The sequence below is a fragment of the Streptomyces sp. NPDC048248 genome, assembly GCF_043201875.1.
In the GTDB taxonomy this organism is placed as follows: Bacteria; Actinomycetota; Actinomycetes; order Streptomycetales; family Streptomycetaceae; genus Streptomyces.
This window is the reverse complement of record NZ_JBICZL010000005.1, coordinates 115,344-228,447: the sequence shown is the minus strand read 5'-3', so window position 1 is coordinate 228,447 and position 113,104 is coordinate 115,344. Positions and strand designations below refer to the sequence as shown.

Here is a 113,104-nt window from a genome sequence, read left to right as displayed (position 1 = left end):
AGCCGTTTTCGCAGCTCGTAACCGTGCATCGGCGACTCGCGGAGAAGGCCGAGGACGGCGAACTCGAGGATGCCGGAACGCCTGCTCATCCTCCGCCTCCTTGGCCTGGTGCGCTCTTTATGTCGTCCTGATGTATCGACTCGATACATCCAGACGATAGAACGCTCACCCGGTCGGAACAAGTGGGGGGTCGGTGAACGGCGTCACATCACCAATTTGCTCCGCCCGTCCTGACTGATTTGGAGTGAATTTCAACGCTGGGCAGGTTTTGGCCGTGCGTAGTCTGTGCGGCATGCAGACTGCCGGGAACCGTGGACCTAGTTGTGGCGTCCCTGTCCTCGGTGTAGTGCGGCTCGCGCGTCAGGAGCGGGTCGTGCATCGGGGGGACCTGAAGACAACTGCCGCCTTCAGGCGACGAGATAGCGCGCCTGCCCGAGGAGTATTCGTTCCATGAGCGAGCACCGTCGCAAACCGCCACAGCCGCAGGGTGGCGGTCGTGCCGCGGCCCGACGCGCCGCGCAGCAGCCAACAGGGCGCCGCGCGGCGCCCTCACGTGGCTCCGCCGCCGGTTCTGTGCCCAATTCCGATCCCTACGGCCAAGAGCGTCCGTCAGGCGGCCGGGCCGAGGCTCGCAGGGCCGCACAGCGCGGCGGTCGCCGGCGAGCGTCCGACAGAGAGGCCATGGCCTCCGGCGGAGGTGGCGCCGGCCGTGGAGGTGGCGGCCGACGCCGCACCGGTGGCGGCGGAAACGGCCCTGAGGGTGGTCGTGGAGGAGGGGAGCCTTCCAGGAAGCGCTTCATCGACTACCCGCGCGCCAACCGCTTCGGCTGGCGCCGCTTCGTCCCGTCCTGGAAGCAGGTGTCGGGCCTGCTGGTGACCTTCCTCGGCCTGATCGTCGGAGCAGCCGGCGTCGCGTTGGCAGTGGTGGACGTTCCCAAGGAGAGTGACGCCGCCAAGCTGCAGAACAACGTCTACCTGTGGTCCAACGGTAAGGTCATGGCCCGGGACGGCGAGGCGAACCGGCAGAACGTCAATATCGGCGAGATCCCGGTCCACATGCAGAACGCGGCGATCGCGGCGGAGAACGCCTCGTTCTGGTCGGACTCGGGCGTCGACCCCATGGGTATCGCACGCGCCCTGTTCAACATGGCCAAGGGCGGCGAAACCCAGGGTGGCTCCACCATCACCCAGCAGTACGTGAAGAACGCGATCCTGACCCAGGAGCAGACGCTTGAACGAAAGTTCAAGGAGCTGTTCATCTCGATAAAGGTCGGCGCGAAGGTCGACAAGCGCAAGATCCTTCAGGGCTATCTGAACACCAGCTACTACGGTCGCGGTGCCTACGGGATCCAGGCTGCGGCCCAGGCGTACTACGGCAAGGACGCCGCGGACCTCAAGCCCGATGAGAGTGCCTTGCTGGCGACCGTGCTCAAGGGCGCTGACCTCTACGACCCGGCCGGTGGCACCGGTCCGCACTCCGACCGGGCCGCGAACACCAAGCGTGCGCAGGCTCGGTGGTCCTGGATCCTCGACCGTGAGGTCGAGAACAAGCTCATGTCGAAGAGCGAGCGCGCCAAGTACACGGTGAAGAACTTCCCGATGCCCCGTGACCAAGAGCCCGTGGCCAGCAAGAAGGGCCAGATCGGGTACTTGATGGACACCGCGAAGAAGTACGTGCTGAAGCACGCGCCGGACATCAGTGAGCGGCAGTTCGACAGAGGCGGCTACACGATCCGGACGACCTTCGACAAGCGCAGGACCGAGAAGCTGGAGGCCTCGGTGAAGAAGGTCGACAAGCGGTATATCGACCCGAAGGAGCGCCTCAAGGACAAATACGTCCAGTTCGGTGCGGCTTCTGTGGTGCCGGGTGACGGCAAGATCGTTGCCCTGTACGGCGGTGAGGGCTACGACAAGGGTCACTTCAGCAACAACGCCGACACCTTCGGCGTGCCGGTCGGCTCCACCTGGAAGCCGTTCGTGCTGGCTGCGGCGATGCAGGACGGGACGGCCCGGAGCAACCATCAGCCGATCTCCCCGGAGAGCCGGTACAACGGCAATGACCACCTCAAGGTGAAGGACGCGGAAGGCAATTACGTCCTGAAGCGGGACAACTCGCCCTTCTATCAGGAAAACGAGAGCAACCATCGCTGGGGATACATTCCCCTGACCAAGGCGATGGAGCAGTCGGTGAACACCCCGTTCGTACAGCTCGGCATGGATGTCGGGATGGACAAGGTGCGGGACATGGCGCAGGCCACCGGCATCTCCGAGGGCAGTTTCGACAGGAACCTGAACCCGTCCTTCGCGCTGGGCACCTCGACTCCGAGTGCCATCCGCATGGCCGACGCCTACGCCACCTTCGCCAATTCGGGAACGAAGGTTGAGCCGTACTCGGTGACAAAGCTGACGTCCGAGGGCGTGGATGTGCCGGGCTTCGACAAGCCCGAGCAGGAGACGGCGATGGATTCCAACATCGCCAACAACGTGACCGAGGTGCTGGAGAACGTCATCCAGAACGGTACGGCGAAGGACGCGAAGCGTCTGGGCAGGCCGGCCGCAGGCAAGACCGGCACCACCGACCAGAACAAGTCGGCCTGGTTCGTGGGGTACACCCCGCAGCTTTCGACGGCCGTCACGATGTTCCGTGAGGACCCGAAGAACCCTCGTCAGCTGTCGATGAACGGTGTCGGTGGGTTCGACTCGATCCACGGTGGTGCGCTTCCCACCGAAGTGTGGACCGAGTACATGCTGCAGGCGATGCAGGGAGTTACGGCGAAGCCCTTCCCGCTCGCCGAGCCCATCGGGCAGCGTGTGGACCAGGAAGGGATGCCGAGCCCGACTCCGTCCCCGACGCCGTCGGAGGAGCCGTCCGAGACGCCTTCCGGGACGCCCAGCGGTTCTGCTTCCCCGAGTGACTCTCCGAGCCCCACTCCGACGGAGACCTGCTCCGACTGGGACGTCAGGTGCAAGGAGAACGGCGGCGCCACTGGTGGGGATACCGGTGATCCAGGCGGTGGCACCGGTGGCGAGACGAGTCCCACGCCCGATCCGGGCAATGGAAACGGCGGTGGGCTGTTCGGCGGGCCCAACGGCACCGAACCCTGATGATCGACCCCGGTTTCACGTGAAACGGTGACCGTTTCACGTGAAACCGGGCCAACGAAGCCCTCGACCCGGCTGGACCGGGCGGGGGCTTCGTCGCGTTCGCGTGAGGGCTTTGCGGCAGGATGGGGCCATGACGAGCGTGCGACAGGACGAGCCCGTACGGCCGACGAGGCGGGATGAGGTGGCGGCGGCCGGCAGCGAGCTGATCGGCGGCCCGGCCGGCCGGCATGCGCTGCTCGGAACGAACTGGCTGACTCCGGTCCGGGTCATCGCGCTCGTCGCCATCGGAATGTTCGCGCTCGGCATGGTGCAAAAGCTTCCCTGCTACAACGGTGGATGGTTCTTCGGTGCCACGAGCCAGTACATCCACGCCTGTTACTCCGACATTCCTCATCTCTACGCCGGTCGAGGCTTCGCGGACGGGTTGATCCCGTACTTCGACCGACTGCCCGGTGACATGGAATACCTCGAGTACCCCGTACTGACCGGCGTCTTCATGGAGGTCGCCTCGTGGATGACTCCTGGCGGCGGCACGATCCAGCACCGTGAACAGATCTACTGGCTGGTCAATGCCGGCATGCTGATGGCGTGTGCGGCGGTCATCGCGGTGTGTGTGGCCCGTACGCATCGGCGGCGCCCCTGGGACGGTCTCCTGGGCGCCCTGGCGCCCGCCTTCGCCCTCACTGCCACCATCAACTGGGACCTGCTGGCTATCGCGCTGACCGCGGCGGGAATGCTGATGTGGTCGCGCAGCCGCCCGCTGGCTGCCGGTGTCCTGATCGGACTGGCGACCGCGGCGAAGCTGTACCCGGTCCTGCTCCTGGGGCCGCTGCTGGCCCTCTGCTGGCGCGCTGGGGCCTGGCGCGCGTACGGGAAGGCGGTGGCGGGTGCTGTAGTGGCGTGGCTCGTGGTGAACCTGCCGGTGATGGTCATGCATGACGCCACCGGATGGCACATCCGGGAGGGCTGGGCGAAGTTCTACACCTTCAGCCAGGAACGGCCGATCGACTTCGGCTCGATCTGGTTGCTGATCTCCCAGCGGACCGGAAACCCGCTGGAGGACGCCAACACCTACGCCACGCTGCTGATGCTCCTGGGCTGCGGAGGCATCGCTCTCCTGACGCTGTACGCACCGCGACGGCCACGGTTCGCCCAGCTCGCGTTCCTCGTCGTGGCGCTCTTCATTCTCACCAACAAGGTCTACTCACCGCAGTACGTACTTTGGCTGATCCCGCTCGCCGCGCTGGCCAGGCCCCGCTGGCGGGACTTCTTGATCTGGCAGGCCTGTGAGGTCATGTACTTCCTTGGGATCTGGATGTACCTCGCCTATACGGGCAACGGTGACAAGCACCAGGGACTGCCGCTGGACGGCTACCAACTTGCCATCGTGCTGCACCTGTTGGGGACGCTCTACCTGTGCGCCGTGATCGTACGGGACATCCTGCTTCCGGAACGCGATGTGGTCCGCCAGGACGGGGACGACGACCCCTCGGGCGGTGTGCTGGACCGTAGGCCCGATGTGTTCGTGCTCGGGCGTGGCCACCACGCACCCCGCCACGCGATGCACTTCGAGGGCCCTCCGCGGGTGCGCTGGGGCGCTGTGCGGGACTGACCACACAGCTTGGTCAACGCCGAGGGCCCGATGCTGCAGACATTGCCTGCGGCACCGGGCCCTCAGTGGTTCCCGGAGTGGGGTGTGGCTGTGTCAGCGCTCCACGAGGCGGTCGAACTGGGTGGTGGTGTGGCGCAGGTGAGCCACCAGTTCGTCGCCGACCTGCGGCTCGGGCGCGTCACTGGGAACGAACAGGATCGACACCTGCATGTGCGGGGGTTCCGCGAACCAGCGCTGCTTCCCGCTCCATACGTAGGGCGCGAGATTGCGGTTGACCGTCGCCAGGCCGGCCCGCGCCACACCCTTCGCACGTGGCATCACACCGTGCAGGGCCTTGGGTGACTCCAAGCCCACGCCGTGCGAGGTACCACCGGCCACCACGACCAAGTAGCCGTCGGATGCGGCCTTTTGCTGCCGGTAGCCGAAGCGGTCCCCCTTCGCCACGCGCGTGACGTCGAGAACCGAGCCGCGGTACTCCGTGGCCTCGTGGTCGCCGAGCCACAGCCGCGTTCCGATCCTGGCGCGGAAGCGCGTCTGGGGGAACTGCTGCTGGAGCCGGGCGAGTTCGTTGGCCTTGAGGTGGCTGACGAACATGGTGTGCAGGGGGAGCCGGGCGGCACGCAGCCGGTCCATCCAGCCGATGACCTCATCGACCGCGTCGCTCCCGTCGGTGCGGTCGAGCGGCAGGTGGATCGCGAAGCCTTCGAGCCGGACGTCTTCGATGGCAGCGGCCAGCTTCGGCAGGTCCTCCGGCGTGACGCCGTGCCGCTTCATGCTGCTCATGACCTCGATGACGACCCGGGCACCGACCAGGCCGCCCACACCTTCGACCGAGGAGACCGAGCGGATGGCCCGGTCGGGCAGCGGCACCGGCTCCTCGCCGTGACGGAAGGGAGTCAGTACGAGCAGGTCACCGCTGAAGAAATCCTTGATGCGGGCTGCTTCGTAGGTCGTACCGACCGCCAGGATGTCGGCACCGAGGCGGGTCGCCTCATCGGCGAGGCGCTCATGGCCGAAGCCGTAACCGTTGCCCTTGCAGACCGGGACCAGCCCGGGGAACTGCTGGAGAACGCTCTGCTGATGCGCCCGCCAGCGCGCGGTGTCGACGTAGAGGGTGAGCGCCATGGCCGGGCCCGGAACCTTTCTCGTGGCTGGGGTGTGTCAGAGGTGCGATCGATGCGGTGGAGCGGTCAGCGCCGCGACATGTAGATGTCGAGAGCCTTGTGCAGAAGCTTGTTGAGCGGGAAGTCCCACTCACCCAGGTACTCCGCTGCCTGCCCACCCGTGCCGACCTTGAACTGGATCAGGCCGAAGAGATGGTCGTTCTCGTCCAGGGAGTCGCTGATGCCGCGAAGGTCGTAGACCGTGGCGCCGAGTGCGTAGGCGTCGCGCAGCATCCGCCACTGCATCGCGTTGGACGGGCGGACCTCACGCTTGTGGTTGGCGGACGCGCCGTAGGAGTACCAGACGTGCCCCCCGACGATCAGCATCGTGGCGGCCGCGACGTTCTCGCCCTCGTGGCGGGCGAAGTAGAGGCGCATGCGGTTGGGGTCCTCGGAGTTGAGGGCCGTCCACATCCGCTGGAAGTAGCTCAGCGGCCGCGGCCGGAAGTGGTCGCGCTCCGCGGTGATCTCATACAGCCGCTGCCACTCGGCAAGCTCTTCGTAGCTGCCCTGGACGACCTCGACGCCGGCCTTCTCGGCCTTCTTGATGTTCCGGCGCCACAGCTGGTTGAAGCCCTTGTGGACATCCTCCAGGGAGCGCTCGGCCAGCGGCACCTGGAAGACGTAGCGGGGCTGCACGTCGCCGAAGCCTGCGCCGCCGTCCTCGCCCTGCTGCCAGCCCATGCGGCGCAGCTTGTCGGCGACCTCGAAGGCCCGCGGCTCGATGTGGGTGGCCTCGACGTCGCGCAGGCGCTTGACGTCCGGGCTCTGGATGCCGGACTTGATCGCCGCGGCGTCCCAGCGGCGGATGACGACCGGCGGGCCCATCTTCACGGAGAAGGCACCCTGCTGCTTGAGGTGGCGCAGCATCGGCTGGAGCCAGTCGTCCAGGTTCGGTGCGTACCAGTTGATGACCGGGCCCTCGGGCAGGTACGCCAGGTAGCGCTTGATCTTGGGCAACTGGCGGTAGAGGACCAGTCCGGCGCCGACCAGCTCGCCGTTGGCGTCGAACCAGCCCAGGCTTTCGGACCGCCATTCGGCCTTGACGTCTGCCCAGGCCGGGACCTGCATGTGGCTGGCCGCGGGCAGGCTCTGGATGTATGCCAGATGCTGCTCTCGGCTGATGGTCCTCAGGGTCAGGCTCATGCGGGGCGCTCCTCGGCAGGTGTGTCCCCATGGTCGGGGCTCCGGCTCTCGCGCCGAAGCCTACTGTGACCGGGGAGCGCCCCGTCTGGGCCGTACGGGGCTTGCTCCGTACGGCCCTCGGATGCAGGGCTAACCGAGTACGCCGCCGAAGAGGCCGCCATGGGCCATACCGAGGAAGAACCCCACGGCCGACGCCCCTAGACCGATGATCAACAGGAAGCGTTCGCCTGTCGTCGAGGAGATGAACTGGCCCCAGGCCCCGGTGCCGATTCCGACGAGGCCGGCCCAGGAGCTGACCAGGTGCAGGCTGTTCGAGAACGTGGTGAAGATGGCGACCGCTCCGAGCACCAGCGTCACGGCGATCATGGTGTTTTCGACGGGATGGGCCTTGCCGTCGCTGTTGAGCAGCGAGAGCAGGTTGCGCTGGGTCCTTACTGCCTGTGCCATGCGGCACCTCCGACTGACAGGGCGGCGCACTGTAACGCCGCTCACACCCGTTGGGTTCCAGACTGGGGGTGCGGTGGTCGGATTTCAACCAGAAGGCTTGAGGCAGGTACTCTGTACGGTCTGCGCCCATGTCTGTCCGGATGATCTGGCCGGGCTCGGCGCGGAACGCATCAAGACCCTCCTGCCACGGAACGACCGTGGCCGCTGAGTCCAAAGGAGGTGGGTTCTACATGCGTCACTACGAGGTGATGGTCATCCTCGACCCCGATCTCGAGGAGCGCGCTGTCTCCCCGCTGATCGAGAACTTCCTCTCCGTCGTCCGTGAGGGCAACGGAAAGGTCGAGAAGGTCGACACCTGGGGCCGTCGTCGTCTCTCTTACGAGATCAACAAGAAGCCCGAGGGCATCTACTCGGTCATCGACCTGCAGGCCGAGCCTGCGGTCGTCAAGGAGCTCGACCGTCAGATGAACCTGAATGAGTCGGTCCTCCGGACCAAGGTCCTCCGTCCCGAGACCCACTGACCGCGTAAGCGTTCAGCGGTAACCGGGTCCGAGTAGCAGCAACACCAGCAGCCAGCAGCACACCCGCCGAGAGGTTCCCCTAATGGCAGGCGAGACCGTCATCACGGTCGTCGGCAATCTTGTCGACGACCCCGAGCTGCGCTTCACCCCGTCCGGTGCGGCGGTCGCGAAGTTCCGCGTCGCGTCCACCCCCCGCACCTTCGACCGTCAGACCAATGAGTGGAAGGACGGCGAGAGCCTGTTCCTGACCTGCTCGGTGTGGCGTCAGGCGGCGGAGAACGTCGCCGAGTCCCTCACGCGGGGTACCCGTGTGGTCGTGCAGGGCCGCCTCAAGCAGCGGTCGTACGAGGACCGCGAGGGCGTGAAGCGCACGGTCTACGAGCTCGACGTCGACGAAGTGGGCGCGAGCCTCAAGAACGCCACGGCCAAGATCACCAAGACCAGCGGTCGTGGTGGCCAGGGTGGCGGCGGCTTCGGCGGCGGTCAGCAGGGCGGTGGCGGCCAGGGTGGCGGCGGCTGGGGCGGCGGCCCCGGTGGCGGCCAGCAGGGCGGCGGCGGGGCTCCCGCCGACGACCCGTGGGCGACCAACGCGCCTGCCGGCGGTGGCCAGCAGGGTGGCGGCGGCGGTGGCTGGGGCGGTGGCTCCGGCGGCGGTTACTCGGACGAGCCGCCCTTCTAGGTCCGTACAGCTGGTTCGTCCCGGCGTCGTTTCACGTGAAACAGCGCCGCGAAACGGCCAGGGCCTCGAGGGCGTCAGCACAAACTTCTTGAACTCACTGGAGAGAGAAAATGGCGAAGCCGCCTGCTCGCAAGCCTAAGAAGAAGGTTTGCGTGTTCTGCAAGGAGAAGATCTCCTACGTTGACTACAAGGACACGAACCTGCTGCGGAAGTTCATTTCCGACCGCGGCAAGATCCGTGCCCGCCGAGTCACCGGCAACTGCACTCAGCACCAGCGTGACGTCGCCACGGCCGTGAAGAACAGCCGTGAGATGGCGCTGCTGCCCTACACGTCCACCGCGCGATAAGGGAAGGGTGACCGACAAATGAAGATCATCCTCACCCACGAGGTCTCCGGCCTCGGCACCGCTGGCGACGTCGTTGACGTCAAGGACGGTTACGCTCGCAACTACCTGGTCCCGCGTGGTTTCGCGATCCGCTGGACCAAGGGTGGCGAGAAGGATGTCGAGCAGATCCGTCGCGGTCGCAAGATCCGCGAGATCGCCACGATCGAGCAGGCCAACGAGGTCAAGGGCCGTCTCGAGGGCGTCAACGTGAAGCTGGCCGTTCGCGCCGGCGACGCGGGCCGCCTGTTCGGCTCCGTCACCCCGGCCGACGTCGCTTCGGCGATCAAGGCTGCCGGTGGTCCGGACGTCGACAAGCGTCGTGTCGAGCTCGGCTCGCCGATCAAGACCCTGGGCGCGCACCAGGTCTCCGTGCGTCTGCACGCCGAGGTCGTTGCGAAGCTCGGCGTCGAGGTCGTCGCCGCGTAATTGCAGCACCCCAGCACAACGCTGAAGGGCCGTACCCCACGTCGGGGTACGGCCCTTCGCCGTGCGCGGCTCACCGCCCGCCGGTGTCAGTCCTCTTCCTGGGCCTGGCGGTAGAGCTTGGCGATGTCGTCGTCGAAGTACGCCGCGTAGGAGACGTCATCCTCGCTGCCTCCGCCTTCGTGACCCCCCAGGACGCCGATGACCGTGCCGGTGTGGCTCTTGGGGTCGTAGTCGGCCAGCCAGGGGCTGCCGCTCGTGCCGCCCTCGAAGTCCTTGCATCGGATGCGCAGCTGGGTCGAGCTGTGTTTCGTGGTGCGGTTCTGGCAGGAGATCGGCGTATCGCTGCTGGTGGGGTAACCGGTGATCTTGACTTCGTTGGTGAAGCCCCGGTCTATGCCGAGGGTGTTGCCGCCGAGGACGTCCTGGATCTGTTCGCCGTCCTTCTTGGCGAGCACGAGGAATGCGACGTCGAGATCCTCGTCGTTCGACTTGGCCCAGCGGTCGTCCACCACGACCTTCTTCACCTTCCACAGGCCCGCGGGCTCGTCGCCGTCGCGGTAGTCGGGGGCGAAGACGAGATCGTCCACGGGCGCCCCGGCGTCACTGTCGAAGGCGCAGTGCGCTGCCGTGATGAGCATGTTCCGGCCCGGGCTCTGCACCACGCTCGCGGTGCAGAAGTGCTCGCCGGAGTCGTCCTTCTCGAAGATCGCGCCGACCCTGGCGTTCTGTTCGTTGCGACGGGGGGTGTACGCGTCGCCGACGCCGGCCGGGGCCGTGGCGGCGGGATCCTGGTCCCCGGGGTCGTGCCCGGCCTCGCCGGACTTGCCGAAACTGCTGCGGTCACCGCCGCCGCTGTGCGTTTCCGCCTCCTCCGTGGCGTACCCCACCATGGCTGCAGCCCCGAGGACGACGAGCGTCAAGGGCAGGATGGATTTCCTGGCAAGCGGGCGCACAGGCTCATTATCGGTACGGGCTGCGGATTACGGGCCGGTTCAGCGGGAGGCCCCGGTCACAATCCACCGTCCCGAGCGGGTGCGCAGCCAGAGGGTCAGCATGCGCACGGTCATCATCAGGGCCATGGCCCACCACAGTGCGACCAGGCCGCCGCCGAGGGCGGGGACCGCCAGTGCGACGGGGGCGAACAGGGCCAGTGTCACGACCATCGCCCCGGCTAGGTAGGGACCGTCGCCTGCGCCCATCAGCACGCCGTCCAGTATGAAGACGATGCCGGAGATCGGCTGTGTGACGGCCACGACGAGAAGCGTCGTCATCAGAGGGCCCTTGACCGCGGGGTCGGAGGTGAACAGCGGGATGAACACCGGGCGGGCGAGGGCGACCAGGACACCGAGGACGAGACCTGAGGCGATACCCCACTGGATCATGCGGCGGCAGGCGGCCGTGGCGCCGTCCCGGTCCCCCGCGCCCAGGTAGCGCCCGATGATGGCCTGGCCGGCTATGGCTATGGCGTCCAGCGCGAAGGCCAGCAGGGACCAGAGCGTCAGCACGATCTGGTGGGCGGCTATCTCGGCGTCCCCGAGCCGGGCGGCGACCGCGGTGGCGATCATCAGCACCGCGCGCAGCGAGAGGGTGCGGACCAGGAGTGGGACACCGGCCTGGGCGGAGGCGCGTATGCCGGCCGCATCGGGGCGCAGGGAGGCGCCGTGCCGCCGGGCGCCGCGGACCACCACGACGAGGTAGACAGCCGCCATGCCGCACTGGGCGATGACCGTGCCCCAGGCGGAGCCCGCTATCCCGAGGCCGGCGCCGTAGACCAGTGCGGCGTTCAGTGCGGCGTTGGCGGAGAATCCTCCGACGGCGACGTACAGCGGGGTTTTGGTGTCCTGAAGGCCGCGCAGCACGCCTGTGGCGGCCAGCACGACGAGCATGGCCGGTATACCGAGCGCGCTGATGCGAAGGTAGGTCGTGGCATACGGGGCGGCGGTGCCGGAGGCTCCGAAGAGTTCGACCAGCCACGGCGCCGTGGGCAGCACGGCGGCGATGACGGCGGCGCCGAGGAGGAGGGCGAGCCAGATACCGTCCATGCCCTGGCGGATGGCGGCGGCGAGGTCGCCGGCGCCGACCCGGCGGGCGACTGCCGCGGTGGTGGCGTAGGCAAGGAAGACGAAGACGGATACTGCGGTGGTCAGCAGTGCGGCGGCGACGCCGAGGCCGGCGAGCTGGGGGGTGCCCAGGTGGCCGATGAAGGCGCTGTCGACCATGACGAACAGGGGCTCTGCGACCAGGGAGCCGAAGGCGGGCACGGCAAGTGCGATGATCTCGCGGTCGTGGCGGCGGTCGGTGCGCCGGGGCGTCGCGGGAGCCTGTGTCATGCACTCAATCTAATCTTCCACAGGTAATAGATGCAACTAGCTTGCAGTCCTTACTTTCCGCTCTGTGGAGTTACCTCATCCGCGTCGTTTGCCGCGATCTTGAACAGGTTGGGGAAGTTTTTCTCCCCCACAGCCTATGGATGAGAAAAGTGCAGGTCAGAAGGGTGGGGACGGAGTGATTGTGTGCTTGTCCACAGCGGTTTCCCCCGGCCCGTGCACAGGATCCGGTGAGTTCTCCACAGCTATGGGCCCGTCATCCACACAGCCTGTGGATAACCAGATTGGCGGACGGTGCCCGCGGGCCTACCGTGGTCCGGCACCCGCAGCCTGTTCCGCCGTGAGAATACGTCCGAACTCGACGCGCCGTAGCCGGAGTCGGGCGGCTCGATTGTCAGAGCTGTGCCGTAAGAAAGAGGAGCACAGCAAGGTCCGCGTCGCGGACGGGAGGAGGTGCCGGGGTGAGCATTCCCGATTCCATGGAAGACCCCTGGGCGGACTCCGGTCCGAGCGACCGGCTTCCGGCCGCCCGCTCCCGCCGTAACGACGGAAAGAACCGCGGCCGTGACCGTCAGGACCGCGGTGACGAAGACGGCGGATCGTGGGCCGGCAGCTTCGAGCGAGTGCCCCCGCAGGACCTCGACGCCGAGCAGTCCGTGCTCGGCGGCATGCTGCTGTCCAAGGACGCCATCGCCGATGTCGTCGAGGTGCTCAAGGGCGAGGACTTCTACCGCCCCGCCCATGAGCTGGTCTACCAGGCCATCCTCGACCTGTACGCCAAGGGCGAGCCGGCCGACCCGATCACCATCGCCGCGGAGCTGACCAAGCGCGGGGAGATCGCGCGGGTCGGCGGAGCGTCGTATCTGCACACCCTCGTCCAGTCCGTCCCGACGGCAGCGAACGCCGAGTACTACGCCGAGATCGTCCACGAGCGGGCGGTGCTGCGCCGGTTGGTCGAGGCGGGCACCCGCATCACGCAGATGGGATACGCGGCGGACGGCGATGTCGACGAGATCGTCAACAGTGCCCAGGCGGAGATCTACGCGGTCACCGAGCAGCGGACCAGCGAGGACTACCTGCCGCTCGGCGACATCATGGAAGGTGCCCTCGACGAGATCGAGGCGATCGGTTCGCGTCAGGGCCAGATGACGGGTGTGCCCACGGGCTTCACGGACCTGGACTCGCTGACCAACGGTCTGCACCCGGGCCAGATGATCGTCATCGCGGCCCGTCCCGCCATGGGTAAGTCGACTCTCGCGCTGGACTTCGCGCGGGCCTGTTCGATCAAGAGCAACCTGCCCAGCGTGATCTTCTCGCTCGAAATGGGGCGCAACGAGATCGCCATGCGTCTGCTGTCCGCCGAGGCGCGGGTGGCGCTGCACCACATGCGCTCGGGCAGCATGACGGACGAGGACTGGACGCGGCTGGCACGCCGGATGCCCGACGTCTCGGCCGCCCCGCTGTACATCGACGACTCGCCGAACCTGTCGATGATGGAGATCCGCGCGAAGTGCCGTCGGCTCAAGCAGCGCAATGAGCTGAAGCTGGTGGTCATCGACTATCTGCAGCTGATGCAGTCCGGCGGCTCGAAGCGCGCCGAGAGCCGCCAGCAAGAGGTCTCCGACATGTCCCGAAACCTCAAGCTGCTGGCGAAGGAGCTCGAACTCCCCGTCATCGCGCTCTCCCAGCTGAACCGAGGTCCGGAGCAGCGCACGGACAAGAAGCCGATGGTCTCCGACCTCCGTGAGTCCGGCTCCATCGAGCAGGATGCCGACATGGTGATCCTGCTGCACCGTGAGGACGCCTACGAGAAGGAGTCCCCGCGCGCCGGTGAGGCCGACCTGATCGTGGCCAAGCACCGTAACGGCCCGACGGCGACAATCACTGTGGCGTTCCAGGGCCACTACTCCCGCTTTGTGGACATGGCGCAGACCTGATCCCCAGCGACCGCGGGTCCTCGCCTCGCGTGTTCCGATGTTCGGCTCCGATGGCCAAATGACGGCCGATGGGACCGGTTCGGAGACTGGGCCGGTCGTCCGCAGCGCTTGCCGGACGCCCGCGCCATCATGAGCTGGTGACCACATGGATGCGCTGCTACTGGGACGAGGAAGACGTCTGGTTCTACTTCGAGGTCGACGCGGAAGGCTGGGTGACCCGGCAGATCGAGCTGGAGGGGCCTGGGCTGACCCCGATCGCGGCTGCTTCCCTCGCGGAATGGCAGCGGGCCTACGACACAGGCGGCCCCGGCGAGTACGACGCAAGGTTCGGGATGACGGCAGAACTACCCGTCTCCGAGTGGGAAGGCCATGATCCGGAGCAGCTGACCTTCGAGGAGTTCGAGAAGGTCTGGGACACCGCCCGTGGGCAGATCGCAGCCCGGCCGACGTGACGGCTGAAGCGGGCGGGAGGTAATCCGCCTCTCCTGGGACAGGAACGCACGGTCAACGCGCGAGTCGGCCCGGGAACCAGCGCCTGGCTCAGCCCCAGAAGATGATGGTCAGCGCACTGCCCTGGCACGATCCGCGGATCCTTCCACGGATCGACGTCGTGGGCCGCCGCCCCGTGTTCCGCTATCGGCGGTGGTGACGGTGAGTCGCCAAGACGTGGCGTCCACGGCCGTGATCGGGAGATGGTGTGATCCCTGGTGGGCAGTCGTTTGCCTGTTCACGCGCCGGATCGACCGTTGAGGAGCGTCATGACCACCGCACCGTCCACGGAACCCCATGGGCCCGAGCCGCACGTGAGTGACCCGCTGAACCAGCCGATCGCCGAGCGGAAGCCGGTTGCCGGGAGCAGGACGACCGCGGAGGAGGCCGACGCCTTTGCCGAGCTGATGCCCGAGACGCGTCGGGCCTTGCTGCGCAGGCTCGCGATCGGTCAGGCCGAGGGACGAGCGCCGTCGATGATGGGGGCGGTCGTCCGTGGCGGACAAACGGTGTGGACCGGCGCGCGGACCTCGGTGGAGGGCGAAGTGCCCCACGGCGATGTGCAGTACCGGATCGGCTCGATCACCAAGACCTTCGTGGCGGTCATGGTGCTGAGGCTGAGGGATGAGGGGATGCTCCGGCTGGAGGATCCGATCGGCACGTACCTGGAGGACGCGCCGCTGCCGACCGCGACCGTTGCCCAATTGCTGGCTCACAGCTCCGGATTGGCGGCGGAGCCACAAGGGCCGTGGTGGGAGCGGACCGAGGGCGGGCTGCGGCCCGAGCCGACCGATCTGTTCGGCGAGCGGCCGCAGCGGCTTCCGGCCGGGCGTCGGCACCACTACTCCAACCCGGGCTACGCGCTGTTGGGTGCGCTCGTCGAGCGGCTGCGTGGAGGGGAGCCCTGGGGCGAGGTGCTGCGGCGGGAGGTGTGCGAACCCTTGGGCATGCGGCGTACGACGCTGCAGCCGGCGATGCCGCATGCCGGTGGCTGGGCGGTCCACCCATGGGCCGATGCCCTGCTTCCCGAACCGGCACACGACACCGGGCTGATGGGTCCCGCCGGGCAGTTGTGGTCCACATTGGAGGACCTGTGTCGTTGGGCGCTCTTCCTGCTGCGGGGGGATGAACGGGTCCTGAGCGAGTCGAGCCTCGCCGAGATGCGTGCCCCGGCGGTGCCGCCGGAGGGCGGGAGCTGGGAGGCGGGCTACGGCCTGGGGCTGCAGCTCGTACGCACCGGCGGCCGGGGGGAGGGCGCCGACGGTGCGGCGCGCGGTGGGCGCCGGCTGGCGGGCCACACCGGATCGATGCCGGGTTTCCTGGCGTCGCTGTGGGTCGATGTGGACGAGGACCTCGCCGGCATCGCCCTGGCCAACTGCACGTCAGGACCGGCGATCAGCGCGGTGGCCACCGACCTCCTGGAGATCGTGGCCGACCGCGAGCCGAGGATCCCCGAGCCGTGGCGCCCCTCGGCCGGGCCGCTCGACCAGGACCTGCTGGCCTTGACCGGGCCCTGGTACTGGGGCGCGAACCCGTTCGCCCTGCGGTTGACCGCTGAACGCGGGCTGAAGCTGTCGCCGTTGTCCGGCACGGGGCGCAGCTCACGGTTCCGGGCGGCGGCGGACGGCACCTGGGTCGGGCTCGACGGCTACTACGCGGGGGAGACGCTGAGGGTGGTCCGGACCGAGGACGGTGCGGTCAGCCATCTGGATCTGGGCACCTTCGTCTTCACCCGTGGCCCGTACGCGCCGGCAGGACCTGTGCCGGGAGGCGTGGACGCGGCGGGATGGCGACTCTGAGCTGCGGCTGACGGCCGCCAGGGTCCCAGGGCCGCACGGCGAGGGTGGTGTTCACGGACGTACAGTCGATCCAGATGTCAGGAGCCGCCGAGCCGCGGCTCGCCACCGCTGGAAGGCCACTGTGACTGCCGTGACTGCGAACCCCGACGCCCCGGTTCTGCTCGACCTGCCGCCGCTCGACGCAGCCCACTTCGCGCGTATCGAGGACAAGGTCGCGGCGTTGATGCGCACCCGCTGCGATGTCGTGACGATGCAGGGCGAGGCGCTGCTGCCTCTTGAGGCGTGCATCCGCTCCGCGGTGCGGCCCGGCAGCACCGCGCTCAACATCATCACCGGCCCCTACGGTGAGACGTTCGGTGGCTGGCTGCGGTCCTGCGGCGCCGAGGTGATCACTGTCAGCGCACCCTTCACCGGCGCTGTCGACGCCCAGCAGGTGGCTGACGCCCTGCGGGAACATCCGGAGATCGACTTCGTCAGCCTGGTCCATGCCGAGGCGGCAACCGGCAACACCAATCACGTCGCCGAGATCGGGGCCCTGGTGCGCGAGCACGGGGCACTGCTGATGCTCGACGCGGTGGCGTCCGTGGGTGCTGAGCCGCTCCTCACCGACGAGTGGGGCGTGGACCTGTGCGTCATCGGTGGGCAGAAGGCGGTGGCCGGGCCGGCCGGTGTCTCCACGGTGTCGGTGAGCGCTCGCGCCTGGGAGCGCATCGCGGCCAATGAGCAGGCGCCCCGGCGGTCGTACCTGTCCTTGCTGGACTGGAAGGAGCGCTGGATCGACGGCGGTCGTACCGCCCTGCCGCATGCTCCTGCGCAGTTGGAGATGCTCGCCCTGGAGCAGGCAGTGGATCGCCTTGAGGCGGAGGGGTTGGAGGCGGTCATGACCCGCCATCGTGCTGCCTCCGCCGCGGTACGTGCGGGCGTGCGTGTGCTCGGTGGCCCGGTCCCGTACGTGATCCGCGACGAGGACGCGGCACCGGCCGCGACAACCTTGCGGGCGCCCGCCAGCCTCGATGCCCGTGAGGTGGTCTCCGCCGCGCTCGCCGCCAACAGCTCGGTGCCGCTGCAGGCGGCGGCCGGCGCACTGGCCAAGGAGATGATCCGGGTGAATCACTACGGTCGTGCGGCGGACCGCGACGTGGTGCTGGCGTCGATGGCGGCGTTGGCAGCCGGTCTGCGGGCGCTGGGCGCCACCATCGACGAGGAGGCGGCGGCCGGAGCGGCCGGAGCCGCGTGGGATGAGGTTGTCGCCGCCGGCTGAGGCGGTGGGAGGCAGGCGGTAGGAGGCGCGCTGCCGGCGGCCGCTGCTGCCGCTCACGCTCGCTGCCTGCCGGTCACCGGTTGCCGGGTCGGCGTCGGCACGCCGATGCCGGATGGTTTTGGTGATGGTGTTTGAGGTTGAGCAGCTCGCGTCGAGCAGCTCACGCTGAATGGGGCGCTGCGTTTCACGTGAAACGCAGCGCCCCACAGTCTTGGCGGGATCTGGAGGGCTCCCTGGGGTGGGGAGAGGGCGGCTGTGGCGGGGCCGTCCAGTGGCAACGATCGGCAGTCGCGGCCGCGTCGGCCAGCCTTCTTGCGTGCTTGGGCGCGCGTACTTCGAGCCCTCGTCTTCTTGCTCTTGGATTCACCCAAATGGCTCTCAAGTTCCCTACTCTGTAAGGGAGTTGGCAAAACCTCGCCGCGGCGATGTCGACTCCTTTCGGTGCCGCTCGGTGCCGCTCGGTGCCGCTCGGTGCCGCTCGGTGCGCTCGGTGCGCTCGTGCGCTGGTGCGGCCGTGCGGCGGTGGGGAGGTTGGCCGGGGTGTTGTGCGGAGGGGCGTCGGCTCTGTGCCGTGGTGTGGCTCGCCCGTCTCGGCACGCGCGCCCTGCCGGGGGTCGCAGTGCGGGGTGTCGCGCGGGTTGTCAGGCACGGGTGCTCGGCAGCGACGCTCCCATTTCCCGTTTCTCCGCTGTGCCTCTGTGGCCTTCCTTGTGGCCGTCCCTTGGCTCGCGTTCCTGCGTCGCTGCCGGCCGTGACGGTGTTCGTTCGTAGCCATCGACTCTCGCGGCCATCAGCAGCTGCGCGTGGCCCTCACGGCTCATGTTTTGGTCTGCTCGTAGAATCGGAATGACCAGCCCGTTTAAAATCGGCCTGTTTTTGATGGGCCGGGCGGCGATCTCGGGAGGCTCGCAGGTGCGGAATGTCGGCTCGGGCTGCTCGCGTGCTGACGCGCGGCGCAATCGCGCCCTGGTGCTTCAGGCGGCTCGATCGGCCTTCGAGGAACGGGGTTTGGGGGCGCCGCTGTGGGAGATCGCGCGCCGTGCCGGGGTGGGCGCGGGGACCGTTTATCGCCACTTCCCCTCGAAGGAAGCTCTGTTCAAGGCATCGATCGAGGACCGACTTCGGCTCTTCACCGACACGGCAAGGGACTTGGCCGACGCCGAGGATCCGGGCGGGGTGTTCTATCGCTTCCTGGCGGCGGTGGTTCGGCTGGCCGCGCGGAACAAGGCCCTGTGTGACGCCCTGGAGGTGGCGAACGCTGCCGCCGGGGCCGGCCGTGGGAGCGGGGACGGCGAGGCGGCGCCCGGGATCGTTCGGGAGTTCGAGGAGGCGTGGGGTGTCCTGCTTGTTCGGGCGCAAGAGGCCGGAGCGGTAAGGGAGGACGTCGGGGTGGAGGATGTCCGTGCGCTGTTGATCGGCTGTCTGGCGATGGAGCGTCAGCGGTCCGGGGCAGGAGCGGAGGGGGTGGCTCCGGGGCGGATGACCGCCCTCATGTGTGATGGGCTGCGGCCGAGCCACGCCGTAACGAAACTGCCGGATTCGGGCGAAGGGCGTAACGAAACCCGAAGCGCCGGGGCCGGAGGCGACGACGTCGGCAGCGACGGGACCCAAGGCGACGAGGTCCGACGCGACGAAATCCGGTGCGAGGTGTGCGGCAGGCCTGTGGAGGCAGCGCGTACCGGTCGGCCCGCGCGCTACTGCGGTGGTGCGTGCCGACAGAAGGCGCATCGGGAGCGGGCCCGGGCGCTACGGCCGTAGCCGAGCCCGGCTGGGTGAGGGCTGTGAGCCGCGCAGGGCTGTGAGGGGGAGCGAAGGGCGGCGGCCTGGGCCCGAGCGTGGCCCGCGCGGGGCCGACCGCCGTGGGATGGCTCCCGGCCGTACGCGCCCGAGCCGGGCCCGACCGCCTGGGACGGCCCCCAGCCCTACGCGCCGGCTCCACCCACGCGGGTCAGCCCGGCCGTAGGCGTCAGTCCGCCGTACATGTCAACCGCGGCCGTGGCGTCGCTCCCGCCCGTCCACGTGAGCCCTCGGCCGTAGGTGTCGGCATGGCTGACGGTGTGGGGTGGGCGTGTGGCGGGATCGCCTGCCGAGGACGTGTCAAGGGGCCAGGGGCGGGCGCCGACGATTGCCTGACACGGCCGGTGCGGCATCGCTCGGGCGACCCGCCGTGCTCGTCAGAGCTGGAGCTTGAAGCCCAGGTGGGATGCCTCGAACCCGAGGCGCTCGTAGAAGCGGTGGGCGTCGATGCGGGTCGCGTCGGTGGTGAGCTGCACCAACTGGCAGCCGAGGGTGCGGGATTCCGCGACCGCCCACTCGATGAGCTGCGTGCCCAGGCCGCTGCCGCGCGCCTCGGCGTGGATGCGTACGCCCTCGATGATCGAGCGGGTGGAGCCGCGACGGGAGAGGCCCGGGATGACCGTGAGCTGGAGGGTACCGACCGTACGTCCTTCCCGGACGGCGACGACCAGGTGCTGCTGCGGGTCGGCGGCCAGTGCCTCGAAGGCGGCGCGGTAGGGCGTCAGGTCGTCCGGGGATTCGCGGGTCGCGCCCAGCGCGTCGTCGGCCAGCATCGCGACGATGGCCGGCAGGTCGGCCTCGGTGGCGCGCCGTATCTCGAAATCGCTCATGGGCGCGACCCTATGCGGTGACCAGCGCGTTGCTGATGCAGCCCCAGCAGCCCCAGCAGCCCCAGCAGCCCCAGCCGGGCACCGGAGCCCTAGCCGGGCGCCGAAGCCGAAGCCGGGCACCGAAGCCCGACCACACAGGACAGATACCCCACGCGCACCGGCCCCGAGACCGTCCTCGGGCGGCACCGCTACGCCCGTCCCGGGCAGTCACCGGGAGCGGCGACCTGGGATCGGGTCCGGCCCCGCCCCTAGATGGACGGTGCCAACGTCTCCACCGCGGTGACCAGTGGTGCCAACTCCGGGCGCCTTGCGGCCTCCTGCAGGGCCTCGCGGAGGGCGTTGTCGTGAGCGGGCCGGGCCTTTTCGAGGAGGGCGAGGCCGTCCGCGGTGACGTTGGTGTAGATGCCGCGCCGGTCGTCGGGGCACAGGTAGCGGGACAGCAGGCCGCGCTCTTCGAGCCGCGTCACCAGGCGGGTGGTGGCGCTCTGGCTGAGGACGACGGAGTCGGCGACCTGGTTCATGCGCAGGTGGCCGCCCGGGCCGTCGTGCTGCTCGCTGAGCACATTGAGGACGGAGAACTCCCGGACGCTGAGGTCGTGCCCGGCCTGGAGCGCACGCTCGATGTGTGACTCGATCCGGCCGTGCAGCGCGGACAGCGCGCACCAGCCCTGGGCGAGCCCGCGAGCCGGCCCGGACTGCGAGGGCGGGCAGCCGGGGGAGGCGCCCTCGGCCGCGGCACCAGCCGGCACAGCCGCAGCCGAAGCAGCCCCGGCCGCCGCAGCCGGGGCCGAAGGAGCCGGAGCCGAAGCGGTAGCCCGGGTCGAGGTCGCAGTCGCACCCGCAGTCGCACCCGAAGCAGCGGCCGGAGCTCCGGCGTGCTCCTGAGCTGCTCGGCGGGGCGCCGTCTCCTCGTCGATGGCCGTGCCCGTCTCCAGGCCGTCCGCCACCGGGGGCCCCGCGGCGGACCGGAGGTCCGGAACGGCTGTCACCTGCGGCGTCTCGTGCGTCTGCGGCGTCATCGAAGACCTCCTCATAGGTCGTACGCACCAGGATAGGGCACTTTCGAAATAGCCCGCGTTTGCAAGTAACTGCGTCTGCAATTATTGTCGACGCCTGTAAGCGACGGACGCAATCGTTTGAAGGGATCCGTCATGCCACTCGCACTCCTGGCGCTCGCCATCGGCGCCTTCGGGATCGGAACGACCGAGTTCGCGGTCATGGGGCTGCTGCCCGACATGGCCGCCGGTTTCGGTGTCTCCATCCCGCTCGCCGGTTACGCGACCACCGTCTACGCCCTGGGCGTGGTCGTCGGAGCGCCCCTCATGACGGCGCTCGGCACGCGGTTCACCCGCAAGCAGATGCTGGTGCTGCTGATGGGCCTGTTCATCGTGGGCAACCTGCTCACGGCGCTGGCGCCCAACTTCGGGATCATGTTGGCCGGACGGATCGTCTCCGCCTTCACGCACGGTGCGTTCTTCGGAATCGGCGCCCTCGTGGCCGCCGACCTGGTGGCGCCGCAGAAGCGGGCCACCGCCATCTCGCTGATGTTCAGCGGCCTGACCGTCGCGAACGTCGTCGGTGTCCCGGCCGGCACCATGCTCAGCCAGCAGTTCGACTGGCGCACCACGTTTTTCGCCATCACCGCGCTCGGCGTGATCGGTCTGGCGGGCATTCTCAAGCTCATCCCGGCGAACCGGGCCAAGGCCGCTTCCCGTATCGGCAGTGAGCTCGCGGTCTTCCGCAATCCGCAGGTCGGGCTTGCGATGCTCATGACGGTTCTCGGCTTCGGCGGAGTCTTCGCGGCCGTCACCTACCTCGCGTCGATGATGACCGAGGTCACGGGCTTCGCACCGTCCTCCGTCATCTGGCTGACGGCAGTCTTCGGCATCGGAATGGTCGGGGGGAACCTGGTCTCCGGCCGCTTCACCGACCGCGCCATGATGCCGATGCTGTACGTGTCACTGACGGGGCTGGCGCTGGCCTTGGCGGCGTTCAACTTCACCGCGCACAACAAGGTGGCCGCGACCATCACCATCGTCCTCATCGGCGTCTTCGGGTTCGCGACCGTGCCGCCGCTGCAGAAGCGGGTGATGGACCAGGCCGCTTCCGCTCCCACGCTCGCCTCGGCGGGCAACATCGCGGCCTTCAACTTCGGCAATGCGCTGGCGGCCTGGCTCGGCGGGATCGTGATCTCGGCCGGTCTCGGCTTCACCGCGCCCAACTGGGTCGGTGCGCTGATGGCCGCCGCGGCACTCGGTGTGGCGATCTTCGCGTCCGCCCTGGAACGCCGAACGGCCGGCCGCAACCAGGTGGTCGCATCCGGCGGCCCAGCCGTGGTCACCGAGGAGCCGGTCCGGGCGGCGCAGAGCTGACCATGTCGGCTGTGGGCGAGCGGGCTTGAGCCTCGTGGACACTCCGACGGACTTCCCGGCAGCAGCCGTCCCGGACCCGCGCACTGCCCACGCGCACTGCCCATCCGAAGCGAATCACTCGGCACCCCAGGGCCTCTCGCCCCTGCATCGCACCCGCTACATCCCTCTCCCCCCTCTCAACTCCCCCAGGAGCCCAACCATGAGCACCACCACTACTGGCACCACCTCCGACGCCGCCGTCGCCACCCCCGAACTCCCCACCGTCCGCCCGCTCACCACCCGTGACGCCGACGCGCTCATCGAGGCCGCCCGCCGGGCAGCCGAGGGGCTCGGGGTCCGCGGCACCGTGACCGTTCTGGATGCGGGTGGCCATCTGCTCGGCTTCCGCCGGGACGACGACGCCGTGCTGATCTCCGGCGAGACCAGCAACCGCAAGGCGTACACCGCCCTCCAGTTGGACGCACCGACCGCCGACCTCGTCGACCTCGTCCGTCCCGACGGGCTCTTCCACACGCTGCCCACGGCGCTGGACCGCCCCCTGCTCTTCATCGCGGGCGGGCTGCCCCTGCACCGGGACGGCCGCCTGGTCGGAGCGGTCGGCTTCGGTGGCGGCGCCCCGGAGCAGGACCACCGCATCGCCACGACTGCGGCATCGGACGCCGAACTCGGCTGACGCCGCCCCTCCCGAAAACCCCCACGACCGGGCCCCCACGACTTCTCTCCCCAACCGCCCCAACCCGAAGCCGCTCCCCCTCAACTGCTGCGTACAGCCCGGACATCGCGGGCCCCGGCCGGCTGCGAATCCCGCAGTCGGCTGCCGCGTTCGGTCAGGCCCCACGGCTTGAGGACGGAGATCGCGGTGATGAAGAGGTAGGTCGCGGTGGCGACCGAGGGGGCGACGACGAGATTGATGTCGGGGACCGGGGTACCGGCGGCTGCCTCGGCCGCGAGACGGTTGATCCCGGGGCGGAGCGAGAAGACCGACAGCAGCACGGTGACGACGGTCAGCCAGAACTTGGTGTGGACCCAGCGGTGCCTGGCCAGCCCCCATCGCGTGCCGAGGGACAGCACCAGCCCGCTGAGCAGCGAGGCCAGGGCGATGGGAATGACCAGCCAATCGCCGAAGATCTTCATCGCGCGGTAGGCGATCTCCGCCATCTCGGGGGAGCGGGTGGTGTATCCGGTGATGCTCAGCGTGAGCAGGCCGAGGGTGAGCCCGAACCAGCCGACGGATACGGCGACATGGACAACGAGGAAGGCCCGGCGTGCGGGGCGGCTGAGCTGCTGCATGCGTCCCACGATGGCGCGCGGGGCGGAGCGGGACATCTGGCGGCGGGAGTATCCGCGTGTACGCGCGGTTGAGTACGTCGCGCGACCACCGCCCTCCCCGACATCCCACACCGCCCACCCGTGTCCCTGTCCCATCCCCCTGTCCCATCCCCCTGTCTCCCGCACTCCCTCCCCCCGGCCTACGCTCCCCCCATGGGGAAGCTGCATCTGTTCGACATGGACGGGACCCTGCTCCACGGGTCCGCGGCCGCCATCGAGATCTCCCGGCAGCTCGGCCGTGACCGGGAGATCGCCGAACTGGAGCGTGGGTTCGCCGCGGGCGAGCTGACGCCGCCGCAATTCGCGCAGCTCGCGTGCGATCTGTGGGCGGCGGAGCTCACCGAACGGCAAGTGGCGGCGGCCTTTGAAAACGCTCCGTGGCTGCTCGGTATCCGGGAGGTCTGGGCGGATATCCGTGCACGTGGTGAACGGTGCGCGGTGATCTCGCTGTCGCCGGGTTTCTTTGTGGAACGCCTCTTGGCGTGGGGTGCGGATACCGCCCACGGATCGCGCTGGCCGGCCGTGCCGATCATGGAAAGAGTGGAGCCGACCGGCATCCTTTCCTCGGCCGCGAAGGTCAGGATCGCCGATGAACTCTGCGCGCAGTACGGGTTGACCCGGGCTGACTGCGTGGCGTACGGCGACTCCATGTCGGACGTCGATCTCTTCGCCGCGGTTCCGGCATCCGTGGCCGTGAATGCGGATCACCACGTCAGCGAGGTGGCCTCATTCGCGTACGCGGGCCGCGATCTGCGCGACGCATACGCGCTCGTTCGTACTGGCCGGTAATAAAAAGCATTCGGCGGCGGATTCGTCCGCTGTGTGTACGGAAAAGCCGCTCTGTGGGGAGGATCACTGTTATCGCGGGGCCCGTGTGGAGTGTTCGCAGATCAGGGCTTGTGGTTTCAACTACTGCCGGTATGGTCGAGTCCGGTTCAGCGGGGTGAGGGCTCCGTGGGTGCGCGCGCAGCCAGGCAAAAACCCGTCAGCCTAGCGGCGAGTGGGCCCCCGCATCAGGACTTCTGACTAATTTGTCCGATGCGATGAACCGGGGTGGCATGCTGCGCAGGCGGCATCTGCGCCGATTGTTGCAGGGACGTGAGATGTGTCCGCTTTGGAGGATGTTGCCGGAATAGTGTGAGCCGATGAAGTATTCCGGGGGCAGGCGGGGGAATTCCGGGCACTTCCGATCCACGGAAGTGCGAAGACAACCGAAAGACGTTCGAGGCGAGGCAGACCATGGACGCTCCGACCACCACGTCGGCCGATGGCGGCTCTTCTGGCGGCAGCAGTGGCGATTGGGGTTGGTTCACTCCTCCGTCGAAGAAGTCCTCCGAGGACCCCTCGGAGCTGCAGAACGGCCAGGACGGCCGGCAGGACCAGGACGACCGGAGTGAACGGAACGACCCGAGCGACCCGCAGGGTCAGGGGGGCCGTGACGATCGGGAACGGATACCCAGCCGGCCGGTCAATCCGATACGGCCGGTAGGTACCGCCGCCGAGCGCGAGCGCGAGCCGGAACCCCTCCCGGACACGCGACAGACGCCGCACTCCCAGCAGGCCCAGCTCCAGCAGGCTCCGTTCCAACCCCCCTTCCAGCAGGCGCCGCCCCCGCAGTCGCACGCCCCGTCGCACCAGGGTTCCTCGCCCGCAGGTGACGCGTCCGCCGGACAGTCCCGTGCCGCCCTGTACACCGAGCAGCCCCACCCCGGGTACGACGCGTCCCGCGGCGAGTCCCCGGCCGCCTGGGACGGTGAGTCGGGTCGTGGTCCCGGCCGTGAGCCCGAGCCGGTGCACGAGCCGGCACGGGGTCCAGGCGCCGCAGGCGGCTTCGAGCCCGACGCCGGACCGCCCGCCGCATTCGCCGCCTCGGCAGCGTCCGCGCCCCCGGCCTTCACCCCCGCGCAGCGACCGGACCGCGCACAGCGACCGGCCGCCGCGTCCGCGCCGCCGGCAGCCTCCGCGCCCCCGGCTTTCACCCCCGTACAGCGACCGGACCGCACACAAGCACCGGCCGCCTCGGAGGCCCCTTCCCCCGGCCGCGCCGCGGCCCCGGAGCGCCCCTCAGCCCGGCAACGCACCTCGGTCCCGGAGCGCCCGGGCAGCGCGGAGCCCACGCTGAACTCCCTCACCGCATCGGTCTCCGCCTCGTCTCCCGCCTCCCCCGACACGATTCTCATCCGCCGCACCATGGACGAGATCGAGCCCATCGCCGACAAGGTGACCTCGTACTTCTACGCGCTGCTGTTCGTCCAGCACCCCGATCTGCGCGCGCTGTTCCCCGCCTCGATGGACACTCAGCGCGACCGGCTCTTCAAGGCGCTGCTCACCGCCGCCAAACACGCCGACGATGCGGACAGGCTCACCGAGTACCTCTCGCACCTCGGGCGCGGTCACCGGAAGTACGGCACGATGCCGGACCACTACCCCGCGGTCGGCGAGTGCCTGCTGGGCGCGCTCTCGCGCTATGCGACGTCGAGCTGGGACGCGGAGACGGAGGCCGCCTGGGTGCGTGCGTACACCGCGATCTCCCAGATCATGATCGACGCGGCCGCCGAGAACGAGGCCGTCGCCCCCGCGTGGTGGCAGGCCGAGGTCGTCTCCCACGAGCTGCGCACGCCTGAGATCGCGGTGGTGACGGTCCGCCCCGACCAGCCGTACCCCTTCCGCGCCGGGCAGTACACCAGCGTCGAGACCCCGTGGTGGCCGCGCATCTGGCGGCACTACTCGTTCGCCTCTGCGCCCCGCTCCGACGGGCTGCTCTCGTTCCACGTCAAGGCCGTCCCCGCGGGCTGGGTGTCCAACGCCATGGTCCACCGCGCGCGCCCCGGTGACGTCATCCGCCTCGGCGCACCGGGCGGCTCGATGACCGTCGATCACTCCACCAGGAACGGGCTGCTGTGCGTCGGTGGCGGCACCGGCATCGCACCCATCAAGGCTCTGATCGAGGACGTCGCCGAGCACGGCACCCGCCGCCCGGTCGAGGTCTTCTACGGCGCCCGCAGCGACCACGACCTGTACGACATCGACACGATGATGCGCCTGGAGCAGACGCATCCCTGGCTCTCGGTCCGCCCGGTCGTGGCCTCCGGCCCGGCCCCCAGCGGAACGAACAGCGTCAGTGGCCAACTCCCGGACGCGGTACGCCAATACGGGCCGTGGCGGGAGTACGACGCCTACCTCTCCGGGCCACCCGGGCTGATCCGCAGCGGCGTGGACGCGTTGGTGGGGGTCGGCATCCCGACCGCTCGCATACGGCATGACTCCATCGAAGAGCTGGTCTCGGCAGGGGATTGAGGTCTTGGCAGCACAGGGCGACTACGGTCGGACAGGGGACGGGCGGGGCATGCGGCAGGGAGAGCGGCCCGGGAGCGACGGTGAGCACTTGGTGCAGCAGAGGCTCGGTACGACCGAGCGCGCCAACCGTTTCTACGGTGACCAGGTGCTGGATCATCTCAACGACCGGATGCGGGAGTTCGTGGCCCGTCAGGAGATGTTCTTCCTGTCCACGGCCGACCGGCACGGTGATTGCGATGCGAGTTTCCGGGCCGGGCCCGCCGGGTTCGTGCAGGTGCTGGACGAGCGGACGCTGGCGTATCCGGAGTACCGCGGCAACGGCGTCATGGCGTCCGTGGGCAACATGTCGGAGAACCCGCGCCTGGGCCTGCTGATGGTCGACTTCACCCGCAACCGCATCGGGCTGCACATCAACGGCCGGGCGCGCGTGGTGATGGACGAGGAGATGCGGGCGAGCCACCCCGGTCTGCCGGTCGACCCGGTCCCCGGGCGGCGGGCGCAGCTGTGGGTGATGGTCGGGATCGAAGAGGCGTACATCCACTGCTCCAAGCACATCCCGCATCTGCAGAAGGTCCCGGCGCAGCAGCGTGGCGCGCGGGCCTGGGGGACGGACGACTACAAGCGCAAGGGCGGCGACTTCTTCGGCGCAGCGGAAGAGGCACCCGGGCGGGCACCGTTCCGGCGTGCGGAACGCAAGGACGAGCACCCCTGGGACGACGGTCACCAGGCGGTCGGTGACGCGGTCACGAACGGCGGCGCACCGGCCGAAGCGTTCCGCGTTCCCGCTCTCGACGACCCTTCTGCCAATGGGTCCTTCCCTGCCTCCTTCGATGCTTCCGTGGGTGCTTCCTTCGACGCACGAGGAGGGTCGGGCCGCGCCCCGGCGCCGGACGGTTTCGCCGCGGAGCTGAACGGGGCGTTTCTCGACCGGGTCGAGCGGGTGCTCGCGCGCGCCCAGCCCCGGCGGCCCGCGGAGGGCGATCCCGAATTCCGCGGGTGGTTCGGCTGAGCCAGCGGGGGCGCCGGCCCGGTGCCCGCGGCTCCCGGGCCGCCGTGCCGGCCGGCGGTGCGCCGGTCTTCCGTGTCGTCAGCCGAGGTCAGGGGCGTGCATGGCGCGTACGCCCTCGATGTTGCCGTCGAGGTAGTGCCGCAGCGACAGCGGTACGACCTCGACGGAGGCGATCCCGACCCGGGTGAAGGGCACCCGGACGATCTCGTACTCGCCGCAGGGTTCGTCGACCTCGGGGCCGTGCCGGCGGGCGGGGTCCATCGAGTCCAGTCGGCAGACGAAGAAGTGCTGCACCTTCACGCCGTCCACGCCGCCCTCGCTGAAGTGCTCGACGGTGTCGACGAAGACCGGAACGACATCCTTGATCTTCGCGCCCAGCTCTTCGTCCACCTCGCGGTGGAGCGCCTCGATGACGGTGGAGTCCTCGGGCTCCACGCCACCGCCCGGAGTGATCCAGTACGGGGCCCGGCCCGGCTTGGTGCGCTTGATCAGAAGGAGATCCGCGCCGTCGAGCAGAATCGCGCGGGCGGTGCGTTTCACGACTGGCCGTACGGTCATAGGGGACAGATGCCGCAGTCGCGGCCGGGTGAAACCCACGCCGCCCGAGACGACGCCACACGCCCCCTTCGCGCCGCTTCACGCCCCGATGCGCCGCACGCCCCACAATCCGCCGACGTCCATCACCGGGTCCCGGCCGTGCACCGGCCCCGTGACCAGGACGGCACGGCCCCGCACCGAGGCCCGCCCGTCGCGGCCGGCTCTCACCAGTCGGTCGCCGTCCGCAGCAGCCACTCGTGCGCCCGCGCGATATGCGGCAGACCGAGCGTCCCGGTGCGTACGGCCAGGAAGTACGTGCGCAGCGGCGGCACCGGAGGGTCGAGGAGGGCGATGAGCTCCCCGCTGTCCAGCGCGGCGGTGCACAGATAGCGGGGCAGCACGCCGATTCCCGCACCCGCCACGACGCAGGACAGCACCGCCCGGAGATCACCGGCGATGATCGTGGCGGAGGCTGCGGGCTTGGCGTCGAAGACCGCGGACCAGTAGCGGGTGATCAGCGGCAGGCTCTCGTGCACCTCGACGAGCGGTACGTGATCGAGCAGCCGCACCCCTCCGGCGCGGAGGACCGCCGGGCCGCCCAGCCGGGCCGCCCAGCGCGGCGAGGCGATCAGCATGTGCTCCTCGTCGCACAGCGGGGTGGCGGTCAGCAGGGCGCCGCGTGGCCGGGCGGTGGTGACGGTCAGGTCGTGGTGCCCGGCGGCGAGCCCCGCCAGCAGCTCTTCCGAGGGGCCGAAGGCGGCGCGCAGGGAAAGCCCCTGGGACACCAGCGGCGCCAGCGCGGGCAGTGTGCGCTCCGCGGTGAATTCCGGTGGCCCGGCCAGATGCAGCGTGCGGGTCGCGGACTCCTCGTCCTGGTCGGCCTCGGTGATCTCGGTGAGCGCGTCGAGGTGGGGCGCCACCTTGTGCGCGAGTTCGTCGCCGATCGTGGTCGCGGTGACGCCGCGGGCGTTGCGCAGGAAGAGCGGGCGGCCCAACTGGCGTTCCAGGGAACGTATCTGGCCCGTCACGGCAGGTTGGGAGAGGCCCAGTAACGCCGCGGCGCGGGTGAAGGAGCCGGCCCGGTGCACCGTGACGAACGTGCGCAGCAGAGCCAGATCCATCGGGAACCTCCTGCGCCCCTCGGATGCCTGGTCGCGGCCCCACCATAAATTTGTCGATAGGGCTGCATCGCTAGCGTGATTGGACACTGACGCTGAGTCAACTAGCCTTGTGGCAGCGGTTCGTTGAAGTGTGAACCGCGGCCGGCAGGGTGACGAGGGGGGATACCCTGCCGGCCCATTGCGCGTGCGCGCAGGAGCTCGGCGGCAGCCGGTCCGGGCATGCTCCCGGCAGCCCGGGCAGTGCCGGCGGCTCGCGCGGTGCCGTCGGCCCGGCCGGGCGGAGACCAGCGGCAGCCGGGCCACGCGTGGCCTCAGGCGGGTCGCGCCGCCGAGTCCAGTGCCCGGAGTACGTCGGCCACCAGATCCGCCGGTTCCTCCACACCGACCGAGAAGCGGATGAACCCCTCCGCGACGGCGTCGCCGCCCCAGCGGCCGCGGCGTTCGGCGGTGGACCGCACACCGCCGAAGCTCGTCGCGTCGTCCACCAGCGTCAGCGCGGCCAGGAAGCGCTCGGCATGAGCCTTGTCGGGCAGCGTGAACGACACCACACAGCCGAAGATCCCGGCCCGCATCTGCCGCAGCGCGAGCTGGTGGGAGGGGTCGGACGGCAGCCCGGGGTGGCGCAGGCCGGTGATCTCGGGGCGGTCGGCCAGGGCCTGCGCGAGCGCCAGAGCGCCGGCCGCCTGCTGGCGTACGCGCAACGCGAGGGTGGCCAGCGAACGGTGCGCGAGCCAGCTCTCCATGGGGCCGGGGATCGCGCCGATCGTCTTGCGCCACAGCCGTACGGAGTCGGCCAGGGCGGCGTCGCGCGTGCTGACGTAGCCGAGCAGCACGTCACCGTGGCCGGTCAGGGCCTTGGTGCCGCTGGCGACCGAGAGGTCGGCACCCAGCTCCAGAGGGCGCTGGCCGAGCGGGGTGGCGAGGGTGTTGTCGACCGCGACCAGGGCGCCCTGGGCGTGCGCGGCGTCGGCCAGCCGCCGGATGTCGCAGACGTCGAGGCCGGGGTTGGAGGGCGTCTCGATCCAGAGCAGCCGGGCGCCGTCCAGCACATCGAGCTGCGCGTCCTGCGCGGTGGGCGCCGTGCGCACCTCGATGCCGTAGCTCTCCAGGCGGGTGCGGACGGCAGGCAGCAGCTGATAGCCGTCGTTGGGGAGCACCACCGCGTCCCCGGCGCGCAACTGCGAGAAGAGGGCGGCGCTGATCGCCGCCATACCGGAGGCGAAGACGATGCTCCGGGCGGCTTCACCGGGCGATTCGAGGTCGCTGATGGCCTGTTCCAGCAGGGTCCAGGTGGGGTTGGACTCGCGCCCGTACGTATACGGGCCGACGGCGTCGCCGGGAAGGTGGAAGTGGGCCGCGAAGACCGGCCCGGGGTGGGTCGGCTCGAAGGCCGCGGGCTCGGGAAGTCCCGCTCGTACGACGCGTGTGCCATCGCCCGTCATGCGCTCTCCTGCTTCTGGGAACCGCGGGTGCGCCGGTGCCAGGGCGTCAACGGCATCATCGGCGTCACCGATGGCACGGGGGCCGCGGGTGTTAAGGGTCTTACAGGTTTTACGGGTACTTCCGTGTGAATTCGCGCTTCTGATGCCTATGTCTTGCGTTTTGCCGGTAATGCCAGGAATTCGGTTACATCGGTTGCAGGTCCGGCTGGTCTTCGGTCCCGGCGGCGCACGAGTCCGACGCGTCCGTGTCCGCGGTGAGTGCGGAGCGGACCGCCTCAAGCAGGCCGTCGCTCGCCTCCTCGACCATCTCCAGGCACTCCTCGAAGCCGGTGAAGTCGCCGTAGTACGGATCAGGGATGTCCAGGTCAGCGGCCGTGCCGCCGGAGCTGTTCGTGGCGCCTGCGGCCCCGTAGGGGCGCAGCATCCGCACCTTGGCGGCGTCCCGCGCGGTCGGGGCCAGGCGACGCAGTGCGCGCAGATGACCGGAGTCGAGCGCGATCACCAGGTCGAGACGGTCGAACCAGGCGGCCTGGAACTGCCTCGCGGTGTGGTCGTGTTCATAGCCGGCCGCCCGCAGCACGGCGACCGTGCGCGGGTCGGCGCCGTCGCCCTCGTGCCAGCCGCCGGTGCCCGCGCTGTCGACCTCGACCAGGCCGGCCAGTCCGTCCTCCGCGACGCGGGCGCGGAAGACGGACTCGGCCATCGGCGAACGGCAGATGTTGCCGGTGCAGACGAAGCAGACGCGGAAAGGAGCCTGCGGCTGGTCAGTCATTGTCGGGAAGAATCATGTGCATTGCCCAGGAAACGATCGAAATGATCACGCCGCCGAGCACCGCGGTCCAAAAACCCTGCACATGGAAGGCGAGATCAGCTTTCTCCGCCAGCCAGGAAGTGAGCAGCAGCATCAGTGCGTTCACGACCAGGGTGATCAGGCCGAGCGTGAGGATGAATAGCGGGAAGGAGAGCAGTTTCACAACGGGCTTGACGACGAAGTTGACCAACCCGAAGATCAACGCGACCAGAACCAGCGTCAGTACGGTGCGACCGGTGTTGTTGCCGGTCAGCGTGATGTCCTTGAGCAGCCAGACCGCTACGGCGAGTGCCGCGGCGTTGGCGATCGTCTTGACCAGAAAATTCTTCATGGTGAGATCGTCGCAGACGAGTCTGAATCATCGAGGGGTGCGAACGGCATGAAGGCTTTCAGACTGGAAGAACTGGAAGCGGAACGGGCCGCGAACGACGGCGCGTATCTGCAGTTCCTCCGGGAACGCAACATGTCGGTCGGTCTGTACGCGCTGGACGCCGGAAGTACGGACCCGCAGCAGCCGCATGCCCAGGACGAGGTGTACCTCGTGGTCAGCGGCCGGGCGGCGATCACGGTCGGGATGGAGACGCAGTCGGTGGCGCGGGGCAGCGTGGTCTACGTGCCGGCCGGGGTGGCCCACAAGTTCCATCACATCAGCGAGGACCTCCGGGTGATGGTGGTCTTCTCTCCGCCCGAGAGCTGAGGGCCGGGGCCCCCGACCCGTAGGGGAAGGGTCAGGGAAGGGCCCGGGATGCCAGGCCCCCACAGCGGCGGGCGGCGCCCTAGCATCGACGGTGAAGGGGGAACCGGAGACGCGACGCGGCGGACGCGCGGTACGTGAACGGTGCCATCAACGCGACAGATCGATGCGAGATCGACGCGACAGACAGAAAGCAGGGCAGAGCAGTGGCTGGTAAGGGGATATTCGCAGGGCTTCCGTGGTGGGTCACCTGGGTCGTGGTGCCCGTCATCCTGATCGTCGTTTTCGGTGGACTGATCGCCTCCGCGGTCGGCTTCCTGATCGGCCTGCTGTTCAAGGTGCTGATCGCGGCGGCGCTGATCGCCGGAGTCATCTACCTCGTACGCCGATTCAGCGGCTCGTCCTCCTCGTCCTCGTCGAAGGGCGAGTGGTAGAGACCCGATTGACCGGCAGCCCCGGCCGGAAACGGCAACTCCGGCCGGCCCGGCAGCCCAGGGCCGGCATCGCCCTGGCACCGCCCGGCGGCGAAGGCACCGCCGCGAGCTGCCCGCCCGGTGCCGCCCGCCCCGCCTCCTCACCGCCCGCGTCCGCGCGTCCTCGGCCAGGGCGCCCGCGTCCCCGCCGAACGTCCCGATCCGCCACGCGGATTGGGGCGTTCCGCATTTCTCCCGACGCCGTTCCGCCGTTCACAAGGCGCCCAAGAACCGCTCCGTCCTGTCACGCACGGCCGGCAAGTGCGCCAGGCGAGTTAACTCCCAAGCCATTCGGGCTACGGCTTCGATCGGCCCGGCTAGAGTTCGGGGCGCAGGCGTCTTCCGGACGGAAAGTTCCGGAATATTCCGGAAGCGGCGGCCGAGAGGCGTCGACGACGGGGCGCTGGGAGACGCGCGCGGCGCGGGAGAGGGTCCCGCGACGGGGCTCCGTGCCCCAAGGGGACAGAACCTGGGGGTTGGCGTTGGCAATTGTGAACGGCGAATCCGCTTCTCACCCCACGCTGATCGGGTCGGTGCAGCGCGCACTTCGTCTGCTGGAGGCGGTGAGCGCGCACCCCGACGGAGCGCCCGCGAAGCAACTCGCCCGGGAGATCGGCCTCCCGCTCCCGACGACCTATCACCTGCTGCGGACCCTGACCCACGAGGGATATCTGCGCCGCGAGAACGGCGTCTTCGTGTTCGGGGAGGCGGCCGAGGCCATCGGTCAGGTCGGTGCCCGGCGCCGGCAGCGCGTCCATATCGCCGAGGCGCTGGCCATGGCCGGACGGGAATTGGGCGCCGCCGTCTACTTCGCCGTCTACCGCGAGGGTGAAGTGGAGGTAGTGGCGGTGACCGACGAGCCGGGCCGGCCGCCCGTCGAGGAGTGGGTGGACTTCCGCACCACCGCGCACGCACATGCGATCGGCCAATGCCTGCTCGCGCAGTTGGACGAAAACGCCCGTAAGGAGCATTTGTCCCGATATCCCGTGCAGTCCATAACGCCCTTTTCCGTGCGATCAGAGGACGATCTGCTGCATCGTTTGGATACTGTGCGTCGCGGTCAAGTCGCTTTCGAGCATCAGGAATATGCCCTGGGCACCGTCTGTTCGGCGATCCCCATCCAGGTCGGCGCCGCCGCTGCCGCCCTGGCTGTTTCTCTTCCGGTCGCCGAGCTGCATCGATTGCGTAACGTGACGACCCGACTACGGAAAATGGCGGAGGCGACACTAACGACACTCGCCTTCTCTATCAGTATCTGAAAACTCACTCCTTGTGATCTGCTTGCACGTGACAGACGATGGCGTCAATAGGGCTTCGGGGGACGATTCCCGGCCATCTCCGATCAAGTGCGGGGCAGTGGTTGATGACCGACACAGTTCAGGCAGAAGTGATCATGAGCTTTCTCGTCTCCGAGGAGCTCGCGTTTCGGATCCCGGTGTTGCTGGACTTCGACAGCGCCGATCCGTACGCCGTCCGGCTCACCTTCGATCTCCCCGGCGATGTGCCCGTGACCTGGGCTTTCAGCCGCGAACTGCTTCTGGACGGGCTGAGTCGGCCGTCCGGTGAGGGCGATGTGCGCATCGAACCGTCCTCCGCGGAGCACCTCAGCGACATCTTCATCAGTCTTCAAGTCGGCTCGGAGAAGGCCCTGTTCCGGGTCAGCGCGCCCCCGCTGGTCGCCTTCCTGGACCGGACGGACCGACTGGTACCGCTCGGCAAGGAAGAGGTCTTCGACACGCTGGAGGCCGTGCTGGACCGGATCCTCACGGAGGCGCCGGCCGGCTGATCCCCGAAGGGCCGGCCCAGTCGGTCATGCCCCGCCGACGAGGCCGACCGCACGTGCGCCGACGACCGGGCCGTGCCGGTCCTCTCACTGCTTTCGGCGCTTGCCCCGCGACCCGCGCCGTCCGGACCTGCCCCGCGCGGCGCTTCGCTGTGCCCCGAAGTCGTCGGCAGCGCCTGGCGCGGAGCCGCCGGAGTCCGGTTCGGCGCCGTGCGTTGCCGCGCGCTGCCCCTTGCGGTCCGCGGAGACGACCATCGCCGCGAGCAGCGTCGTCAGCGGCACCGAGGCGACCAGCCCGATGCTGCCCACCAGCGTGCGCACGATCTCCTCGGCGACCACCTCGCTCGTGGCGACCGTCCCCACGTCGCTCTGTGCGATCGAGAACAGCAAAAACAGAGGCAGCGCGGCGCCCGCGTAAGCCAGTACCAGCGTGTTGACGACGGACGCGATGTGATCCCGTCCGATGCGCATCGCCGCGCTGTAGAGGGTGCGCCATCCCGCCGACGGATTCGCCTCCTTCAGCTCCCAGACCGCGGCGGTCTGGGTCACCGTCACATCGTCGAGCACACCCAGCGAGCCGATGATGATCCCCGCCAGCAGCAGGCCCCGGATCTCGATGTCCGGGTAGAGACCGTGCACCAGCCCGGTGGTGTCGTCGGTGTTGCCGGTCAGCAGCGCCCAGCCGATGAACACCGACCCGAGCAGACCGATCAGCAGCAGTGAGGCGAGCGTTCCGAGCACGGCGACCGACGTTCTGGCCGTCAGTCCGTGGCACATATAGAGCGCGATCAGCATGATCGCGCTGCCCCCGACCACCGCCACGACCAGCGGGTTGGAGCCCTGCAGGATGGCCGGGAGGATGAACAGCGTCAGCACTCCGAAGCTCGCCAGCAGCGCCACCAGCGCGAGGACCCCGCGCAGCCGTCCCACGACCACGACCGCGAACGCGAAGATCGCGGCGAGCACCCACATCGGGAAGCTCCGGTCGACGTCGCTGACCGAGTACTGGAGGTCCTTGGGCGCCTTGGGGGAGTACGCGACCACCACGTCCTGCCCGGTCGTGTAGTGCCGCGAGGCATCCGGTGTCACCACCGTCTGGAACGTCCGCCCGGCGTTCTCGCCCGTGGTGACCTTGATCGTCACCTGCTCGCAGTCCTTGCCGGTCGTCGACCCCCCGCTCGGTGGCTGCCCCGACGGCGGCGTGGGCTGCGGCTGCTGCTCGGCATGGACGTCGGCGCAGTTCACCTTGTCCACCTTGAGCACCGTCGCCTGCTCGGTGGGCTGGTCGAAGCCCACACCGGACGGCTTGTGCGACGGCGCGCCGCCCGGCCAGAGCACCGCCAGACCGACGACGACCGCGGCGGCGAACGGGATCAGCACGGCCGCGATGACCTTGCGCAGATGACGGGATACGGGCGCGGCAGGCGCGTGGCCGTGCGCGTGGGAATGCGTATGGGGCTCCTGGCTGCTCACCGCCCGATCATCGCAAGAACCCAGGGGCCCCCTGGCCACCGCGCCGCACGGGCAGCTACCGTGGTGGCACTTTGCAATCGCGGGAGCTCGGAGCACCGGGCTGAGAGGACGCTGACCTCCGCGGGACGTCCGGCAGACGCCGGAACGCCACCCACGGGAAATCGCTGCGTCGACCGCCGAACCTGTTACCGGGTAATGCCGGCGTAGGGAGTTGGGTCAATATGACTCTGCAGGATGCACGCACGCCCGAAAACGGTGGCGGCGACGCCTTCGAGCCGACGATCGGCTGGCACAAGGGCTATGTCTCCGGTTCGCGGCCCGACCTTCGGGTCCCGGTTCGGAAGGTGCACCTCACCAACGGCAAGGACGTGACGCTCTACGACACGTCAGGTCCGTACACAGATCCCCAGATCGAAACCGACGTCCGCCGCGGTCTCGCGCCGCTGCGGGAGAACTGGATCGTCTCGCGGGGCGACACCGAGGAGTACGCGGGCCGGCCGCTGCGGCCGGAGGACGACGGCCTCAAGCACACCTCGCCGCGCGGGGGCCTCAAGAACCTCGACGCGGTCTTCCCGGGCCGCCCCCGTCTGCCGCGCCGCGGCCGGGACGGCGCCGCCGTCACCCAGCTCGCGTATGCGCAGCGCGGGGAGGTCACCGCGGAGATGGAGTACGTCGCCATCCGCGAGAACGTCACCCCTGAGTTCGTGCGCGACGAGATCGCGGCGGGCCGTGCGGTGCTGCCGGCCAACATCAACCACCCGGAGATCGAGCCGATGATCATCGGCAAGAACTTCCTGGTGAAGGTGAACGCCAACATCGGCAACTCCGCCGTCACCTCCTCGATCGAGGAGGAGGTGGACAAGATGACCTGGGCGACCCAGTGGGGCGCCGACACGGTCATGGACCTGTCCACCGGCCGCAACATCCACACCACGCGCGAGTGGGTGCTGCGCAACTCCCCCGTCCCCATCGGCACCGTCCCCCTCTACCAGGCGCTGGAGAAGGTCGACGGCAAGGCCGAGGAACTGACCTGGGAGATCTACAAGGACACCGTCATCGAGCAGGCCGAACAGGGCGTCGACTACATGACGGTGCACGCCGGTGTGCTGCTCCGTTACGTGCCCCTCACGGCCCGCCGCAAGACCGGCATCGTCTCGCGCGGCGGCTCCATCATGGCCGCCTGGTGCCTGGCGCACCACCAGGAGTCCTTCCTCTACACGCACTTCGAGGAACTCTGCGAGATCCTCGCCTCCTACGACGTCACCTACTCCCTCGGTGACGGTCTGCGCCCCGGCTCCATCGCGGACGCCAACGACGAGGCGCAGTTCGCCGAGCTGCGCACCCTCGGTGAGCTGAACACCATCGCCAAGCGGCACGGTGTCCAGACGATGATCGAAGGACCGGGACATGTCCCGATGCACAAGATCAAGGAGAACATCGACCTCCAGCAGGAGATCTGCGAAGAGGCGCCGTTCTACACACTCGGCCCGCTGACCACCGACATCGCGCCCGCCTACGACCACATCACCTCAGGTATCGGCGCCGCGATGATCGCCTGGTGGGGCACCGCGATGCTCTGCTACGTCACGCCCAAGGAGCACCTGGGCCTGCCGGACCGCGACGACGTCAAGACCGGCGTCATCACCTACAAGATCGCGGCCCACGCGGCGGACCTCGCCAAGGGCCACCCCGGCGCCCAGGAATGGGACGACGCGCTCTCCGACGCCCGCTTCGAGTTCCGCTGGGAGGACCAGTTCAACCTGGCCCTCGACCCGGACACCGCCCGGTCCTTCCACGACCAGACGCTGCCCGCGGAGCCGGCGAAGACGGCCCACTTCTGCTCGATGTGCGGCCCGAAGTTCTGCTCCATGAAGATCTCCCAGGACATCCGCCGCGAACACGGCGGTGACCTGGCGATCGACCCCGAGGCCGGCATGGCCGAGAAGTCCAAGGAATTCGCGGCGGCGGGCAACCGCGTCTACCTGCCGCTGGCTGACTGATCCTGCTGCAGGAACCCGGCCCGCGACTCATCGGGAGTCGCGGGCCGGTCCGCGCAGAACAGCCGGTCCGCACCTGTCTCCAAGCCTGGTGAGCGTCTGACCAGGCTTAGAGATCGAACGGGCGTCGTCCTGTCCCGCCGCTGGAAAGCCGAACGGACTCTGGGATGGATCATGAAGTCCCGCCGCAATGTCCGTGACTACCGACGTCGCAGCCAGCCCCTCGGGCGCCTCACCGGCCCTCACGCCGAGCTTCAACCTGGCGCGGTCCTAGTCCCCTCTCCGCCGCCAATGAAGGGATCCTCTGGGGTTCATCGTGCGTGGAGGGTTCGAACTCGCAGCCTCCTGATCCGTAGCTTTGGGCACACTGGTGCCACTTCCGTGTCCGGGCAACCGCCCCGTGCACCACCGTCTGCCACTGACGGCTTCCGTGTGCCATTGTTGCCGTCAAGGTTGCCGTCACCGTCGGCTGAATCGTGCCCCAGCTTTGGGCGCGTAAGTTCTTGCATGGGATCCACTCGCCGACCGTCGCTGTCGGCGTCGCGCCGTACTCGATCGGACGAGGTGGCGCAATTGGTGGGGGACGCGACCAACGTCGGTACGGCCGCAAGCCAACTCGATGCGGGCGCCCGGCTCGACGACGCTCACCCACGCCGTGTCAGCCATTCGATTCGCACGACCGCCTACAGCCATCCGAACAACAGACTTACAGGATGGTTCCATAAATTACTGCATTCACAGGCGTGTCCCATTTCAATGCATAAACCATGCCACACCACCTATGCGACGCTTAATCTGGCGTCCGCTATGCGGATTTTCGTCTTTGACGGCAACCAGATCCCGCATGTAGTTTCGATGCGCCGACTCGACCAATCGGCACATGAGAAATTTGGGGGAAGTTTTGAAGAGCACTCCAGGAATCGGTGTACTCGTCGGTGCCGCATTGCTGAGCGTCGCCGCAAGCGGCACCGCCGTCGCAGCTCCTCAGGGCCGGACCGCCAGCGAGCGAGTCGGGACCAATGCCGCAATCGCTGATGGCTACTTCAAGCCCGGCGCTAACACTGTGGTCAAGCGCAATATTCCGCAGCAGATTCCGGCAAATTCCTCGGCACGGCTGAAGGCTGCTGGTGGCAACAAAGTCACGTACTCTCGGCCTAAAGAAGTCTGCGGCACCGAACTGCTTGAGAAGACGAGTGGCAAGGGTAAAGCCACCCTGGTCATGAGTGTCGAAACGTCCATGAAGGCAGAGGCTAGTGGCGAGTTCGGCGTCTCAAAGGGTGCCATTGCCGCCAAGCTGGGTTTCTCGACGGACGATACCTTCACCCTCAAGCAAGAGACCCGCTACGAGGTACCCAAGGGCAAGATGGGATTCATTGAGGCATATCCCACCTTCGACCAGTACACGATCAACACCTACGTCAACGGAGCGCTCAAAAAGACTGGATGGTGGATGAAGCCCACCGGCGTATGCTTCAACCAGTGGACACACTGACCTGACGTCCAGCGCAATGGGGATTAGCCGATGAAGCGTCTTACTCAACTTGCAGCCGTCGGCTCTGCCCTGTTGCTCGCATGCGTCGCGTGCACATCCGGGGAGGGCGGAACTTCCCATTCCGCTCTCCCCTCGCCCTCCACCACCGAGCCTTCACGTCTACTTCAACTTCCAGTGGTCGATCTGGCGGATGACCCGCTGCCCGAGCAGGATTCCTCGGTCAGAAGAATCGGAGAAGTCCATAACGGGCCCGACCGAATCATTCTTTACACCACAGGGCAGAAGTGTGGCCTAGCAACAACTCGCAAGGGCGACGAAAAAAGGCTTTCGGTCAATCTGCTCACCGCGTGGCCGACAGATAGCACCCACGGGCCCACGCGCCTCCCCTACGGTCCTTACTTGAATTCTTCTGCTAAGGGCTCAAATGGCACTTGGGCATCCATTTCCTGCGGAAAGGATGCCATGGTCGTGAAATTCTTCTCTCCCAATATCTCCAAGACTTCAAAGTATCGCGGATCGCTCGACGTGATCAAACCGTCGAACGCTGAAAACCCCCTCTCCATCGTCGTCGGGACAAAAGAGATCAGGCACAAGGTCTCTGCCGCTCTTGAGAGCCACTCATGAGTCGAGAGTCGGCTCCGGACGATTGTGTCGATAACGGCTGACCCGTTGTAACGGCAGCGTTCGCCGCCCACATCCACAGGTGCGGCACGGCTTCATGCACCAGCCGCCGCGCGAGCAGACGAGCGATCCGGATCAACTCTGCCCGGATCACCCGGAATCCTGCCTCTTGAGGAGATCCTTGGCCGGCCCTGGATCTGCCCGCGCTGCACGCGGAACCAATCGCCTCATCCTGAGCCATGCCGGTCGGCACACAGCCCGGATCGACTTCCGCCCTATCTGGCACGGATCTGGCACGCACAGCGGCTGGTATTGCGTTGGGCGCTCAGCTTGTCGTCCACGTCCTGTTCGGTGAGCTGGATCTGCCACCAGAAGCGCATCAGACGGTAGATCGCGATGAATCCGTAGACGCCGAGCGTGATCAGACTCAGGAAGAGCGACAGTCCCACCCTCAGCGGACGGTGCTCGTCCGCGAAGCGCGCTTTGACGAAGTGCTCCAGGTCGTGCAGGTCATCGTGCGTGGCATCGGTCATGCCCCGCTCCTCGGCGTACTGCTTCGACGAATCGATGACGGCACCGTAGTAGTGCAGGCGACGGTCCCTGAAGAGATCTGAGCGCTCCAGCCGGCGATAGAAGATCACGAGGGGGTAGATGCCCAAGGTGATCCATGAAAGGAGGAAGAAGTAGAGGGCCCAGCCGACAAAGATCTGGTCGGTGGCGCGCCTCTCGTGCACGTAGCGGTCCACTTGCTGAACGGATTGCACCTGCTGAACGGATTGCATCTGCTGCACGAATGGAGCGGGCTGCACCGGTCGGGCTTGTCGCACTGAATGCGCTGCTCGTTGCATGGGGGACCCCCAATCGACCCCGAAGATACTCGGGTGCGATCTTCTGCACGGAGGAGACGTAGCGGCCCCGCCGACGGCGGTCATTGCCGTCCATCACACCCTGCCTCTCCAGCCTAGGACTGAATCGGCATTAAAGCGCGCTAAGTTGCATACCGGGTGGAGATTTGCGGTTTGTGCATCTCTGCCCGCTCAATCGACGAGGCCATCGACGAGGGAATCCATACGGGGGTACGAACATCGGCTGATGGAGCTGCCGTTCTGGAGAGCTCCCGCCCTGCAGAAGAAGATCAGACTTCGTTTGAACGGAAGTCGGCGTGCTCGGTCGCTACTCCGGGCCGTGGTCCGGGCCGCCGTATTCGGGGCTGGTGAAGTCCGGGCTGGAGTAACGGGGGCGCGAGGCCGACCCGCTGTCGGGGCTGGTGAAATCGGGACGGGAGTAGCCCAGGGTGGGGATGCGGCTCTTGGGCTCGGAGTGCTGCCGGGGCACGTAACGGGAAGGGTCGCGGTCCTGGCCCGGTCCGGTGTCGGTGAGCGCCTCGCGGAGGAACGGCAGCAGACCGCGCTCCAGGAGGGCGCGCCGCCACTCGTCGTGTGCGTGGTGGAGTTCCTCGTCCGCCGCGACCTCTCTCGCGCCGTGCGCGGCCGACGAGCCGTTGCGCAGCGCCGTGACGACGAGACCGCCCATGGCGACCAGGGCGCCCGCGGCGGTGAGCGCCGCGAAGATCCAGCCCACGCTGATCAGCGGCCGCGCCGCGGCCTGGTCCGGGCCGAAGGCGCGCAGGGCATAGCCGATGAGGAGAAAGAGGATGGCGGCGATGCCGGCGAGAACCGGTGCGAGGACGGCGATCATGGCGGCCAGCCCCGCGCCCGCCGTCTCCGGGGCGTCGATCTCGTCCGTGGCCGGAACCTGCTCCTCGGCTGTCTCGTCCTTCGCGCCTTCATGGTCATCCGCCGCGACAGCCGACACCGCGGACGGGGACGCCCGCAGCGCGGTGCGGAGTTCCACATAGCGTTGGTATTCGGCCGTCGCGCAGGCGGCGATGGCGCTGGTGGCGCCGAGGGCCATCGTGCGCAGCTGTTCGGTGTTGAGGTCGTTGCCCGCGCCGGACGCGAGGTGGTCCGGGCGGCATGCGGCGGTACGCAGCGCGTCATCAAGGATCCGCGCGAATTCCTCGCGGTCCTCATTCAGCAGGTGCGGAGCGCTGTTCATGTGCATCCCCCGATGCTCCGTAGGGCCGTACGGGCCGGCGTGGCCGGGCGGTGGGCGGAAACGGAGGAGAGCCTGCTACGGATAGACCGATGGTAGAGCGTTTTTGGCACGGGGTTACAGGGTGTTTCCGGAAATTGAGCCAGTCCATTACCGGATCGCCCCCGGCCGCCGGGCCGCCGCAGTTCCTCGGCCCGGCGCAGACCTGCGCGAATAACGCTCAGTCGGCCAGCGGAAGTTGAACGACCAGCAGTTTTCCGGCCATCGTGACGCCACCGTCCATGGCGATGGCGAGGCCGTCGGCGTAGACATGCGGGCCGTCGACGGTGACACCGTCGCTCTCGCCCTCTTCCCCGCCGACCTCGCCCAGCAGATACGGGATGGGGCTGTGGCCGTGGACGACGCGCGTGCCGCCGTAGGCGTCCAGCAGTTCGCGCACCGCCTGCGAGCCGGTCTCGTCGCGGAAGGCGAAGCGCTTGGTGAACTTGCGGAACAGATCCCACACTTCGTCCGCGTCGCTGCGCGTGAGCACGTCGTGGACGGTGTCGTTGACGGCCTCGATGGAGTCGCCGTATTCGAGGTAGGCGGTGGTGTCGGAGTGCACGAGCAGATGCCCGTCCTCCTCCATCACGGCGTCCAGGCGGGCCATCCACTGGAGGTGGTGGTCCTCCAGGCGGTCCATGTCGGACTTCTGGCCGCCGTTGAGCAGCCAGGCGGCCTGGAAGGAGGCCGTACCGGCGCCGGACTGGACGGGGGTGTCGCCGAACCGCTTGGCGCCCAGCAGCAGAAGCTCGTGGTTGCCCATCAGGGCCTTGCAGTAGCCACCGGCTGCCGCGGCCTCCGCGGAGAGCTGCATGACGAGGTCGATGACGCCGATGCCGTCCGGGCCGCGGTCGGTGAAGTCGCCGAGGAACCACAGTCGGGCATTGCCTGCCGCCCAGCTGCCGTCGGCGTCGACCAGCCCCTCGGAGGCGAGTGCCTCGCGCAGCTCGTCGTAGTACCCGTGCACATCGCCGACGACGTACAGCGGGCCCATGCCCTCGGTCGCGTCCGGGTCGAGCGTGACCTCGGGGAGGTGGCTCGCGGCCGGCTGGTCGATGAGGGTGTCCGTACGGCCGGATCCGATGACCGGGAGGTCACGGGCCGTCGGGGTGTACTCCTCGGGCAACTCCACCGGCTGGGCGGCGGGCGGCACGACGGGGGGTGCGGCAGGGGGCGCGACAGGAGGGCCCGCGGGCTGCTGGAGCGGGTGGTCGGCGGACGGCACCGGAGGCGGCCCGGCCGGCGCACCGGAGGGCGGCAAGGGTGGCGGAGGAGACGCCGGTGTCTGTCCCGCCATGGTCCACACCATGGGTCCCTGACTGGCCCCCTGAGTCATCGACCCCTCCACCATCGCGCCGCCGTGCACCTCTCGGACCTTTGCCTGGTCGACGGCGGTCCGCGGTGTCGTGCGCCCATCATAGGAATGCCGCTCGCGGGTTGTGACGCACCCGGGGGTGGTCAATCGGCCGGAGCTCGGCATTCCCGGATGATTTATCCCGGGATCGCCCCATTTTTTCCTGGGTGAAGGAGGCGCACGGTCGTCACCGGTACGCCCACTCCGCCGCTCGCCGGAGCACGCTCAGTCGCCGGCCGGGCCCCGCGGGGGGATGACGGTCGTCCGAGGGGACCGTCGCTGGGACGAGGTACGGACGATCAGATCGGTCGGTATCACCTGCTCGACCGGCCGGCCGTTGTCGAGCCCTTCGATGGCGTCGATGAGGATCTGGACGACGGCGGTGCCGATGCGGCGCGGCTTGAGGGAGAGCGTGGTCATGGGCGGCTCGGTGGTGGCGTAGACCGTCGACTCGCTGCAGCAGACCAGCAGCAGGTCGTCCGGAACGCGCAGGCCGTAGCGCCGCGCGGCCGCAAGCAGGTCGGTGCCGTTGGGGTCGAAGAGTCCGTAGACGGCGTCCGGCCGGTCCGGGCGGGCCAGTAACCGGTCGGCGGCGACCGCGCCCGCGCGCGGGTCGTGCGCCGGGTAGGACTCGTAGACCGGTTCCTGGCCGACCCGCTCGCACCATCGCAGGTAGGCGGTGGTCGACAGCCGGGTGTAGGTGTCGGTGGTGGTGCCCGTGAGCAGGCCGATCCGGCGGGCGCCGGCGTCGGCGAGGTGGTCGAGCAGGCCGAGGACGGCCGCTTCGTGGTCGTTGTCCACCCAGCCGGTCACGGGGAGGCTGCCGCCGGGGCGTCCGTCGGAGACGACGGGGATGCCGTGCCGGACGAGTTCGGTGACGACCGGGTCGCCGTCGGCGGGGTCGATGACGACCGTGCCGTCCAGGGCGACGTTGGACCACACGTCGTGGCGGGAGGTCGCGGGGAGGATGACCAGCGCGTAGCCACGGGCCAGCGCGGCGGAGGTGGCGGCTCTGGCCATCTCCGCGAAATACGCGAATTCGGTGAAGGTGAAAGGTTCATCCCCGTATGTGGTCACGGTCAGGCCGATGAGGCCGGACTTGCCGGTACGGAGGGTTCGGGCGGCGGCGGAGGGGCGGTAGCCCAGCCGTTCGGCCACCTCGCGGACGTGGCTACGGGTGGCATCCGGAAGCCGGCCCTTGCCGTTGAGCGCGTCGGAGACAGTCGTGATCGATACACCGGCTGCGGCGGCCACGTCCCGGATGCCCGCGCGTCCCAGCCGGCGACCGGTCGACCGGCTCACCTGGTGCTTCCCTGCTGCTGTCATGGCGAGCCGATAGTAGGGCTCGACAAGGCAAGTCGAGGGGCACTTCCAGGACCTACTCAAAGGCACGTTTCTGCAAGGTGAGCTGCCGTCAAATACCTTTGAAACGCAGGTAGTTACGTGGTACGAAGATCGTTTAAGGTGTGATTCGGTGACTTCGCCTGTCGATCGCCCCAGATCTCGAAGAGGTCTCAAGTCACCTTCACGGGGGACGCGCGCCACGGCGCGAGCCACCGGCGCGCGACAGAGGGCGAAGCGCTCCCCAGTCGTGTGCGCGGGGCGCCACGGCCGGGATGTGAGCCTTGTCGCGGCCCGGCAGCCGGGCCGGGGCTGCCGCCGGACGGGGCAATCCTCATAAGGTGTGCAGTATTGGAGTCGAGCGGGACGGTCGAGGAGGACCTGCGGTGAGCGAGAAGACCCCCAAGCTGCGTGCTGCGCTGGACGGCATCCCCACCTACAAGCCGGGCCGGCCGGCGGCGGCCGACGGTCCCGTCGCCTACAAGCTGTCCTCCAACGAGAACCCTTATCCGCCGCTGCCCGGTGTCCTGGAGAGCGCGGTGGCGGCCGCAGGCTCATTCAACCGCTACCCCGATATGGCCTGCACGGCCCTGATGGCCGAGCTGTCCGAGCACTTCTCGGTGCCGGTGGAGCATCTGGCGACGGGCACCGGATCGGTGGGCGTGGCCCAGCAGCTGGTGCAGTCGACGGCCGGGCCCGGTGACGAAGTGATCTACGCCTGGCGGTCGTTCGAGGCGTACCCGATCATCACCCAGGTCTCCGGGGCCACGCCCGTCCAGGTGCCGCTGACCTCGGGCGAGGTCCACGACCTGGAGGCGATGCTCGCCGCGGTCACCGACCGCACCCGGCTGATCTTCGTCTGCAATCCCAACAACCCCACGGGCACCGTGGTGCGCCGCGCCGAGCTGGAGTCCTTCCTCGACCGGGTGCCGAGCGATGTCCTCGTGGTCCTCGACGAGGCCTACCGCGAGTTCCTTCGCGACCCCGAGGTGCCGGACGGCATCGAGCTCTACCGCGACCGCCCCAACGTGTGCGTGCTGCGCACCTTCTCCAAGGCATACGGCCTGGCGGGGCTGCGGATCGGCTTCGCGGTGGCGCACGAGCCGGTGGCCGCTGCCCTGCGCAAGACGGCCGTGCCGTTCGGCGTGAGCCAGTTGGCACAGGAGGCGGCGGTGGCCTCGCTGCGCAGCGAGGCGGCGCTGATGGAGCGGGTGGACGCGCTGGTCGCCGAGCGGTCCCGGGTCGCCGGCGCCCTGGAGGGGCAGGGCTGGACGGTCCCGGCGTCCCAGGCGAACTTCGTGTGGCTGCGGCTCGGCGACCGTACGACCGACTTCGCGGCTGCGTGCGAGCGGGCCGGAGTCGTCGTTCGGCCGTTCGCCGGTGAAGGGGTGCGCGTGACGATCGGCGAGAGCGCTGCGATGGACATGTTCCTGCAGGCCGCGGAGGAGTTCCGCAAGATGCTCTGAGCGCACCCGGCGCACTCCTGAGGCCGTCGGTCAGCAGTCGCTGACCTGCGGCCTCAGGCTTTTTCCACCCGGATGGGGTCGCCGCTGCGGACGGTGGCGAGCAGGCGCGGGTCGCCGTCGACGCGGCCCAGGACGTTGCAGGGGGAGGCGAGGCGGGATTCGTCGCCCAGGGAAATCGGGGTGGGGCCGTAGGGCAGGGCGAGTGCGTTGCCCTCGGTCCAGAAGGCGACCGTGCCGGGCTCGACGACCTGACGGGCGCCGGCCTCCAGCGCGGGGGTGAGCCCGGTGTCGAAGTAGACCTCCTCGCCCCAGGTGTGGGCGGTGGCCTGGAGCGGCAGGGCGGCGACGAGCGCCTTGCTGGTCGGGGTGTCGTCGAGGGTGGCGGTCAGCTGGCCCGCGGGCCACGAAAAGCGAATCTCCATGGCGCCGAATTCAACAATATGTTGAAGCTCGGGGGAAGGGGGTGCGCGCCATGGATTCCTACGTGACCGCAGTCACGTACCCCCCCTGTGCAAGGTTTCGGGGGTGTGGGAGATAATTGCTTGTGAATGTGAACGCGTTCACAAGCTCGCTGCTTTTGTGCTGCTTCGTCCTGCGCAAACAGGGGCAAAGTGCCGTAGTGCAACGGCGATGTAAGGAGAGAACGACGTGGAACTGGCGTTGGCGCCAGAGACTCTGGCGCGATGGCAATTCGGCATCACGACCGTCTACCACTTCCTCTTCGTCCCCCTGACGATCTCCCTCGCCGCTCTGGTGGCCGGACTCGAGACCGCATGGGTGCGAACGGGCAAGCAGAAGTACCTCAAGGCCACCAAGTTCTGGAGCAAGCTGTTCTTGATCAACATCGCGATGGGTGTCGTCACCGGCATCGTCCAGGAGTTCCAGTTCGGCATGAACTGGTCCGACTACTCGCGGTTCGTCGGGGACGTCTTCGGTGCCCCGCTCGCCTTCGAGGCCCTCATCGCGTTCTTCTTCGAGTCCACCTTCATCGGACTGTGGATCTTCGGCTGGGACAAGCTGCCGAAGAAGATCCACTGCTTCTGCATGTGGATGGTCTCGATCGGCACCATCCTGTCCTCCTACTTCATCCTCGCGGCGAACTCCTGGATGCAGCACCCGGTCGGCTACAGGTACAACGCCTCCAACGGCCGCGCCGAGCTGACCGACTTCTGGAAGGTGCTGACCCAGGACACCACCCTCGTCGTCGTCTTCCACACGCTGACCGCGGCCTTCCTCACCGGTGCCGCCTTCATGGTGGGTATCTCCGCGTTTCACCTGATGCGCAAGAAGCACGTCAAGGTGATGCGGACGTCGCTGCGGCTGGGCCTGATCACCCTCGTCATCGCCGGCGTGCTCACCGCGATCAGCGGTGACTCCCTCGGCAAGGTCATGTTCAAGCAGCAGCCGATGAAGATGGCCGCCGCCGAGGCGCTCTGGGAGACGGAGAAGCCGGCGCCGTTCTCGGTCTTCGCCTACGGCGATGTCGACAAGGGACACAACAAGGTCGCCATCGAGATCCCCGGCGTGCTCTCCTTCCTCGCCCACAACGACTTCTCCTCGCCGGTCCCCGGCATCAACGACGTCAACAGGGCCGAACAGCAGAAGTTCGGGCCCGGCGACTACCGGCCCAACATCCCGGTCGCCTACTGGGGTTTCCGCTGGATGATCGGCTTCGGCATGTCGTCCTTCGCCATCGGGCTGGCCGGGCTCTGGCTGACCCGTAAGAAGTTCTGGCTCGCGCCGGGGCTGCGTACGGGGGACGAGGAGCCACCGCGCCTCGCGCTGACCAAGCACAGGGAGCTCGGCCCCCGCCTCACCAAGTGGTACTGGTCGCTCGCCTTCGTCACGCTCGGCTTCCCGCTCCTGGCCAACTCCTGGGGATGGATCTTCACCGAGATGGGACGGCAGCCCTGGGTCGTCTACGGCGTGCTGCGCACCTCCGACGCGGTCTCGCCAGGGGTCTCGCAGGGGGAGGTGCTCACCTCGATGATCGTCTTCACGTCGCTCTACGCGATTCTCGCCGTGGTCGAGGTGAAGCTGCTGGTGAAGTACATCAAGGCCGGACCCCAGGAGCTCTCCGACTCCGACCTCAACCCGCCCACCAAGATCGGCGGCGACACCACGGACGCCGACCGGCCGATGGCCTTCTCGTACTAGGAGGCGACCGTGCAACTCCACGACGTCTGGTTCGTTCTCATCGCCGTCCTCTGGACCGGGTACTTCTTTCTCGAAGGATTCGACTTCGGAATCGGCGTCCTCACCAAGCTGCTCGCCCGGGACCGCCGGGAGAAGCGCGTACTGATCAACACCATCGGCCCGGTCTGGGACGGCAACGAGGTCTGGCTGCTCAGCGCGGCCGGAGCGACCTTCGCGGCGTTCCCCGAGTGGTACGCCACCCTCTTCTCCGGTTTCTATCTGCCGCTGCTGCTCATCCTCGTCTGCCTGATCGTGCGCGGGGTCGCCTTCGAGTACCGCGTCAAGCGGACCGAGGAGCGCTGGCAGCGGAACTGGGAACAGGCGATCTTCTGGACTTCGCTGGGTCCCGCGGTGCTGTGGGGTGTCGCCTTCGGCAACATCGTGCGCGGCGTGAAGATCGACGCTCACAAGGAGTACGTGGGCAGCCTCTTCGACCTGCTGAACCCGTACGCGATCCTCGGCGGGCTGGTGACGCTGACCCTGTTCACCTTCCACGGCGCGGTGTTCGCCTCGCTGAAGACGGTGGGCGACATCCGGGAACGGGCGCGCAGGATGGCGGCCGTCCTCGGGCTGGTCACCACCGTGCTCGCGGTCGGCTTCCTGTCGTGGACCCAGGTGGACAAGGGGGACGGCAGCAGCCTGATCGCGATGATCGTCGCGGTGGTCGCGCTGGTGGCGGCGCTCGGGGCCAATCAGCTCGGGCGTGAGGGCTGGGCGTTCGCGTTCTCCGGGATCACCATCGTGGCCGCGGTCGCGATGCTGTTCCTGACGCTCTTCCCGAACGTCATGCCGTCCTCGCTGAACGAGAGCTGGAACCTCACGGTCACCAACGCCGCCTCCAGCCCCTACACCCTGAAGATCATGACGTGGTGCGCAGGCATCGCCACGCCGGTCGTGATGCTTTACCAGGGGTGGACGTACTGGGTCTTCCGCAAGCGGATCGGGACCCAGCACATCGCCGACGCCCACTAGCTGAACGACTCCCGTAACGGTGTCCGCCCCTCGGGGCGGGCACGGCAGGATGGAAGGTTTCACGTGAAACCGGTCGACCCCCGGCTCCTTCGATACGCCCGCGCCACCCGCGTCTTCCTTGTCGCGGTGGTGGTGCTCGGGCTTGCCGGAGCGGGCCTGGTCGTCGGTCAAGCCATGCTGATCGCCGAGATCGTGGTGGGTGCCTTCCGGCACGACCTCGATCTCGGCGACCTCAGCACACCGCTCGGATTGCTCGCCGCGGTCTCCGTCGGCCGGGGGCTGGTCTCCTGGCTCACCGAACTGGCCGCGCACCGGGCCGGCGCGGCGGTCAAGTCCGAACTGCGAACCCGGCTCATCGAGCGCGTGGCGCGGCTCGGGCCGGGCGCGACCCTCCGCCGTGGGCAGACCGGTCCGGACGGCGCCGATGCGGAGAAGGGCCCTGGGGCCAGGGCCGACGGTCCGTCCGACAGCACATCGGAGCTGAACACCGGCGAACTCACCACCCTCGCCACGCGCGGCATCGACGCCCTGGACGACTACTTCGCCCGCTACCTCCCGCAGCTCGGCCTGGCGGTCGTGGTCCCGATCGCGGTACTGGCCAGGATCGTCGCCGGCGACTGGATCTCCGCGCTCACGATCGTCCTCACCCTCCCGCTGATCCCGCTCTTCATGGTGTTGATCGGCTGGGCCACCCAAGCGCGGATGGACCGTCAATGGCGGTTGCTCTCCCGCCTGTCCGGCCACTTCCTCGATGTCGTCGAGGGACTGCCGACGCTCAAGGTCTTCGGGCGCGCCAAGGCGCAGGCCGCCTCCATCCGGGCCATCACCAGCGAATACCGCCAGGCCACACTCCGTACGCTGCGCATCGCCTTTCTCTCCTCCTTCGCCCTCGAACTCCTCGCGACCATTTCCGTTGCGCTGGTCGCGGTCGGTATCGGGATGCGCCTGGTGCATGGTCAACTCGACCTCTACACCGGCCTGATGGTGCTGGTCCTGGCGCCCGAGGCGTATCTGCCGCTGCGGCAGGTGGGCGCGCAGTACCACGCCGCGGCCGAGGGGCTCTCGGCCGCGGAGGAAATCTTCGCCGTGCTGGAGACGCCGCTGCCGAAACCCGGCACCGCGCCGGCGCCCGAGGGCACGGCCCTTGCCGTCGAGGGGCTGGTCGTGCGGCATCCCGGGCGCAGGGGCGCCTCGCTCCCCGCGACCTCGTTCGAGGTCGGGGAGGGGGAGACCGTCGCTCTGGTCGGGCCCTCCGGTGCCGGCAAGTCCACGCTGTTGAGCGTGCTGCTGGGCTTCACCACGCCGTCCGAGGGCCGGGCCCTCGTCGACGGCCGGGACATCGCGTCCCTCGCTCCCGAGAGCTGGCGGCAGCGGATCGCCTGGGTGCCGCAGCACCCGCACCTCTTCGCGGGCACCATCGCCGAGAACGTGCGGCTGGCCCGCCCGGATGCGGACGACGCCGCGGTACGGGCCGCTCTGGCGGACGCCGGGGCCCTGGACTTCATCGACGCCCTCCCCGACGGCCCTGCGACCCGCCTCGGTGATGCCGGCGCCGGTCTTTCCGCAGGCCAGCGCCAGCGCCTCGCCCTCGCCCGCGCGTTTCTCGCGGACCGCCCGATCCTGCTGCTCGACGAGCCGACCGCGAACCTGGACGGCGAGACCGAGGAGGCTGTCGTGGCGGCCGTCCGGCGGTTGGCGGTGGGCCGCACGGTCCTGCTGGTCGTGCACCGGCCGGCGCTGCTGGCGGTGGCCGACCGCACGGTGCGGCTGCCGGACCCGGCGGAGGACGCCGCCGGCGAGCACGGCGCGGCAGCCGGTGAGGGCGCGGTGCCTGCCGCGCCCGCCGCCGACCCCGACGTCGGGCCGGTGCCGCAGCCCCGTCCGGAAGCCGGTCCGGCGGCGGGCACCGACACCGTCTCCCCAGCGATCGTCGCCGAAGGCTCGGAAGAGGCCGTGGTTCCTGAGCGCGGTTCGGCGTTGAACCGGCTGCGGCGTGCCGCCCGTGCCCGTCGGGCGCGGTTCGCGCTCGCGCTGCTGCTCGGCAGCCTCGCGCTGGGCAGCGCGGTGGGCCTGATGGCGACCTCCGGCTGGCTGATCTCGCGCGCCGCCCAGCAGCCGCCGGTGCTCTATCTGGCGGTGGCGGTGACGGCGACCAGGGCGTTCGGTATCGGGCGTGCCGTCTTCCGGTACGCCGAGCGGCTCGTCGCCCACGACGCGGTCTTCCGGATGCTCGCCGATGTACGGGTCGCCGTCTTCCGCCGGCTGGAGCGGCTCGCGCCGGCCGGGCTCAAGGAGCGCAGCCGCGGCGATCTGCTGTCGCGCCTGGTGGCCGATGTGGACGCGGTCCAGGACTACTTCCTGCGCTGGCTGCTGCCGGTGGGAGCGGCGGTGCTGGTCGGTGCCGGCGCCGTCGGTTTCACCGCGTGGCTGCTGCCGGAGGCCGGCGCGATTCTCGCCGTCGGGCTGCTGCTCGCGGGCGCGGGCGTGCCGGTGCTGTCGGGAGCGTTGGCCCGCCGCGCGGAGCGGCAACTGGCGCCTTCCCGCGGTGTGCTGGCCACTCGCGTCGTCGAACTGCTCACCGGCACCGCCGAGTTGACGGTCGCAGGTGCGGTCGCCGGCCGGGTCGCCGCGGTGCGGCGGGCGGACCGTGAGCTGACGCGGATCGCGTCCCGCTCGGCCGGAGTTGCCGGTGTCGGCGCCGGTCTCTCCGCGCTGCTGTGCGGGCTGACCGTCGCGGCGGCCGCGGTGGTGGGCGTCCAGGCGGTGCACGCGGGACGGCTCGACGGGGTCGCGCTTGCCGTGGTGGTCCTCACCCCGCTCGCCGCGTTCGAGGCGGTGACGGGGCTGCCGCTGGCGGTGCAGTACCGCCAGCGCACCCGGCGGGCCGCCGAGCGAATCTTCGAGGTGCTGGACGCGCCGGAGCCGGTGCGGGAGCCGGTCGCCCCGGTGGCCGCTCCGGACTCCCCGTTCCCTTTGGCGGTGGCGGATCTGACCGCGCGCCACCCCGGCCGGGCGGAGCTCGCGCTGGACGGTGTCGGGTTCACCCTGGAGGCCGGGCGGCGGATCGCCGTGGTCGGTCCTTCCGGCTCCGGCAAGACCACCCTCGCGCAGGTGCTGCTGCGCTTCCTCGACCGGGAGGCGGGGACGTACACGCTGGGCGGTACGGATGCCCAGGCCATGGCCGGGGACGAGGTTCGTCGCCTGGTGGGGCTGTGTGCCCAGGACGCGCACCTCTTCGACAGCTCGCTGCGGGAGAACCTCAAGCTCGCCCGTCGGCGTTCGGCGCCGGCGTCGGACGGCCGGGCCCCCGTCGCCGCCGCGGACACGGCGGCCAGAGGGGTCGGGGAACCGGCGGGCGACGCCGACCAGGATCTGTGGGACGCGCTCGGCCGGGCGCGGCTCGCCGACTGGGTGCGCGGCCTGCCCGACGGTCTGGACACGATGGTCGGGGAGCACGGCGCCCGGCTGTCCGGTGGGCAGCGGCAGCGTCTCGCGCTGGCCCGCGCGTTGCTCGCGGACTTCCCGGTCCTCGTCCTGGACGAGCCTGCCGAACACCTCGACCTGGCCACCGCCGACGCGTTGACCACCGATCTGCTGGCCGCGACGGAGGGGCGTACGACGGTGCTGATCACCCACCGGCTCACCGGTCTCGACGCCGTGGACGAGGTGTTGGTGCTCGATCGCGGCCGGGTGGTGCAGAGCGGTGGGTACGCGGAGCTGGCCGTAGCCGACGGCCCGTTCCGGCGGATGCTGGAGCGCGAGCGGGCGGTGGACGCGGCCCACGGCCTTCCCGGGGCGCCGCTCGGTCCCGAGCCGTCCACAGCAGACCCCGTGCCGGCGTTCCCCGCATAACTGGACTTTCGTCAGAAATGGGCCCTTATTAGGCTCAGGGCATGGCAGTCACGGAAGAACCCTCGGATCCGACGGGCAATGGGGGCGGCACGGGTGCGGACCCGATGGAAGCCGCCACCGAAGCCACCCGCAGTCTGCGGGGACTGTCCCTGGAGCTGACCGCCCGGTTGCCGCAGCTGCTGGAGGCGATGCGTACGGTCGGCGCCGGGTTCGACCTGCATGTGACGCTCGACCGGATCGCGCAGACGGCGGCGGAGCTCGCCGATGCCCGGTACGCCGCGATCGGGATCATCGACGACGCAGGCGAGGGGCTTTCGGACTTCGTGACATACGGCGTGAGCCCGCAGGAGCGGCAACGGATCGCCGCGCTGCCCGACGGCCGCACGGGATTGCTCGGCGCGCTGATCCACGACCCGAAGCCGCTGCGGCTCGCCGATCTCGGCCAGGACGTGCGCTCCGCCGGGCTGCCGTCGGGGCACCCGCCGATGCGGACGTTCCTGGGCGTGCCGATCCGCGTCCAGGGCGAGATCTTCGGCAATCTCTATCTGACGGAGAAGCGCGGCGGTGGGGAGTTCAGCGAGGAGGACCTGCACATGGTGCGGGTGCTGGCCACCGAAGCGGGTATCGCCATCGGCAACGCTCGCGTCTACGCACTGACCCGGCAGCGCGAGCGGTGGATCGACGGTTCGGTCGCGGTGACCACCGAACTCCTCGCCGGCAGCGATGTGGACGACGCGCTCGCGGTCGTCGCGGAGCAGGCGCGCAAGCTGGCGGATTCCGCCGCCGGCATCGTGCTGCTGCCCGACGACGAAGGCGGCCTGGAGATCGTCGCCGTCTCGGCGGACGATCCCGCCGGGATCCTGGGGACGCGGATTCCGCCCGAAAGCCCGGTGACCGAGCAACTCCTGGCGGGGGAGCCGGTGTTCATGGACGATTCGGCCACCGACCCGCGCATGATCACGGCGATCGCGCCGCGCTTCGGTCCCAGCATGATGCTGCCGCTCAGGAGCGGCGGTCGGGTGCTCGGCACGCTCGCCACGCCCCGTCACCGAGGTGCCCGCCCCTTCACCGGTGCCGAACGGACCCTGGCCACCCAGTTCGCGGCCCAGGCGGCGCTGGCACTGGTGCTCGTCGACGCCCAGCGGGACCGGGAGCGGCTGGCCGTCTTCGAGGACCGCGACCGGATCGCCCGGGACCTGCACGACCTCGTCATCCAGCGGTTGTTCGCGACGGGGATGATGCTGGAGAGCGCCCAGCGCAAGGCCGTGGTCCCCGAGGTGAGCGAGGGCATCGGTACGGCCGTCGACGAGCTGGACATCACCATCCAGGAGATCCGTACCGCGATCTTCGCACTGCAACAGGGGCCTGCGGAGGCGCCGTCCGGGCTGCGGACCAGGGTGCTGCGGGAGGTCGGTACGGCCGCCGTACCGCTGGGCTTCCAGCCGTCGGCACACTTCGTCGGCCCGGTCGATTCCCGGGTCGGCGAGCTGACCGGGAAGAACCTCATCGCGGCGGTGCGCGAGGCGCTGTCGAACGCCTTCCGGCATGCGCAGGCCACCCGTATCGAGGTGACCGTGGATGCGACGGTCACCCTGCCGGACGGGACCGACGGTGTGCGGCTGTCGGTCGCCGACGACGGCATCGGCATCCCGGCCGGAGGCCGCCGCAGCGGCCTGAAGAACCTCGCCAGGCGTGCCGAGGCGCTCGGGGGATCGAGTGCGTACGGGCCCGGCCTGGGCGAGGGCGGGGCCGGGACGCGGGTGGTCTGGGAAGCCCCGCTCTGACGGGGCGTCCTGACGCGGCTGCAGGCGAGGCCGAGGCGATGGGCATGGGCTGGGTGCCTATTGGGCCGTTCGGGGCCTTGGTCGGCGCCGAGGAGTATTGAATCAGGCGATTCCGGGCGACTTCAGGCAATTATCGGTCTATGTGTTCATCTGCGTGGCGACACCCATGGTGGCGAAGACGGAGGTGTACCGAGGCCCGGCGCCGCGGGCGGCCCGGTGGTCCCGGCGGGCCAGGGCGCGGCCGTCCCGGCTGTCTCCGCCGCCTCCCCGGCCTCCTGCGCCGCCGGCGCATCCGGGGCCGTATGGCCGGAGCCTGCGCGATGTCCGCGCTGGGGGCACTCGCCCTGGTCGTGTCGATGGTCCTCGGCGCCGGCGCGCGCTTCTCCGGGGCATCCGCCGTCCCTGCCGGGCCTTACCGGGCCGACGGCCCGCTCGCTCCCACCGCGGACGCCTCGGGGGACACCGTTGTGCAGGCCGGTGGGCCGTTCTCCGGTCCACGCGCCCACCTCCAGGGCCGCGGACCGGTCGCTCCCGGCGGGGACCCCGCCACCGGCCCGCAGCACTCCGCCCCGAGCCAGGCGCCGCGCGGGCCCGCTGAGCGGCTGGCCGCCGTGAGCCTGGAGGTGATCCGGCTGGGCGAGGTGTCGCGGAGGGCGAGCCGCTCGTACACCGAGGGGCACCGCGCGGCGCGGGAGCAGCTGGCCGAGCGCGATCGGCTGCGGACCGCGCTGCTCAGGGAGCAGCGGCTGGTCGCGGCACTGCGCCGGTCGGCCGGTGCGATCGCGGGCGAGCAGTACCGCACCGGCAACATGATCGGGTACACGGTGCGTCAGGCGGCTGCCGAAGGGCGAAAGTCGCTGGCCTCGGTGCTCGCGGAGGCGGAGAAGCGGGAGGGGACGCTGGCCGCGCGGCTGCGTGGCGCGGGCCGGGAGAGCCGCGAGATGGCGTCGGACAGCGCGACGGCGACGTCCCGCATCGCCACCCTCACCGCCCGCAGCGCCCGGCTCCAGGAGGAGCGGACGTACGCCGACCGCGGACTGAGCACGGCGCGCGTCGAGTTGCAGCAGCTCGCTCAGGAGGCGTCGCTTGACGGGTCCTGCGGCAGGCTGCCGCGCGCGGTGTCCAATGCGGCGCGGGCCGTCGCCCCGGCGGCCGCACCGCGCGGACGCTGGACACGTCCGGTGGAGAGCTACGAACTCTCCGCGCCGTTCGGCGGCGAGGGCACCCGCTGGGCCGACGGCCATACGGGGCAGGATTTCGCGGTCCCCGTGGGGACTTCCGTAAGAGCCGTCGGAGGGGGCAGGGTCGCCAGCGTGACCTGCGGAGACGGCTTCGGGATCAGTCTGGTCCTGCGCCATCGCAACGGTCTGTACTCGCAGTACGCGCACCTGTCCGCGGCGATGGTGCGGCCCGGTCAGCGGGTGCGCCCCGGGGAGCGGATCGGGCTCTCGGGCAACACCGGCAACTCCACCGGCCCGCACCTGCACTTCGAGGTGCGGCGGACGCCCGGCCTGGGGTCGAGCGTGGATCCCGTGTCGTGGCTGCGGCGCCACGGGGTGCGGCTCTGAAGTGCGGGCCCGCGGTGGATCAGCGCGGGCCCGGGATACGGCCGAGGAGGCGTACGCCCGGCCGGTCCCCCACCCCTGGCGGGTCGTGCCGTGCGGGGCAGGCGCCTCGCCGGGGCTCAACGCCCTTGAACGATCCGCTCGATGACGGCGGCGACACCGTCGTCGTTGTTGGACTCCGTGCGGTGGTCGGTGGCCGCCAGGACGTCCGGATGGGCGTTGGCCATGGCGTACGCGGTCCCGGCCCAGGTGAGCATCTCTATGTCGTTGGGCATGTCGCCGAACGCGACGACCTCGGCGGGGGAGATACCGCGCTCCGCGCAGCAGCGGGCGAGGGTACCGGCCTTGCTGACGCCCGGACCGCTGATCTCCAGGAGGGCGGTGGGGCTGGACCGGGTGAAGGACGCCAGAGCGCCTGCTGCCGACCGGGCCAGCGTGAGGAAGGCGTCGGGGTCCATCTCGGGGTGGTGCGCGAGCAGCTTGAGGACGGGCTGGTCGGGGCCCGTGGTGGTGATGTGGCCCGCGAGGGTGTCGGTGCCGGAGACGCTGCTGACGACCACAGCGGCCACGCCGCCGTCGGCCGCGTCCGGCTCGCCGGCACTTTCGCGGCCGGGGGCGGTGAGGGGCTCCGCAATATCGTCGACACCCGTCGCCGCGGGGCCGGGCGCGGCGCCCGGTACGCCACCGAACGCGACGGCGGCGTCCTGAGCCGTGTCGCCCTCGCCCACGTCGATACCGGTCACCTCGGTGCCCGTCGCGACGATCCCGGGGGTCTCCGGGGCCGGCGGGGGTGCGAAGTCCTCGGCGAGGAGTTTCTCCGCCGGGGCGATGACCGCGGCCGGGTCGCGGTGGAACGGCGGGTAGTGCGGCTCGTAGTGGATGCCGCCGGTGCGCTCGACCGCGAAGGAGGTGCCGGGCGCGGCGCTGCGGAGGATGTCCACGACGTCGAGGGCGACCGCGCGCTCCAGCGGGCTGACCTCCACGATGCGGCGGCCGCGGTGCAGGTCGACGACGGCCGCGCCGTTGGCGCAGATCGCCAGGCCGTGGCCGTGCACATGGTCGCTGACCACGTCCATCCACCGGGCCGGGCGGCCGGTGACGAAGAAGACCTCGATGCCGGCCCGCTCCGCGGCGGCGAGCGCGGCGATCGTCCGGTCGGAGACCGTCTTGTCGTCGTGCAGCAGTGTGCCGTCGAGGTCGGTGGCGATCAGCCGGGGCGCAACGGCCGGCTCGGGCGCCCGGGGTGGTGTGGCAGCGGCATCAGTCACCGGGTCATCTTCCCGTACGCGCGTGCACAGGCGTGCGGTGGGGCGCGCGCATGAGCCTTCGGGGGCCGTGGCCGGTGGCCGCCGTGCCCGGGGCGCGGGGGGTGCCGTCCGGTGAGGGGACGGGGCGCGCCCGCGCCGCCGTAGGCTCGGAGGTATGCAACTGAGCACCGTGATCCTCCCCGTCCGCCGCTGGTCCGAAGGCGGAAGGGCGGTGTGGCAGCGCGCCGAGGAGCTGGGCTTCCACGCCGCGTACACCTACGACCACCTCTCCTGGCGGAGCTTTCGTGACCAGGTCTGGTTCGGCGCCGTACCGACGCTGACCGCGGCCGCGGCCGCCACCTCGCGGATGCGCCTGGGCACCCTCGTCACCTCCCCGAACTTCCGGCACCCGGTGACCCTCGCCAAGGAACTGATCTCGCTGGACGACATCAGCGGCGGCCGGATCACCCTCGGCATCGGTGCCGGCGGCAACGGCTTCGACGCCACCGCGCTCGGCCAGGAGCAGTGGTCGCCGCGGGAACGGGCGGACCGCTTCGCCGAGTTCGTGCCCCTGCTGGACAAGCTGCTGAGCCAGGACGTCGTCTCCCACGAGGGCACGCACTACTCCGCACACGAGGTGCGCAACATCCCCGGTTGCGTGCAGCGGCCCCGGCTGCCGTTCGCGGTGGCGGCAACCGGGCCGCGCGGTCTGAAGCTGGCGGCGCGCCACGGCCAGGCATGGGTGACGACGGGCGATCCCAAGGTCGTCGCCGAGGGCGGCACAGCGGCCGACTCCAGGAACGCCGTCCGCGGGCAGATCGAGCGGTTGGGCAAGGCGTGCGCGGAAATCGGCCGGGAGCCCGGCGAACTGCGCAAGATCATGCTGGCCGGCTTCACCGCGGACCGGCCGCTGGACTCGGTGGACGCCTTCGTCGACTTCGCGGGCTCCTACGCCGAGCTGGGCTTCGACGAGATCGTTCTGCACTGGCCGATCGCGGATTCGGTCTTCGAGGCCGATCTCGCGGTCTTCGAGCGGATCGCCACCGAGGGGACGGCGCAGCTGGCCGGCGAGTAGCCGCGCCCGCCGCGCCCGCTCGGCGGACCGCTCGCTCGCGAGGCGTGCGGCCGGGGCGCTCGGCGAGGCGCGCGGCCGGGTGAGCCGCCCGTCCGGCCCGGCACCCCGCCGGGACACCGCCCTGCAGCCCGCTGGCCTGGGCTTTATCCCATATATAGGACGTAAGAGGGAGAATTGGTGACAGCGGCGCAGTGTGCAGGGCGCGGCGCGCGGGTGAGCTGAACGCGCGAGCCGGGTCGGGCGCGCTGCGCGACATCGCGGCGCAGCGGAGGATGCCATGGCCCGGACCCGATTCGCCCCCGACCGCGGGCTGACCTCCCGCATGGTCACGACGATGTTCCTGATCGGGCTTTTGTACGTGGTGGTCGTCGGCGTACTGGTGGTGCTGCTCAAGGGCGCCTGGCTGATCATCCTGCTCATCGCGGGCGCGCTGTTCGTCGCGCAGTTCTGGTTCAGCGACCGCATCGCGGCGTTCAGCATGGGGGCGCGCGAGGTCACGCCCGAACAGGCCCCCGAGCTGCACGGCGCCGTCGACCGGCTCTGCGCGTTGGCGGACATGCCCAAGCCGAAGGTCGCCATCGCCGAGTCCGATGTGCCCAATGCCTTCGCGACCGGTCGCAACCAGAAGAACTCCATGGTGTGCGCCACGACCGGGCTGCTGCGGAGGCTGGAGCCGGAGGAACTGGAGGGCGTACTCGCCCACGAACTCTCACACGTCGCGCACCGCGACGTCGTGGTGATGACCATCGCGTCCTTCCTCGGCGTGCTGGCCGGGATCATCACCCGGGCCGCGCTGTGGAGCGGCGTCGGACGCGACAGCCGCGACCAGAACGCCGCAATCGCCGTCCTGATCGTCACCGCGGTCAGCGCGGTCGTCTACGCCATCAGCTTCCTGCTGACCCGGCTGCTGTCCCGCTACCGGGAGCTGTCCGCCGACCGGGCCGCCGCGATGCTGACCGGTCGTCCGTCGGCGCTGGGGTCCGCCCTGACGAAGGTCACCGGGCAGATGGCGCGGATCCCCACCCGGGATCTGCGCAAGGCCGAGCCGTTCAACGCGTTCTACTTCGCCCCCGCCTTCAGCAAGGAGGGCGTCAGCCGGCTGTTCTCCTCCCACCCGACGCTGGAACAGCGGCTCGACCAACTCGCGCGGATCGCGGCGCAGTTGGGACGGCCCTGAGGGCGCTCACCCTTCGCGCCGCGCCACCGGGCACGGCCGAACCACCGATCAAGGAGTACGTCGCGCATGGGATTCCTGGACGCCATCCTCGGCCGCAGCAAGCCGGTACGCCCCGACCTCGATCAGCTCTTCGCGCTGCCGTCCGCCGCCGTGACCCTGCAGGCCGCAGCCGGTTTCCTGCCCACCGGGCTGGGCTCGGTGTGCTTCGCGAGCGTCGAGGGCGGGGCCTTCTCGCGCATCCAGGAGGAGGCGCGGTCGCTGCTGGACGGTTCGGTGGAGTTCACCCAGGACGCGTACGGCTACACCTGGTTGCTCGTCCGCCATCCGCCGGAGGACATCGCGGGTCTGGTCAACGACCTGCACGCGGTCAACACATCCTTGGCGGAGTCCGGATTCGGCCCGCAGCTGCTGTGCTCACTGGTCGCCTTCCGCGACGACCGGCAGCGGCCACTGGCGCTGGTCTACCTCTACAAGCGCGGCACGTTCTATCCCTTCGCGCCGCACACCCAGGGTGGCGAGAAGCGTGACAACCCGCTGGAACTGCAGATGCGGGCGATGCTGGCGGACGATCTGACGGTCGAGAAGGATCTTGCGCGGTGGTTCCCGGTGTGGGGGGCTCCGGGGCTCTGAGCTGCGCCGTACGCAATTCGGATGCTCTCCGGCGTCCCGCGCGCCACCCTGGGAGCATGAACGTCCAGCGCTCCGTGCGCATTTCGAAGTATCTGGCGAAGCATCTTCGCCACGAGCCGGAACGGATCGGCCTCACGCTCGACGCCCAGGGCTGGGTGCCCGTGGCGGAGCTGATCGCGGCGGCCGGACGGCACGGCTTCCGCTTCACCCGGGCCGAGTTGGAGTCGGTGGTCGCCGACAACGACAAGCAGCGCTACGCCATCGAGGGCGACCGGATCCGCGCCAACCAGGGCCACTCCGTGAGCGTCGACCTCGGTCTGCCGCCGGTCGAACCGCCCGCCCATCTCTTCCACGGCACGGTCGCCCGCACCGTCGCGGCAATCCGGAGCGAGGGGCTGCGGCCGATGGCCCGGCACGCCGTGCACCTCTCGGCGGACCGGGAGACAGCGACGCGGGTGGGTGCCCGGCGCGGCCGGGCCGTGGTGCTGACGGTCGACGCGGGGGCGATGTACCGGGCGGGCCACGAGTTCCGGGTCAGCGCCAACGGCGTCTGGCTCACCGGTCGCGTACCGCCGGAATTCCTGCGCTTTCCCGGCTGAGGGGGAAAACGGGGGCTCCGGCGGGAGGGCTCGGGCATCGGCGCGGGACGGGCTCAGGAATCGGTGCCGGCCGCCGACGTCAGGGCATCCATCGTGCGAGCGTATACCTCGCGTTGCGCTGCAGCGGCGATGAAGGCAGCCGTGTTCTGCGCGCCCACGAGATCCCGCACGGCGCGCACGGCCTCGGCGGGCAGAACCACCGGCTCGGAGCCGGGCAGGGGCCCGGGGCCTTGAGCAGGAGTTTCCGCCGCTGAGCCCCCCACGCGATCCGGCCGATCCACTCGCGCCGCCGGTGCCGCTGTCGTGGGTCCGCTGTCGCCACGCGGTGCCCCGGGGCCCGCGGCCCCGACGCCCGCCGCTCCGCCCGCCGCTCCGCCCGCCGCTCCGCCCGGCGCTCCCCGAAAGTCCGGCGGGAGCCCCTCGATGAGGTGATGGCGCAGGTATCGGGCGGCCGATGTGCGCATGGCGCGGGCGAGTTCGGCGTCGACGGTCTGCTGGGCGAGGGGACGCAGTCGGCGGACGAGGGCGGCCGCCTCCACCGCTTCGGCTTCGGTGGGCGGATGGTCGAGGAACTGCTGGAAGACGTACTCGGTGGTGAAGTCCAGGAAGCGGGAGGCGATGTGCTCGACATGGCCGCGCAGCTCGCGCAGATGGCCGGAGATCGCGAGCAGGGGGACACCGGCGGAGTGCAGTTCGGCGGCGACCGCGAGTTCCTGCGGGCTCGGGACGCGGAATTCGTCGTCGTGGCCGGGAATGCGCTCCAGCACCCCCAGGGCGACGGCCTCGGACACCGCCGCGTCGTCGGACGTGCCGCCGAAGGTGGCGTCCAGCTCGGCACGGCTGATCCTGGACGCCTCCTCGTCGCTCCAGGGGCCGTCGATCTCGGCGACCAGGCCGAGGACCCCGCCGAGGCCGAGCCCGGCGTCCCAGGCTTCCAGCAGTTCCTTGATGCTGGCGAGGGTGTAGCCGCGGTCGAGCAGATCGGCGATCTGCCGGAGCCGTGCCAGGTGGGCATCGGCGTAGACATTGGCGCGGCCGCGCCGCTCCGGGCGGGGGAGCAGTCCGCGGTCCTGGTAGGCGCGAATGGTGCGGACCGTGGCGCCGCTGAGGTGGGCCAGGTCCTCGATGCGGTATTCGGCCGACGGCGGCTGCTCGGTCACTGCGATGCTCCTAACGGTGGGCCGCGTCGTACGAGACGGTGGGCAGCGTCCTGCGCGAGGGGCGCGTGGCCGCTGCCCCTGCCGTGGCCCGTACGGCGGGCGAGGAACGCCCGGACAGGCGACGGCCGTGCGCGGCGACCCTTCCTGTGAGGGATGGTACGACCGCCGCGGGTCCGGCCGTTTCGCCGCCACCGCCCCCGACATCTCCGAGCCCGGGGCCGCCCCGGGACGGGTGTGTGCCCGGCCCGGGGCCGCCGCGCTACAGCGGTGGCTCCATCCGGGCGAGGGCGCGCAGTGCTCGCGGGGTGAAGCGGGACATCAGGTGTGCGCCGCGGGCCTCGGGGGTCACGGGCACCACCGCCTGGTTGCGGACCACCGCGCGCAGGATGGCGTCGGCGACCTTCTCCGGCGGATAGTTGCGCATGCCGTACAGCCGCGCGGCCTTGGCCTGCCGGCGCTTCTCCTCGTCCGCCGAGACGCCGGTGAAGCGGGAGGTGGCGGTGATGTTGGTGTTGACCAGCCCGGGGCAGATGGCCGAGACGCCGATGCCCTGGCCGGCCAGCTCCGCGCGCAGACACTCACTGAGCATCAGTACCGCCGCCTTGGAGGTGCTGTAGGCGGGCAGGGCCCTGGACGGCTGGAAGGCCGCGGCCGAGGCGGTGTTGACGATATGGCCGCCCTGCCCGCGCTCCGCCATCCGCTTGCCGAAGATCCGGCAGCCGTGGATGACGCCCCACAGATTGACGTCCAGCACCTTCTTCCAGTCCTCGGCGGAGGTCGTCATGAAGGAGCCGGACAGCCCGATGCCGGCGTTGTTCACCAGGACGTCGACGGTGCCGTATTCGGCGTCGACCTTGTCGGCCAGCTTCTCCATGGCCGCCTCGTCCGAGACGTCGACGACCTCGCCCCAGGCCTGCGGGGCACCGATCAGCCGGGCCATGTCGGCGGTCCGCGCCGCGCCCTCCGCGTCGCGGTCGACGGCGATGATCCGTGCGCCGGCTTCCGCGAAGGCGAACGCCGTCGCCCGGCCGATGCCGCCCGCGGCGCCGGTGACCAGGACCAGCTGGCCGCCGAAGCGGTCGGCGTGCGGTCCCCTGGCCACGACCTGCTTCGCCGGGTCGCCCTCCTCCTTGGCCGTGACGAACTCGCCGATCCACGAGATCAGTTGGTCGGGCCTGGTGCGGGGCACCCAGTGCTTGGCCGGGAGGGTACGGCGCACCAACTGCGGTGCCCACTGCTCCAGGTCGTCGTAGAGCCGCTGGGAGAGGAACGCGTCGCCGGTCGGGGTGATGAGCTGGACCGGGCAGTGTGCGTAGGCGTCGGTGCGGGGGCGGCGCAGCCGGGCGCGGACGTTGTCGCGGTAGAGCCAGGCGCCGTGGGCGGCGTCCGTCGGCAGCGACGGTGTCGGATAGCCGTCGGCAGGCACTTTCTCCACCCGGCGCAGGATGTCGGGCCACCGCTTGCCGAGCGGGCCCTTCCAGGCCAGCTCGGGCAGTACGGGGGTGTGCAGCATGTAGACGTACCAGGATTTGGCGCCCTGGCCGAGGAGCTGGGCCGCGCGACGCGGTGTGGGGCGCGCCATCCGCTGCTTGATCCAGTGGCCGAAGTGGTCGAGCGAGGGGCCCGACATCGAGGTGAAGGACGCGATACGCCCCTCCGTGCGCCGGGCGGTGGCGAACTCCCAGCCCTGCACCGACCCCCAGTCGTGGCCCACGAGGTGGACCGGGCGGCCGGGGCTGACGGCGTCGGCGACGGCGAGGAAGTCGTCGGTCAGCTTCTCCAGGGTGAAGCCGCCGCGCAGCGGCCGTGGGGCGGTGGACCGGCCGCAGCCCCGGACGTCGTAGAGCACCACATGGAAGCGGTCCGCCAGGCCGCGGGCGACCTCGGACCACACTTCCTTGCTGTCCGGGTAGCCGTGCACCAGCATCACCGTCGGCGAGCCGGGATCACCCAGCTCGGCGACGCACAGCTCCACCCCACCGGTGGCGACCCGGCGCTCCCGGGCTCCGGAGAGACCGTTCACGGGCGCCCGCTCCTCGCCCCGCGCTCCACCCTGCTCACGACCCTGTTCACGTCCGGTGCTCATGCGGCCTTCTCCTCCTGCCAACGCCGCACATGCGGCAGATCGTCGTCCAGCCAAAAAGCGCTCTCCTGGGGGTCCTTGGAGTCGGTGACCACCAAGATCTCCTCGAACTTCGCCCCCGTGCCACGGAACCCGAGGTGGGGTTCCACCGCCCACAGTCCCGGCTGCGGCGGGTGGTCGGAGAAGGTGTACGGGCTCCACAGTGGGGACCAGCCGTCACGGTGGCCGTGCAGCGCGTCGGAGGCGAGGCCCTTGAGGGACTGGGTGCCGAAGCCGAAAAGGGTGGGTGACCAGCGACGTTCCCTGACCCGGTCGATCTTGTGCGCGATCACGCCGAAGGGGTAGGCGCGGTGGCGGTTGGCGTATCCCTGCCGCACCATCAGCCGCTCGACGTCCTCGTATATCTCGCGCAGCGGGCGCCGTTCGCGCACCTCGCGCAGGATCAGCTCGCGGTGCGCCTCCAGGTCGGCGAGCAGCCGGTCGTGCACGGGGTTGAGGCCGAGGCAGCCGGAGTAGCCGATATCGGCCGTGAAGCCCCGGTGGACCGGTGCCATGTCGAGGATGAAGGCCATCCCCGGCTCCAGCTCGCGGTGGGTGGGGAAGAACTGCAGGGGGACGCGGAAGTTCGCGAAGGCGGTGCGGTCGCCGAACCAGGCGAACGGCAGATGGAACCAGTCCCGCACCCCGCGCTCGCGCAGCCACTCGCGCTGCATCCGGGCCGCCGCGCGCTCGGTGACGCCGGGCTTGAGCTGGGCGGCCACCGCCTCGGCGCAGGCGTAGGCGAGGCGCTGGACCTCCCGGAATCCCCGTAGCTCGGCGGTGAGCTCGCCGGCTCCCGCCGAGGTCGCTGAAGTGCCTGAGGCCATCGCCAACCGTCCGTCCGTAAGCGGTTCATCGCGGTACGTGCCCGTAACTTGACACTGATGAATGTGACAATGACCGGCGGCTGCGTCAAGGGGGTGTGCACGGAGCGAGGCAGAGCACACCCGTCCCCGCTTCTCCATCCACAGGCCCCCCGCTCCGCGAGGCCGGACGCCTTCGCCTCCGCGCGGCCACCGCCCGGCGCGCGGAACCCCGAGTCCAGGGCCGTGCGAAGCATGATTCCCCTACGGGGCCGTAGTCCCGGAGAGGTAGGGACATCCAACCGTCAGGTCTGACGACGGATGTGGCGGTCGCCACTACCGTCGTTGCCGTGACTGTGATCGTGACCGAAAGCCTGAGCAAGCGGTTCCCGCGGGTTACCGCCTTGGACCGGCTCTCCGTTGACATCGCCCCCGGCGTGACCGGCCTGGTGGGTGCCAACGGCGCCGGCAAGTCCACTCTGATCAAGATTCTCCTGGGACTGGCCCCGGCCACCGAGGGGACCGCGCACGTCCTCGGCATGGACGTGACGAAGGACGGCGGCGCCATCCGCGAGCGGGTCGGCTACATGCCCGAGCACGACTGCCTGCCGCCGGACGTCTCGGCGACGGAGTTCGTCGTGCACATGGCCCGGATGTCCGGGCTGCCGCCCACCGCCGCGCGCGAGCGCACCGCCGACACCCTGCGCCACGTCGGCCTGTACGAGGAGCGCTACCGCCCCATCGGCGGCTACTCGACGGGCATGAAGCAGCGCGTGAAGCTGGCCCAGGCCCTCGTCCACGACCCGCAGCTGGTGTTCCTCGACGAGCCCACCAACGGTCTGGACCCGGCCGGCCGGGACGAGATGCTCGGCCTGATCCGGCGGGTCCACACCGACTTCGGGATATCGGTCCTGGTGACGTCCCATCTCCTCGGCGAGCTGGAGCGCACCTGCGACCACGTCGTGGTCATCGACGGCGGCAAGCTGCTGCGCTCCTCCTCCACCGACGAGTTCACGCAGGTCACGGCCTCGCTGGCGGTCGAGGTCACGGACAGCGAAGCGCATCCGGACGGCGCCGAGGCGCTGCGGGCGGCGCTGGTCGCGGCCGGTGCCGCGGTGACGACCGACGCGGCCGGCCCGGGGAGCGTCACCGCCGGCCACCTGCTGTACGTGGAGGCCGCGAACGAGGAGACCTACGACCTGGTACGCGACACCGTCGCCGGCCTCGGCCTCGGTCTGATCCGGATGGAACAGCGCAGGCACCACATCGCCGAGGTCTTCCACGACGCGGACGCCGCCGCAGCGGCCGCCGCCGAGGTGCCCGCGCAGCCCCACCCCGGCGCCCCGGGAGCAGCCCCCGCCGCGCCGGCGAATGCTCCGAGCGCCCCGCAGCCCACCAAGGACGGAGGCGCCCCCGATGTCGCCTGAGCCCACCACGTCCACTCCTGCCTCCGCGCCCGTCGCGCCGCAGGGAGCCGCCGCGGGTGCCTTCATCCACAACATCGGCTACCGCCACTACGACGGTCCCCGCCAGGGCCGCGCCTACGCCCGCCGCTCGCTCTTCTCGCAGAGCCTGCGCGGTGCCTACGGTCTCGGCCGCTCGGCCAGGACCAAGGTGCTGCCGATGCTGCTCTTCGCGGTGATGTGCCTGCCGGCCGGGATCATCGTCGCGGTGGCGGTGTTCACCAAGGCCGGCAGCCTCCCCGTCGACTACACCCGCTACGCCGTCTACCTCCAGGCCGTCATCGGCCTCTACCTGGCGGCCCAGGCGCCGCAGTCCGTCTCCCGAGACCTGCGCTTCAAGACCGTCCCGCTCTACTTCTCCCGCCCCATCGAACGCGTCGACTACGTCGCGGCGAAGTTCGCGGCCATGACCAGCGCGCTGTTCCTGCTCACCGCGGCTCCCCTGGTGGTCCTCTACGTAGGGGCGCTGCTGGCGAAGCTGGACTTCCTCGACCAGACCAAGGGCCTGGCCCAGGGCCTCGTCTCCGTCGCGCTGCTCTCGCTGCTGTTCGCCGGCATCGGTCTGGTCATCGCGGCCCTCACGCCGCGCCGCGGCTTCGGCGTCGCCGCCGTGATCGCCGTCCTGACGATCCCGTACGGCGCCGTGAGCGCGGTCCAGGGCATCGCCTCCGTCCAGGGCAACGAATCGGCCGTCGGCTGGCTCGGGTTGTTCTCCCCCATCACCCTCATCGACGGCGTGCAGTCCGCGCTCCTCGGCGGAACCAGCTCCTTCCCCAACGGTCTGGGGCCGTCCACCGGCGCCGGGTTCGTCTATCTCCTCGTCTCGCTGGCCGTCATCGCCGGCAGCTACGCCCTGCTGATGCGCCGCTACCGGAAGGCGGGTCTGTGACCGCTGCGACCGTGACCGTCCGCTCTGCGCGGGCCACCGCTGGGCGCTGCCCCCAGCCCACCACCACCCCTGGAAGGAAGGGGCTGCGGCCATGACCACCCTCCACATCGACCACGTCTCGCGCTGGTTCGGCAATGTCGTCGCCGTCAACGACATCACCATGACCATCGGCCCCGGTGTGACGGGCCTGCTCGGGCCCAACGGCGCCGGCAAGTCGACGCTGATCAACATGATGGGCGGCTTCCTCGCGCCCTCGGGTGGTTCCGTCACCCTCGACGGCGCCACCATCTGGCGCAACGCCGGGATCTACCGCAACCTCGGCATCGTCCCCGAACGCGAGGCGATGTACGACTTCCTCACCGGCCGCGAGTTCGTCCTGGCCAACGCCGAGTTGCACGGTCTCGGCCGCGCCGAGGCGGCCAGGGCACTGGCCACCGTGGCCATGGAGTACGCCCAGGACCGCAAGATCTCGACGTACAGCAAGGGCATGCGGCAGCGCGTGAAGATGGCTTCCGCGCTGGTGCACGACCCCTCGGTACTGCTGCTCGACGAGCCGTTCAACGGCATGGACCCGCGCCAGCGGATGCAGCTGATGGAACTGCTGCGGCGGATGGGGGACGAAGGCCGTACGGTCCTGTTCTCCTCGCACATCCTCGAAGAGGTCGAGCAACTGGCCTCGCACATCGAGGTGGTGGTGGCCGGACGGCACGCCGCGTCCGGTGACTTCCGCAAGATCCGGCGGCTGATGACGGACCGTCCGCACCGCTATCTCGTCCGGTCCGACAACGACCGGGCGCTGGCCGGGGCGCTGATCGCCGACCCTTCGACGTCCGGCATCGAGGTCGACGTCGTCGAGGGCGCGCTGCGGATCCAGGCCGTCGACTTCGGCCGCTTCACCGCTCTCCTGCCGCGGGTCGCCCGCGAGCACGGCATCCGCCTCCTGACGGTCTCGCCCTCCGACGAGTCGCTGGAATCCGTCTTCTCCTACCTCGTAGCGGCCTGAGGCCTGAAAGGAGCCTGACGCATGTCCACGACCTCCCCGACGGCCCCGTCGAATCCCCTGACCCCTCCGAAGTTCTCGCTGTTCAACCCGACCGTCGCCCGGCTCACCTACCGCGCGCTGCTCGGCCGGCGGCGGGCCGGGATCCTCTTCGCGCTGCCCGCCCTGCTCCTCGTCATCGCCCTCGCCATCCGCATGCTGGCCGGCGCCGACGACGCCACCGCGAGCGGCATCCTGGGCGGCTTCGCGCTCGGCACGATGGTGCCGCTGATCGGCGTCATCGCCGGCACGGGCGCCATCGGCCCGGAGATCGACGACGGCTCGGTGGTCTACCTGCTGGCCAAGCCGGTGCGACGGTCGACGATCATCTTCACCAAGCTGCTGGTCGCGATCGGCGTGACGGTGGTGTTCTCCGCCGTCCCGGTCCTGGTGGCGGGCTTCGTGCTGAACGGCAACAGCCAGCAGATCGCGGTGGCGTACGCCCTCGCCGCGGCCGTCGCCTCGATCGCCTACAGCGCCCTGTTCCTCTTCCTCGGCACGATCACTCGGCACGCCGTCGTCTTCGGCCTGGTCTACGCCCTGGTGTGGGAGGCCCTGTTCGGGAACCTCGTCCCCGGCGCGCGGACGCTCAGCGTCCAGCAGTGGGCGCTCGCGGTGGGGCAGCGGTTCGGTGCGGAGGGCGCGATCACCTCTGAGGTGCAACTGCCGCTCGCCATATGCCTCTTGGTGGCGGTCACGGGGCTCGCCACCTGGTACGCCGGTAACCGGCTGAAGGCACTGACCCTCGCGGGTGAGGAGTAGAGCGGTCGGCCAACGGTGAAGGAGTCCCGGCCAGGCAGCGAGCGGGAGGGATGAGGTGAGGCGTACCGCGCCCCGCCTCACCCCTCCTGCTCGCCGCTCCCGCTCTGCTGCTGTGCGTTGAACTCCCGGACGTTGCGGAGGTGTTCTTCGTAGTCGGCGGTGAAGCGGGTGTCGCCCGGCTTGACGGTCACGAAGTACAGCCAGTCACCGGCCGGGGGAGAGCCCGCCGCCTTCAGCGCGTCCGCCCCGGGGCTGTCGATCGGGGTGGGCGGCAGGCCCTGCTGCTTGTAGGTGTTGTACGGGCTGTCGGTCTTGGTGTCGGAGTGTGTGGTGTTGAGCGTGCTGCGGCCCAGCGCGTAGTTGATCGTCGAGTCCATCTGCAGCGGCATCTTCTTGGCGAGCCGGTTGTCGATGACCCGGGCGACCTTGCCCATGTCGTCCGGCCGGTCCGCCTCGGCCTGCACGATGCTGGCGATCACGACGGTCCGGTAGGAGGCGATGCCGTCCGCGGCGAGCCGGTCATGAGCGGTGTCGACCATGTACGAGAGCAGCGAGGCCGGTGTGGTGTCCGACCGGATCGGATACGTGGCCGGGAAGAGGTAGCCCTCCGGATTGCCCTTCGCCTCGGCCGGCAGCTTGAGCCGCGAGGTCCCGGCCGCCTTCGCGGTGGTGCCCTCGGCCACATGGAGGGCCTTGTCCGCGGCGGCGTAGATCTGCTTGGCCCGCATGCCCTCCGGGACGGTGAGCGTCTCCGCCCGCTCCGGCCCCCCGCTCAGCAACCGGGGCACGAGGAGTACGGCGAGGACGCCGAGGACGGCCAGGACACACAGCCCGGCGACAAGAAGAAGCCGGCCGGTGCGGGAGTTCCGCTTACGTGGCCGGCGAACGGTGCGCTCAACGTCGCTCATGAGGGCACCGTAAGCCAGTACGCGGTCGGACGGGATGCCCTCCCCCCTGATCACCTCAGAGGACGAGCGGCCGGGGGCGGCACCGCGGAGCCGGACGGGGAGGGCTCCGGTGCGGAGACCTCAGCCTGTGTCCCCGATCCGGCGGTCGCGCCCCGCGCCGATGCCCAGGAGGGCGAGTCCGGCGCAGACGCCGAGGAGGACCAGGAGGGGGACGGTCCAGCCGCCGGTCGCCTGGTGTACCGCGCCGAGGGCGAGCGGGCCGACCGCGGCGAGGAGATAGCCGCCGGTCTGGGACATCCCGGAGAGCCGGGCCGCGGTGTGCGCGTCGCCGGACCGCAGCACCATCATCGTCAGCGCCAGTCCCAGCGCGCCACCCTGCCCGATGCCGAGCAGCGCGGCCCACAGCCAGGCGCCGGCCACCGGCGCCACCAGCAGTCCCGCGACGCCGCAGGCCATCAGCGAGGAGACGGTGACGCCCAGCAGCCGCTGGCGGCGCATCCGGCCCGCGAGCATCGGCACCACGAACGAACCGGCCATCTGCACCAGCGTGCTGAAGGCGAAGACCAGACCGGCTTCGCCCTTGGCCATGCCGTGGTCGGTGAGGATCGTCGGCATCCAGGCGATGGTCACGTACGCGATCAGCGACTGCGACCCCATGAAGAGCGTGACCTGCCAGGCCAGCGGGGAACGGCTCAGCTTCGGTCCGCTCCCGGCCGCCTGCGCGGGAGCGTTGCCGTGCCGGCTGTGACCCGGCCCGCCGGCGCGCGCGGCACTCCGGCCGCGGCGGCTGAGCACGGTCTGCGGGATCCAGACGAGCGCCGCGACGGCGGCCAGCAGCGACCAGGAGACGAGCGAACCCTGCCAGGCGCCAAGGGCGCTCTCCAGCGGGACGGCGGTCGCGGCGGAGACGGTCGCGCCGAGGATCATCGCGGTGGAGTACAGCGCCGTCATGCCGGCGGCCCGGTCGGGGAAGTCGCGCTTGATCAGGCCCGGCATCAGCACGTTCAGCAGGGCTATGGAGGTGCCGACCACCGCACAGCCCGCGAACAGCGCGACGACGGGCGGGGCGATGCGCAGCACGATGCCGCCGCACAGCAGCATCAGCGCCCCGCACAGCACAGCCTCGGTGCCCCAGCGGTGGGCCAGCTTCGGCGCGGCGATCGAGCCAAGGCCCATGAAGATCAGCGGAATCGTCGTCACCAGGCTGCTGGTGGTCGCGGTGAGGTGGAAGTGCGCACCGATCTCACCGAGCAGCGGCGAGACGCCGGCGAGCGCGGCCCGCATGTTGAGCGCCGCGAGGACGATCCCGGCGAGGAGGAGGGCCGGGTGCGCCCGCAACCGACGGCGGACCGCGGCGGCCTCAGGCGGTGAGGTCGTCTCCTCCTCCGCGTCGATCAAGGGTGTTTCGAACCTGGGCCCTGACATGCGTGCGTACCTCGCCAATCGATTGCTGTGTGTGGGAGCCGTCCGGCCGTGTGCCGGCACGACGGGCAGCTGCTGCGCGCTGCGGGGGGGGAAGCGAAGGGTGCCCGGGCCTCCGCGCGCGGCTCGGCTGCGGCCTTGGACTCAGTCGTCGGCGAGCAGGGCCTCCACGGCCCGTTTCGGCTTGTCCAGTAGCTCGCGCGTGGCCCGTTCCGCGGCCTCGGGGTCGCCCGCCGCGATGGCGTCCATGACGGCGCGGTGGTCACCGTGCACGACCTTCGGCATCGCCTGGTCGTCGAGCGCGCTGACCAGCGCCTCGCGTACGGAACTGCTGAACCAGCCGTATGTCGCGGTGAGCGCGGTGTTGTGCGCGGCCTCCACGACGGCCCTGTGGAAGGCGATGTCATGGTCGGCGTAGAGCTCGAGGCTGCCGGAGGCGGGTTGCCCCGCGGCGTCCGCCAGCTGGGCCTGGGCGTCCAGGGCCGCCCGCATCCGCTCCAGGTCCGCGGGTTCGTGCCGCAGCGCCGCCAGCCGGGCGGCCTCCGCCTCCAGCGCGATCCGCAGCTCCAGGACGTCGCGGATACCGGCCCGCTGGACGCCGCGCATGATGTCGCCGGGGTCGGCGGCGGACACCACGAAGGTGCCCTCGCCCTGGCGTGAGCGCAGCATCCCGGCGTGCACCAGGACCCGGATCGCTTCCCGGACGGTGTTCCGGCCGACCTGGAGCTGTTCGGCGAGGGCGTGTTCGGTGGGGATGCGCGCCCCTACCTTCCACTCGCCGGCGGCCAGCTGGGACCGCAGGGTCTCGACGACGGTGTCCACCAGGGACTGCCGCCCCGCTGCCTGCAATGCCATGCCGTCCGGCCGCCTCTCTGTCCGTGTTCGCACCGCTGCGATCCCTGCGGGGCCGCGCGTCCAGTTGACCGGTCATCCTACAACTGATGCATTCAGCGTACACGCAAGAGGGGAGGGGGCTGAAGGCCGCACTCCGCGGCTGCCTTCGGCCCCCTCCCACCGCCCCGTTTCCCGCTACAGCCCGATGTCCCGCTCCTGGATGTCGGCCAGGGACTCGCGGCGGACAAGGAGGCGCGCGTGGCCCGCGGTGACGGCGACGACCGGTGGGCGCCCCACGAGGTTGTAGCCGGAGGCCATGGAGAGGTGGTACGCGCCGGCGACGGGGACGGCGAGCAGGTCACCGGGCCGGATGTCGCCGGGAAGCGCGACGTCGGAGGCGAGGATGTCGCCCGCTTCGCAGTGCCGCCCGACCACGGTGACCGGTTCGGGCGCGGCCGAGCTGCGCCGGCCGACCAGCAGGGGCGCGTAGCGCACCCCGTACAGCGCGGGCCGGGGGTTGTCGCTCATGCCGCCGTCCACCGCCACGAACCGGTGTGCGCCGGTCTGCTTGACGGCCAGCACCCGGTAGAGGGCGACGCCCGCGGGTCCCGCGATCGCGCGGCCCGGCTCGATGGCGAGCCGGGGTATCGGCAGTCCGGCCGCCGCGCAGCCGCGGGCCAATTCGGCCCGCACCCTCGTGCCGAGGCAGGCGAGGTCGAGTGCGGGCTCGCCGGGGCGGTAGGCGATGCCGTGGCCGCCGCCCAGATCCAGTTCCGGCAGTGTGCGGCCGTGCTGATCGCGGATCCGGGCGAGCAGGCCGACCAGCCGTCGTACAGCCGACAGGTACGGCTTGACGGTGGTGATCTGCGAGCCCAAGTGGCAGTGCAGTCCGACGAGTTCCAGGCTTCTCTGGCCGAGCACCCGGGCGATGGCGTGCCGGGCGGAACCGTCGGTGAGCGACAGACCGAACTTCTGGTCGTCGGTTCCGGTACGGATCTTGGCGTGGCCGCCCGCGGCGATCCCGGGCACGACCCGGATCAGCACCTTCTGCCGGCTCCCCACCGGGACGAGAGCGGCGAGCCGGGCGATCTCCGAGGTGCTGTCGATGACGATCCGGCCGACGCCGAGCCGGAGCGCCGTCCGCAGGTCGGCCGGGCTCTTGGCATTGCCGTGCAGCAGGATCCGCTCGGCGGGGAAGCCCGTGGAGACGGCCAGCTCCAGCTCTCCGGCGGAGCAGACGTCGAGTCCGAGGCCCTCCTGCTGGACCCAGTTCGCCATGCCGCGGCAGAGGAACGCCTTCGCCGCGTAGAAGACATCGGCTTCGGGGAATGCCCGCAGATAGGCACGGCAGCGGAGCCGCACCTCCCCCTCGTCCAGGACGTAGGCGGGGGTGCCGAAGCGTTCGGCCAGGTGGGTGAGGGGGACGCCGCCGACGGAGATGTCGCCTTCGGCGAGCGGCAGCGCGGAGGCCGGCCAGACGGACAGCGGCACGCTCTCGGCCGGGGCCGGCGCGTCGGGCTCGGCCGCCCGCGGCCCGGGGACCACGACCGGCCGGGTGGACGCCGGGCGGCCGGCGGCCGGTGGCGCGGTGGCCGAAGGGACGTCCGGAGCGGTGGTCGGCCCGTCGGCCGAAGGGGCAGGTGCAGGCGAGGCGTTGGCCTGGGGCAGCGTGGGGTGAGTCATGGTGTGACTGCTCCCTCAGACGGCCCGTAGGTGTTGCCGCGGCGCGGCTTCAGGGCGGAACCGGGGGTCGACGGTCACCGTCGCCACTCCGACCGGCTCGGCCAGCGCGCGCAGCGCGGACACGGAGAGCCTGATCCAGGGCTGGCCGCCGCCGAGCGCAGCGGCCAGCCGCTGGGGCGAGGTGAAACCGACGGCGGTACGGCCACCGAGCGGCGTCCGGAACAGGCGGGCCGTGCAGCCCGCGGGGCCCGACCGGACGGGAACGAACAGGGGCCCGGCCGGGAGGCGTTCGGCAGGCTCGGGATCTTCCGCGTACAGGATGTGGGACACGGCGATGCTCCTCGCAGAGGACAGTGGCCCCGGCCGGAGGGAAGGGTGTGCCGGGGCTCGATACTGACGCTATGCCCGCGAAACCCGCCGTCCTTCGTCCGCTGACGCGTCATTGACGCCGAACGGCCGGGACTTGACGCGATGCTGCCGCGCGGTGGCCGACGGGTGGCCCCTGTGCGGCCCCCGGACGGACACCGGGCCATTGCCGGGCATCCCAAGGCACCCTCAGGAAAAGGGAGTTGGCGTGCCTCCGGTGTGACCACCGAAGTGCTCAAGGTGCGCCGTGCCCCTGGAGGTCAGGCTGTCGTGCTCTCGGCGGGGGTGGCGCAGGGGTAGAGCCGCTCCAGGACGTGTGCGATGCCGTCCTCTTCGTGGGAGGCGGTGATCTCGTCCGCGACGGCCTTGAGTTCGTCATGGGCATTGGCCATCGCCACGCCGTACGCGGCCCAGGCGAACATCGAGATGTCGTTGGGCATGTCGCCGAACGCCAGGGTCTCCTTGGCCGTGATGCCCAGGCGGCGGGCGGCGAGCGACAGTCCGGTGGCCTTCGTCAGGCCCAGCGGCAGAAGCTCGACGATGCCCTCGCCGGACACCGTCACGCCCACCAGGTCCCCGGCGATCTCGCGCGCGACCCCGGCGAGGGCGTCGTCGTCGAGGGTCGGGTGCTGGAGGTAGACCTTGTTGAGCGGCGCAGCCCACAGTTCGCCCGGGTCGTCGATCATGACGTTCGGCAGCGGGCCCTCCTGGATGCGGTAGCCGGGGGCCACCAGCACCTCGCCCTCCAGGCCGTCCCGGCTCGCGGCCAGCAGCAGTGGGCCGGTCTCCGCCTCGATCTTGGACAGTGCGAGTCCGGCCAGCTGCCGGTCCAGCGTCACCGATGTCAGCAGCCGGTGCTCACCGGCGTGGTAGACCTGCGCGCCCTGACCGCACACCGCGAGCCCGTGGTAGTCCAGGCTGTCGAGGATGTGCCGGGTCCAGGGGACCGAGCGCCCGGTGACGACGATGTGTGCCGCGCCCGCCGCGGTGGCCGCGGCGAGCGCGTTGCGGGTGCGCTCGGAGATGGTCTCGTCGCGCCGCAGCAGCGTCCCGTCGAGATCCGTCGCGATGAGCTTGTACGGCAGGGCCCGAGGGGCGGGCACCGTGGAACCTGCGGGGGTCACTTGGAGACGGGCTCCAGGATCTCCCGGCCGCCCAGGTAGGGGCGGAGCATCTCGGGGACGCGCACCGAGCCGTCGGGCAGCTGGTGGTTCTCGAAGATCGCCACGATGGTGCGGGGGACGGCGCAGAGCGTGCCGTTGAGGGTGGCCAGCGGCGAGACCCGCTGCTTGCCCTCGACGTTCTCCCGCATCCGCACCGACAGCCGACGGGCCTGGAACTCGTCGCAGTTCGAGGCCGAGGTCAGCTCGCGGTACTTGCCCTGGGTCGGGATCCATGCCTCGCAGTCGAACTTGCGGGAGGCCGAGGAGCCGAGGTCGCCGGTGGCGACATCGATCACCTGGAACGGCAGCTCAAGGCCGGTCAGCCACTGCTTCTCCCAGTCCAGCAGCCGCTGGTGCTCCGCCTGCGCGTCGTCCGGCGCGACGTAGGAGAACATCTCGACCTTGTCGAACTGGTGGACACGGAAGATGCCGCGGGTGTCCTTGCCGTAGGTGCCGGCCTCGCGGCGGAAGCACGGCGAGAAACCGGCGTAGCGCAGCGGCAGCTTGGCCGCGTCGACGATCTCGTCCATGTGGTACGCGGCGAGCGGGACCTCGGAGGTGCCGACCAGGTAGTAGTCGTCCTTCTCCAGGTGGTAGACGTTCTCCGCGGCCTGGCCGAGGAAGCCGGTGCCCTCCATGGCGCGCGGACGCACCAGGGCCGGGGTCAGCATGGGCGTGAAGCCGGCCTCGGTGGCCTGCGCGATGGCGGCGTTGACGAGCGCGAGCTCCAGCAGCGCGCCGATGCCGGTGAGGTAGTAGAAGCGCGAACCGGAGACCTTGGCGCCGCGCTCGACGTCGATCGCGCCGAGCAGTTCGCCGATCTCCAGGTGGTCCTTGGGCGTGAAGCCCTCGGCCGAGAAGTCGCGCGGTGTGCCGACGGTTTCGAGGACGGTGAAGTCCTCCTCGCCGCCGATCGGCACGTCCGGGTGGACGAGGTTGCCGAGCTTGAGCAGCAGTGCCTGCGTCTCGTCCTTGGCCTCGTCCTGTGCGGCGTCGGCGGCCTTGACGGCGGCGGACAGCTCGCCGGCCTTCTTCAGCAGCTCGGCCTTCTCGTCACCGGAGGCCTTGGGGATGAGCTTGCCGAGCGACTTCTGCTCGGCGCGCAGCTCGTCGAAGCGGACGCTGGACGACCTGCGCCGCTCGTCGGCGGAGAGAAGCGCGTCGACGAGTGCGACGTCCTCTCCACGGGCGCGCTGGGAGGCGCGCACACGGTCGGGGTCCTCACGGAGCAGGCGAAGGTCAATCACCCCACCAGGCTACCGGGGCCGGGCCCCGGCCCTCGACGCCATATTCCCCTGCGTTCCGCTTTGTCCGGTTTGGGGAATTTTATTCCCCGAGGGGTGCGGGGTGAAATGTGGGAAAGGATCATCTCCGGAGCCGCTCGGAAAACCGTCGCTGAATTCGCGGGCATTCGCCGGTATGGGGCATTCGCGGAGTGCGTGGCGAGTGATCCACCGGTCGGGGGCGGGGAGTTGGGCCGGTGGCCGGACGGGTCGGCCTCCTCGGTTTTCCACAGGGGTCGGGGGTTGGGGGATTCTTATCCACAGGCTGTGTGTGAGATCTGTGGAAGTCGGAACTGATCATTCCGACCCTCGAATGCTCGACTGTGGATTCCTCGCCCAAACCCCCTTCCCACACTCTTTCGTGTGGGATTGACTAGCTCTAAAGGATTGATCACGGGAATTGTGCTGACGCGCCACCTCGTGAGGGGCTGTGGGGCACCGTGGAGCGGTGTGGGGTCGGTAGAGGGATTTGTCGACTCTGTCCGACTCTCGTGTCGACTTACCCACAGGTCGAGAACCAGCCCTGTGGATAACTTTGTGGACAACCGCGGGACCCCCCCAACGTCGCAGGTCCCGCGCACCGGACCGTCCGTCAGCCCCGCCCGTCCAGGCAACGCCCGAGCCAGTCCGACGCCTCGGTGAAGGCCGCGTCCGTCATCTCCTGGCGCACGGTCGCCGTCACCTTGTCCGCCCGCGGATACGAGCCGAGGAAGCGCACCTCGCGGCAGACCCGCTTGAGCCCCATCAGCACCTCGCTGACCCGGCGGTCGGTGAGATGCCCCTCGCAGTCGACGGAGAAGCAGTAGCGGCCGATGCCCTCGCCGGTCGGCCGGGACTCGATCCGCATCATGTTGACGCCGCGGACCGCGTACTCCTGCAGCAGCTCGAGCAGCGCACCCGGGTGGTCCTCGCGCAGCCACAGCACGACCGATGTCTTGTCCGCGCCCGTCGGCGACGCGGGCCGCGCGGGCCGGCCCACCAGCACGAAGCGGGTGGCGGCGTTCTGCGCGTCGTGGATGTCGGAGACCAGCGGCTCAAGACCGTACGTGGCGGCCGCGAACTCACCCGCGAAGGCGCCGTCGTAGCGGCCCTCCTGCACCAGCCGCGCGCCGTCCGCGTTCGAGGCCGCCGACTCCCAGAGCGCCTCCGGGAGCTGGGCCGCCAGCCACTTGCGCACCTGTGGCTGGGCGACCGGGTGGCCGGTCACCGTCTTCACGTCGTGCAGGGCCGTACCGGGGCGCACCAGCAGCGCGAACGCGATCGGCAGCAGCACCTCGCGGTAGATCATCAGCGGCTCGCCGGAGGCCAGCTCGTCGAGGGTCGTCGTCACCCCGCCCTCGACGGAGTTCTCGATCGGCACCAGCGCGGCGGCCGCCTCACCGCCGCGCACCGCGTCCAGGGCGGCCGGCACCGACACCATCGGCACCAGCTCCCGGGTGGCCGCCTCGGGGAGCGTGCGCAGGGCGGCCTCCGTGAAGGTGCCCGCGGGGCCGAGATACGTATAGCGACTGGCCGACATCACAAAGGACTCCCTCGCGTCATTGCGGGGGCAACCCGCCGATCTCCCTGCCCTGTCACGATACCGAGCCGTTTCCCGGCCCAGCGGCCACTTCCGTCAGCCCTCCAGCAGGGGACGGCCCACGTAGTCCCCCGGCTCCGCGGCGGGCGGCACCGCGTACAGGCCGCTCGCCTCGTGCCGCAGGAAGGGCGAAAGCGCGTCGCCGCGGTCCAGCTTCCGCTGGATCTGGGTGAAGGCGCGCAGCGGATCGGCCTGCCAGCAGATGAAGAGCAGACCCGCGTCCGGGGCACCGTCGTCGCGGAACCCGTCGTGGAAGGAGAACGGGCGGCGCAGCATGGCCGCTCCCTGGTTGGATTCCGGCGCGGCGATCCTGGCGTGCGCGTCCGCGGGGATGACCGGCAGGCCGTCGGCGCCGGTCTCGTCCAGCCGCATCGGGGTGGTCTCGGACCCGCCGGTCAGCGGCGCACCGTTGTCCTTGCGGCGGCCGATGACCCGCTCCTGTTCGCGGCGTGAACGCTTCTCCCAGTCGTCCAGCAGCATCCGGATCCGGCGGACGACGGCGAACGAGCCGCGGCGCATCCACTCCTGGTCGGTGTCGCGGCCCACGAAGATGCGCGCGTCGAAGTCCGGGTCCGACGGCCGGGGATTGTTGGTGCCGTCGACCTGTCCCATCAGATTGCGGGTGGTCATGGGACGGGCGGTGGCGCCGGGCGTGCGGTTGAAGCCGTTCATCTGCCAACGCAGCCGCGCCTGTCCCGCGGCGTCCTTCTGCAGCGCGCGCAGCGCGTGAAAGGCGACCAGTGCGTCATCCGCGCCGATCTGGATCCACAGATCGCCGTTGCTGCGGTCCGGGTCCAAGGCGTCCGAGGAGAAGTCGGGCAGCGGGTCGAGCTGGACGGGGCGCTTCTTCTGCAGGCCGGTACGCCCGAAGAAGCTGTGGCCGAAGCCGAAGGTGACGGTCAAGGAGGAGGGCCCGGCGTCGAGCGCGACCCCGGTGTCGGCGTCCGGCGTCCGGCCCGCCATCAGCTCCTCGGCCGTCCGGGACCAGCGGCGCAGCAGGGCGGCCGCGCCCTTGCGGTCCGTGCCGGGGGCCAGGTCGAAGGCGATGAGGTGGCCGTTGGCCTGCAACGGGGTGGTGATGCCCGCCTGGTGCGCGGCACGCTCCTCGCGGAACGCGACCTCGGTCGAGCCGATGCCGGTGAGGGGCGCGGGGGCGTCGTCGCGCGCGGCGGTGACCGCGAGGGCGCCGCCGGCGCCGCCCGCGACCAGCCCTGCCGCGCCCGCCGCGCCGACGGTGCCCAGCAGTCGGCGGCGGGACAGTTCCAGGACAGGTGCGTCGGTCCCGGCCGGTGCGGGGGCGGCCTTGTCGGCGGTCGCCTGGGCGGCCGGTCCCGGCGTGCGGCCGGGTCCGGGGATCTTCTTGCCGGGCGTCTTCCTGCCCGGGGTCTGCTTGCTCATCGGTCGATCTTCACGTTCCTGGTCTCGGTCACCTGGTCGATGTCGGAGGTCCGCACGAGCAGCGAGAGCTGCCATTTCCCGGGGACCGGCAGCTGGACGCCGCTCGCGCTCCAGTGACCTTCGCTGATGTGGTCGGGAACGACCGGGAGCGGTCCGAGCTTCTTGTCCTTCAGGGTGAAGGAGATCTTCACCTCGGGGACGTCCATGGTCGCACCGGAGGTGTCGGAGATCCGCAGATGCAGCTCGTTGGCGCTGCCGCTGCGCCCGGGGTCGAGGTCGATACGCGCGGTGCCCTTGCCTCGTGGGCCGCCGGTGTCGAACGGCACGGTCAGGACCCGCGGCTGGTTGGCATCGGCGGACTGCCCGGCCTCTGCGGCCTTGACCGCGGCTTCCGTACGGGCCGGTTCGGTGGCCGTCAGCACGGTGCTCACCGCGAGCACCACGACCGCCACCGTCGCCTCGGCCAGCACCGACCGCCGCAGCCCCAGCCGCTGCGGATCGGCGTCGCGTATGCGCTTGGTGCGTGCGGTGCTCAACGCGGCCCGCTGACGGGCTAGTTGGGCCGCACGGTCGGCGTCGACCCCGTCGTCGCCGGTGGCGTCGGACGCGGAGCCGGAGATGGCGTCGGACGCCTTGTCGGTCCCGGAGTCGGTCCCGGAGTCGGTCCCGGAGTCGGTGGTGGACGCCGACGAGGACGGGACGGCCACCGCCACAGGTGTGCGCTCGGGTTCGGTCTCCGGCGCGGGCTCCGGCTCGGACACGTCGGATACCGAAGCGGGCGCGGCCGCCCCCTCGGACGGACCCGGTGCCGTGCTCGTCGCCGCCGTCTCCGTACGGAGCTCCGTGAGCCTGGACGTCCACCGCCGCGACGTCCAGGCGATGCCGACGAGCAGCACGACCAGGCCCGCCTTGAGCAGCAGAAGCCGCCCGTAGGAGGTGTCGGTCAGGGCGTCCCAGCTGCCCACCTGCCGCCAGGACTGGTAGATCCCGGTGGCCACGAGCACCACCACCGAGCCGAACGCGATCCGCGAGAAGCGGCGGACGGCGGCGCGCTCCACCGGCGGCCCCCAGTACAGGGACACGACCAGGGCGGTCAGCCCGCCGAGCCAGGAGGCGACCGCGAGCAGGTGCAGGACGTCGACGGGCATGGCGACGGCGGTCTGCAGACCGGTCGAGGCGTGCTCGGCCATCGCCCAGGTCGCGGCGAGCCCGGCGGCGACGATCACTCCGCCGATGCCCAGCCCCCTGGTGAGGTCCGCGCGCCGCCGCGCCGCCTCCGCTGCGCTCTCCTCACCCTGCTCCGCCCCGTCCGCCTCCCCGGTCCCGCCCCCCTGCGCCGGCTCCTGGGCTCGCGCGTACGCCCCGAAGAGCACCGCGACGAACAGCGCCGCGGCGGCGAGCAGCAGGATCCGGGAGACCAGCGCGGCGCCCGGCTTGGTCTCCAGGACCTGCCGGAGACCGCCGAGATCGAAGACGTCGGCGAGGTCGCCTGACCCGGTGTACGGGGCGCGCAGCAGCAACATCGCGATGGTGGCCGCGGTCAGCGCGGCCCAGCCCTGGACGACCAGGCGCTGGACGGAACGGACCCGCGCGGCGGCCGGACGGCAGGCCACCACGAACGCGGCGCCACCGGCCAGCAGCACGAAACCGGCGTAGGCGACGTAGCGGGCGATGCCGTAGAGGGCGCCCACCAGCCCGCCGCCGACCTCCTGCTGGGGTACCGCGGCGGTGGTCTTGGAGGGCGCGCCGACGGAGAAGGTGAAGGCGCCGGAGACGGGGTGGCTGTCCGCGGAGACCGCCTGCCAGGCGACGGTGTACGTGCCGTCGGCCAGGCCGGGCGGCAGTCCGGCGCCGTACTTGACGACGCTGCCGCTGCACAGGTTGCGCAGCTTGCCGCGGTCCACCCGCTTGCCCTGGGGGTCCAGGACCCGGATGGAGTCGTCGCCCATCGCGACACCCTCGGAGAAGCTGAGCGTGACCTGCTCGGGGGCACGGTCCACCACCGACCCCTGGGCGGGAGTGCTGCTGGTCAGCGCGGCGTGCGCGGCGGCCGGGGCCGCGCCGCCGAGCAGCGCGCCCAGCAGCGCCGCCGCGAGGACCAGCAGGCGCAGCGCGGCGGGCCGCCGCGGCCAGGAGCCGGTGATGGCCATAGTGTGCTCCCCTTACTTCCGGTCGGGTGCCGTGGTGTCCACCGCCGCTACTTCTTCGGCGCGTACGAGACCGACTTCACGGGGACGTCGACCGTGATCGGGTCGGCATGCGCGAAGTGCAGCTCGATGGTGACGGTGTCGCCCTCGGCGGGCTTGTTCTTCAGACCCATGAACATCAGGTGGTTGCCGCCGCGGGCGAGCGTGAGCTCACCGCCGGCCGGCACGTTCAGGGAGGGAACCTCCTCCATCTTGCTGCCGACCGTCTTGTGGATCGTGATGTCCTTGGACAGGTCGCTGGTGACCGAGGTGAGCTTGTCGGCGCTCTCGCCGGTGTTCTCGACGACGAGGAACGCACCGGCCATGTCCTGCGTGACCGGCTGCGGCATGTAGGCGCCGGAGACCTTGAGCTTCGGGGCTCCGTCATCCCCTCCGCCGCAGCCGGCGAGCGTGAGACCTGCGGTGAGAGCGAGAGCGGTGGCCATGGTTATGCGGCGGTTCACGGGTTCTGTCCCTTGATGATCTTCGGCAGTGCCTTGGTGTAGTTGTCGGCGGTCGCCTCCTGCATGCCCATCCAGTGGATCCGGTCGTCCTTGGCGGACGACAGCAGGACCTGGGCACCGTGCGTCGAGACGACATCGCCGTTCTTCTTCTTGACCGGCTTCTCGATGCCGATGTTCACGCTGCGCGCGCCCTGCTGGATGGCGTCGAACGAGCCGGTCAGGCCGGTGAAGTCGGTGTCGATGCCGGCGAGCCACTTCTTGAGGGCGGCGGGGGTGTCGCGTTCGGGGTCGGAGGTGACGAACAGGACGCGCAGGTCGTCCTGTTCCGCCTTCGGCAGCTGTTTGACCGCGACGGCGATGTTGGCCATCGTCAGCGGGCAGACGTCCGGGCAGTTGGTGTAGCCGAAGTAGATGAGGGTCGGATGGCCCTTGGTCTTCTCCAGCAGGTCGTACTTCTTGCCGTCGGAGTCGGTCAGCTGCAGGTCCGGCTTCTCCAGCGGGCTGTCGAGCGTGATGATCGGCCGGGAGGTGGAGCCGGAGACATCGGCGGCGGGCTTGCCGTCGTCGGGGCCACAGGCGGTCAGGGTGAGGGCTGCGGCCGCCGCGAGGGCGGACGCCAGCATGGTCCTTCTACGCATTGCAGAAATGTCCGTGTTTCCAGGGGGTGGGGCGCCGGGCCGGCGCGCGGCGGCGCCGGCCCGGTCGCAGGTCAGGAGCTGCGGCGCCGGCCGGCGAGGACGCCGAAGCCGACCCCGGTGAGGCCGACGACGATGCCGACGACGGCCAGCACGCGTGCCGTGGTGTCGCTGCCGGACGCGTCCTCGGCGGCCGCGGTGTGCTTGCCGCTGTCCTCGGTGCCCTTGGCGTCGTCGCCCGCGGCACCTGCGCCGTGGCCGTGGCCGTCGCCGCTCGCCGCGGTGAGCTTCAGCACCGGCGCCGGGTTCTCCGGCTCGGGGCCGCCCTCCTTCGCCGGCTCGATCCAGCGCACGACCTCCTTGTTGTCGTACGTCTGGAGGGCCTTGAAGACGAGCTGGTCGGCGTCCTCGGGCAGCTGGCCGACGGAGACCGGGAACTGCTGGAACTGCCCCGGCTCGACGCCCTTGCCGTCCGCGGTCCAGGTGATCTTCGAGGGCGCCTCGTTGATCTTCTCGCCGTGCATCTCAAGCGGCTTGTCGAGCTTGGTCTTGGTGACCTCCACCTTCCAGCCGGGCACCGGCTGCGGCATCACGGACGCCAGCGGGTGGTCGGTCGGCAGGTTGACCTCGAGCTTCACCGTCGAGGCGTCGTCACGCTCGTTGGGCACCTTGAAGTTGACCGTGGCGTAGCCGCCCTTCTCGGCCGCCTCGGGCTGGACGCTGACGTGCGCGAATGCCGGGCCGGCGAGCAGCAGCACGCTGCCCGCGGCGATCCCGCCCAGGACGGGCAGCCGGCGGGCCAGCCGCCGCCCGGGGCGCGCGGAGGCGGTGGGGCCGTCGGCCGGGTCGGCCGAGGTACGCGCGGGCGCCGGGTGCGAGAGGTGCGACATCTTCGACATGTAGAAAACACTCCACAGACAGGAGAACGGTTCGGATGAATTGCTCTGGCGCGCATGCGGCGACGGCGCGAGAGCCCGTACCCGTCCGGTGGGGGTGTGCTTCGCGTGTCGTCAGGCCGCGAGGGCCAGGGTGGGTGGCCCCCGCCTGACGACACTGTGGTGGAGCGCGAGGTGCTGCGGGCCCGGTTTGTCATCCCCGTACGAAACGGGGGCGCGCAGCGTGTTGTCGTGCGCGGTGTCCGGCCCGGCGATCAGGGCGCCGACCAGCGTGAGCGCCCCGCGCAGCGCGCCGACGAGCGCCTGGGCGGCGACCTCGCGCGCTGCTGGCGCCGACAGCCGGACCAGCCGCCACAGTGCCGCCTCGCCCCGGCGCAGCAGCCACCCGAGGGCGAGCGCCGCGAGCAGGTGCCCGAGCAGCATCGGCAGGGACGGCAGCAGACAGTGCGCCATGCCCGGACCGGGGGCCGCGCCGGCCGGCATCCGGTGCCCGGCGTGTCCGGCGGAGCCGGCGGCCAGGGCGGTGTCGAAGCCGCCCGAGCTGAGGATGCGGCGCGCCGCGTCGCCGTCCAGCGGGCCGGTGCCCAGACCGCATGCCACCTGACGGGCCATGGTGATCGCCGCGTGGTCGGAGAGGCCCGCGACGCCGTTGCCGCCGGTCTTCGCCACGGCGGACGCCGGCTGCTGGCCCAGCGCGAACAGCGCGTGAAGTGACACCTGCCCCACGGCCAGTGCGGCGGCGATCGCCGGGAGGGACCGCTCCCGCCCGGCCAGCGGGGCGGCGACCGCGAACACGGCAGCAGCGGCGACGCCCAGGGTCCACAGCGGAACGGCGGTGAACGAGGCCGCCATGTGCCCGGCCGCGGACAGCGCGACACAGACCGCGGTGAACACCGCGGCACGCAGCAGCCGTAGATCGGCAGCTGCGCGCGCTGTGGGGGCTGGCGAGGCAGTCATGGCGGCGTCATCATCCCACTGCGCCCCTCGGCTGCCTACGGCAGGGCGCCGCTCAGCGCCGCGTGCGGGGGCCGCATCGGCGCCCGGTGGGGCGCACGGGGGCGCGCGCCGCAGAGTGCGCCTACACCGGTGCGCTTGGTGCCGCATCCGCCGAATGAGCGGTGTCACATCCCGGACACGCTTACGGACCATACGGTGCGGCAATACGTATCGGTATGTCGAGCCGCGGCCAGGAGGCTGGAGCGATGAGCATCTGGTGGTCCCTCCACTTGCGGCGCGAGGCGGCAAGTGTGCCGCTCGCCCGTCGTCTGCTGCTGGGCACCATGGAAGCGGCGGGCGTCGACCCCGACATCTGCTACGACCTGTCGGTGGCCCTGTCCGAAGCCTGCGCGAACGCCGTCGAGCACGGCGGGGACGCCGCGACCGAGGACTACCGCGTCACGGCCTTCATCGACGGCGACACCTGCCGCATCGAGGTGACCGACTCCGGCCCCGGCTTCAGCCGCCCCCAGTGCCCGCCCACCGGCCAGGCCGCCGCTGACCCCGCCCCGCTGCCGGCCCCGGCCCCCGCGCAGGCTTCCCCGTACGCCGAGGCCGGCCGCGGCCTCTTCCTCATCGAGGCCCTCACCGACCACGTCCGCTACCGCAACCGCACGGGCCGGCGCGGCGCGGTCGTCAGCTTCGACAAGATCCTCAAGTGGCGCGAGGGCGCGGCGCTTCCCATGGCCTCCTGAGCGGGCGAGCCACGGGGCTCTCTGCTCCGACCCGCTGACACACGCCGGTGGTCATGCCCGCCTCGGATGCCGGCCGCTACCCCGCGACCCCGTCGAACCGGTGTGGGCGCGGGTCGAGCGGGGTGAGTACGCCGAGGCGCTCCTCGATCCGCTGTGCCGCGTCCAGGCACAGGTCTTCGCGATACATCCCCGCCACGACCTGGACGCCCTGCGGCAGCCCGGCCGCGAGTCCGGTGGGCACGGCCACCGCGGGCACTCCCACGTACGTCGTCGCGGTGAGCAGCCGCATCGGCGTCATCATCGCGTCGCGCTCCTCCGGGGTCCGTGGCACCACGGGCTGCGGTGCCGGCTGCGTGGACACCGGCCCGAGCAGCAGCGGACAGCGCTCGAAGAAGCGGGCCCAGGCGCGCTGGACGCCGAGGCGTACGCCGGTCTGCCGGACGTACCCAGCCAGGTCGACGGGTGGGTGGCGCTGCGCGTCCAGCTCGATGTGGCGGGCGCTGTCGTCGGTGAGCAGCCGCCTGAGCACCGGCCAGGCAAGGGAGAACTCGGTGCGCAGCAGCGCGCCGTATCCGTCGAGGGCGTCCTGCAGGCGCGGCACCTGCACCTCCTCGACGGGGTGCCCGGCGTCCTCCAGGGCGGCGGCCGCCGCCTCGATCGCCGCGCGCACGTCCGGGTGGACGTCTCCCTGGCCTCCCGGGTCGGTCACCACGCCCACTCGCACCGGCACGTCCGGTCGCGGCCCGTACAGCGGGGCGGGGACCGCCCGCGGGTCCTGCGGGTCGGTCCCCGCCAGCACCTCGTACGCCGCCCGCAGATCGGCCACCGATCGGGCCAGCGGCCCGTCCACGGGGAAGAGTTGGTGGCCCAGGACCGGTTCGTCGTCGCTCATCCGGTGGTCGGCGGGGAACCGCCCGTAGCTCGGCTTCAGCCCCGCGACGCCGTTGAACGTCGCCGGGTTGCGCACCGATCCACCGGAGTCGTTGCCCAGGCCGAGCGCCGCCATGCCGGTCGCCACCGCCACCGCGTCGCCGCCGCTGGTGCCGCCGGGCGTGCGCTGCGGGTCCCATGGGTTGACGGTGTCACCGAACAGTTGGCTCGTCGTGTGCACTCCGGCGATCGCCAGGTCGGGCATGTTGGTGCGCCCGATCGGAATCGCTCCGGCCGCGCGCAGTCGCCGCACCGGGGGCGCGTCCGCCTGCGCCACCCGGTCGCGGAAGTACGGCACACCGTGCGTGGTCGCCGATCCGGCGACGTGGATGTTCTCCTTCACGGTGAACGGGACCCCGGCCAGCGGGCCCAGCCGCTCCCCGGCGGCCCGGCGCCGGTCGGTCTCCCGCGCCGCCTGCCGGGCGCTGTCCGCCAGCAGCCGGGTCACCGCGTTGACCCGCGGGTTGACCGCTGCGATCCGTTCCAGGTGTGCGTCCACTGTCTCCGCCGCGGAGATTTCTCCGGATGCCAGCAGCTTCGCCAACTCCGACGCCTCCAGCGCCCACAACTCGGTCTTCTCCATCGGGCTCTCCCTTCGCTCCAACGCAAAGATACAGAGCTGTATTTGGATACAGAACTGAATATTTCTGCGAGGGTGCGCCGTAGGATGCCGCTGTGAGTCCCGAACGCAAGCGCCTGACCCGCGAAGAGAGCCGTCAGCAGACCCGCGACCGCCTGCTGGCCGCCGCCGCCGAGCTGTTCATCGAACGCGGGGTCAACGGCACCTCCGTCGAGCAGATCGCCGAGCGTGCCGGCTACACCCGCGGCGCCTTCTACGGGAACTTCGAGGACAAGAACGCCCTCGTCGCGGAGCTGCTCCAGCACCGCACGCGCCGCGAACTGGAGGAGGTTCGCGCGCTCACCCAGGGCGCCACCTCCTTCGCCGACGCCCTCGAAAAACTCCGGGCCTGGAACCGCGACCGCGCCCGTCACCTGCCCGAATGGCTCGCCCTGCGCATGGAACTCGTCCTGCACGCGTTGCGGAACGAAGAGCTGCGTCCCCTGCTCGCCGAACGCGAACTCCTCGCCCGCGACGCCCACGCCGGCGGTCTGGAGCAGGCGTTCGCCGCCCGTGGCGTCGAATCGCCCGCGGACCCCGCGTTCCTCGCCCTGATCGTCCATGCCCTGGAGGACGGCCTGCTCATCCAGCGCCTGCTGGCCCCCGAGGGCATCCAGGGCGACGTCGTCGTCGACGCCTTCGACCTGCTCCTGCGCTCCTGGACAGCGCTCGCGCAGCAACCGGCACAGGAGGACGCCCGCGAGGCGCGAGCCGCCGTCACCGCCGACCCTGAGGGCGCCTCCGACGCCTGAGCGGCCGTCGAGTGCGTCGCTCGCCGGATATGACGCGACGTCAATGCCTGCCATGGGGGCGGAGATCGGCCCTCGACGGAGCGTCGCGCACGGCGATGTCCACCCCGGGGCGAACGTCAATCCCGGAGAGAACATCGGCCGCGGAAAGCTGGCCGGAAATCATTTCCGGTGGAAGGTGAGCAGCGCGGTCTCGCAACGAGAGGACCTCCCCCGCGGCGTCCCCTGGGCTTGCGAGACCGGCGCGCACCAGGATTAACGCGAAGTTGCTCGCGTTAATCTTGTTCGGACAATACTTGGCGTGAACCTGCACTGCAATACGGAGCCGCCGTGACAGCGCACCAACCCCCGGGCGAGAGCCGGCCCGGAGGCCGCACGGCCCGGACCCGGGAGGCCGTAATGGCCGCCGTCTTCGAGGAGTTGGGCTCCGGCGGGTACGCCTCGCTCACGATGGAGAAGCTCGCGCAGCGCTCCGGTGTGCATCTCGCGACGCTCTACCGGCGCTGGCGCAGCGTCGAGGGCGTGGTCTGTGAACTCCTGACGGAGCTGAGCGCGGAGGTGCCGCTTCCCGACACCGGCACGCTTCCCGGGGACCTGCGCGCGCTGGCCCGCTCGATCGCCGCCTTCTACGCCGACGCGCGGATGCAGAGCATGATCGAGGCGGTGGTCTCCGCCGCGGCCCGCGACTCCCAGGCCGCCATGGTGCTGCGGGACTTCTTCGACGCCCGGCTCAAGCTCGCGGGCCTGATGGTGCGGCGGGCCGTCGAGCGTGGCGAGGTGCCGGTGGACACGGACCCGGAGGAGGTGATGTCGGCCCTCGGCGCGCCCTTCTACTACCGGATCCTGATCGCCCGTCGTCCCGTCGATCCCGCCCTCGCCGAGTCCGCGGCCACCGCCGTCTGGGCGGCGGTCCGCGCGGGCGCCTACGCGCGCAAGGGCGGCACGCCAGGAGACGGCTGACGACCCCTCGCCGGACGCACGACGGCCGGGGGCCCCGGAAGGGCCACCGGCCGTCTGCGACGCGGCTACGGGCGCTGCCCGCGCGGCTACTTGGCGAGCAGGCCGGCCATCCAGGTCTCGACCTCGTCGGAGCGGCGCGGCAGGCCGGCCGAGAGGTTCCGGTTGCCGTCCTCGGTGACGAGGATGTCGTCCTCGATCCGGACGCCGATGCCGCGGTACTCCTCCGGCACCGTCAGGTCGTCCGCCTGGAAGTACAGGCCGGGCTCGACGGTCAGCACCATGCCGGGCTCCAGCGTGCCGTTGACGTACGCCTCGGTGCGGGCCGCGGCGCAGTCGTGGACGTCCAGGCCGAGCATGTGGCCGGTGCCGTGCAGGGTCCAGCGGCGCTGCAGCGCCAGTTCCAGCACCCGCTCGACCGGACCCTCGACGATCCCCCAGGCCACGAGCTTCTCGGCGAGCACCCGCTGTGCCGCGTCATGGAAGTCGCGGTACTTCGCGCCGGGCCTGACCGCCGCGATGCCCGCTTCCTGGGCCTCGTACACCGCGTCGTACATCTTGCGCTGGAGGTCGGTGTAGCGGCCGTTGATCGGCAGGGTGCGCGTCACGTCGGCGGTGTAGAGGCTGTTCGTCTCCACGCCGGCGTCCAGCAGCAGCAGGTCGCCGGAGCGGACCTCGCCGTTGTTGCGGACCCAGTGCAGGGTGGTGGCGTGCGGACCGGCGGCGCAGATGGATCCGTAGCCGACGTCGTTGCCCTCGACGCGGGCGCGCAGGAAGAACGTGCCCTCGATGTAGCGCTCGCTGGTCGCCTCGGCCTTGTCGAGGACCTTCACGACGTCCTCGAAGCCGCGGACGGTGGAGTCGACGGCCTTCTGCAGCTCGCCGATCTCGAACTCGTCCTTGATCACGCGCGCTTCGGAGAGGTGGACCCGCAGCTCCTCGTCGCGCTCGGCGGTGACCTTGTCGGTCAGCGCGGCCTCGATGCCGGCGTCGTGCCCGCGCACGACGCGGACCGGGCCGGTGGCCTCGGTGAGCGCCTCGGGGAGTTCGCGTACGTCCTTGCAGGGCACGCCGAGCAGCACCTCGGACTCGCGGAGGCTGTTGCGGCGGCCGACCCACAGCTCGCCCATGCCGTTGAGCCAGAACTCGCCGTTCTCGCGGTCGGAGCGGGGCAGGCGGTAGATCGTCGCGTCATGGCCCTCGGCGCCGACGGCGCGGGGCTCCAGGACCAGGACACTGTCGTCGGTCTGGTCACCGGTGAGGTAGACGTACTCCGTCGACGCGCGGAAGTCGTACTCGGTGTCGTTGGAGCGGGTCTTGAGGTTGCCCGCGGGAATCACCAGGCGCTCGCCGGGGAAGCGCGCGGACAGGGCGGCACGACGCCGGGCGGCGTTCGGGGCCTGCTCGATCGGCTGCAGGTCGTGCAGCTCGGTGTCGGCCCAGCCGCTCTTCATGGACTCCGCGAGCTCGTCCGACACGCCCGGGTACAGGCCGTTCTTGCGCTGCTTGATCGGCTGCTCGTCCTCGTCCGGGGTCTCCGGTGTGAGCTCGTCGGTCACAATGCCTCCTTTTAAGACTGAACCGCCCTCCATCGTATGTGCGGATCGAATGCGGTCCAGGGGGAGGAAGGTGTGACCTCTCCGGCGATCCGGCCATCGAGTGCACCGAGCCCCCGGCTACTCGTCGAAGCGGGCGGCCAGGAGCACCACGTCCTCCTCCGATCCGGGCTCGTCCAGGCCCTGCGGGAGCATCGTGCGCAGGATGTGGTCGACGACCGCGTCCGGGTCGTGGCGGCTCCCCTTCGGTACGCCGGCAGCAGCGGCGTGCAGCCGGGCGAAGGCGCGGTCCATGGGGTCGCCGGTGCGGTGCAGCAGACCGTCGCTGTACAGCAGGAGCGTCTCGCCGGGTGCCGGGCCGATCTCCACGCTCGGCGCCTCCCAGCAGGCGAGCATGCCCAACGGCGCGGACAGCGAGGTCTCGACGAACTCTGCGCGCGTATCGCCGATGATCAACGGTGGGCAGTGGCCCGCCCCGGCCAGTACCAGCTTGCGCGGGGTGGGGGCGCCGGCCGGCACCGAGCGCGCGGGCGGCCCGCCCGGTGCACCGGGCGGCGCCTCGGCGTAGGCGAACAGGGCGGTGGCGCTGCGGGCCGGCTCGGTCAGCCGAAGCAGCAGTTCGAGGTCGGAGAGCACCGCGACCGGGTCCTCGCCCTCCATGACCGCGTACGCGCGCAGTGAGGCACGCAGCCGACCCATGGCGGCCACCGCGCTCGGCCCGGAGCCGGTGACCGAGCCGACGGCCAGGCCCAGCGCGCCGTCCGGCAGCGGCAGCGCGTCGTACCAGTCACCGCCGCCGCGAGGGCCGGTGCTGTGCCGTACCGCGAGCCGTACGCCCGGTACCCGCGGCAGCCTGCTCGGCAGCAACTCCTCGCGCAGGGTCCGCGCCACCTGCCGGCTGCGGTGGAGTTCGAGGAGCCGGGCGAGGTGCTCGGAGGCATGGGCGCGGAAGAGCCCGATGAGGTGCCGCTGCCGTGCGGTGGGCTCTGCGGGCTCGTCGTAGAGCCAGACGGCCGCGCCGATCCTGCCGATCGGGTCGGCGGTGATCGGGACGGCGTAGCTGGCGGCGTAGCCGAGACGGGCGGCGACCTCGCGCAGGCGGGGGTCGAGGTCCTTCTCCCCGGGGATGTCGGGTTCGGCGATCTCGGTGCGGGGGTCGCAGGCGGCGGAGTCGCTTTCACCGGAGGCGTCGTCGCCCGCACCCGGTTCCGGCAGGCCGTCCAGTATCCGCGCGTACGACAGGGCGCGGCGCGGGATGGTCTCGATGTGGCCGATGTCCGCGTGGCCGAGGCCGAGGCCGATCGAGGTCTCCGGCCCGAGGCCGTCGGCCGGTTCGAGGACGACCAGGCCGCGTCGCGCGCCCACCAGGGAGGCGCCGGCCCGCAGCGTCTCGTGGAGGGCTTCTTCCAAGGTGCGGGTGCGGGCCAGCTGTTCGGTCAGGTCGTGCAGCGTGGTGAGGTCGGAAAGCCAGCCGGCGAGCCGGTCCTGGACGGCGGCGAGCTGATCGACGGGCGAGATGTCCGCGGCGAGGTCACCGGTGGTGTCCGGGCGTGCGCCCGTGGCGGCTTCGGAGGAGGGTGCTGCCGACGTGCCTTCGGCATCCGCGGAGTCATCGGAGCCGGTTGCGGCAAGCGGGTCGGCAGTGTGCGCGGGGGTGGGAAGTCCTGGTTCGATTCCAGCCACTTTCGGCACGTGGGGGGAGGTCATGGCCGACGGCTATCGTCGTATCTAGTATTGCCGCAGGTCAGGCCAGAATTTGGTTGGGAGTGAAGCGTTTTGTTGAGTGGTGTTGTGCGGTTTGTTCGACCGCTCAATTTCCTCAATAGCATTGCAAACCCCCATGTCCTGCTGCTCCGCTATCAATGTCTCCACATCTACACGCACCGACGACGTGATGTCCAGCATTGTCCCGAGGGGCTTTACGCTGTCAACCAGGTCTATAGATTGGCCTGAAAATGGCCCCCCAACCGTCAATTTGAGGTCGACTGGCGGCGATCGACAGCGCGTCATCTCCACAGTGGCGGGTACGTACTCGGAAAGGTGCGGGGCCAGTTGGGGCCGCACCGGAACCCTCCGGCGGGCACGGACGTCTCACACGACGACGACCGCGACGCACTCCCGAGTGGCGGGATTGCACCACCGCACAGCAAGCGCCATGCGCGCGCCACCCCCCGCCACGTTCCACGCTCGGCGTACGGCGTGATGCGCTGCATTTGTACACGCGGTGACCAATGATCCACGTGGCGTGTTCGACCCCGGGTTGCTTGACCAGGTCGCATGAAACGCCACATAGCGGCACGAACCGGTATGTAGTGCGATGGACATAGCCCTCGGCGTTAACGGAAAGGAACGAGCGCTCATGCGCGAGATCCTCGGAAGGCGACGCAAGCCCCTGTTCCGGCGCGGCGGAAGGTCGGCACTGCTCGGTGCGGCGCTCCACTGCGCCACCGAGTGGCAATGGCCGGTGCTCCCGGGTGTGGGAGTGCGGTCCGCAGGCCGGCAGTCGGCCGGCGGTCGGCTCGGCCTCGGAGAGCGAGGCACGAGAGAGTGCAGCTGTCCCGACCCCGACTGTGTGGTGCCCGGCGCCCACCCCTTCGACCCCGGCCTGCTCGCGGCCACGACCGACGCGCGCATGGTGCGCTGGTGGTGGACCAACCGCCCGGACGCCCCGATCGTGCTGGCCACCGGCGGCAGCGCGCCCTGCGCGGTGAGCCTGCCGGCCGTCGCCGGCGCCCGCGCGCTGGCCGCCCTCGACCACTTCGGCGTCCGCCTGGGCCCCGTGGTGGCCACGCCCACCCGCTGGTCGCTGCTCGTATCGCCGTACGACCTGCCGGAGTTGGGCGAGCTGCTGCACTCCCGCGACTGGGTGCCCAGCTCGCTGCGCTTCCACGGCGAGGGCGGCTATGTGGTGCTCCCGCCGTCGCAGATCGGCGCCGGCGCGGTGCACTGGGAGCGGCCGCCGGCCGCCGGCCCGGCCGCTCCCTGGCTGCCGAAGGTCGCCACGATCGTCGACGCACTGGTCACGGCGAGCACCAGCGCCCCCGACGGGGGCAGCCGACTCGCGTACTGACGCGCGGGATCACACCGGACCACCGCAGGACCGGGCCGTGCCGCGGGCGTGAGCGGCATGGCCGGAAAGAACACGCGGGCGTTCACCCGTCCGGGTGTGAGCGGCGCGGACCACTACGGGAAACGGGTGTCTGCGGCCCCGGGACCACCCCCGGCGCCCGGTAAGTTCGGCGGACCGTCAAGCCGCCACCGGTGGCACATCAATCGCAGGTGGTCCCCTTGCAGCGCGCCCCGAAGCTCCGCATGATCGCGCTCGCCGGCACAGCCGTTGCAGCCATCGCCATCCCGCTGGCCGCGGCGACCGCAGGCCCCGCGGACACCCTCGCGCCGGGCGCACGGACCGAAACGGCCGAAGACGCCGCCCCGTCCCGCGAGTCGGGGCATTCCGCGAACGACGAAAAGACCGGCAATGCCGGACATGCGGGTAGGTCCGCCGGGTCCCGAGCCCCGGGCGAAGGCGGCGAGGCCGCGAACCGCGAGGCCCGCGACGGAGCCCTGGGTGACCTGGGCCTGCCCCTGCTCTCCGACGACCGGCGCATCTCCCGCTGCGGCCCCGAACTCACCTCTCCCCAGCGGGTCAAGGCCCAGACCTGCGTGCTCGTCGAGGACGGCGCGACCTGGGCGCGTACGTACTACCGAAACCGTACGGGTGACCCGCTGCGCGCCGTGCTGACTCTGCTGCGGCCGGACGACAGCACCCTCCAGGTCCACTGCGCGGTGCCGGTGGCTGACCAGCCGGGGATGTGCGAGACACCGACCGGCGCGACCGTGCACAAGCGCGGGGTGCCGTACGGCGCGGTGGCGGAGTTCGCCGACGCGGCGGGCGAGCGGCTGCTGCTGCGTTCGGGTAGCAACTCCGCGTAGCGCGGCACCGATCCGGGCCGGTGAGAGTGCTGGTCGGGAGGCCGCGGGGCAGTGAACAACGAGCTTGCGGCCATCGGCTTCGAGCGGCCCGAGAGGTAATCCCCTGAGATCAAGCGGGAGTTCACGTGGCGTGCGCAGCGATGCGGCGCAGCGGCGGGCGGGGTGGCCCGGCCGGGAAGGACGTCCGGCACCGGGCATGGAAACGCCCGGTCGCTGGCGACGGGGGATGCACCAGCGACCGGGCTTTTAGAACCGTAACAAGAGATCGGCGGTTCGCAAATTCGATCGTGGATTTCCGGACGCCTGTTTACCGGCTGGTAAGGGGGTTGTGACAGGAGTCACTTCCGAGGGCGTCCGGAGCCGTTCCGATCAGCTCAGCGTCACCTGGCGGTTGGTCAGCCCGCCGCGCGACCTGCGCTCCTCCGGGGTGAGCGGGGCGTCCGACGCGAGCGCCCCGGTGAGCCGCTCGGCGAACGCGAGGGCCGGCCCCGCGACCTCGTCGGCGCCCATCGCGGAGGGCAGGTCCCAGACCGGCACGACAAGGCCGTGCGCCCGGAACGAGCCGACGAGGCGGGTGCCCTCGCCGAGCGAGGAGGTGCCCGCGGCGTGCAGCCTGGCGAGCGCGTCCAGCAGCTGCTCCTCCGGGTAGGACGTCACCCAGCGCAGGTGGTTCTTCTCCGGGGCCTCGCACCAGTACGCCCCTTCCAGGCCGGCGATCCGGGCCGTCGGGATGGCCGCGGCGTTGGCCCGCTCCAGGGAGGCCGCGACGTCGCCGGCGGCGTTCTCGGCGTCCTCCACCCAGAACTCGAAGCCGCTGTGCACGGTCGGCTCGAAAGGCGCGCCCGGGTCGAGCAGATCCTGCAGCCGGGGTCCGTCGGCGGAGGACCGGCGGGCGGCGACCGGGGTGCCGGGCTCCGCGGCCAGCGCCCGCTGGAGGGTGTCCGCGAGGTCGCGGCTGATGTCGCCGGAGGCGGTGTCGTTCTGCAGACCGAGCAGGACGGCGCCGTTGTCGCGGCGCAGCGCCGGCCAGGCCATCGGCAGCACCGTCGCGAGCGTCACCGACGGGACGCCTTCCGGCAGCCCGTCCTTGAGGGTCAGCTCCACCGTGGCGGCGGGTACCAGCTCACGCAGCGCCACCCAGTCGCATTCGCCGGGCAGGCCCTCGAAGGGCCGCTGCACCAGCTCGGTGACGGCGTGCGACGCGCTCCGGCCGTGACAGGCCTTGTAGCGGCGGCCGGAGCCGCACGGACAGGGCTCCCGGGCGCCGACGACCGGGTAGTTCCCGTCGGTGGCTGTGCCCTGTGCTGCGGCCTGGGTCTGGGGGCGGCGCTTCTTGGCCATGCGACGGTGTCTCCTGGTCGTTCCTGGGCGTACGGACGCGTTTCGGCGCGAGCCTAGAGGAGCGGGGCCGTCCATGGGTGTGCGGGAGCCGTCAGGTGGGCGCGTCCGCCCCGGAGTTGCCGTTCGCGAGCTCCCCCGGAAGGAGCAATCGCCGTGCCCCGGTACCGCTGTCGCCGTTCCCACGTGCCCGCGCAAAGTCCGGCGCAGGGCCGTACGGCAGGGATGGTCGGGCGTGCAGCTGCCCTCGTGCGCGTACGTCGAAGCCCTACGAACGTCCCGCGCACAAGGCGTCCTCCGCGTGTGGCTGCGCGGTGGGCGTAGCCACACGGTTCGGTGCCCCGGGATGGACGCACGCGCCTTCCGGCTCCGGGGCAGACGTCGCTACATCGGGTCGTCGAAGTCCGCGAAGGCCAGTTCCGGTGGCAGACCGGAGGCAAGTCCCGCCACGAGTGACGGCGGGAGCGCGGACGACAGGTCCAGACGTGTGGCGAATGCGTCCGCCAGGCTGAGGACGGCCCAGACCGTCACCTCACCCGGAACGGATTCACGGACCCCCCAGTCCTTCGCGAGGGACCGGATGATCGCCAGACCTCGGCCACCGCGCGCCGTCACCGACGGAGTGGCCGGAACCGGTCGGGTCGGGCCGCCGCCGTCGGTGACCGCGACGGTCAGCCTGCCGTGTCCGTCGATCTGCCACGAGGCCCGGATGGACCCGGAGGCATAGACGTCCGAGGCATCTCTTACGGAATCCGGTGAGCCGTTTTCGTATATCGGACGTGCGTGCCGACACGAATTGCTCAGTAGTTCCGAGAGGATAAGGACCGCGTCATCGACGACCGTGTCCTGAACTCCACTTGCCAACAGCTCTTCTCGCATGCGCCGCCTGGCCATGCCTACACCCATTGATCCATGGGGTACGGCCATGATCGACGACGTCGGCACCTCTTGTGCCACCACCAACGCCACCCCCGAGACCTCCTTTGCCCCACGCCGCGGGATGAATGCCCCAATGGACTGGACCGGAAACCGGCCAGGCGACACGCAGTGACGCACTCGGAACAATCGGATACAGGTCGAATGCGCCGGTGCACACCCTGTGATGACCTTTAGCTAAGGCCGAGTTGATTACGTACCTGTTTGGGGCGATTTGTAATAACTGCGTCGACCCCCAGCTCGCGGCACAGTTCCACATCGGCTTCGTCGTTGACCGTCCAGACGTGCACGCGATGGCCCGCGCGATGGGCCTTCTCGACGTAGTCGGGATGCGCGCGCAGGATCCGTACGCCCGGACCCGCGATGCCCACCCCGGGCGGCAGCCGGCCGTCGCGGAAGCGCGGGGTCAGGAATTGCATGAGGTAGACGCCGGGGACATCCGGCGCGGCGGCGCGTACGCGGTGCAGGGAGCGTGCCGAGAAGCTCATGACGCGGACCGCCGGCGGCTGATCGGTGCGCATGGCCGGTTTCGTGTGCCCGAAGCGGCCGAGCAGCTCGACCAGCCGCTCCTCCACCTGACCGGCCCAGCGCGTCGGGTGTTTGGTCTCGATGGCCAGCTCGACCCGGCGGTCGGCGTCGGCGACCAGCTCCAGCAGCCGCTCCAGGGTGAGCACGGATGTGCGCTCGGGGTCCTCGTGCTGCCGGTCGGGGGCCTCGGTGTCGTCCGGGCCGGCCTTCCAGGATCCGAAGTCGAGGGTGGCCAGGTCGGCGAGCTCCAGGGCGGAGACGGCGCCGCGTCCGTTGGAGGTGCGGTTCACCCGCCGGTCGTGGACACAGACCAATTGGCCGTCGGCGGTCATCCGGACGTCGCATTCCAGCGCGTCCGCACCGTCCTCGATCGCCTTGCGATAGGCGGCGAGCGTGTGTTCCGGGGCGTCCTCGGAGGCACCTCGATGGGCTACGACGGAAATGGCGGAAGGACCCGGACGGGCGTCCTGGGCGGGGCGTGCATAGGTCACCGCGTTATCGTGCCACCCACCACCTCCGGGCCGCCGCCCGGCCGGTGGCTGATGCGCACTACCGAGGATGCGCCGGTTTTGTCCGGCATAAAGGATGAGGTCATAGTCACAGCCTCGGCTTACGGCGTCCTGACGCGGCGTGGGAAAGGCTGGGAGACCGAGACTCGCCTGTATCGCCGGGATCCCCAATCCTGGAGTACCGGGTTCCGCATCCCTGTGGACAAAGGAACCGGACGAGGCCCCGGGGCCGTCGGCCGGCACAGTCGTGAAGCTGAGGAGAGAGCTGTGAGCACCGAGAACGAGGGAGCCCCCGGCCCGTCGGAGGCCAAGCCGCCGACGGGGCCGCAGGCATCGGACAGCGCCCCCGCGTCCGCCTCCGGCGCCCAGACTCCGGACGCCCCGCCCGCGCCGTCCGCTCCTCCCGCGGCGCCCCCGCCGCCGGACTTCGCGCCGAACGCCGCCGGCGTCCCCGGTGCCCCCGTTGGCGGTACGCCGGCGGCCGGGTATCCGGGTGAGGACCGCGCAGCGTCCGACACGGCCCGGATGCCCACGACGTCCGGCGGATCCTCGGCCTCCGGCGCCCCGGGCTGGGGCCATCCGCGCCCCGGCGCCCCGGGCGAGCCGACCGCCCAGCTCCCCGCCTACGCGACGCCGCACGGCTCGGCCGGCGGCGGCTGGGGCACGCCGCCGCCCTACGGAAGCGGCGGCGACCCCTGGGGCGCGCCCGGCGGACCCCCCAAGAAGCGCAACGGCGGCCTGATCGCTGCCGTCCTCGCCGCTGCGCTTGTCGCGGGCGGCGTCGGCGGCGGCATCGGCTTCTGGGCCGCGGGCCGCGACGACGGCACCTCGACGACGGTGACCGCCTCCGGCGACCCCGAGGCGCTGAACCGCAAGCCCACCTCGGTCTCGGGGATAGCGCAGAAGGCGCTGCCCAGCGTCGTGACGATCGAGGCGCAGGGCGCGACGGGCGAGGGCGGCACGGGCACCGGCTTCATCTACGACAAGCAGGGCCACATCCTCACCAACAACCACGTCGTCGCCGGCGCGGCCGAGGGCGGCGGCAAGCTCACCGCGACGTTCTCCAACGGCAAGAAGTACGACGTCGAGGTCGTCGGCCGGGCCCAGGGCTACGACGTCGCCGTGGTCAAGCTGAAGAACGCCTCGGGCGCCGCGCTCACCCCGCTGCCGCTGGGCAAGTCCTCCAGCGTCCGGGTCGGCGACGCCACGATCGCGATCGGCGCCCCGTTCGGCCTCTCCGGCACGGTCACCACCGGCATCATCAGCGCCAAGGACCGCCCGGTGGCCTCCAGCGACGGCGGCGGCACCAGCGCCTCCTACATGAGCGCCCTGCAGACCGACGCGTCGATAAACCCCGGTAACTCCGGTGGCCCCCTGATGGACGCCGCCGGCAACGTCATCGGCATCAACTCCGCCATCCAGTCGGCCGGCAGCGGCGGGGGCATGGGCGAGCCCCAGCAGTCCGGCAGCATCGGCCTGGGCTTCGCGATCCCCATCGACCAGGCCAAGCGGGTCGCCCAGGACCTGATCAAGACGGGCAAGCCCATCTACCCGCAGATCGGCGTCCAGGTCGCGATGAAGGACACCGGCAACGGCGCCACCATCGCGCAGACGGGCAACGACGGATCCGACGCGGTCACCCCGAACGGCCCTGCCGACAAGGCCGGCCTGAAGCCGGGCGACACCATCACCAAGCTCGACAACACGGTGATCGACAGCGGTCCCACCCTGATCAGCGAGATCTGGCAGCACAAGCCCGGCGACCAGGTCACCCTCACCTACAAGCGCGGCGGCCAGGAGCACACGGCCGAAGTAACCCTCGGGCAGCGCACGGGCGACAAGTGACGCGCTAGTCTGATCCCGCGACACCGTTCACCGGTGTCGCGGGGAGGCTTGCCCGAGCGGCCTAAGGGAACAGTCTTGAAAACTGTCGTGGCGGCAACGCCACCGTGGGTTCAAATCCCACAGCCTCCGCAACTCAGTGCAGTGAAAAGGCCCCTGACCAGGAAGCTTGGTCAGGGGTCTTCGCTTTGCCCGTGTACCGCGACTGCCCGGCATTCCCCGTGATTACCCGGTGGATCGGGCACGGGAGGGGCACGGTGACCTTCTGATCTGTAGAAATAGGTGGGATTCAGTGGGCGGGGGACCGGGGCCACGTCGAGCCGTGATCCTCTGTCTGCCCACTCCCACCACAAGTGGGGCACGTTTCGTCGTGGACGGGTTCCTTACCCGAGCCGTCGCAGTTGTTGCACGTGGCCATGGTCGGTCCCTTCGATAGGCGCGAGCGTTGTGGTACATCGTCTCGGCGCCTCTCCTGAACCTCCATGCCGTTTCCGGCCCTGCTTGGGTCGCTCGTTGGCGGTCACACAAGTATGGCCGCACCTAGCGGAGCGCCCATGACGGGCTCCGCCACATCGCGGAAGCAGATAGCCCCCTTAGCCACGGATAGGGGCTCGGTCCGCTCGCGCTCCCGCATCCGCGACGGCGTCGGTACAGCGCCTCGCCCTTGCTGGCCCGTGTGCCCGGAGCGCTCAGCCTCGCCGCCCCCGGCTTCGAGACCCCTCCGCCCCCGATGTGCGGCTGCACCCCGGGGAGTTGGTGAGCGCCGTCGGCCGGTCGGGGCGTGCATCGGTGGGCAGTTGCGGCGCATTAGCCGTCCGTTAGTGGAACGCCAACTTGATCTTCGAAGCTTATGGTCGTCCGGGAGCGAACGAGAGAACAGAGCAACGGGAGTACACGATGAACACCGCCACCGTCACCAACCGCCTCCGCGGCCGCGCCGGCCGTCGGATAGCCGCCGCTGTCGTCGCAGCCGCGGCGCTGGGCCTGGGGGTCACGGCCTGCGGGGAGGGCTCCGGGGCGGCGGGGGCCGCGGGCTCTGCGGCCGGGAGCGGCTCGAAGGACGCATCGGCCTCGGCCCAGCCCACGAGTGGCTCCTCCTCGGACAAGTCCGGCTCGCAGGGCCAGGCCGGCGGCGAGTCCGCCTCCCCCGGGGGCGGCGGCGTCGCCCACGCCGGTAACCACCGCACGATCGTCGGCACGCTGGAGTACCTCGCGCCCGGCAAGCTGATCGTCAAGCCCGAGAGCGGCGGCATGGACCAGGCGTTCTTCGTCGCCAACGCCACGAAGATCCTCGGCGCGGCCTCGATCTGCTCCGACGACCAGGGCAGCGTGTCCCTCGGCGACGACGGCTACGGCACCTCGAAGTGCACCGTGGACGAGTTGGAGAAGGCTGCGAAGACCGGCAGCGTGACCGTCCGCGTCACCATGAACCCCGAGTCCGGCGCGGGGGAGACGGTCGAGGAGAAGTACCACCCGTAAGCCTCGCTCGCGGCCGCAACGCCACCGCGGTTCGCCTCCCACAGGCTGCGTCGAGGTGAGCGAATCAGCTGGTCAGAAGGGGTGCCCGAGGGGATCGGATGCTCCTTCTGTGTGTCGGCATCGGCTCCGGTGGGTGGGATCGGCGTGGCGTGCGGCACGCGAGTACCCGCAGTGGCGGCAGCACGGTTCCGGGCCTTCTTGGAGCGCGGTGGCTGTCTCGGGTGCGTGGCGCGTGGCTGCCTGCTGTCGGTGGTTCGAGATGCATGGCGGCGTAAGCGCTGGTGTCCTGAAGTGGTCAGTTGTCTCTTCACTTCTGGGAGTGATCATGAGTGACTTCGATCGTGGTCGCATTCAGCAGCTGCGTGCCAAGGCAGCGGAGCTGAAAGAGGCTGCAGAGCGCGCCACCGACCCGGATGCGCGGATGCTGCTCCAGGCCAGGGCCCGGATGCTGGAGCAGGAAAGCAAGCAGGCCGACGACAAGGGGGACCTCGGAAGGGGCCCCATGTAGCTCTCAGGTGTCCCCCATGGCGGCGGGTTCCGACTCAGCCGTCGGTGGGGGGCCTGGCCGTGACGGTTATCCGGGCGGCTGTGTCGTCGGAGCGGGTGTCTTCGCCGGGGGCGGCGGGGTGCTTGTAGGCGACGGTGATCCGGCGGTGGGTCTTGCCGGTGTCATCGCTGTAGGTGGTTTCGAGGGGCGTGACGTTCTGGGGCGCGGCCTTGATTTCGTACGTTCTGAGGAAGTCCCGTACGCAGGAATCCTGGCTGCCATTCACCCGGTAGCGGAGGACTGCGACGCCATTCTTGATGTGCGCGGAGGTCGGGACGTAGAAGCGTTGAGCCGGCTCGTGTTGGTCGTGGTGCATCCATGCTCGCCGTTCCACCTGCTCCGCGGCCCTGGTCGCAGGCGTCGGCAGAAGGGATATGACGCCCCATGCGATGACCGCCAGGGCGAACAGGGCGCTGCCTGCCCGGAAGGCGCGGCGTGTGGTGGTGGGCACGCTCTTGGTTCTCCCTTCTGCTTCATGGCAGGACGTGCCACACGGTGGAAGGGTTCCGAGAGGCGGCCGGATACCTCTCCGGGGAAGGTTTCCGGGGCGGAGATTCCTTTCTGGCCCGTCCTGTTGGGGGCGGAGTGGCGGTCTGCTCGGCCCGCGTGAATCCTTGTTTCCGGCCCGTGCAAAACTGCTGACCATGAGTTCCGGTCGTGTCCTCAACTTCCCGTCTAAGTACTGGAGTAGAGCTCTCCTTGCGGGGATTGCCGCGCTGAGCCTGAGTGCCTGTGACGGTGGGGACTCCGACGAGGATTCCCGGGCGAACTTCGTGCCGGGGAAGGGCGGAGTCGGCACGATTCCCGTGGCGGACCGGAAGACGGCTCCCGACATCTCCGGTAGCACCACGCGCGGCAAGCCCTTGGATGTCGCCGACTACAAGGGCAAGGTCGTCGTCCTGAATGTGTGGGGCTCGACGTGTGGACCGTGTATCGCCGAGGCGCCGAACTTCGCCGAGGTGGCGAAGGCCAGTAAGGGCAGGGGTGTCGCGTTCGTGGGCATCAATGTCGGTGACGCGGAGAAAACGCAGGCCATCAGCTTCGAGGAGCGGCACAGGATGCCCTACCCGAGTCTGTTCGATCCGACCGCGAAACTGCTGCTGCGCTTTCCCAAGGGCACTCTCAACGTGCAGGCGATCCCCGCGACCGTCGTGCTCGACCGCGAGGGGCGGCCCGCCGCCCGGACTCTCGGGGCACTGGAGAAGGACGAGCTCCGCAGGATGATCGCCCCGGTGGTCGCCGAGAAGTGAGCCATCCGTCCTGGCAGGCTGCTACCGGTCGAGTCCGTCGGTGGCTGAAGGGCGCCAGGGGCGGGCAAGCCTTGGCGGCGTGTGGGCCGCGACGACGTTGCGTACTGCCGCCGCGGGCTGCAAACCTGCAGGTGGTGCCCCATTTTTTGGGGTGGCGGTACCCAGGCTCCCGCACCGGGAGTGCGGCGGCCGGGGGCCGGGTGAGAGGAAGTGGGTGCGATGGGTTCGCGGGGTGCGGGGGCGCGGGGCCGGGCAGGCGCCGGAGTGACCATTCGGCGGGCGGTGGCGCGGGACGCCAAGCGGATCAGCCGCATGGTGCAGGGATCCGGGGCCTACGACGGGCTGTACGCCTCGGCGGTCGACGGATACCGGGTGGGGCCGGATTACGTCGAGGCGCACCGGGTGTTCCTGGCCGTGGACGACGAGCGGGACGGCCGGCTGCTGGGTTTCTACTCGCTGGTGATCGATCCGCCCGAGCTCGACCTGATGTTCGTGGCGGACCGGGAGCAGGGTGCCGGGATCGGGCGGCTGCTCATGGAGCACATGCGGGGGGAGGCGCGCCGCGCCGGTCTGGTCCGGGTGCGGGTCGTCTCGCATCCGCCCGCGGCCGGTTTCTACCGGAGCGTGGGCGCCCGGCCCAGCGGGACGGAGCCCGCGAATCCGCCTGCCGTGAGGTGGGACCGGCCGGTATTCATGATCGACGTGGCGGAGGAACAGGCCCTTACGGGACGGGCGAGGCCAGGGGCGTGACGTGACCGCCGCCCCTGGCGAGCCCCGGGCGGCGGCACGGGGCGCTCGGCGGACTGGGAGCGGCCGCGGCGCCGGGGGCGTAAATCGTTGGCCCAACAGCGCTTTTGCCGTGAATATGTGGGTATGGAACGTACTTTTGAGGATCTGATCGCCGAGGCCGAGTCGGTGTCCGTGGCGGGCTGGGACTTCTCCTGGCTGGCGGGGCGGGCGACGGAGGAGCGGCCGTCGTGGGGGTACCAACGCTCGATGGGCGAGCGGCTGGCGAAGGCGTCTGCTGCGCTGGACATCCAGACGGGCGGCGGTGAGGTGCTGGCGGGGGCCGCGCCGCTGCCGCCGGTGATGGTGGCCACGGAGTCCTGGCCGCCGAACGTCGCCAAGGCCACCGAGGTGCTGCATCCGCTCGGCGCCGTCGTGGTGGCCGACGAGGACGAGCCGCCGCTGCCGTTCGCCGACGCTGCCTTCGACCTGGTGACCAGCCGCCATCCGGTCACCGTGTGGTGGTCGGAGATCGCCAGGGTGCTCCGTCCCGGTGGGCGGTATTTCTCCCAGCAGGTCGGCCCTGCCAGCGTGTTCGAGCTGGTCGAGTTCTTCCTGGGGCCGCAGCCGGAGGAGGTACGGCGTGCCCGCCACCCCGAGGACGCCCGGCGGGATGCGGAAGCGGCCGGACTTGAGGTGGTCGACCTGCGTACGCAGTCGCTGCGGACGGAGTTCTTCGACATCGGGGCCGTCGTCTACTTCCTGCGGAAGGTGATCTGGATGGTCCCGGGGTTCACCGTCGATCAATACCGTGATCGCCTGCGGGAGTTGGATGAGCTGATCCGCCGGGAGGGGGCGTTCGTCGCGCACACCACCCGGTTCCTGATCGAGGCGCGCAAGCCGGAGACGGGCGCGTAGCCCGGAGTGGGGCCCGTGGGCCGGCGCCGGCCAGGTGAGCCCGGTCGAGGCGTGTGAGCGGGAACGCGTCGCGAGGCCCGGCGGCCCGGGCGCGACGTCCACGCCCCGGCGGTGTCAGCGGCGGGCGGCTGAGGCGAGTGTGGCGAGGGCTTCCTGTTCGGAGAGGCCGGTATCGCGGGCGGCGGCGAGGAGGCGGGCGGAGAGTTCCGGCCCGAGGCCGCATTCGTGGGCGCGGCAGGCGGCCCAGAAGAGGCGGGCGTTGCGCTGGCCGGCCGGGGAGCTGCGGACGAAGCGGACGAGGGCACCGGCGGGCTGGGGCGGTACGGCCTGCGGGGTGTCGGGGCGTGCGGGGGCCGTGGGTGAGGTGACGAGGGTGAGCAGACCTCGGGGCGCCGGGGCGGGGTGCTCGGGCATGCAGGGGGCGAGGACGTAGCGGCCATGGACGGTGACGGAGCCGGGGCCGACGAGATAGCCGCCGGCGCCGCGGATGTCGATGCCCGGGGCGAGGCGGCCGACGGAGTTGGGGACGCGCGGGGCCGGCGGTGAGGGCGGACCTGTCAGCCAGAGGTGGCGGCCGCCGCTGGGGGTGAGGACCGTGACGGTCGGTGGGAGCGGGAAGCGGTGGGCCTCCGCGATGAACCGGAGGGCGGTGAGGCTGTCCGCGCCGTTCTTGGTGTCGAGGTCGATGCCGATGAGGTGGTGCGGCGGCAGGCCGCAGGCGATGCCGTAGCCGGTGGCCCAGGGGGCGGCGGCGAACAGTCTGCGGATGCCGAGGGGGTCGGTGGTGGCGTCGTGTACGCCGTGGCCGGGGCGGCCGCAGGCGCCACGGCAGGGCGGGGACCCGGGATGGCCGCGGTGCGGGGAGCGGACGGCGGGCAGCTTGGTGCGGGTCAGTGGGATGACGGCGTAACCGCGGGCGGCGGCGCTCAGGGCGTGCGCGAGGGCGGCGGCATGCGCGTCGGCGGGTGCGAGGAGGCGCGGGGCGGAGCCGGGGCTTTCCAGGGTGCCTCCCTGGGGGTCTCCCGGGCGTGGGGTGGCGTCCGCCGCCTGGGGGAGCGGGGCGAGGCGCGGGGGCGGTTCCGTATGGCGTCGTGGCGTGGCCATGGATTTATTTTCGTACGAATGTTCGACGAGGGGAAGGGGGGCAGGTCGCACGCCGGGGGGGTGGGTCGAAAATTCACGATCACCGCTGTCCTTGCGGGAAGCCGCCGACCGGGGCCGGGGGCCGGCGGAGGGGGCCGAGAGGGGCGCGAGTGGGGGCGCCGAGGCGCGGTCCGGGTTTAGCCGGGGTTCCTCATGCTTGCGAGGGAATCGACCCGTCCTGACGGGTTCGCCGGGGATTCGGTGGGCAATCCTGAGTTCGCGACGTCGAGACAAGCACTGCGGCAGGTGGCCAACTGCTCGGTGAACAAACGGAGTTCCTGCACTTCAAGAGCTTCCAAAGGGGACGCAGGCAGCGTGGGGCGTCTCCGGATCGATGAGTTCCAGCAGGTTCCGAAGTTGTGTTCCGTAGGAGGAATAGACATGGCAAGCACCCGTACCGCCCGCGTCATCGCCTTTGCGGCCGCCGTGCCTTTCGCGGCCGTACTCTTCACCGGTGTGGCGCAGGCCGACAACGGCGGCTTTGCGAACAACGGGTCGAGCGCGGCATCGACGAGCCAGTCGGGCTCCGGTGTCGGGGGCAACAACAACGGCAACTCGACGTCCACCCAGCAGGTGGCCAACGGGCCCGGTGCCTCGAACCAGAACAACACCGCGAGCGTGAACGGCTCCGGCTTCACGCACATCGACCAGGCCAACGAGACCGTCAACTTCAGCAACCTCTGGTGACACACCCCGCCGCTCGGGGAAGCGGCGGATGACCGGCGGGTGATGCGAGGTACGGCGCGGCGGTGAATGGGGCTGCTCTGGGGTCCGTCGCGCCGACCTTGACAGCGAGAGGGTTTCTGACGGACAGTCAGAAACCCTCTCGCTCGTTCGTGCGCCGGGAGGCCGGCGCCCGGCGTGCCGCCACCTGAAGGGGAGGCCACCGACGTGCACCTCGCCCCTACCGCGCGACAGCGTCAGCTACGCACGGAACTCCGCTCCTACTTCCGGGAGCTGATGCCGGACGGCCCGGTCGAGGACGCCGCGCAGCAGCGCGCGATCCGCCGCCGCATCGGCACGGACGGCCTGCTGGGCCTCGGCTGGCCGACCGCGTACGGAGGGCAGGGCCGCGGCCCCGACGAACAGTTCGTCTTCTTCGACGAGGCGTACCGCGCGGGCGCACCGGTGTCGATGGTCACGCTGAACACCGTCGGCCCGACGCTGATGGCCTACGGCACCCGGCGCCAGAAGGACTACTTCCTGCCGCGCATCCTCAGCGGCGACCTCGTCTTCGCGATCGGCTACACCGAGCCGGAGGCCGGCACCGACCTCGCCTCGCTGCGTACGCGGGCGGTCCGCTCCGGCGGCGACTGGCTGATCGACGGCAGCAAGAGCTTCACCAGCAACGCGCAGCACGCGGACTGGGTATGGCTCGCCTGCCGCACCGACCCGGAGGCGCCCAAGCACCGCGGCATCTCGATCCTTCTCGTGCCGACCGACGCACCGGGTTTCACCTGGACGCCGATCGAGACGGTCGGCGGGCTGACGACCACCGCGACCTCCTATGACGCCGTCCGGGTGCCGGCGGGGAACCTCGTCGGCGAGGAGAACGCCGGCTGGGAGCTGATCACCCACCAGCTCAACCACGAGCGGGTGGCACTGGCCGCCATCGGGATGCAGGCCGAGGACGCCTTCGACGCAGCCCTCGAGTACGCCACGACCCCGGACGGCGCGACGGGGCGGCGGCCCGCGGACCGGGCGTGGGTGCGCTCACGGCTGGCCGAGGCGCACGCCCGGCTGGCCGCCACCCGGCTGCTGAGCTGGCGGCTGGTGGGCGACGTGGGCGCCGGGACCCTCCATCCCGGCGACGCGGCCGGCGTGAAGTTCGCCGGGACGGAGAGCACGGTCGAGGTCTACCGGATGTGCCAGGACGTGGTGGGAGACGCGGCTCTGGTGCGGGCCGGTGCTCCGGGGGTCTTCGAGGACGGCGAGCTGGAGCGGATGAACCGCGCGGCGCAGATCAACACTTTCGGGGGCGGGGTGAGCGAGGTGCAGCGCGAGATCGTGGCGACGATGCGGCTCGGCATGCGGAGGGGGCGCCGGTGAGCGGGCGGAGTGCGGAGCGGGGCCGGGGCGCGCGGGCGGACGGCGCCATGGACGCGCTGTACGCGGATCTCAAGCGCTTCGAGGGCCGGGCGACGACCACCGGCGGGGTCGGCAAGGATCCCGTCAACGAGCCGATGATCAGGCACTGGTGCGAGGCGATGGGGGATGATCACCCGGCCTACCGCGGGCCCGGTGCGGTCGCCCCGCCGACGATGCTGCAGGCGTGGACGATGGGTGGGCTGTCCGGCCACACCGACCCTTCGTCGGCGTACGGCGAGCTGTCCGCCCTGCTGGACGGCGCCGGATACACCTCCATCGTGGCCACCGACTGCGAGCAGGAGTATCTGCGGCCGCTGCGCCCCGGGGCCCGGATCACCTTCGACGGGGTGATCGATTCGGTGTCCGAGCGCAAGACCACCAAGCTGGGCACGGGGTACTTCGTGACCACGCGCATGGATGTGCGCGCCGACGGCGAGCTCGCCGGTACGCATCGCTTCCGCGTCCTCAAGTACGCACCGGCCGCGGCGCGAGCGGCCGGCCCGGCGTCCGCCGGAGCGGCAGGAGCCCGTACGCCGGCCACCGCGCCCAACGCCACCGCGCCCAAGGCGCCCGCGCCCTCCGTGCCCCGGCGCCCGCGGCCGGTCGTGAACCGGGACAACGCCGGGTTCTGGGAGGGCGTCGCCGCGCACCGCCTGCTGATCCAGCGCTGCGAGAGCTGCGGGACACCGCGCTTCCCGTGGCTGCCCGGCTGCAACGCCTGCGGGTCGCCGCGGTGGCGGGCCGTCGAGGCGAGCGGGCAGGGGTCCGTCTACTCGTACGTGGTCATGCACCACCCGCCGTTCCCCGCCTTCGCGCGCCTCGACCGGGGCTCCGACGCGGCGGGTCCTTACGCGGTGGCGCTCATCGAGCTCGTGGAAGGGGTGCGGATGGTGAGCAACGTGATCGGGGTGCCGCACGACAAGGTGCGCATCGGGATGCCGGTACGGCTCGAATTCCTGCGCGTGGACGCTGAGTTGGAGCTGCCCGTCTTCCGTGTCGAAGGGCAGGGCTGAGGTGGACTTCACACCCACGGACGAGCAGCGGGCGGCGAGCGCTCTGGCCGCTGAGATCTTCACGGACCTCTCCACGCCCGCGCGGCTCGCGACCCTGGGGACGGCCACCGACGGGGACTTGTGGAAGGCCCTGACCGCTGCCGGGCTGCCCGAGGCGGTCGAGGACATCGGGCTGCTCGGTCTGGTCCTGCTGCTCGAGGAGCAGGGCCGGGCGACCGCGCAGGTGCCGCTGGCGGCGACCTGCGTCCACGGTCTGCTCGCCGTCGCCGCGCACGGCACCCCGGAGCAGCGTGAGCGGCTGCTGCCGCCGCTGCGCTCGGGGGCCGAGGTGGCGGCCGGCGCCTTCACGCATGGCGGGGGGCCGCCCCCGGTGCGGGCGGCCCCCGTTGGGGCGAAGTCGGGGGCGGCCCGCACCGGGGGCGGTGCCCCGGCCCGGTTGACCGGCACCGTCCCCGTGGTGCCCTGGCTGTGCGAGGCCACGCTGCTCCTGGTCCCGGACGCGGACCGGCGGCTGTGGCTCGTACGGACCGCGGCCGAGGGCGTCGGCGTCGTGCCGGTGGCGACCACCGCACCCTGGTCGGCCGGGCGGCTGACCCTGGACGGCGCCCCGGCCGAGCCGCTGGGAGACGCCGAAGGGCCGGCTCCGTACGACGAGGTGCTCGCCACCGCCCGTACCGCCTTCGCCGGTCTCCAGGCGGGTGTGTGCGCCGGCGCCCTGGCCCGAGCGGTGGCCCACACCTCCACCCGAGAGCAGTTCGGCCGCCCGCTCTCCACGAACCAGGGTGTCCTGCTGCGAGCCGCCGACGCGCACATGGACACCGAGGCGATCCGGGTCACCGCCTACGAGGCGGCCTGGCGCCGCGACGAGGGCCTGGACGCGGCGCCGCACGCGATGACCGCCGCCTGGTGGGCGGCGGAGGCGGGCATCCGCGTGGTGCACGCCGGCCAGCACCTGCACGGCGGCATCGGGGCCGATGTCACCCACCCCGCCCACCGGCACTTCCTGTGGGGCAGACAGCTCGGCGCCTATCTCGGGTCCGGAGCCCAACTGCTCGAAGAACTCGGGGAATTGCTGACCGCGAACCGGATGGAGGAGCCCGTATGACGCCGCCCGCCGCCGTGGGGGACGAACTGGCGCCCCTCACGCTTCCCCTCACCCGGACCCTGATCGTCGCCGGGGCCGTGGCCTCCCGCGACTACCAGGACGTGCACCACGACGCGGAGGCCGCCCGGGAGAAGGGCTCCCCGGACATCTTCATGAACATCCTGACCACCAACGGACTGGTCGGCCGCTACGTCACCGATGCCTTCGGCCCCCGGGCCGCCCTGCGCAAGGTCGCCATCCGGCTCGGCGCACCCAACCACCCGGGGGACACCATGGTGTTGCGGGGCACGGTCACCGCCGTCGACGGTGACACCGCGCAGGTGCGGATCGTCGGGGCGAACGGGCTGGGTAACCACGTCACCGGCACCGTCACGGTCACCGTCCCCGCCACCGACGGCCGGGAGGCGGACCGGTGAGCGTGCGCCGCGCCGATGCGCTCGGCGGCCGGGCCGCCATCGCCGGGATCGGTGCCACCGAGTTCTCCAAGGACTCGGGCCGCAGCGAACTCACACTGGCCGTCGAGGCCGTGCGGGCCGCCCTCGACGACGCCGGCCTCACCCCCGCCGACGTCGACGGCATGGTCACCTTCACCATGGACACCAACCCGGAGATCACCGTCGCCCAGGCGGCCGGTATCGGGGAGCTGTCCTTCTTCTCCCGCGTCCACTACGGCGGCGGCGCGGCCTGCGCCACCATCCAGCAGGCGGCCTTGGCGGTCGCCTCCGGTATCGCCGACGTCGTCGTCTGCTACCGCGCCTTCAACGAGCGCTCCGGCCGACGCTTCGGCTCCGGGGTGCAGCAGCGCGAGCCGTCCGCCGAGGGCGCGGCGCTGGGCTGGAACCTTCCCTTCGGGCTGCTCACCCCCGCCTCCTGGGTCGCGATGGCCGCCCAGCGTTACCTCCACACCTACGGGTTGACCCCGGACGCCTTCGGCCACGTCGCCGTCACCGACCGCAGGCACGCCGCCCGCAACCCTGCCGCCCACTTCTACGGCAGGCCCATCACCCTCGCCGATCACGCCGCCTCCCGGTGGATCGTGGAGCCGCTGCGGCTGCTCGACTGCTGCCAGGAGACCGACGGGGGGCAGGCGATCGTGGTGACCTCCACCGAGCGCGCCCGCGAGCTGCGCCGCGCGCCCGCGGTGATCACGGCCGTGGCGCAGGGGGCCGGCCGCGCGCAGGAGCAGATGACCAGCTTCTACCGCGACGACCTGACCGGCCTGCCGGAGATGGGGGTGGTGGCCCGCCAGCTGTGGCGTACGGCGGGTCTGGGACCGTCGGACATCGATGTGGCCATCCTCTACGACCACTTCACCCCGTTCGTGCTGATGCAGCTGGAGGAGTTCGGCTTCTGCGGCCCCGGTGAGGCGGCCGATTTCGTCGCGGCGGACGCGCTGCCGCTGAACACCCACGGCGGGCAGCTCGGCGAGGCGTATCTGCACGGGATGAACGGCATCGCCGAGGCGGTGCGCCAGATCCGCGGCTCGTCCGTCAACCGGGCACCGGGCGCCGCCCGGGTCCTGGTCACCGCGGGTACCGGCGTGCCCACCTCGGGGATGGTCCTGGGTGCCGACGACTGAACGGGGGCGTGGCGGCCCCGTCGTGGGCCAGGGACTTTGCGGTGGCGCCCTAGGGGGGAGGAGCCGCCCGTCCGCCCTGAGGAGGTGGCGGCGGCGCCGCACGTACAACTTGAGAGGGACGGCGCTTCGGCACCTGGGGCCGATCCCCGGGGCCCCGCTCACTTCTAGCGTTGAGCCATGACCACGCCAGTGTGCACAAGCGCCTCGAACGCCACTGTGTTCCCGTCGTTCTCCTCCTACGTACGGGCCCGGCGGCCGGTGCTGCTGCGCGCTTCGCGCTCCCTCACCGCGAACCCCAACGATGCGGAAGATCTGCTGCAGACCGCACTCACCAAGACCTTCGTGGCGTGGGAGCGCATCGAGGACCATCGCGCCCTCGACGGCTACGTCCGCCGCGCGCTGATGAATACGCGTACCTCCCAGTGGCGCAAGCGCAAGGTCGAGGAGTTCGTCTGTGACGAGCTGCCCGAGCCGGACCCGACGCCCGCCCCGGACCCGGCCGAGCTGCAGGGCCTGCGGGACGCGATGTGGCGCGCGGTGATGCGGCTGCCCCCGCGCCAGCGGGCCATGGTCGTGCTCAGGTATTACGAGGACCTGAGCGAGGCGCAGACCGCGGAGGTCATGGAGGTCTCGGTGGGCACGGTCAAGAGCGCCGTCTCCCGCGCCCTGGCCAAGCTCCGCGCGGACCCGGAACTCGCCCTGTCGGCGTGAGCGCGGGCCATCGCCCCTCGGCACCGGCGGGTTCTCGGTCGCTCACCGGCCCCGTTCGGGCAGTAGCCGGCTGACGGCACGCTCCAGGTCGGCGATGCGCTCGGCCAGCCCCTCGGGCTCCCTGCCCTTGTTGTCGCGCAACGTCAGTTCCAGCTGGGCGAGTTGGCCGGC

At 70.5% G+C, this 113,104-nt stretch carries 102 protein-coding genes, 1 tRNA gene and 1 riboswitch (2 of these 104 only partly in view); of the genes, 56 read left to right on the top strand and 47 right to left on the bottom strand.

The window, feature by feature from the left end; translation table 11 throughout:
• Positions 1-89: the 5' portion of a PadR family transcriptional regulator gene (locus ACGFZW_RS12415; RefSeq protein ID WP_393893026.1), read on the bottom strand. It extends 592 nt beyond the left edge of the window; the window shows 89 of its 681 coding nt (coding positions 1-89); the start codon lies at positions 87-89; the stop codon falls past the left edge of the window.
• 361 nt (positions 90-450) lie between these two features.
• Here ACGFZW_RS12415 and ACGFZW_RS12410 point away from each other — a divergent pair, with 361 nt between their 5' ends.
• Both ACGFZW_RS12410 and ACGFZW_RS12405 read left to right on the top strand, forming a co-directional pair.
• Entirely contained in the window at positions 451-3,105 is a 2,655-nt protein-coding gene (locus tag ACGFZW_RS12410) for a transglycosylase domain-containing protein (RefSeq protein ID WP_393893025.1), read from the top strand.
• A 130-nt stretch (positions 3,106-3,235) separates the two neighbouring features.
• Positions 3,236-4,717, top strand: coding sequence for a glycosyltransferase family 87 protein (locus ACGFZW_RS12405; RefSeq protein WP_393893024.1), 1,482 nt, complete (start codon positions 3,236-3,238; stop codon positions 4,715-4,717).
• A 93-nt stretch (positions 4,718-4,810) separates the two neighbouring features.
• On the opposite strand, the gene ACGFZW_RS12400 is transcribed toward ACGFZW_RS12405, so the two are convergent.
• From ACGFZW_RS12400 to ACGFZW_RS12390, 3 genes are all read right to left on the bottom strand, one after another.
• Positions 4,811-5,842: an alanine racemase gene (locus ACGFZW_RS12400; protein ID WP_393893023.1), complete on the bottom strand. Its 1,032-nt coding sequence runs from the start codon at positions 5,840-5,842 to the stop codon at positions 4,811-4,813.
• A 65-nt stretch (positions 5,843-5,907) separates the two neighbouring features.
• On the bottom strand, positions 5,908-7,026 hold the full coding sequence (locus ACGFZW_RS12395; protein WP_393893022.1) for a lipid II:glycine glycyltransferase FemX: 1,119 nt from the start codon (positions 7,024-7,026) through the stop codon (positions 5,908-5,910).
• A gap of 129 nt (positions 7,027-7,155) precedes the next feature.
• On the bottom strand, positions 7,156-7,473 hold the full coding sequence (locus ACGFZW_RS12390; RefSeq protein WP_393893021.1) for a hypothetical protein: 318 nt from the start codon (positions 7,471-7,473) through the stop codon (positions 7,156-7,158).
• Positions 7,474-7,703: 230 nt separating this feature from the next.
• On the opposite strand from ACGFZW_RS12390, the gene rpsF reads away from it, so the two are divergent.
• The 4 genes from rpsF to rplI all read left to right on the top strand — a co-directional run bounded on the left by rpsF (position 7,704) and on the right by rplI (position 9,485).
• Positions 7,704-7,994 (top strand): 30S ribosomal protein S6, encoded by a 291-nt coding sequence (gene rpsF / locus ACGFZW_RS12385; protein WP_003978891.1) that lies wholly within the window; start codon positions 7,704-7,706, stop codon positions 7,992-7,994.
• 82 nt (positions 7,995-8,076) lie between these two features.
• Positions 8,077-8,673, top strand: a complete 597-nt coding sequence (locus ACGFZW_RS12380; protein WP_393893020.1) for a single-stranded DNA-binding protein — start codon at positions 8,077-8,079, stop codon at positions 8,671-8,673.
• Positions 8,674-8,783: 110 nt separating this feature from the next.
• Entirely contained in the window at positions 8,784-9,020 is a 237-nt protein-coding gene (gene rpsR / locus ACGFZW_RS12375; protein WP_003978893.1) for a 30S ribosomal protein S18, read from the top strand.
• Between the two features lie 18 nt (positions 9,021-9,038).
• Entirely contained in the window at positions 9,039-9,485 is a 447-nt protein-coding gene (gene rplI, locus ACGFZW_RS12370) for a 50S ribosomal protein L9 (protein ID WP_393893019.1), read from the top strand.
• Positions 9,486-9,571: 86 nt separating this feature from the next.
• Here the strand turns inward: rplI and ACGFZW_RS12365 are convergent, their stop codons facing one another.
• Both ACGFZW_RS12365 and ACGFZW_RS12360 read right to left on the bottom strand, forming a co-directional pair.
• The gene (locus ACGFZW_RS12365) at positions 9,572-10,438 is read right to left on the bottom strand and encodes a trypsin-like serine peptidase (protein ID WP_393893018.1); all 867 of its coding nucleotides are present in this window, start codon (positions 10,436-10,438) and stop codon (positions 9,572-9,574) included.
• Between the two features lie 39 nt (positions 10,439-10,477).
• Positions 10,478-11,815 carry an MATE family efflux transporter gene (locus tag ACGFZW_RS12360; RefSeq protein WP_393893017.1) on the bottom strand — a complete coding sequence of 446 codons (1,338 nt, stop codon included), beginning with the start codon at positions 11,813-11,815 and terminating at the stop codon, positions 10,478-10,480.
• Positions 11,816-12,291: 476 nt separating this feature from the next.
• On the opposite strand from ACGFZW_RS12360, the gene dnaB reads away from it, so the two are divergent.
• The 5 genes from dnaB to ACGFZW_RS12335 all read left to right on the top strand — a co-directional run bounded on the left by dnaB (position 12,292) and on the right by ACGFZW_RS12335 (position 19,056).
• Positions 12,292-13,749: a replicative DNA helicase gene (gene dnaB, locus ACGFZW_RS12355; RefSeq protein WP_393893276.1), complete on the top strand. Its 1,458-nt coding sequence runs from the start codon at positions 12,292-12,294 to the stop codon at positions 13,747-13,749.
• A gap of 149 nt (positions 13,750-13,898) precedes the next feature.
• Positions 13,899-14,201 carry a hypothetical protein gene (locus tag ACGFZW_RS12350; protein ID WP_393893275.1) on the top strand — a complete coding sequence of 101 codons (303 nt, stop codon included), beginning with the start codon at positions 13,899-13,901 and terminating at the stop codon, positions 14,199-14,201.
• Between the two features lie 444 nt (positions 14,202-14,645).
• On the top strand, positions 14,646-16,037 hold the full coding sequence (locus tag ACGFZW_RS12345) for a serine hydrolase domain-containing protein (protein WP_393893274.1): 1,392 nt from the start codon (positions 14,646-14,648) through the stop codon (positions 16,035-16,037).
• A gap of 121 nt (positions 16,038-16,158) precedes the next feature.
• Positions 16,159-17,298, top strand: a complete 1,140-nt coding sequence (locus ACGFZW_RS12340) for a pyridoxal-phosphate-dependent aminotransferase family protein (protein ID WP_393893016.1) — start codon at positions 16,159-16,161, stop codon at positions 17,296-17,298.
• A gap of 846 nt (positions 17,299-18,144) precedes the next feature.
• Positions 18,145-19,056, top strand: a complete 912-nt coding sequence (locus tag ACGFZW_RS12335) for a TetR/AcrR family transcriptional regulator (RefSeq protein WP_393893015.1) — start codon at positions 18,145-18,147, stop codon at positions 19,054-19,056.
• Between the two features lie 416 nt (positions 19,057-19,472).
• Here the strand turns inward: ACGFZW_RS12335 and ACGFZW_RS12330 are convergent, their stop codons facing one another.
• Together ACGFZW_RS12330 and ACGFZW_RS12325 are read right to left on the bottom strand one after the other, a co-directional pair.
• Positions 19,473-19,925, bottom strand: a complete 453-nt coding sequence (locus ACGFZW_RS12330) for a GNAT family N-acetyltransferase (RefSeq protein ID WP_393893014.1) — start codon at positions 19,923-19,925, stop codon at positions 19,473-19,475.
• Positions 19,926-20,173: 248 nt separating this feature from the next.
• The gene (locus ACGFZW_RS12325; RefSeq protein ID WP_393893273.1) at positions 20,174-20,581 is read right to left on the bottom strand and encodes a MarR family winged helix-turn-helix transcriptional regulator; all 408 of its coding nucleotides are present in this window, start codon (positions 20,579-20,581) and stop codon (positions 20,174-20,176) included.
• 495 nt (positions 20,582-21,076) lie between these two features.
• Between ACGFZW_RS12325 and ACGFZW_RS12320 the strand changes: the two genes are divergently transcribed.
• Positions 21,077-22,297: an MFS transporter gene (locus ACGFZW_RS12320; RefSeq protein WP_393893013.1), complete on the top strand. Its 1,221-nt coding sequence runs from the start codon at positions 21,077-21,079 to the stop codon at positions 22,295-22,297.
• Positions 22,298-22,496: 199 nt separating this feature from the next.
• Complete coding sequence (locus ACGFZW_RS12315; RefSeq protein ID WP_393893012.1) at positions 22,497-22,970, top strand: heme-binding protein; 474 nt, start codon at positions 22,497-22,499, stop codon at positions 22,968-22,970.
• Between the two features lie 80 nt (positions 22,971-23,050).
• Here ACGFZW_RS12315 and ACGFZW_RS12310 read toward each other — a convergent pair whose 3' ends face one another.
• The gene (locus tag ACGFZW_RS12310) at positions 23,051-23,587 is read right to left on the bottom strand and encodes a DUF2269 domain-containing protein (protein WP_393893011.1); all 537 of its coding nucleotides are present in this window, start codon (positions 23,585-23,587) and stop codon (positions 23,051-23,053) included.
• Positions 23,588-23,779: 192 nt separating this feature from the next.
• On the opposite strand from ACGFZW_RS12310, the gene ACGFZW_RS12305 reads away from it, so the two are divergent.
• The 3 genes from ACGFZW_RS12305 to ACGFZW_RS12295 all read left to right on the top strand — a co-directional run bounded on the left by ACGFZW_RS12305 (position 23,780) and on the right by ACGFZW_RS12295 (position 27,932).
• Positions 23,780-24,415, top strand: a complete 636-nt coding sequence (locus tag ACGFZW_RS12305) for an HAD family hydrolase (protein WP_393893010.1) — start codon at positions 23,780-23,782, stop codon at positions 24,413-24,415.
• A 450-nt stretch (positions 24,416-24,865) separates the two neighbouring features.
• A complete protein-coding gene (locus tag ACGFZW_RS12300) occupies positions 24,866-26,923 on the top strand; it encodes a globin domain-containing protein (RefSeq protein WP_393893009.1) in 2,058 nt (685 codons plus the stop codon).
• A gap of 91 nt (positions 26,924-27,014) precedes the next feature.
• A complete protein-coding gene (locus ACGFZW_RS12295) occupies positions 27,015-27,932 on the top strand; it encodes a pyridoxamine 5'-phosphate oxidase family protein (RefSeq protein WP_393893272.1) in 918 nt (305 codons plus the stop codon).
• Between the two features lie 78 nt (positions 27,933-28,010).
• Here the strand turns inward: ACGFZW_RS12295 and ACGFZW_RS12290 are convergent, their stop codons facing one another.
• The 5 genes from ACGFZW_RS12290 to ACGFZW_RS12270 form a co-directional block, all read right to left on the bottom strand.
• Positions 28,011-28,490: an NUDIX domain-containing protein gene (locus tag ACGFZW_RS12290; RefSeq protein ID WP_393893008.1), complete on the bottom strand. Its 480-nt coding sequence runs from the start codon at positions 28,488-28,490 to the stop codon at positions 28,011-28,013.
• A gap of 203 nt (positions 28,491-28,693) precedes the next feature.
• Complete coding sequence (locus ACGFZW_RS12285) at positions 28,694-29,590, bottom strand: LysR family transcriptional regulator (protein WP_393893007.1); 897 nt, start codon at positions 29,588-29,590, stop codon at positions 28,694-28,696.
• A gap of 311 nt (positions 29,591-29,901) precedes the next feature.
• Positions 29,902-31,032: a cystathionine gamma-lyase gene (locus tag ACGFZW_RS12280; RefSeq protein ID WP_393893006.1), complete on the bottom strand. Its 1,131-nt coding sequence runs from the start codon at positions 31,030-31,032 to the stop codon at positions 29,902-29,904.
• A gap of 184 nt (positions 31,033-31,216) precedes the next feature.
• Complete coding sequence (locus ACGFZW_RS12275) at positions 31,217-31,804, bottom strand: low molecular weight protein-tyrosine-phosphatase (RefSeq protein WP_393893005.1); 588 nt, start codon at positions 31,802-31,804, stop codon at positions 31,217-31,219.
• Positions 31,797-32,174 carry a phage holin family protein gene (locus tag ACGFZW_RS12270; RefSeq protein ID WP_393893004.1) on the bottom strand — a complete coding sequence of 126 codons (378 nt, stop codon included), beginning with the start codon at positions 32,172-32,174 and terminating at the stop codon, positions 31,797-31,799. The genes ACGFZW_RS12275 and ACGFZW_RS12270 overlap by 8 nt, the downstream gene beginning before the upstream one ends.
• Positions 32,175-32,222: 48 nt before the next feature.
• Between ACGFZW_RS12270 and ACGFZW_RS12265 the strand changes: the two genes are divergently transcribed.
• The 4 genes from ACGFZW_RS12265 to ACGFZW_RS12250 all read left to right on the top strand — a co-directional run bounded on the left by ACGFZW_RS12265 (position 32,223) and on the right by ACGFZW_RS12250 (position 34,796).
• The gene (locus ACGFZW_RS12265; RefSeq protein WP_393893003.1) at positions 32,223-32,540 is read left to right on the top strand and encodes a cupin domain-containing protein; all 318 of its coding nucleotides are present in this window, start codon (positions 32,223-32,225) and stop codon (positions 32,538-32,540) included.
• Positions 32,541-32,743: 203 nt separating this feature from the next.
• On the top strand, positions 32,744-32,971 hold the full coding sequence (locus ACGFZW_RS12260) for a DUF5326 family protein (protein WP_393893002.1): 228 nt from the start codon (positions 32,744-32,746) through the stop codon (positions 32,969-32,971).
• A 521-nt stretch (positions 32,972-33,492) separates the two neighbouring features.
• Positions 33,493-34,269 (top strand): IclR family transcriptional regulator, encoded by a 777-nt coding sequence (locus ACGFZW_RS12255; RefSeq protein WP_393893001.1) that lies wholly within the window; start codon positions 33,493-33,495, stop codon positions 34,267-34,269.
• A 104-nt stretch (positions 34,270-34,373) separates the two neighbouring features.
• The gene (locus ACGFZW_RS12250; protein ID WP_393893000.1) at positions 34,374-34,796 is read left to right on the top strand and encodes an SsgA family sporulation/cell division regulator; all 423 of its coding nucleotides are present in this window, start codon (positions 34,374-34,376) and stop codon (positions 34,794-34,796) included.
• A gap of 84 nt (positions 34,797-34,880) precedes the next feature.
• Here ACGFZW_RS12250 and ACGFZW_RS12245 read toward each other — a convergent pair whose 3' ends face one another.
• On the bottom strand, positions 34,881-36,266 hold the full coding sequence (locus tag ACGFZW_RS12245) for a YibE/F family protein (protein ID WP_393892999.1): 1,386 nt from the start codon (positions 36,264-36,266) through the stop codon (positions 34,881-34,883).
• Positions 36,267-36,335: 69 nt separating this feature from the next.
• Positions 36,336-36,493: riboswitch (TPP riboswitch) on the top strand.
• Here ACGFZW_RS12245 and thiC point away from each other — a divergent pair.
• The 3 genes from thiC to ACGFZW_RS12230 all read left to right on the top strand — a co-directional run bounded on the left by thiC (position 36,488) and on the right by ACGFZW_RS12230 (position 40,379).
• The gene (thiC, locus tag ACGFZW_RS12240) at positions 36,488-38,266 is read left to right on the top strand and encodes a phosphomethylpyrimidine synthase ThiC (protein WP_393892998.1); all 1,779 of its coding nucleotides are present in this window, start codon (positions 36,488-36,490) and stop codon (positions 38,264-38,266) included. Its footprint overlaps the riboswitch before it by 6 nt.
• An 877-nt stretch (positions 38,267-39,143) precedes the next feature.
• Positions 39,144-39,755, top strand: a complete 612-nt coding sequence (locus ACGFZW_RS12235) for a hypothetical protein (protein ID WP_393892997.1) — start codon at positions 39,144-39,146, stop codon at positions 39,753-39,755.
• Positions 39,756-39,929: 174 nt separating this feature from the next.
• Positions 39,930-40,379 carry a hypothetical protein gene (locus tag ACGFZW_RS12230; protein WP_393892996.1) on the top strand — a complete coding sequence of 150 codons (450 nt, stop codon included), beginning with the start codon at positions 39,930-39,932 and terminating at the stop codon, positions 40,377-40,379.
• Between the two features lie 272 nt (positions 40,380-40,651).
• Here ACGFZW_RS12230 and ACGFZW_RS12225 read toward each other — a convergent pair whose 3' ends face one another.
• From ACGFZW_RS12225 to ACGFZW_RS12210, 4 genes are all read right to left on the bottom strand, one after another.
• Complete coding sequence (locus ACGFZW_RS12225; protein WP_393892995.1) at positions 40,652-41,167, bottom strand: hypothetical protein; 516 nt, start codon at positions 41,165-41,167, stop codon at positions 40,652-40,654.
• A gap of 382 nt (positions 41,168-41,549) precedes the next feature.
• On the bottom strand, positions 41,550-42,440 hold the full coding sequence (locus ACGFZW_RS12220) for a hypothetical protein (RefSeq protein WP_393892994.1): 891 nt from the start codon (positions 42,438-42,440) through the stop codon (positions 41,550-41,552).
• 211 nt (positions 42,441-42,651) lie between these two features.
• On the bottom strand, positions 42,652-43,824 hold the full coding sequence (locus ACGFZW_RS12215; protein ID WP_393893271.1) for a metallophosphoesterase: 1,173 nt from the start codon (positions 43,822-43,824) through the stop codon (positions 42,652-42,654).
• A 228-nt stretch (positions 43,825-44,052) separates the two neighbouring features.
• The gene (locus ACGFZW_RS12210) at positions 44,053-45,153 is read right to left on the bottom strand and encodes a LacI family DNA-binding transcriptional regulator (RefSeq protein WP_393892993.1); all 1,101 of its coding nucleotides are present in this window, start codon (positions 45,151-45,153) and stop codon (positions 44,053-44,055) included.
• Positions 45,154-45,554: 401 nt separating this feature from the next.
• Here ACGFZW_RS12210 and hisC point away from each other — a divergent pair, with 401 nt between their 5' ends.
• Positions 45,555-46,634, top strand: a complete 1,080-nt coding sequence (gene hisC, locus ACGFZW_RS12205) for a histidinol-phosphate transaminase (protein WP_393892992.1) — start codon at positions 45,555-45,557, stop codon at positions 46,632-46,634.
• 53 nt (positions 46,635-46,687) lie between these two features.
• On the opposite strand, the gene ACGFZW_RS12200 is transcribed toward hisC, so the two are convergent.
• On the bottom strand, positions 46,688-47,056 hold the full coding sequence (locus ACGFZW_RS12200; RefSeq protein WP_393892991.1) for a cyclophilin-like fold protein: 369 nt from the start codon (positions 47,054-47,056) through the stop codon (positions 46,688-46,690).
• A 226-nt stretch (positions 47,057-47,282) separates the two neighbouring features.
• Between ACGFZW_RS12200 and ACGFZW_RS12195 the strand changes: the two genes are divergently transcribed.
• From ACGFZW_RS12195 to ACGFZW_RS12175, 5 genes are all read left to right on the top strand, one after another.
• Positions 47,283-48,791, top strand: a complete 1,509-nt coding sequence (locus ACGFZW_RS12195) for a cytochrome ubiquinol oxidase subunit I (protein WP_393892990.1) — start codon at positions 47,283-47,285, stop codon at positions 48,789-48,791.
• A 9-nt stretch (positions 48,792-48,800) separates the two neighbouring features.
• Positions 48,801-49,802 carry a cytochrome d ubiquinol oxidase subunit II gene (gene cydB, locus ACGFZW_RS12190; RefSeq protein ID WP_393892989.1) on the top strand — a complete coding sequence of 334 codons (1,002 nt, stop codon included), beginning with the start codon at positions 48,801-48,803 and terminating at the stop codon, positions 49,800-49,802.
• Positions 49,803-49,865: 63 nt separating this feature from the next.
• Positions 49,866-53,654 carry a thiol reductant ABC exporter subunit CydD gene (cydD, locus tag ACGFZW_RS12185; protein ID WP_393892988.1) on the top strand — a complete coding sequence of 1,263 codons (3,789 nt, stop codon included), beginning with the start codon at positions 49,866-49,868 and terminating at the stop codon, positions 53,652-53,654.
• Between the two features lie 104 nt (positions 53,655-53,758).
• Complete coding sequence (locus tag ACGFZW_RS12180) at positions 53,759-55,438, top strand: GAF domain-containing sensor histidine kinase (protein WP_393893270.1); 1,680 nt, start codon at positions 53,759-53,761, stop codon at positions 55,436-55,438.
• 320 nt (positions 55,439-55,758) lie between these two features.
• The gene (locus ACGFZW_RS12175) at positions 55,759-57,006 is read left to right on the top strand and encodes a peptidoglycan DD-metalloendopeptidase family protein (RefSeq protein ID WP_393892987.1); all 1,248 of its coding nucleotides are present in this window, start codon (positions 55,759-55,761) and stop codon (positions 57,004-57,006) included.
• 116 nt (positions 57,007-57,122) lie between these two features.
• Here the strand turns inward: ACGFZW_RS12175 and ACGFZW_RS12170 are convergent, their stop codons facing one another.
• Positions 57,123-58,271 carry an HAD hydrolase family protein gene (locus tag ACGFZW_RS12170; protein WP_393892986.1) on the bottom strand — a complete coding sequence of 383 codons (1,149 nt, stop codon included), beginning with the start codon at positions 58,269-58,271 and terminating at the stop codon, positions 57,123-57,125.
• 154 nt (positions 58,272-58,425) lie between these two features.
• Here ACGFZW_RS12170 and ACGFZW_RS12165 point away from each other — a divergent pair, with 154 nt between their 5' ends.
• From ACGFZW_RS12165 to ACGFZW_RS12150, 4 genes are all read left to right on the top strand, one after another.
• Positions 58,426-59,325 carry an LLM class flavin-dependent oxidoreductase gene (locus ACGFZW_RS12165; protein WP_393892985.1) on the top strand — a complete coding sequence of 300 codons (900 nt, stop codon included), beginning with the start codon at positions 58,426-58,428 and terminating at the stop codon, positions 59,323-59,325.
• A gap of 277 nt (positions 59,326-59,602) precedes the next feature.
• Complete coding sequence (htpX, locus tag ACGFZW_RS12160) at positions 59,603-60,502, top strand: zinc metalloprotease HtpX (RefSeq protein ID WP_393892984.1); 900 nt, start codon at positions 59,603-59,605, stop codon at positions 60,500-60,502.
• A 66-nt stretch (positions 60,503-60,568) separates the two neighbouring features.
• The gene (locus ACGFZW_RS12155; RefSeq protein WP_393892983.1) at positions 60,569-61,132 is read left to right on the top strand and encodes a hypothetical protein; all 564 of its coding nucleotides are present in this window, start codon (positions 60,569-60,571) and stop codon (positions 61,130-61,132) included.
• A 56-nt stretch (positions 61,133-61,188) separates the two neighbouring features.
• A complete protein-coding gene (locus ACGFZW_RS12150; RefSeq protein ID WP_393892982.1) occupies positions 61,189-61,731 on the top strand; it encodes an RNA 2'-phosphotransferase in 543 nt (180 codons plus the stop codon).
• Positions 61,732-61,784: 53 nt separating this feature from the next.
• Here the strand turns inward: ACGFZW_RS12150 and ACGFZW_RS12145 are convergent, their stop codons facing one another.
• From ACGFZW_RS12145 to ACGFZW_RS12135, 3 genes are all read right to left on the bottom strand, one after another.
• Positions 61,785-62,891, bottom strand: coding sequence for a MerR family transcriptional regulator (locus ACGFZW_RS12145; protein ID WP_393892981.1), 1,107 nt, complete (start codon positions 62,889-62,891; stop codon positions 61,785-61,787).
• Between the two features lie 259 nt (positions 62,892-63,150).
• The gene (locus ACGFZW_RS12140; protein ID WP_393892980.1) at positions 63,151-64,977 is read right to left on the bottom strand and encodes an SDR family oxidoreductase; all 1,827 of its coding nucleotides are present in this window, start codon (positions 64,975-64,977) and stop codon (positions 63,151-63,153) included.
• Positions 64,974-65,840: a M24 family metallopeptidase gene (locus ACGFZW_RS12135; protein WP_393892979.1), complete on the bottom strand. Its 867-nt coding sequence runs from the start codon at positions 65,838-65,840 to the stop codon at positions 64,974-64,976. The genes ACGFZW_RS12140 and ACGFZW_RS12135 overlap by 4 nt, the downstream gene beginning before the upstream one ends.
• A 332-nt stretch (positions 65,841-66,172) precedes the next feature.
• On the opposite strand from ACGFZW_RS12135, the gene ACGFZW_RS12130 reads away from it, so the two are divergent.
• The 4 genes from ACGFZW_RS12130 to ACGFZW_RS12115 all read left to right on the top strand — a co-directional run bounded on the left by ACGFZW_RS12130 (position 66,173) and on the right by ACGFZW_RS12115 (position 69,969).
• Entirely contained in the window at positions 66,173-67,243 is a 1,071-nt protein-coding gene (locus tag ACGFZW_RS12130; RefSeq protein WP_393893269.1) for an ABC transporter ATP-binding protein, read from the top strand.
• Entirely contained in the window at positions 67,233-68,168 is a 936-nt protein-coding gene (locus ACGFZW_RS12125; protein ID WP_393892978.1) for an ABC transporter permease subunit, read from the top strand. The genes ACGFZW_RS12130 and ACGFZW_RS12125 overlap by 11 nt, the downstream gene beginning before the upstream one ends.
• Positions 68,169-68,259: 91 nt before the next feature.
• Entirely contained in the window at positions 68,260-69,171 is a 912-nt protein-coding gene (locus ACGFZW_RS12120; RefSeq protein WP_393892977.1) for an ABC transporter ATP-binding protein, read from the top strand.
• A gap of 78 nt (positions 69,172-69,249) precedes the next feature.
• A complete protein-coding gene (locus tag ACGFZW_RS12115) occupies positions 69,250-69,969 on the top strand; it encodes an ABC transporter permease subunit (RefSeq protein ID WP_393893268.1) in 720 nt (239 codons plus the stop codon).
• A gap of 77 nt (positions 69,970-70,046) precedes the next feature.
• Here ACGFZW_RS12115 and mltG read toward each other — a convergent pair whose 3' ends face one another.
• From mltG to ACGFZW_RS12045, 14 genes are all read right to left on the bottom strand, one after another.
• Positions 70,047-70,877, bottom strand: coding sequence for an endolytic transglycosylase MltG (mltG, locus tag ACGFZW_RS12110; protein WP_393892976.1), 831 nt, complete (start codon positions 70,875-70,877; stop codon positions 70,047-70,049).
• Between the two features lie 120 nt (positions 70,878-70,997).
• The gene (locus tag ACGFZW_RS12105) at positions 70,998-72,302 is read right to left on the bottom strand and encodes a CynX/NimT family MFS transporter (RefSeq protein WP_393892975.1); all 1,305 of its coding nucleotides are present in this window, start codon (positions 72,300-72,302) and stop codon (positions 70,998-71,000) included.
• Positions 72,303-72,443: 141 nt separating this feature from the next.
• The gene (locus ACGFZW_RS12100) at positions 72,444-73,154 is read right to left on the bottom strand and encodes a FadR/GntR family transcriptional regulator (RefSeq protein WP_393892974.1); all 711 of its coding nucleotides are present in this window, start codon (positions 73,152-73,154) and stop codon (positions 72,444-72,446) included.
• A gap of 174 nt (positions 73,155-73,328) precedes the next feature.
• On the bottom strand, positions 73,329-74,816 hold the full coding sequence (gene lysA, locus ACGFZW_RS12095; protein ID WP_393892973.1) for a diaminopimelate decarboxylase: 1,488 nt from the start codon (positions 74,814-74,816) through the stop codon (positions 73,329-73,331).
• Between the two features lie 15 nt (positions 74,817-74,831).
• Complete coding sequence (locus ACGFZW_RS12090; RefSeq protein ID WP_393892972.1) at positions 74,832-75,146, bottom strand: SAV_915 family protein; 315 nt, start codon at positions 75,144-75,146, stop codon at positions 74,832-74,834.
• Between the two features lie 296 nt (positions 75,147-75,442).
• Complete coding sequence (locus ACGFZW_RS12085; RefSeq protein ID WP_393892971.1) at positions 75,443-76,306, bottom strand: HAD family hydrolase; 864 nt, start codon at positions 76,304-76,306, stop codon at positions 75,443-75,445.
• A complete protein-coding gene (gene serS / locus ACGFZW_RS12080; protein WP_393892970.1) occupies positions 76,303-77,592 on the bottom strand; it encodes a serine--tRNA ligase in 1,290 nt (429 codons plus the stop codon). The genes ACGFZW_RS12085 and serS overlap by 4 nt, the downstream gene beginning before the upstream one ends.
• A gap of 628 nt (positions 77,593-78,220) precedes the next feature.
• On the bottom strand, positions 78,221-79,147 hold the full coding sequence (gene pheA, locus ACGFZW_RS12075) for a prephenate dehydratase (protein ID WP_393892969.1): 927 nt from the start codon (positions 79,145-79,147) through the stop codon (positions 78,221-78,223).
• A gap of 96 nt (positions 79,148-79,243) precedes the next feature.
• The gene (gene efeB, locus ACGFZW_RS12070; protein ID WP_393892968.1) at positions 79,244-80,605 is read right to left on the bottom strand and encodes an iron uptake transporter deferrochelatase/peroxidase subunit; all 1,362 of its coding nucleotides are present in this window, start codon (positions 80,603-80,605) and stop codon (positions 79,244-79,246) included.
• Entirely contained in the window at positions 80,602-82,755 is a 2,154-nt protein-coding gene (locus ACGFZW_RS12065; RefSeq protein WP_393892967.1) for a copper resistance protein CopC, read from the bottom strand. The genes efeB and ACGFZW_RS12065 overlap by 4 nt, the downstream gene beginning before the upstream one ends.
• 47 nt (positions 82,756-82,802) lie before the next feature.
• Positions 82,803-83,255 carry a copper chaperone PCu(A)C gene (locus tag ACGFZW_RS12060; protein WP_393892966.1) on the bottom strand — a complete coding sequence of 151 codons (453 nt, stop codon included), beginning with the start codon at positions 83,253-83,255 and terminating at the stop codon, positions 82,803-82,805.
• The gene (locus ACGFZW_RS12055; RefSeq protein WP_393892965.1) at positions 83,252-83,893 is read right to left on the bottom strand and encodes an SCO family protein; all 642 of its coding nucleotides are present in this window, start codon (positions 83,891-83,893) and stop codon (positions 83,252-83,254) included. Before ACGFZW_RS12055 ends, ACGFZW_RS12060 begins: the two co-directional genes overlap by 4 nt.
• A gap of 71 nt (positions 83,894-83,964) precedes the next feature.
• Positions 83,965-84,780, bottom strand: coding sequence for a YcnI family protein (locus ACGFZW_RS12050; RefSeq protein WP_393893267.1), 816 nt, complete (start codon positions 84,778-84,780; stop codon positions 83,965-83,967).
• A gap of 120 nt (positions 84,781-84,900) precedes the next feature.
• A complete protein-coding gene (locus ACGFZW_RS12045; protein WP_393892964.1) occupies positions 84,901-85,743 on the bottom strand; it encodes a hypothetical protein in 843 nt (280 codons plus the stop codon).
• Positions 85,744-85,988: 245 nt separating this feature from the next.
• Here ACGFZW_RS12045 and ACGFZW_RS12040 point away from each other — a divergent pair, with 245 nt between their 5' ends.
• Positions 85,989-86,477, top strand: a complete 489-nt coding sequence (locus tag ACGFZW_RS12040; protein ID WP_393892963.1) for an ATP-binding protein — start codon at positions 85,989-85,991, stop codon at positions 86,475-86,477.
• 76 nt (positions 86,478-86,553) lie between these two features.
• Here ACGFZW_RS12040 and ACGFZW_RS12035 read toward each other — a convergent pair whose 3' ends face one another.
• Positions 86,554-87,990: an amidase gene (locus ACGFZW_RS12035; protein WP_393892962.1), complete on the bottom strand. Its 1,437-nt coding sequence runs from the start codon at positions 87,988-87,990 to the stop codon at positions 86,554-86,556.
• A gap of 92 nt (positions 87,991-88,082) precedes the next feature.
• Here ACGFZW_RS12035 and ACGFZW_RS12030 point away from each other — a divergent pair, with 92 nt between their 5' ends.
• Entirely contained in the window at positions 88,083-88,778 is a 696-nt protein-coding gene (locus tag ACGFZW_RS12030) for a TetR/AcrR family transcriptional regulator (RefSeq protein WP_393892961.1), read from the top strand.
• 396 nt (positions 88,779-89,174) lie between these two features.
• Positions 89,175-89,735 (top strand): TetR/AcrR family transcriptional regulator C-terminal ligand-binding domain-containing protein, encoded by a 561-nt coding sequence (locus ACGFZW_RS12025; protein WP_393892960.1) that lies wholly within the window; start codon positions 89,175-89,177, stop codon positions 89,733-89,735.
• 86 nt (positions 89,736-89,821) lie between these two features.
• On the opposite strand, the gene ACGFZW_RS12020 is transcribed toward ACGFZW_RS12025, so the two are convergent.
• Together ACGFZW_RS12020 and ACGFZW_RS12015 are read right to left on the bottom strand one after the other, a co-directional pair.
• Positions 89,822-91,291 carry an aminopeptidase P family protein gene (locus tag ACGFZW_RS12020; RefSeq protein ID WP_393892959.1) on the bottom strand — a complete coding sequence of 490 codons (1,470 nt, stop codon included), beginning with the start codon at positions 91,289-91,291 and terminating at the stop codon, positions 89,822-89,824.
• Between the two features lie 117 nt (positions 91,292-91,408).
• Positions 91,409-92,995 carry a PP2C family protein-serine/threonine phosphatase gene (locus ACGFZW_RS12015; protein ID WP_393892958.1) on the bottom strand — a complete coding sequence of 529 codons (1,587 nt, stop codon included), beginning with the start codon at positions 92,993-92,995 and terminating at the stop codon, positions 91,409-91,411.
• A gap of 652 nt (positions 92,996-93,647) precedes the next feature.
• On the opposite strand from ACGFZW_RS12015, the gene ACGFZW_RS12010 reads away from it, so the two are divergent.
• A complete protein-coding gene (locus tag ACGFZW_RS12010) occupies positions 93,648-94,358 on the top strand; it encodes a bifunctional DNA primase/polymerase (RefSeq protein ID WP_393892957.1) in 711 nt (236 codons plus the stop codon).
• 209 nt (positions 94,359-94,567) lie between these two features.
• Positions 94,568-95,221 (top strand): hypothetical protein, encoded by a 654-nt coding sequence (locus ACGFZW_RS12005; protein ID WP_393892956.1) that lies wholly within the window; start codon positions 94,568-94,570, stop codon positions 95,219-95,221.
• A gap of 369 nt (positions 95,222-95,590) precedes the next feature.
• Here ACGFZW_RS12005 and ACGFZW_RS12000 read toward each other — a convergent pair whose 3' ends face one another.
• The 3 genes from ACGFZW_RS12000 to ACGFZW_RS11990 all read right to left on the bottom strand — a co-directional run bounded on the left by ACGFZW_RS12000 (position 95,591) and on the right by ACGFZW_RS11990 (position 98,514).
• On the bottom strand, positions 95,591-96,562 hold the full coding sequence (locus ACGFZW_RS12000; RefSeq protein ID WP_393892955.1) for a DUF5926 family protein: 972 nt from the start codon (positions 96,560-96,562) through the stop codon (positions 95,591-95,593).
• A gap of 381 nt (positions 96,563-96,943) precedes the next feature.
• Entirely contained in the window at positions 96,944-97,615 is a 672-nt protein-coding gene (locus tag ACGFZW_RS11995; protein ID WP_393892954.1) for an ATP-binding protein, read from the bottom strand.
• A gap of 53 nt (positions 97,616-97,668) precedes the next feature.
• Positions 97,669-98,514, bottom strand: coding sequence for a glycerophosphodiester phosphodiesterase (locus tag ACGFZW_RS11990; protein ID WP_393892953.1), 846 nt, complete (start codon positions 98,512-98,514; stop codon positions 97,669-97,671).
• A 285-nt stretch (positions 98,515-98,799) separates the two neighbouring features.
• Between ACGFZW_RS11990 and ACGFZW_RS11985 the strand changes: the two genes are divergently transcribed.
• The 4 genes from ACGFZW_RS11985 (at position 98,800) to ACGFZW_RS11970 (ending at position 102,361) form a co-directional block, all read left to right on the top strand.
• The gene (locus tag ACGFZW_RS11985; RefSeq protein ID WP_393892952.1) at positions 98,800-100,377 is read left to right on the top strand and encodes a trypsin-like peptidase domain-containing protein; all 1,578 of its coding nucleotides are present in this window, start codon (positions 98,800-98,802) and stop codon (positions 100,375-100,377) included.
• 42 nt (positions 100,378-100,419) lie between these two features.
• Positions 100,420-100,506, top strand: a tRNA-Ser gene (locus tag ACGFZW_RS11980).
• Positions 100,507-101,271: 765 nt separating this feature from the next.
• The gene (locus ACGFZW_RS11975) at positions 101,272-101,853 is read left to right on the top strand and encodes a hypothetical protein (RefSeq protein ID WP_393892951.1); all 582 of its coding nucleotides are present in this window, start codon (positions 101,272-101,274) and stop codon (positions 101,851-101,853) included.
• A gap of 325 nt (positions 101,854-102,178) precedes the next feature.
• Positions 102,179-102,361 carry a DUF6381 family protein gene (locus tag ACGFZW_RS11970; protein ID WP_393892950.1) on the top strand — a complete coding sequence of 61 codons (183 nt, stop codon included), beginning with the start codon at positions 102,179-102,181 and terminating at the stop codon, positions 102,359-102,361.
• 34 nt (positions 102,362-102,395) lie between these two features.
• Here ACGFZW_RS11970 and ACGFZW_RS11965 read toward each other — a convergent pair whose 3' ends face one another.
• On the bottom strand, positions 102,396-102,851 hold the full coding sequence (locus ACGFZW_RS11965) for a hypothetical protein (RefSeq protein WP_393892949.1): 456 nt from the start codon (positions 102,849-102,851) through the stop codon (positions 102,396-102,398).
• 193 nt (positions 102,852-103,044) lie between these two features.
• Here ACGFZW_RS11965 and ACGFZW_RS11960 point away from each other — a divergent pair, with 193 nt between their 5' ends.
• The 3 genes from ACGFZW_RS11960 (at position 103,045) to ACGFZW_RS11950 (ending at position 105,294) form a co-directional block, all read left to right on the top strand.
• A complete protein-coding gene (locus ACGFZW_RS11960; protein WP_393892948.1) occupies positions 103,045-103,650 on the top strand; it encodes a TlpA family protein disulfide reductase in 606 nt (201 codons plus the stop codon).
• Positions 103,651-103,869: 219 nt separating this feature from the next.
• Entirely contained in the window at positions 103,870-104,400 is a 531-nt protein-coding gene (locus tag ACGFZW_RS11955; RefSeq protein WP_393892947.1) for a GNAT family N-acetyltransferase, read from the top strand.
• A gap of 123 nt (positions 104,401-104,523) precedes the next feature.
• Entirely contained in the window at positions 104,524-105,294 is a 771-nt protein-coding gene (locus ACGFZW_RS11950; RefSeq protein WP_393892946.1) for a class I SAM-dependent methyltransferase, read from the top strand.
• 114 nt (positions 105,295-105,408) lie between these two features.
• On the opposite strand, the gene ACGFZW_RS11945 is transcribed toward ACGFZW_RS11950, so the two are convergent.
• Entirely contained in the window at positions 105,409-106,398 is a 990-nt protein-coding gene (locus tag ACGFZW_RS11945; protein ID WP_393892945.1) for a bifunctional DNA primase/polymerase, read from the bottom strand.
• A 420-nt stretch (positions 106,399-106,818) separates the two neighbouring features.
• Here ACGFZW_RS11945 and ACGFZW_RS11940 point away from each other — a divergent pair, with 420 nt between their 5' ends.
• The 7 genes from ACGFZW_RS11940 (at position 106,819) to ACGFZW_RS11910 (ending at position 112,933) form a co-directional block, all read left to right on the top strand.
• Positions 106,819-107,124, top strand: a complete 306-nt coding sequence (locus ACGFZW_RS11940) for a hypothetical protein (RefSeq protein WP_393892944.1) — start codon at positions 106,819-106,821, stop codon at positions 107,122-107,124.
• A gap of 204 nt (positions 107,125-107,328) precedes the next feature.
• Positions 107,329-108,486 carry an acyl-CoA dehydrogenase family protein gene (locus ACGFZW_RS11935; protein WP_393892943.1) on the top strand — a complete coding sequence of 386 codons (1,158 nt, stop codon included), beginning with the start codon at positions 107,329-107,331 and terminating at the stop codon, positions 108,484-108,486.
• 47 nt (positions 108,487-108,533) lie between these two features.
• Entirely contained in the window at positions 108,534-109,538 is a 1,005-nt protein-coding gene (locus tag ACGFZW_RS11930) for a bifunctional MaoC family dehydratase N-terminal/OB-fold nucleic acid binding domain-containing protein (RefSeq protein ID WP_393893266.1), read from the top strand.
• Position 109,539: 1 nt separating this feature from the next.
• Positions 109,540-110,643 (top strand): acyl-CoA dehydrogenase family protein, encoded by a 1,104-nt coding sequence (locus ACGFZW_RS11925; protein WP_393892942.1) that lies wholly within the window; start codon positions 109,540-109,542, stop codon positions 110,641-110,643.
• Positions 110,640-111,059: a MaoC/PaaZ C-terminal domain-containing protein gene (locus ACGFZW_RS11920; protein ID WP_393892941.1), complete on the top strand. Its 420-nt coding sequence runs from the start codon at positions 110,640-110,642 to the stop codon at positions 111,057-111,059. The genes ACGFZW_RS11925 and ACGFZW_RS11920 overlap by 4 nt, the downstream gene beginning before the upstream one ends.
• Entirely contained in the window at positions 111,056-112,222 is a 1,167-nt protein-coding gene (locus ACGFZW_RS11915; RefSeq protein WP_393892940.1) for a lipid-transfer protein, read from the top strand. The genes ACGFZW_RS11920 and ACGFZW_RS11915 overlap by 4 nt, the downstream gene beginning before the upstream one ends.
• 177 nt (positions 112,223-112,399) lie before the next feature.
• Positions 112,400-112,933, top strand: coding sequence for a SigE family RNA polymerase sigma factor (locus ACGFZW_RS11910; RefSeq protein ID WP_393892939.1), 534 nt, complete (start codon positions 112,400-112,402; stop codon positions 112,931-112,933).
• A gap of 42 nt (positions 112,934-112,975) precedes the next feature.
• Here ACGFZW_RS11910 and ACGFZW_RS11905 read toward each other — a convergent pair whose 3' ends face one another.
• Positions 112,976-113,104: the 3' portion of a two-component system response regulator gene (locus ACGFZW_RS11905; protein WP_393892938.1), read on the bottom strand. 639 nt of this gene lie beyond the right edge of the window; only the last 129 of its 768 coding nucleotides appear in the window; the start codon falls outside the window, past its right edge — the gene reads right to left on this strand; its stop codon occupies positions 112,976-112,978.

Excerpts from the sequence above, each read along its gene's own strand:
- ACGFZW_RS12410 (WP_393893025.1), top strand. The coding sequence starts at position 451 with ATGAGCGAGCACCGTCGCAAACCGCCACAGCCGCAGGGTGGCGGTCGT.
- ACGFZW_RS12405 (WP_393893024.1), top strand. The coding sequence starts at position 3,236 with ATGACGAGCGTGCGACAGGACGAGCCCGTACGGCCGACGAGGCGGGAT.
- ACGFZW_RS12400 (WP_393893023.1), bottom strand. The coding sequence starts at position 5,842 with ATGGCGCTCACCCTCTACGTCGACACCGCGCGCTGGCGGGCGCATCAG.
- ACGFZW_RS12395 (WP_393893022.1), bottom strand. The coding sequence starts at position 7,026 with ATGAGCCTGACCCTGAGGACCATCAGCCGAGAGCAGCATCTGGCATAC.
- ACGFZW_RS12390 (WP_393893021.1), bottom strand. The coding sequence starts at position 7,473 with ATGGCACAGGCAGTAAGGACCCAGCGCAACCTGCTCTCGCTGCTCAAC.
- rpsF (WP_003978891.1), top strand. The coding sequence starts at position 7,704 with ATGCGTCACTACGAGGTGATGGTCATCCTCGACCCCGATCTCGAGGAG.
- ACGFZW_RS12380 (WP_393893020.1), top strand. The coding sequence starts at position 8,077 with ATGGCAGGCGAGACCGTCATCACGGTCGTCGGCAATCTTGTCGACGAC.
- rpsR (WP_003978893.1), top strand. The coding sequence starts at position 8,784 with ATGGCGAAGCCGCCTGCTCGCAAGCCTAAGAAGAAGGTTTGCGTGTTC.
- rplI (WP_393893019.1), top strand. The coding sequence starts at position 9,039 with ATGAAGATCATCCTCACCCACGAGGTCTCCGGCCTCGGCACCGCTGGC.
- ACGFZW_RS12360 (WP_393893017.1), bottom strand. The coding sequence starts at position 11,815 with ATGACACAGGCTCCCGCGACGCCCCGGCGCACCGACCGCCGCCACGAC.
- dnaB (WP_393893276.1), top strand. The coding sequence starts at position 12,292 with ATGGAAGACCCCTGGGCGGACTCCGGTCCGAGCGACCGGCTTCCGGCC.
- ACGFZW_RS12350 (WP_393893275.1), top strand. The coding sequence starts at position 13,899 with ATGCGCTGCTACTGGGACGAGGAAGACGTCTGGTTCTACTTCGAGGTC.
- ACGFZW_RS12345 (WP_393893274.1), top strand. The coding sequence starts at position 14,646 with ATGCCCGAGACGCGTCGGGCCTTGCTGCGCAGGCTCGCGATCGGTCAG.
- ACGFZW_RS12335 (WP_393893015.1), top strand. The coding sequence starts at position 18,145 with ATGACCAGCCCGTTTAAAATCGGCCTGTTTTTGATGGGCCGGGCGGCG.
- ACGFZW_RS12330 (WP_393893014.1), bottom strand. The coding sequence starts at position 19,925 with ATGAGCGATTTCGAGATACGGCGCGCCACCGAGGCCGACCTGCCGGCC.
- ACGFZW_RS12320 (WP_393893013.1), top strand. The coding sequence starts at position 21,077 with ATGCCACTCGCACTCCTGGCGCTCGCCATCGGCGCCTTCGGGATCGGA.
- ACGFZW_RS12315 (WP_393893012.1), top strand. The coding sequence starts at position 22,497 with ATGAGCACCACCACTACTGGCACCACCTCCGACGCCGCCGTCGCCACC.
- ACGFZW_RS12310 (WP_393893011.1), bottom strand. The coding sequence starts at position 23,587 with ATGCAGCAGCTCAGCCGCCCCGCACGCCGGGCCTTCCTCGTTGTCCAT.
- ACGFZW_RS12305 (WP_393893010.1), top strand. The coding sequence starts at position 23,780 with ATGGGGAAGCTGCATCTGTTCGACATGGACGGGACCCTGCTCCACGGG.
- ACGFZW_RS12300 (WP_393893009.1), top strand. The coding sequence starts at position 24,866 with ATGGACGCTCCGACCACCACGTCGGCCGATGGCGGCTCTTCTGGCGGC.
- ACGFZW_RS12290 (WP_393893008.1), bottom strand. The coding sequence starts at position 28,490 with ATGACCGTACGGCCAGTCGTGAAACGCACCGCCCGCGCGATTCTGCTC.
- ACGFZW_RS12285 (WP_393893007.1), bottom strand. The coding sequence starts at position 29,590 with ATGGATCTGGCTCTGCTGCGCACGTTCGTCACGGTGCACCGGGCCGGC.
- ACGFZW_RS12280 (WP_393893006.1), bottom strand. The coding sequence starts at position 31,032 with ATGACGGGCGATGGCACACGCGTCGTACGAGCGGGACTTCCCGAGCCC.
- ACGFZW_RS12275 (WP_393893005.1), bottom strand. The coding sequence starts at position 31,804 with ATGACTGACCAGCCGCAGGCTCCTTTCCGCGTCTGCTTCGTCTGCACC.
- ACGFZW_RS12270 (WP_393893004.1), bottom strand. The coding sequence starts at position 32,174 with ATGAAGAATTTTCTGGTCAAGACGATCGCCAACGCCGCGGCACTCGCC.
- ACGFZW_RS12265 (WP_393893003.1), top strand. The coding sequence starts at position 32,223 with ATGAAGGCTTTCAGACTGGAAGAACTGGAAGCGGAACGGGCCGCGAAC.
- ACGFZW_RS12250 (WP_393893000.1), top strand. The coding sequence starts at position 34,374 with ATGACCGACACAGTTCAGGCAGAAGTGATCATGAGCTTTCTCGTCTCC.
- thiC (WP_393892998.1), top strand. The coding sequence starts at position 36,488 with ATGACTCTGCAGGATGCACGCACGCCCGAAAACGGTGGCGGCGACGCC.
- ACGFZW_RS12235 (WP_393892997.1), top strand. The coding sequence starts at position 39,144 with ATGAGAAATTTGGGGGAAGTTTTGAAGAGCACTCCAGGAATCGGTGTA.
- ACGFZW_RS12220 (WP_393892994.1), bottom strand. The coding sequence starts at position 42,440 with ATGCACATGAACAGCGCTCCGCACCTGCTGAATGAGGACCGCGAGGAA.
- ACGFZW_RS12215 (WP_393893271.1), bottom strand. The coding sequence starts at position 43,824 with ATGGTGGAGGGGTCGATGACTCAGGGGGCCAGTCAGGGACCCATGGTG.
- ACGFZW_RS12210 (WP_393892993.1), bottom strand. The coding sequence starts at position 45,153 with ATGACAGCAGCAGGGAAGCACCAGGTGAGCCGGTCGACCGGTCGCCGG.
- ACGFZW_RS12200 (WP_393892991.1), bottom strand. The coding sequence starts at position 47,056 with ATGGAGATTCGCTTTTCGTGGCCCGCGGGCCAGCTGACCGCCACCCTC.
- ACGFZW_RS12180 (WP_393893270.1), top strand. The coding sequence starts at position 53,759 with ATGGAAGCCGCCACCGAAGCCACCCGCAGTCTGCGGGGACTGTCCCTG.
- ACGFZW_RS12175 (WP_393892987.1), top strand. The coding sequence starts at position 55,759 with ATGTCCGCGCTGGGGGCACTCGCCCTGGTCGTGTCGATGGTCCTCGGC.
- ACGFZW_RS12165 (WP_393892985.1), top strand. The coding sequence starts at position 58,426 with ATGCAACTGAGCACCGTGATCCTCCCCGTCCGCCGCTGGTCCGAAGGC.
- htpX (WP_393892984.1), top strand. The coding sequence starts at position 59,603 with ATGGCCCGGACCCGATTCGCCCCCGACCGCGGGCTGACCTCCCGCATG.
- ACGFZW_RS12155 (WP_393892983.1), top strand. The coding sequence starts at position 60,569 with ATGGGATTCCTGGACGCCATCCTCGGCCGCAGCAAGCCGGTACGCCCC.
- ACGFZW_RS12150 (WP_393892982.1), top strand. The coding sequence starts at position 61,189 with ATGAACGTCCAGCGCTCCGTGCGCATTTCGAAGTATCTGGCGAAGCAT.
- ACGFZW_RS12140 (WP_393892980.1), bottom strand. The coding sequence starts at position 64,977 with ATGAGCACCGGACGTGAACAGGGTCGTGAGCAGGGTGGAGCGCGGGGC.
- ACGFZW_RS12135 (WP_393892979.1), bottom strand. The coding sequence starts at position 65,840 with ATGGCCTCAGGCACTTCAGCGACCTCGGCGGGAGCCGGCGAGCTCACC.
- ACGFZW_RS12125 (WP_393892978.1), top strand. The coding sequence starts at position 67,233 with ATGTCGCCTGAGCCCACCACGTCCACTCCTGCCTCCGCGCCCGTCGCG.
- ACGFZW_RS12120 (WP_393892977.1), top strand. The coding sequence starts at position 68,260 with ATGACCACCCTCCACATCGACCACGTCTCGCGCTGGTTCGGCAATGTC.
- mltG (WP_393892976.1), bottom strand. The coding sequence starts at position 70,877 with ATGAGCGACGTTGAGCGCACCGTTCGCCGGCCACGTAAGCGGAACTCC.
- ACGFZW_RS12105 (WP_393892975.1), bottom strand. The coding sequence starts at position 72,302 with ATGTCAGGGCCCAGGTTCGAAACACCCTTGATCGACGCGGAGGAGGAG.
- ACGFZW_RS12100 (WP_393892974.1), bottom strand. The coding sequence starts at position 73,154 with ATGGCATTGCAGGCAGCGGGGCGGCAGTCCCTGGTGGACACCGTCGTC.
- lysA (WP_393892973.1), bottom strand. The coding sequence starts at position 74,816 with ATGACTCACCCCACGCTGCCCCAGGCCAACGCCTCGCCTGCACCTGCC.
- pheA (WP_393892969.1), bottom strand. The coding sequence starts at position 79,147 with ATGTCGGCCAGTCGCTATACGTATCTCGGCCCCGCGGGCACCTTCACG.
- efeB (WP_393892968.1), bottom strand. The coding sequence starts at position 80,605 with ATGAGCAAGCAGACCCCGGGCAGGAAGACGCCCGGCAAGAAGATCCCC.
- ACGFZW_RS12065 (WP_393892967.1), bottom strand. The coding sequence starts at position 82,755 with ATGGCCATCACCGGCTCCTGGCCGCGGCGGCCCGCCGCGCTGCGCCTG.
- ACGFZW_RS12055 (WP_393892965.1), bottom strand. The coding sequence starts at position 83,893 with ATGCGTAGAAGGACCATGCTGGCGTCCGCCCTCGCGGCGGCCGCAGCC.
- ACGFZW_RS12050 (WP_393893267.1), bottom strand. The coding sequence starts at position 84,780 with ATGTCGCACCTCTCGCACCCGGCGCCCGCGCGTACCTCGGCCGACCCG.
- ACGFZW_RS12045 (WP_393892964.1), bottom strand. The coding sequence starts at position 85,743 with ATGACTGCCTCGCCAGCCCCCACAGCGCGCGCAGCTGCCGATCTACGG.
- ACGFZW_RS12040 (WP_393892963.1), top strand. The coding sequence starts at position 85,989 with ATGAGCATCTGGTGGTCCCTCCACTTGCGGCGCGAGGCGGCAAGTGTG.
- ACGFZW_RS12035 (WP_393892962.1), bottom strand. The coding sequence starts at position 87,990 with ATGGAGAAGACCGAGTTGTGGGCGCTGGAGGCGTCGGAGTTGGCGAAG.
- ACGFZW_RS12025 (WP_393892960.1), top strand. The coding sequence starts at position 89,175 with ATGGCCGCCGTCTTCGAGGAGTTGGGCTCCGGCGGGTACGCCTCGCTC.
- ACGFZW_RS12015 (WP_393892958.1), bottom strand. The coding sequence starts at position 92,995 with ATGACCTCCCCCCACGTGCCGAAAGTGGCTGGAATCGAACCAGGACTT.
- ACGFZW_RS12010 (WP_393892957.1), top strand. The coding sequence starts at position 93,648 with ATGCGCGAGATCCTCGGAAGGCGACGCAAGCCCCTGTTCCGGCGCGGC.
- ACGFZW_RS12000 (WP_393892955.1), bottom strand. The coding sequence starts at position 96,562 with ATGGCCAAGAAGCGCCGCCCCCAGACCCAGGCCGCAGCACAGGGCACA.
- ACGFZW_RS11975 (WP_393892951.1), top strand. The coding sequence starts at position 101,272 with ATGAACACCGCCACCGTCACCAACCGCCTCCGCGGCCGCGCCGGCCGT.
- ACGFZW_RS11970 (WP_393892950.1), top strand. The coding sequence starts at position 102,179 with ATGAGTGACTTCGATCGTGGTCGCATTCAGCAGCTGCGTGCCAAGGCA.
- ACGFZW_RS11960 (WP_393892948.1), top strand. The coding sequence starts at position 103,045 with ATGAGTTCCGGTCGTGTCCTCAACTTCCCGTCTAAGTACTGGAGTAGA.
- ACGFZW_RS11955 (WP_393892947.1), top strand. The coding sequence starts at position 103,870 with ATGGGTTCGCGGGGTGCGGGGGCGCGGGGCCGGGCAGGCGCCGGAGTG.
- ACGFZW_RS11950 (WP_393892946.1), top strand. The coding sequence starts at position 104,524 with ATGGAACGTACTTTTGAGGATCTGATCGCCGAGGCCGAGTCGGTGTCC.
- ACGFZW_RS11945 (WP_393892945.1), bottom strand. The coding sequence starts at position 106,398 with ATGGCCACGCCACGACGCCATACGGAACCGCCCCCGCGCCTCGCCCCG.
- ACGFZW_RS11940 (WP_393892944.1), top strand. The coding sequence starts at position 106,819 with ATGGCAAGCACCCGTACCGCCCGCGTCATCGCCTTTGCGGCCGCCGTG.
- ACGFZW_RS11930 (WP_393893266.1), top strand. The coding sequence starts at position 108,534 with ATGGACGCGCTGTACGCGGATCTCAAGCGCTTCGAGGGCCGGGCGACG.
- ACGFZW_RS11920 (WP_393892941.1), top strand. The coding sequence starts at position 110,640 with ATGACGCCGCCCGCCGCCGTGGGGGACGAACTGGCGCCCCTCACGCTT.
- ACGFZW_RS11910 (WP_393892939.1), top strand. The coding sequence starts at position 112,400 with ATGACCACGCCAGTGTGCACAAGCGCCTCGAACGCCACTGTGTTCCCG.